The 109,027-nt window shown below is 64.4% G+C and carries 117 protein-coding genes and 1 tRNA gene (2 of these 118 only partly in view); 36 read left to right on the top strand and 82 right to left on the bottom strand.

Features of this window, described 5'->3' with window-relative positions; genetic code table 11:
- The 8 genes from ssuD to C8348_RS11915 form a co-directional block, all read right to left on the bottom strand.
- On the bottom strand, positions 1-572 hold the 5' portion of the coding sequence (gene ssuD / locus C8348_RS11950) for an FMNH2-dependent alkanesulfonate monooxygenase (RefSeq protein ID WP_106753569.1). 598 nt of this gene lie to the left of the window's left edge; the window shows 572 of its 1,170 coding nt (coding positions 1-572); the start codon lies at positions 570-572; its stop codon lies beyond the left edge, outside the window.
- A 15-nt stretch (positions 573-587) separates the two neighbouring features.
- A complete protein-coding gene (locus tag C8348_RS11945; protein WP_106753568.1) occupies positions 588-1,562 on the bottom strand; it encodes an aliphatic sulfonate ABC transporter substrate-binding protein in 975 nt (324 codons plus the stop codon).
- A gap of 49 nt (positions 1,563-1,611) precedes the next feature.
- The gene (locus C8348_RS11940; protein ID WP_106753567.1) at positions 1,612-2,187 is read right to left on the bottom strand and encodes an NAD(P)H-dependent oxidoreductase; all 576 of its coding nucleotides are present in this window, start codon (positions 2,185-2,187) and stop codon (positions 1,612-1,614) included.
- A gap of 145 nt (positions 2,188-2,332) precedes the next feature.
- Complete coding sequence (locus tag C8348_RS11935; protein ID WP_106753566.1) at positions 2,333-3,646, bottom strand: FAD/NAD(P)-binding protein; 1,314 nt, start codon at positions 3,644-3,646, stop codon at positions 2,333-2,335.
- A 51-nt stretch (positions 3,647-3,697) separates the two neighbouring features.
- Entirely contained in the window at positions 3,698-4,156 is a 459-nt protein-coding gene (locus C8348_RS11930) for an RrF2 family transcriptional regulator (protein ID WP_106753565.1), read from the bottom strand.
- A 167-nt stretch (positions 4,157-4,323) separates the two neighbouring features.
- Complete coding sequence (locus tag C8348_RS11925) at positions 4,324-4,518, bottom strand: hypothetical protein (protein WP_106753564.1); 195 nt, start codon at positions 4,516-4,518, stop codon at positions 4,324-4,326.
- The gene (locus C8348_RS11920; RefSeq protein WP_106753563.1) at positions 4,499-5,119 is read right to left on the bottom strand and encodes an RBBP9/YdeN family alpha/beta hydrolase; all 621 of its coding nucleotides are present in this window, start codon (positions 5,117-5,119) and stop codon (positions 4,499-4,501) included. Before C8348_RS11920 ends, C8348_RS11925 begins: the two co-directional genes overlap by 20 nt.
- Before the next feature lie 104 nt (positions 5,120-5,223).
- Positions 5,224-5,694 (bottom strand): Lrp/AsnC family transcriptional regulator, encoded by a 471-nt coding sequence (locus C8348_RS11915; RefSeq protein WP_106753617.1) that lies wholly within the window; start codon positions 5,692-5,694, stop codon positions 5,224-5,226.
- Positions 5,695-5,917: 223 nt separating this feature from the next.
- Here C8348_RS11915 and C8348_RS11910 point away from each other — a divergent pair, with 223 nt between their 5' ends.
- From C8348_RS11910 to C8348_RS11880, 7 genes are all read left to right on the top strand, one after another.
- Positions 5,918-6,370 carry an RrF2 family transcriptional regulator gene (locus C8348_RS11910; RefSeq protein WP_106753562.1) on the top strand — a complete coding sequence of 151 codons (453 nt, stop codon included), beginning with the start codon at positions 5,918-5,920 and terminating at the stop codon, positions 6,368-6,370.
- A gap of 96 nt (positions 6,371-6,466) precedes the next feature.
- Positions 6,467-7,486, top strand: a complete 1,020-nt coding sequence (locus C8348_RS11905) for a sulfate ABC transporter substrate-binding protein (protein WP_106753561.1) — start codon at positions 6,467-6,469, stop codon at positions 7,484-7,486.
- Positions 7,487-7,492: 6 nt separating this feature from the next.
- Positions 7,493-8,347: a sulfate ABC transporter permease subunit CysT gene (cysT, locus tag C8348_RS11900; RefSeq protein WP_106753560.1), complete on the top strand. Its 855-nt coding sequence runs from the start codon at positions 7,493-7,495 to the stop codon at positions 8,345-8,347.
- The gene (gene cysW / locus C8348_RS11895; protein WP_106753559.1) at positions 8,334-9,203 is read left to right on the top strand and encodes a sulfate ABC transporter permease subunit CysW; all 870 of its coding nucleotides are present in this window, start codon (positions 8,334-8,336) and stop codon (positions 9,201-9,203) included. The genes cysT and cysW overlap by 14 nt, the downstream gene beginning before the upstream one ends.
- Before the next feature lie 12 nt (positions 9,204-9,215).
- Positions 9,216-10,316, top strand: a complete 1,101-nt coding sequence (locus C8348_RS11890; RefSeq protein ID WP_106753558.1) for a sulfate/molybdate ABC transporter ATP-binding protein — start codon at positions 9,216-9,218, stop codon at positions 10,314-10,316.
- 62 nt (positions 10,317-10,378) lie between these two features.
- A complete protein-coding gene (locus C8348_RS11885; protein ID WP_106753557.1) occupies positions 10,379-10,780 on the top strand; it encodes a hypothetical protein in 402 nt (133 codons plus the stop codon).
- Between the two features lie 98 nt (positions 10,781-10,878).
- On the top strand, positions 10,879-12,609 hold the full coding sequence (locus C8348_RS11880; protein WP_106753556.1) for an SLC13 family permease: 1,731 nt from the start codon (positions 10,879-10,881) through the stop codon (positions 12,607-12,609).
- A 44-nt stretch (positions 12,610-12,653) separates the two neighbouring features.
- Here the strand turns inward: C8348_RS11880 and C8348_RS11875 are convergent, their stop codons facing one another.
- The 11 genes from C8348_RS11875 to C8348_RS11825 form a co-directional block, all read right to left on the bottom strand.
- Positions 12,654-13,256, bottom strand: a complete 603-nt coding sequence (locus C8348_RS11875; RefSeq protein WP_106753555.1) for an alkylhydroperoxidase domain protein — start codon at positions 13,254-13,256, stop codon at positions 12,654-12,656.
- A gap of 17 nt (positions 13,257-13,273) precedes the next feature.
- A complete protein-coding gene (locus C8348_RS11870) occupies positions 13,274-13,909 on the bottom strand; it encodes a CMD domain protein (protein ID WP_106753554.1) in 636 nt (211 codons plus the stop codon).
- 41 nt (positions 13,910-13,950) lie between these two features.
- Positions 13,951-15,000 (bottom strand): putative FMN-dependent luciferase-like monooxygenase, encoded by a 1,050-nt coding sequence (locus C8348_RS11865; protein WP_106753553.1) that lies wholly within the window; start codon positions 14,998-15,000, stop codon positions 13,951-13,953.
- A gap of 20 nt (positions 15,001-15,020) precedes the next feature.
- Positions 15,021-16,688, bottom strand: coding sequence for a dipeptide ABC transporter ATP-binding protein (locus tag C8348_RS11860; protein ID WP_106753552.1), 1,668 nt, complete (start codon positions 16,686-16,688; stop codon positions 15,021-15,023).
- The gene (locus tag C8348_RS11855) at positions 16,685-17,530 is read right to left on the bottom strand and encodes an ABC transporter permease (protein ID WP_106753551.1); all 846 of its coding nucleotides are present in this window, start codon (positions 17,528-17,530) and stop codon (positions 16,685-16,687) included. Before C8348_RS11855 ends, C8348_RS11860 begins: the two co-directional genes overlap by 4 nt.
- Positions 17,527-18,477 (bottom strand): ABC transporter permease, encoded by a 951-nt coding sequence (locus tag C8348_RS11850; protein WP_106753550.1) that lies wholly within the window; start codon positions 18,475-18,477, stop codon positions 17,527-17,529. The genes C8348_RS11855 and C8348_RS11850 overlap by 4 nt, the downstream gene beginning before the upstream one ends.
- A 65-nt stretch (positions 18,478-18,542) precedes the next feature.
- The gene (locus tag C8348_RS11845) at positions 18,543-20,186 is read right to left on the bottom strand and encodes a TIGR04028 family ABC transporter substrate-binding protein (RefSeq protein ID WP_106753549.1); all 1,644 of its coding nucleotides are present in this window, start codon (positions 20,184-20,186) and stop codon (positions 18,543-18,545) included.
- Positions 20,187-20,546: 360 nt separating this feature from the next.
- Positions 20,547-21,623, bottom strand: coding sequence for a DUF2793 domain-containing protein (locus C8348_RS11840; protein WP_106753548.1), 1,077 nt, complete (start codon positions 21,621-21,623; stop codon positions 20,547-20,549).
- Between the two features lie 21 nt (positions 21,624-21,644).
- Positions 21,645-25,607, bottom strand: coding sequence for a baseplate multidomain protein megatron (locus C8348_RS11835; protein ID WP_106753547.1), 3,963 nt, complete (start codon positions 25,605-25,607; stop codon positions 21,645-21,647).
- A gap of 9 nt (positions 25,608-25,616) precedes the next feature.
- Positions 25,617-26,048: an NlpC/P60 family protein gene (locus C8348_RS11830; RefSeq protein WP_208983722.1), complete on the bottom strand. Its 432-nt coding sequence runs from the start codon at positions 26,046-26,048 to the stop codon at positions 25,617-25,619.
- The gene (locus tag C8348_RS11825; protein WP_106753545.1) at positions 26,048-26,932 is read right to left on the bottom strand and encodes a DUF2163 domain-containing protein; all 885 of its coding nucleotides are present in this window, start codon (positions 26,930-26,932) and stop codon (positions 26,048-26,050) included. Before C8348_RS11825 ends, C8348_RS11830 begins: the two co-directional genes overlap by 1 nt.
- A gap of 42 nt (positions 26,933-26,974) precedes the next feature.
- On the opposite strand from C8348_RS11825, the gene C8348_RS21960 reads away from it, so the two are divergent.
- A complete protein-coding gene (locus C8348_RS21960; protein ID WP_157950430.1) occupies positions 26,975-27,334 on the top strand; it encodes a DUF6404 family protein in 360 nt (119 codons plus the stop codon).
- Here the strand turns inward: C8348_RS21960 and C8348_RS11820 are convergent, their stop codons facing one another.
- From C8348_RS11820 to C8348_RS11800, 6 genes are read right to left on the bottom strand one after another with little or no spacing between them, the layout of a single operon-like run.
- Positions 27,335-27,565, bottom strand: coding sequence for a hypothetical protein (locus tag C8348_RS11820; protein ID WP_106753544.1), 231 nt, complete (start codon positions 27,563-27,565; stop codon positions 27,335-27,337).
- 5 nt (positions 27,566-27,570) lie between these two features.
- A complete protein-coding gene (locus C8348_RS11815) occupies positions 27,571-28,224 on the bottom strand; it encodes a lysozyme (protein WP_208983714.1) in 654 nt (217 codons plus the stop codon).
- A 10-nt stretch (positions 28,225-28,234) separates the two neighbouring features.
- Positions 28,235-28,366 (bottom strand): hypothetical protein, encoded by a 132-nt coding sequence (locus C8348_RS22535; RefSeq protein ID WP_279629390.1) that lies wholly within the window; start codon positions 28,364-28,366, stop codon positions 28,235-28,237.
- On the bottom strand, positions 28,359-28,709 hold the full coding sequence (locus C8348_RS11810; RefSeq protein WP_106753542.1) for a hypothetical protein: 351 nt from the start codon (positions 28,707-28,709) through the stop codon (positions 28,359-28,361). The genes C8348_RS22535 and C8348_RS11810 overlap by 8 nt, the downstream gene beginning before the upstream one ends.
- Positions 28,706-29,332 (bottom strand): DUF2460 domain-containing protein, encoded by a 627-nt coding sequence (locus C8348_RS11805; RefSeq protein WP_106753541.1) that lies wholly within the window; start codon positions 29,330-29,332, stop codon positions 28,706-28,708. Before C8348_RS11805 ends, C8348_RS11810 begins: the two co-directional genes overlap by 4 nt.
- 9 nt (positions 29,333-29,341) lie before the next feature.
- Positions 29,342-31,795, bottom strand: coding sequence for a phage tail tape measure C-terminal domain-containing protein (locus C8348_RS11800; protein WP_106753540.1), 2,454 nt, complete (start codon positions 31,793-31,795; stop codon positions 29,342-29,344).
- Positions 31,796-31,865: 70 nt separating this feature from the next.
- On the opposite strand from C8348_RS11800, the gene C8348_RS11795 reads away from it, so the two are divergent.
- Both C8348_RS11795 and C8348_RS11790 read left to right on the top strand, forming a co-directional pair.
- On the top strand, positions 31,866-32,078 hold the full coding sequence (locus tag C8348_RS11795) for an AbrB/MazE/SpoVT family DNA-binding domain-containing protein (RefSeq protein ID WP_106753539.1): 213 nt from the start codon (positions 31,866-31,868) through the stop codon (positions 32,076-32,078).
- Positions 32,078-32,458, top strand: a complete 381-nt coding sequence (locus tag C8348_RS11790; RefSeq protein ID WP_106753538.1) for a type II toxin-antitoxin system VapC family toxin — start codon at positions 32,078-32,080, stop codon at positions 32,456-32,458. The genes C8348_RS11795 and C8348_RS11790 overlap by 1 nt, the downstream gene beginning before the upstream one ends.
- On the opposite strand, the gene C8348_RS22265 is transcribed toward C8348_RS11790, so the two are convergent.
- The 4 genes from C8348_RS22265 to C8348_RS11770 all read right to left on the bottom strand — a co-directional run bounded on the left by C8348_RS22265 (position 32,448) and on the right by C8348_RS11770 (position 34,509).
- Positions 32,448-32,621: a DUF7697 family protein gene (locus C8348_RS22265; RefSeq protein ID WP_231565667.1), complete on the bottom strand. Its 174-nt coding sequence runs from the start codon at positions 32,619-32,621 to the stop codon at positions 32,448-32,450. The genes C8348_RS11790 and C8348_RS22265 overlap by 11 nt on opposite strands.
- A gap of 68 nt (positions 32,622-32,689) precedes the next feature.
- A complete protein-coding gene (locus tag C8348_RS11780; RefSeq protein WP_106753536.1) occupies positions 32,690-33,127 on the bottom strand; it encodes a hypothetical protein in 438 nt (145 codons plus the stop codon).
- Entirely contained in the window at positions 33,127-34,065 is a 939-nt protein-coding gene (locus tag C8348_RS11775) for a phage tail tube protein (RefSeq protein WP_106753535.1), read from the bottom strand. Before C8348_RS11775 ends, C8348_RS11780 begins: the two co-directional genes overlap by 1 nt.
- Before the next feature lie 24 nt (positions 34,066-34,089).
- Positions 34,090-34,509, bottom strand: coding sequence for an acyl-CoA transferase (locus tag C8348_RS11770; protein ID WP_106753534.1), 420 nt, complete (start codon positions 34,507-34,509; stop codon positions 34,090-34,092).
- 248 nt (positions 34,510-34,757) lie between these two features.
- Between C8348_RS11770 and C8348_RS22605 the strand changes: the two genes are divergently transcribed.
- Positions 34,758-35,090: a helix-turn-helix domain-containing protein gene (locus C8348_RS22605; RefSeq protein WP_106753533.1), complete on the top strand. Its 333-nt coding sequence runs from the start codon at positions 34,758-34,760 to the stop codon at positions 35,088-35,090.
- Positions 35,090-36,412 (top strand): type II toxin-antitoxin system HipA family toxin, encoded by a 1,323-nt coding sequence (locus tag C8348_RS11760; RefSeq protein ID WP_106753532.1) that lies wholly within the window; start codon positions 35,090-35,092, stop codon positions 36,410-36,412. The genes C8348_RS22605 and C8348_RS11760 overlap by 1 nt, the downstream gene beginning before the upstream one ends.
- Positions 36,413-36,429: 17 nt before the next feature.
- Here C8348_RS11760 and C8348_RS11755 read toward each other — a convergent pair whose 3' ends face one another.
- From C8348_RS11755 to C8348_RS11725, 7 genes are read right to left on the bottom strand one after another with little or no spacing between them, the layout of a single operon-like run.
- Positions 36,430-37,065 carry a DUF6441 family protein gene (locus C8348_RS11755; RefSeq protein WP_106753531.1) on the bottom strand — a complete coding sequence of 212 codons (636 nt, stop codon included), beginning with the start codon at positions 37,063-37,065 and terminating at the stop codon, positions 36,430-36,432.
- Positions 37,062-37,373 (bottom strand): head-tail joining protein, encoded by a 312-nt coding sequence (locus C8348_RS11750; protein WP_106753530.1) that lies wholly within the window; start codon positions 37,371-37,373, stop codon positions 37,062-37,064. The genes C8348_RS11755 and C8348_RS11750 overlap by 4 nt, the downstream gene beginning before the upstream one ends.
- Complete coding sequence (locus C8348_RS11745) at positions 37,373-38,386, bottom strand: major capsid protein (RefSeq protein WP_106753529.1); 1,014 nt, start codon at positions 38,384-38,386, stop codon at positions 37,373-37,375. The genes C8348_RS11750 and C8348_RS11745 overlap by 1 nt, the downstream gene beginning before the upstream one ends.
- 25 nt (positions 38,387-38,411) lie before the next feature.
- A complete protein-coding gene (locus C8348_RS11740) occupies positions 38,412-38,783 on the bottom strand; it encodes a head decoration protein (protein WP_106753528.1) in 372 nt (123 codons plus the stop codon).
- 6 nt (positions 38,784-38,789) lie between these two features.
- Complete coding sequence (locus C8348_RS11735; protein WP_157950429.1) at positions 38,790-39,794, bottom strand: head maturation protease, ClpP-related; 1,005 nt, start codon at positions 39,792-39,794, stop codon at positions 38,790-38,792.
- Positions 39,795-39,798: 4 nt separating this feature from the next.
- Positions 39,799-41,310 (bottom strand): phage portal protein, encoded by a 1,512-nt coding sequence (locus C8348_RS11730; RefSeq protein WP_106753526.1) that lies wholly within the window; start codon positions 41,308-41,310, stop codon positions 39,799-39,801.
- A gap of 4 nt (positions 41,311-41,314) precedes the next feature.
- Positions 41,315-41,530, bottom strand: a complete 216-nt coding sequence (locus tag C8348_RS11725) for a phage head-tail joining protein (protein WP_106753525.1) — start codon at positions 41,528-41,530, stop codon at positions 41,315-41,317.
- A gap of 56 nt (positions 41,531-41,586) precedes the next feature.
- On the opposite strand from C8348_RS11725, the gene C8348_RS11720 reads away from it, so the two are divergent.
- Positions 41,587-41,928 (top strand): type II toxin-antitoxin system RelE/ParE family toxin, encoded by a 342-nt coding sequence (locus C8348_RS11720; protein ID WP_106753524.1) that lies wholly within the window; start codon positions 41,587-41,589, stop codon positions 41,926-41,928.
- Positions 41,925-42,215 carry a helix-turn-helix domain-containing protein gene (locus tag C8348_RS11715; RefSeq protein ID WP_106753523.1) on the top strand — a complete coding sequence of 97 codons (291 nt, stop codon included), beginning with the start codon at positions 41,925-41,927 and terminating at the stop codon, positions 42,213-42,215. Before C8348_RS11720 ends, C8348_RS11715 begins: the two co-directional genes overlap by 4 nt.
- Before the next feature lie 3 nt (positions 42,216-42,218).
- On the opposite strand, the gene C8348_RS11710 is transcribed toward C8348_RS11715, so the two are convergent.
- Together C8348_RS11710 and C8348_RS11705 are read right to left on the bottom strand one after the other, a co-directional pair.
- Positions 42,219-44,159 carry a phage terminase large subunit family protein gene (locus C8348_RS11710; RefSeq protein WP_106753522.1) on the bottom strand — a complete coding sequence of 647 codons (1,941 nt, stop codon included), beginning with the start codon at positions 44,157-44,159 and terminating at the stop codon, positions 42,219-42,221.
- The gene (locus tag C8348_RS11705) at positions 44,152-44,727 is read right to left on the bottom strand and encodes a hypothetical protein (RefSeq protein WP_244293993.1); all 576 of its coding nucleotides are present in this window, start codon (positions 44,725-44,727) and stop codon (positions 44,152-44,154) included. Before C8348_RS11705 ends, C8348_RS11710 begins: the two co-directional genes overlap by 8 nt.
- 121 nt (positions 44,728-44,848) lie before the next feature.
- On the opposite strand from C8348_RS11705, the gene C8348_RS11700 reads away from it, so the two are divergent.
- The 3 genes from C8348_RS11700 to C8348_RS21955 all read left to right on the top strand — a co-directional run bounded on the left by C8348_RS11700 (position 44,849) and on the right by C8348_RS21955 (position 45,774).
- Complete coding sequence (locus C8348_RS11700; RefSeq protein ID WP_106753520.1) at positions 44,849-45,073, top strand: hypothetical protein; 225 nt, start codon at positions 44,849-44,851, stop codon at positions 45,071-45,073.
- A 166-nt stretch (positions 45,074-45,239) separates the two neighbouring features.
- On the top strand, positions 45,240-45,500 hold the full coding sequence (locus C8348_RS11695; RefSeq protein WP_106753519.1) for a hypothetical protein: 261 nt from the start codon (positions 45,240-45,242) through the stop codon (positions 45,498-45,500).
- 100 nt (positions 45,501-45,600) lie between these two features.
- Complete coding sequence (locus tag C8348_RS21955) at positions 45,601-45,774, top strand: hypothetical protein (protein WP_157950428.1); 174 nt, start codon at positions 45,601-45,603, stop codon at positions 45,772-45,774.
- 73 nt (positions 45,775-45,847) lie between these two features.
- Here the strand turns inward: C8348_RS21955 and C8348_RS11690 are convergent, their stop codons facing one another.
- From C8348_RS11690 to C8348_RS11645, 10 genes are all read right to left on the bottom strand, one after another.
- Positions 45,848-46,150, bottom strand: a complete 303-nt coding sequence (locus tag C8348_RS11690; RefSeq protein ID WP_106753518.1) for a type II toxin-antitoxin system RelE/ParE family toxin — start codon at positions 46,148-46,150, stop codon at positions 45,848-45,850.
- Entirely contained in the window at positions 46,147-46,428 is a 282-nt protein-coding gene (locus C8348_RS11685) for a type II toxin-antitoxin system ParD family antitoxin (RefSeq protein WP_106753517.1), read from the bottom strand. Before C8348_RS11685 ends, C8348_RS11690 begins: the two co-directional genes overlap by 4 nt.
- A gap of 191 nt (positions 46,429-46,619) precedes the next feature.
- Positions 46,620-47,939: a DNA modification methylase gene (locus C8348_RS11680; RefSeq protein ID WP_106753516.1), complete on the bottom strand. Its 1,320-nt coding sequence runs from the start codon at positions 47,937-47,939 to the stop codon at positions 46,620-46,622.
- Positions 47,914-48,606 (bottom strand): HNH endonuclease, encoded by a 693-nt coding sequence (locus tag C8348_RS11675; RefSeq protein ID WP_157950427.1) that lies wholly within the window; start codon positions 48,604-48,606, stop codon positions 47,914-47,916. Before C8348_RS11675 ends, C8348_RS11680 begins: the two co-directional genes overlap by 26 nt.
- A gap of 534 nt (positions 48,607-49,140) precedes the next feature.
- Positions 49,141-50,316, bottom strand: coding sequence for a Fic family protein (locus C8348_RS11670; protein WP_106753514.1), 1,176 nt, complete (start codon positions 50,314-50,316; stop codon positions 49,141-49,143).
- 74 nt (positions 50,317-50,390) lie between these two features.
- On the bottom strand, positions 50,391-50,819 hold the full coding sequence (locus tag C8348_RS11665) for a DUF6362 family protein (protein ID WP_106753513.1): 429 nt from the start codon (positions 50,817-50,819) through the stop codon (positions 50,391-50,393).
- Positions 50,812-51,012 (bottom strand): hypothetical protein, encoded by a 201-nt coding sequence (locus C8348_RS11660; protein ID WP_106753512.1) that lies wholly within the window; start codon positions 51,010-51,012, stop codon positions 50,812-50,814. Before C8348_RS11660 ends, C8348_RS11665 begins: the two co-directional genes overlap by 8 nt.
- Complete coding sequence (locus C8348_RS11655) at positions 51,009-51,656, bottom strand: endonuclease domain-containing protein (RefSeq protein WP_157950426.1); 648 nt, start codon at positions 51,654-51,656, stop codon at positions 51,009-51,011. Before C8348_RS11655 ends, C8348_RS11660 begins: the two co-directional genes overlap by 4 nt.
- Complete coding sequence (locus C8348_RS11650) at positions 51,649-52,173, bottom strand: crossover junction endodeoxyribonuclease RuvC (RefSeq protein WP_106753510.1); 525 nt, start codon at positions 52,171-52,173, stop codon at positions 51,649-51,651. Before C8348_RS11650 ends, C8348_RS11655 begins: the two co-directional genes overlap by 8 nt.
- 436 nt (positions 52,174-52,609) lie before the next feature.
- On the bottom strand, positions 52,610-53,428 hold the full coding sequence (locus tag C8348_RS11645) for a BrxR family transcriptional regulator (protein ID WP_106753509.1): 819 nt from the start codon (positions 53,426-53,428) through the stop codon (positions 52,610-52,612).
- Between the two features lie 77 nt (positions 53,429-53,505).
- On the opposite strand from C8348_RS11645, the gene C8348_RS11640 reads away from it, so the two are divergent.
- Both C8348_RS11640 and C8348_RS11635 read left to right on the top strand, forming a co-directional pair.
- Entirely contained in the window at positions 53,506-54,648 is a 1,143-nt protein-coding gene (locus C8348_RS11640; protein WP_106753508.1) for an exonuclease SbcCD subunit D, read from the top strand.
- Positions 54,645-57,719, top strand: coding sequence for an AAA family ATPase (locus C8348_RS11635; protein ID WP_106753507.1), 3,075 nt, complete (start codon positions 54,645-54,647; stop codon positions 57,717-57,719). Before C8348_RS11640 ends, C8348_RS11635 begins: the two co-directional genes overlap by 4 nt.
- Before the next feature lie 329 nt (positions 57,720-58,048).
- Here the strand turns inward: C8348_RS11635 and C8348_RS11630 are convergent, their stop codons facing one another.
- The 14 genes from C8348_RS11630 to C8348_RS11565 all read right to left on the bottom strand — a co-directional run bounded on the left by C8348_RS11630 (position 58,049) and on the right by C8348_RS11565 (position 69,901).
- Positions 58,049-60,634: a VapE domain-containing protein gene (locus C8348_RS11630; RefSeq protein WP_106753506.1), complete on the bottom strand. Its 2,586-nt coding sequence runs from the start codon at positions 60,632-60,634 to the stop codon at positions 58,049-58,051.
- An 8-nt stretch (positions 60,635-60,642) separates the two neighbouring features.
- Positions 60,643-61,962, bottom strand: a complete 1,320-nt coding sequence (locus C8348_RS11625) for an ATP-dependent DNA helicase (RefSeq protein ID WP_106753505.1) — start codon at positions 61,960-61,962, stop codon at positions 60,643-60,645.
- A complete protein-coding gene (locus tag C8348_RS22410; protein WP_106753504.1) occupies positions 61,959-62,708 on the bottom strand; it encodes a hypothetical protein in 750 nt (249 codons plus the stop codon). The genes C8348_RS11625 and C8348_RS22410 overlap by 4 nt, the downstream gene beginning before the upstream one ends.
- Complete coding sequence (locus C8348_RS22260) at positions 62,705-63,502, bottom strand: hypothetical protein (protein WP_106753503.1); 798 nt, start codon at positions 63,500-63,502, stop codon at positions 62,705-62,707. Before C8348_RS22260 ends, C8348_RS22410 begins: the two co-directional genes overlap by 4 nt.
- Positions 63,499-63,714: a hypothetical protein gene (locus C8348_RS11610; RefSeq protein WP_106753502.1), complete on the bottom strand. Its 216-nt coding sequence runs from the start codon at positions 63,712-63,714 to the stop codon at positions 63,499-63,501. The genes C8348_RS22260 and C8348_RS11610 overlap by 4 nt, the downstream gene beginning before the upstream one ends.
- A gap of 11 nt (positions 63,715-63,725) precedes the next feature.
- On the bottom strand, positions 63,726-63,953 hold the full coding sequence (locus C8348_RS22405; RefSeq protein ID WP_007426738.1) for a DUF6511 domain-containing protein: 228 nt from the start codon (positions 63,951-63,953) through the stop codon (positions 63,726-63,728).
- Between the two features lie 140 nt (positions 63,954-64,093).
- Entirely contained in the window at positions 64,094-64,324 is a 231-nt protein-coding gene (locus C8348_RS11600) for a hypothetical protein (RefSeq protein WP_106753501.1), read from the bottom strand.
- A 79-nt stretch (positions 64,325-64,403) separates the two neighbouring features.
- Entirely contained in the window at positions 64,404-65,180 is a 777-nt protein-coding gene (locus C8348_RS11595) for a hypothetical protein (protein ID WP_106753500.1), read from the bottom strand.
- 22 nt (positions 65,181-65,202) lie between these two features.
- Positions 65,203-66,060, bottom strand: a complete 858-nt coding sequence (locus tag C8348_RS11590) for an ATP-binding protein (RefSeq protein WP_106753499.1) — start codon at positions 66,058-66,060, stop codon at positions 65,203-65,205.
- A 104-nt stretch (positions 66,061-66,164) separates the two neighbouring features.
- Positions 66,165-66,647: a hypothetical protein gene (locus C8348_RS11585; RefSeq protein WP_106753498.1), complete on the bottom strand. Its 483-nt coding sequence runs from the start codon at positions 66,645-66,647 to the stop codon at positions 66,165-66,167.
- Between the two features lie 35 nt (positions 66,648-66,682).
- The gene (locus tag C8348_RS11580; RefSeq protein ID WP_208983711.1) at positions 66,683-67,024 is read right to left on the bottom strand and encodes a hypothetical protein; all 342 of its coding nucleotides are present in this window, start codon (positions 67,022-67,024) and stop codon (positions 66,683-66,685) included.
- Positions 67,025-67,052: 28 nt separating this feature from the next.
- Positions 67,053-67,646 carry a sigma factor gene (locus C8348_RS11575; RefSeq protein WP_106753496.1) on the bottom strand — a complete coding sequence of 198 codons (594 nt, stop codon included), beginning with the start codon at positions 67,644-67,646 and terminating at the stop codon, positions 67,053-67,055.
- A gap of 112 nt (positions 67,647-67,758) precedes the next feature.
- Positions 67,759-68,697 (bottom strand): hypothetical protein, encoded by a 939-nt coding sequence (locus C8348_RS11570; RefSeq protein ID WP_157950425.1) that lies wholly within the window; start codon positions 68,695-68,697, stop codon positions 67,759-67,761.
- The gene (locus C8348_RS11565) at positions 68,666-69,901 is read right to left on the bottom strand and encodes a hypothetical protein (protein ID WP_106753494.1); all 1,236 of its coding nucleotides are present in this window, start codon (positions 69,899-69,901) and stop codon (positions 68,666-68,668) included. The genes C8348_RS11570 and C8348_RS11565 overlap by 32 nt, the downstream gene beginning before the upstream one ends.
- Before the next feature lie 364 nt (positions 69,902-70,265).
- On the opposite strand from C8348_RS11565, the gene C8348_RS11555 reads away from it, so the two are divergent.
- The 5 genes from C8348_RS11555 to C8348_RS11535 all read left to right on the top strand — a co-directional run bounded on the left by C8348_RS11555 (position 70,266) and on the right by C8348_RS11535 (position 76,907).
- Entirely contained in the window at positions 70,266-70,721 is a 456-nt protein-coding gene (locus C8348_RS11555; protein WP_106753492.1) for a DUF2924 domain-containing protein, read from the top strand.
- A complete protein-coding gene (locus C8348_RS11550) occupies positions 70,718-72,043 on the top strand; it encodes a recombinase family protein (RefSeq protein ID WP_106753491.1) in 1,326 nt (441 codons plus the stop codon). Before C8348_RS11555 ends, C8348_RS11550 begins: the two co-directional genes overlap by 4 nt.
- A complete protein-coding gene (locus C8348_RS11545; protein ID WP_106753490.1) occupies positions 72,040-72,462 on the top strand; it encodes a hypothetical protein in 423 nt (140 codons plus the stop codon). Before C8348_RS11550 ends, C8348_RS11545 begins: the two co-directional genes overlap by 4 nt.
- A 129-nt stretch (positions 72,463-72,591) precedes the next feature.
- Complete coding sequence (locus C8348_RS11540) at positions 72,592-74,580, top strand: site-specific DNA-methyltransferase (RefSeq protein ID WP_106753489.1); 1,989 nt, start codon at positions 72,592-72,594, stop codon at positions 74,578-74,580.
- Positions 74,580-76,907, top strand: coding sequence for a DEAD/DEAH box helicase (locus C8348_RS11535; RefSeq protein WP_106753488.1), 2,328 nt, complete (start codon positions 74,580-74,582; stop codon positions 76,905-76,907). Before C8348_RS11540 ends, C8348_RS11535 begins: the two co-directional genes overlap by 1 nt.
- A gap of 286 nt (positions 76,908-77,193) precedes the next feature.
- Here C8348_RS11535 and C8348_RS11530 read toward each other — a convergent pair.
- The 4 genes from C8348_RS11530 to C8348_RS11515 form a co-directional block, all read right to left on the bottom strand.
- Positions 77,194-77,284 (bottom strand) — tRNA-Ser (locus C8348_RS11530).
- A 201-nt stretch (positions 77,285-77,485) separates the two neighbouring features.
- Positions 77,486-77,725 carry a hypothetical protein gene (locus C8348_RS11525; RefSeq protein WP_106753615.1) on the bottom strand — a complete coding sequence of 80 codons (240 nt, stop codon included), beginning with the start codon at positions 77,723-77,725 and terminating at the stop codon, positions 77,486-77,488.
- Between the two features lie 357 nt (positions 77,726-78,082).
- Positions 78,083-78,583: an ureidoglycolate lyase gene (locus C8348_RS11520; RefSeq protein WP_106753487.1), complete on the bottom strand. Its 501-nt coding sequence runs from the start codon at positions 78,581-78,583 to the stop codon at positions 78,083-78,085.
- Positions 78,584-79,414, bottom strand: coding sequence for a bifunctional allantoicase/(S)-ureidoglycine aminohydrolase (locus tag C8348_RS11515; RefSeq protein WP_106753486.1), 831 nt, complete (start codon positions 79,412-79,414; stop codon positions 78,584-78,586).
- A 344-nt stretch (positions 79,415-79,758) separates the two neighbouring features.
- Between C8348_RS11515 and C8348_RS11510 the strand changes: the two genes are divergently transcribed.
- On the top strand, positions 79,759-80,907 hold the full coding sequence (locus C8348_RS11510; RefSeq protein ID WP_106753485.1) for an AI-2E family transporter: 1,149 nt from the start codon (positions 79,759-79,761) through the stop codon (positions 80,905-80,907).
- A 92-nt stretch (positions 80,908-80,999) separates the two neighbouring features.
- Here the strand turns inward: C8348_RS11510 and C8348_RS11505 are convergent, their stop codons facing one another.
- Entirely contained in the window at positions 81,000-82,739 is a 1,740-nt protein-coding gene (locus C8348_RS11505; RefSeq protein ID WP_198647020.1) for a thiamine pyrophosphate-requiring protein, read from the bottom strand.
- Positions 82,740-82,848: 109 nt separating this feature from the next.
- On the opposite strand from C8348_RS11505, the gene C8348_RS11500 reads away from it, so the two are divergent.
- Entirely contained in the window at positions 82,849-83,622 is a 774-nt protein-coding gene (locus C8348_RS11500) for an IclR family transcriptional regulator (protein WP_106753483.1), read from the top strand.
- A gap of 24 nt (positions 83,623-83,646) precedes the next feature.
- Here C8348_RS11500 and C8348_RS11495 read toward each other — a convergent pair whose 3' ends face one another.
- Entirely contained in the window at positions 83,647-84,075 is a 429-nt protein-coding gene (locus tag C8348_RS11495; RefSeq protein WP_106753482.1) for a rhodanese-like domain-containing protein, read from the bottom strand.
- Between the two features lie 120 nt (positions 84,076-84,195).
- Between C8348_RS11495 and C8348_RS11490 the strand changes: the two genes are divergently transcribed.
- On the top strand, positions 84,196-85,275 hold the full coding sequence (locus tag C8348_RS11490; RefSeq protein ID WP_106753481.1) for a helix-turn-helix domain-containing protein: 1,080 nt from the start codon (positions 84,196-84,198) through the stop codon (positions 85,273-85,275).
- 26 nt (positions 85,276-85,301) lie between these two features.
- Here C8348_RS11490 and C8348_RS11485 read toward each other — a convergent pair whose 3' ends face one another.
- Genes C8348_RS11485 through C8348_RS11470 form a run of 4 tightly spaced genes read right to left on the bottom strand, consistent with a single transcriptional unit; the run spans position 85,302 to position 88,789 of the window.
- Complete coding sequence (locus tag C8348_RS11485) at positions 85,302-86,030, bottom strand: ABC transporter ATP-binding protein (RefSeq protein WP_106753480.1); 729 nt, start codon at positions 86,028-86,030, stop codon at positions 85,302-85,304.
- Positions 86,027-86,863, bottom strand: coding sequence for an ABC transporter ATP-binding protein (locus tag C8348_RS11480; RefSeq protein ID WP_106753479.1), 837 nt, complete (start codon positions 86,861-86,863; stop codon positions 86,027-86,029). Before C8348_RS11480 ends, C8348_RS11485 begins: the two co-directional genes overlap by 4 nt.
- 10 nt (positions 86,864-86,873) lie before the next feature.
- Positions 86,874-87,776: an ABC transporter permease gene (locus C8348_RS11475; protein ID WP_106753478.1), complete on the bottom strand. Its 903-nt coding sequence runs from the start codon at positions 87,774-87,776 to the stop codon at positions 86,874-86,876.
- Positions 87,773-88,789, bottom strand: a complete 1,017-nt coding sequence (locus C8348_RS11470) for an ABC transporter permease (RefSeq protein ID WP_244293997.1) — start codon at positions 88,787-88,789, stop codon at positions 87,773-87,775. Before C8348_RS11470 ends, C8348_RS11475 begins: the two co-directional genes overlap by 4 nt.
- Positions 88,790-88,913: 124 nt before the next feature.
- On the opposite strand from C8348_RS11470, the gene C8348_RS11465 reads away from it, so the two are divergent.
- The 4 genes from C8348_RS11465 to C8348_RS11450 all read left to right on the top strand — a co-directional run bounded on the left by C8348_RS11465 (position 88,914) and on the right by C8348_RS11450 (position 92,828).
- Complete coding sequence (locus tag C8348_RS11465) at positions 88,914-89,534, top strand: helix-turn-helix domain-containing protein (RefSeq protein ID WP_106753476.1); 621 nt, start codon at positions 88,914-88,916, stop codon at positions 89,532-89,534.
- A gap of 48 nt (positions 89,535-89,582) precedes the next feature.
- Positions 89,583-91,178: an ABC transporter substrate-binding protein gene (locus tag C8348_RS11460; protein ID WP_106753475.1), complete on the top strand. Its 1,596-nt coding sequence runs from the start codon at positions 89,583-89,585 to the stop codon at positions 91,176-91,178.
- Positions 91,179-91,262: 84 nt separating this feature from the next.
- On the top strand, positions 91,263-91,721 hold the full coding sequence (locus tag C8348_RS11455) for a GAF domain-containing protein (RefSeq protein WP_106753474.1): 459 nt from the start codon (positions 91,263-91,265) through the stop codon (positions 91,719-91,721).
- The gene (locus C8348_RS11450) at positions 91,722-92,828 is read left to right on the top strand and encodes a M24 family metallopeptidase (protein WP_106753473.1); all 1,107 of its coding nucleotides are present in this window, start codon (positions 91,722-91,724) and stop codon (positions 92,826-92,828) included.
- A gap of 267 nt (positions 92,829-93,095) precedes the next feature.
- Here the strand turns inward: C8348_RS11450 and C8348_RS11445 are convergent, their stop codons facing one another.
- The 7 genes from C8348_RS11445 to C8348_RS11415 all read right to left on the bottom strand — a co-directional run bounded on the left by C8348_RS11445 (position 93,096) and on the right by C8348_RS11415 (position 99,860).
- Positions 93,096-94,184: a YeiH family protein gene (locus C8348_RS11445; protein WP_106753472.1), complete on the bottom strand. Its 1,089-nt coding sequence runs from the start codon at positions 94,182-94,184 to the stop codon at positions 93,096-93,098.
- Between the two features lie 80 nt (positions 94,185-94,264).
- Positions 94,265-95,320: a TRAP transporter substrate-binding protein gene (locus C8348_RS11440; protein ID WP_106753471.1), complete on the bottom strand. Its 1,056-nt coding sequence runs from the start codon at positions 95,318-95,320 to the stop codon at positions 94,265-94,267.
- A 28-nt stretch (positions 95,321-95,348) separates the two neighbouring features.
- The gene (locus C8348_RS11435; protein WP_106753470.1) at positions 95,349-96,638 is read right to left on the bottom strand and encodes a TRAP transporter large permease; all 1,290 of its coding nucleotides are present in this window, start codon (positions 96,636-96,638) and stop codon (positions 95,349-95,351) included.
- Positions 96,638-97,228 carry a TRAP transporter small permease gene (locus C8348_RS11430; RefSeq protein ID WP_106753469.1) on the bottom strand — a complete coding sequence of 197 codons (591 nt, stop codon included), beginning with the start codon at positions 97,226-97,228 and terminating at the stop codon, positions 96,638-96,640. Before C8348_RS11430 ends, C8348_RS11435 begins: the two co-directional genes overlap by 1 nt.
- Before the next feature lie 54 nt (positions 97,229-97,282).
- Entirely contained in the window at positions 97,283-97,810 is a 528-nt protein-coding gene (smoA, locus tag C8348_RS11425) for an NADH-dependent FMN reductase SmoA (RefSeq protein WP_106753468.1), read from the bottom strand.
- Positions 97,810-98,703: an aldo/keto reductase gene (locus C8348_RS11420; RefSeq protein WP_106753467.1), complete on the bottom strand. Its 894-nt coding sequence runs from the start codon at positions 98,701-98,703 to the stop codon at positions 97,810-97,812. The genes smoA and C8348_RS11420 overlap by 1 nt, the downstream gene beginning before the upstream one ends.
- Positions 98,703-99,860 (bottom strand): LLM class flavin-dependent oxidoreductase, encoded by a 1,158-nt coding sequence (locus C8348_RS11415; protein ID WP_106753466.1) that lies wholly within the window; start codon positions 99,858-99,860, stop codon positions 98,703-98,705. Before C8348_RS11415 ends, C8348_RS11420 begins: the two co-directional genes overlap by 1 nt.
- Before the next feature lie 134 nt (positions 99,861-99,994).
- Here C8348_RS11415 and C8348_RS11410 point away from each other — a divergent pair, with 134 nt between their 5' ends.
- Both C8348_RS11410 and C8348_RS11405 read left to right on the top strand, forming a co-directional pair.
- Positions 99,995-100,699: a GntR family transcriptional regulator gene (locus tag C8348_RS11410; RefSeq protein WP_106753465.1), complete on the top strand. Its 705-nt coding sequence runs from the start codon at positions 99,995-99,997 to the stop codon at positions 100,697-100,699.
- A gap of 13 nt (positions 100,700-100,712) precedes the next feature.
- Entirely contained in the window at positions 100,713-101,768 is a 1,056-nt protein-coding gene (locus C8348_RS11405; protein ID WP_279629388.1) for a Gfo/Idh/MocA family protein, read from the top strand.
- A 107-nt stretch (positions 101,769-101,875) separates the two neighbouring features.
- Here the strand turns inward: C8348_RS11405 and C8348_RS11400 are convergent, their stop codons facing one another.
- The 3 genes from C8348_RS11400 to C8348_RS11390 are packed head-to-tail and all read right to left on the bottom strand — an operon-like array spanning position 101,876 to position 104,765.
- Positions 101,876-103,183: a TRAP transporter large permease gene (locus tag C8348_RS11400; RefSeq protein WP_106753463.1), complete on the bottom strand. Its 1,308-nt coding sequence runs from the start codon at positions 103,181-103,183 to the stop codon at positions 101,876-101,878.
- On the bottom strand, positions 103,180-103,743 hold the full coding sequence (locus C8348_RS11395; protein WP_106753462.1) for a TRAP transporter small permease: 564 nt from the start codon (positions 103,741-103,743) through the stop codon (positions 103,180-103,182). Before C8348_RS11395 ends, C8348_RS11400 begins: the two co-directional genes overlap by 4 nt.
- Before the next feature lie 20 nt (positions 103,744-103,763).
- Positions 103,764-104,765 (bottom strand): TRAP transporter substrate-binding protein, encoded by a 1,002-nt coding sequence (locus C8348_RS11390; protein ID WP_106753461.1) that lies wholly within the window; start codon positions 104,763-104,765, stop codon positions 103,764-103,766.
- A 150-nt stretch (positions 104,766-104,915) separates the two neighbouring features.
- Between C8348_RS11390 and C8348_RS11385 the strand changes: the two genes are divergently transcribed.
- The 3 genes from C8348_RS11385 to C8348_RS11375 all read left to right on the top strand — a co-directional run.
- Positions 104,916-105,365 (top strand): MarR family winged helix-turn-helix transcriptional regulator, encoded by a 450-nt coding sequence (locus C8348_RS11385; RefSeq protein WP_106753460.1) that lies wholly within the window; start codon positions 104,916-104,918, stop codon positions 105,363-105,365.
- Positions 105,366-105,436: 71 nt separating this feature from the next.
- On the top strand, positions 105,437-108,649 hold the full coding sequence (locus C8348_RS11380) for a 4Fe-4S dicluster domain-containing protein (RefSeq protein WP_106753459.1): 3,213 nt from the start codon (positions 105,437-105,439) through the stop codon (positions 108,647-108,649).
- A gap of 89 nt (positions 108,650-108,738) precedes the next feature.
- Positions 108,739-109,027: the 5' portion of an RbsD/FucU family protein gene (locus C8348_RS11375; protein WP_106753458.1), read on the top strand. Its footprint extends 146 nt past the window's final position; only the first 289 of its 435 coding nucleotides appear in the window; it begins with the start codon at positions 108,739-108,741; the stop codon falls past the right edge of the window.

Genomic DNA, 109,027 nt, shown 5'->3' with positions numbered 1-109,027 from the left:
GCTGCAAACTCGATTGCCGCATCCGACGAACCGCCGAAATAGAGCGGCGGCCGCGGCGCCTGCACCGGGCGGAAGGGCAGTTTGGCGTTCAGGGCCTTGACGTATTTGCCGTCCAGATGGGCCTCGCCCTTGGCCAGAAGGTCTTCCCAGACGGTGAAGAACTCCTCGGCATAGTCGTAGCGCTCGTCATGCGGCTGGAAGATCCCGTCGCCGGCCAGCTCGTTCGGATTGCCGCCGACAACGATGTTCAGCAGCAGGCGTCCGTCAGAAACCCGGTCAAGGCCGGTCGCAAGCCTGGCGTAGTAGGCCGGCGCGGCAGTACCCGGACGGATGGCGACCAGGAAGCGAAGCTTTTCCGTGTGGGCGGCCAGGTTGGCCGCCGTGACGAAGCTTTCCTCGCAGAAGATCCCGGTCGGCAGCAGCACGCCGTCGTAGCCGAGGATGTCCGCAGCCTGCGCGACCTGGCGCAGATAGCGCGGCTCTGGCGGACGGTGTCCCTCCGAGGAGCCGAGATAGGGGCCATCGCCGGACGTCGGGATGAACCAGAGGAAGTCGAGTTTCTTGTCGGTCATCGGTGTCGCTCCCGGTCAGGCAGATTTCGGCGTCCAGACGGCCGCGCGGATGTCGAGTTTGCGCGGGATGATGCCGAGCGCGTGGAACTCGTCCGCCAGGCCCTGCTCGTAGGCGATGTGTTCGTCCTCGACATAGCTGAGCGCGCCGTAGTCCTGGCCCGGACGGGTCGCCACCACGGTCAGGATGTCCTTGGGCAGGCCGGTGGCCTCGGCGAAGGCCGCGATCGTGCCGGGCAGGTCCGACTGAGCCGCGCGGCCCACTTCCTTCAGGGCTTCGATGGTCTCGACGATGAGGTCGCCGTTTTCCTTGGCGAAGGTTCCGTTGGCCGAGAGGAAGCCGTAGGACTGGACGATATCCTTTGCCGTCGCCAGCACGCGGGTGTTGGCGTCCGCTTCCGCCCGCGCGGTGTAGGGATCCCAGATCGACCAGGCGTCGATTGAGCCATTGGCAAAGGCCGGGGCGGCATCCGGCGGCGACAGGTCGACGGCCTCGATGTCGTTGAGCGTCAGACCTGCGGTGCGCAACAGCTTGAGCGCCACGTTGTGGGCGCTGGAGCCGCGCTTGAAGGCCAGCTTGCGGCCCTTGAGATCGGCAATCGTCTGGATCGGGGAGTCCTTGCGCACCAGGATGGCGTTGCCGACCGGGGAGCCGCGGTAGGCCCCGACGAACACCAGATTGCCCCGTGCTGCATGGGCAAACAGCGGCGGAACGTCACCGGTCGTGCCGAAGTCGAGCGCGCCGGCCGACAGGGCCTCGAGCAGCGGCGGCCCGGAGGTGAACTCCGACCAGCTGACTTTGACACCCTTTGCGGCAAGGCGCTCTTCGAGAAGGCCACGGCCCTTGAGCAGGGCGACGACGCCACCCTTCTGCCAGCCGATACGGATCTCCTTGGCTGCGGCACGGGCCTTGAAGGTGGGGCCGAAGGTCCCGAGGGCAGCAGCCCCGAAGCCCAGCAGCAGGGCATGACGGCGATTGATGTCGAATGTCATTTTGAAGTCTCCATCTTCATCTGGGAAAGTTCCGGGGGGTCGCTGGCGCTCAGGCCCCGACGACCCTCGCGCTCAGGCCCTGCTGGCCCAGGAACGGCGCGAATTGTTCGACCGCTTGCGTCAGGCGCGTCACCACCGCCTCGTTGACCAGCCGGCCGTCGAGATAGTCCCGGTCGGTGGCGTAGACGCCGGTGCCCAGCGACTGGGCGGTGAAGAAGGCAAACAGCGGGCGCAGTTGGTGCTCGACGATCAGCGCATGCTTGTCGCCGCCGCCACTGGCCGCGAGCAGGATCGGTTTTCCGGCAAAGAAGTCCGTGTCGAGCAGGTCGATGAGGTGCTTGAAGAGGCCGGGATAGCTGCCCTTGTACACCGGCACGGCGATGATCAGCGCGTCTGCGGACCGCAGATGGCTCAGCACGCCCTGTGCGTCGGGACCGAGGTCCGTCACTTTCTGGGCCGTGCCCAGGAAGGGCAGGAATTCGCCAAGGTCGTAGCTGCGTGTGGTCTTGCCGAACCGCTCGGCGGTCAGGCGCGCGGCGGTCTCGACCAGGACCCGTGTCCGGGAGGTCGGTCCGAAGCTGCCGGAAAGGCCGACGATTGCAGGCGGTGCGGAGTTCAGCGGCATGGCCGGTTTCCCTTAATGTCTATTCTGTAGATAGACTAAGAAGAGAAAGCCTTTCCGGTCCATTCCATACTTGAGGCCGGAAAGGAAATGTCTGCACCTTCCGCAAGGGGCTCGACAGGGGAACTCATCTCCTGTCCGGCGCCCGTCACCCCGCCAGGAGCGTCTTCGCCAGCCGTGCAGCCTGCTCGCGGATGTCCGGCACCGCGGTGATCTCCCAGAACGCCGCCCGGGTCACCGGCCCGATCCCAAGGATCTGCCGGTGCGGCCGGCCGGCGGCGTCGCACAGCCGGCTCTCTGGGTCGAAGCACAGTCCGAGATCGAGGCTGTCCACCCGGGCCAGACCCCGGTGCAACAGATCGCGGATATAGGGCGTGGCCGTGTCCTGGGGCCGGCGCCGGATACCCCGGCAGTCGAGCGCCAGATCGACCGCGATGTCGGTAGAGCGCTGGCTGCCGCGTGGCCGATAGCCAAGCGCGATCCCCGCCTCGTCCCTTCGAGCGGTCTGGAATGCGCCCCGCACGAGCGTCAGCTGTCCGGTTTCCAGCGCGCGCGCCATCAGCGCAGCGGTTGAGGGCGGCATGCGGTGGCGGTGGCTGTCCCATACCGTTGCCAGATGCCTCAGGAACTGCCGGCGGCTAGGCTGCGGCAGGTGGCGCCAGAGCGTCTGGGTATGGGGGCGGATGCCGTCGACAACATCGCGCCAGTCGCCGCCTCTGGCTGTATGGCTGCGGACGAGGCTTCGGAACCAGCGGGTCAGGAAAAGAAGGCTGCTGCCAACGGGGATATCGGCCAGTGACAGCCGCAACGGAGTGCTGGCGGCGTGCGGTTGCGGCAACAATCCGCGGCGGGACAGCGCGATGAGGGGGCCCTTGTGGCCGCGTTGCAGCAGCGAGGCAACCCAGTCGAGCGTCGTAAGACCAGTGCCGACGAAGGCAATCCGGGCCCGGTCATCGCTTGGGAGAGGCGTTGTCCACGGGCTGTCGAGGCCGCTTGCGCTGCCTGCCTCCAGGAGATGGCCCGTTGCCAGCACCGCCGCCGAGGCAATCAGGGTCCCGCCGCTCTCCAACTCCAGTGTCGCGCCTTTGTCGGTGGGGCTTACCGAAAGGCAATCATCCTGCAGTCGTGTCACCCGACCATCGGCAAGTGCAGGTGCAAGGATATGGTTGAGGTACGTGCCATAGCATTCCCGCGTGACGAAACAGTCGGGTGTCGCCGTGATCGCAGTGTCCTTGAGCCAATGCAGGAAGTGGTCTGGATCATCCGCAAAGGCGCTCATGTTGCGCACGCGTGTGTTAAGCAGATGCGCCGGATCAATCGGTGCGTAGGCAATGCCCCGTCCGATGGCTGGCCGTTTCTCGACCAGCGTGACATGCACCCTGGCCTGCGCAAGGCGAGCAATGTTTGCCGCCAGCAGCGTACCGCTGGCCCCAGCTCCAATGATCGCGATATGACGGGTCATGTTTTCATCCTCCCCTTGCTTTACGGCCGGGGAGGCGATCCTTGTCGTGGATCAGGATGCGTGCAGGGCTGCTGCCGCGTCGCGTTCTTCCACCTCGGCCATGCGTCGCATCTCGGCGACGGATTTCGTATCGAGCACGGAAGCAATCGCCTCGCGCACCTCGAGCATCGTCAGCCGGACCGAGCAGGCGTTCTCGTCCGGGCAATCGGAACAGCGGTGATAGGCGGTCCGGCTGGCGCAATGGATAGGAGCAAGCGGTCCATCGAGGACGCGCAGAACGTGACCGACCATGATGTCTTCGGCCGGACGCGTCAGGCAGTAGCCGCCACCGCGCCCCTTGCGTGCGTGGACAAAGCCGGCATGGCGCAAGTCGCCCAGGATCGTATCGAGGAACTTCTTCGAAATCGCATTTGCGTCGGCGATTTCCGAGGACTGTGCCATGCTCCCGGCTGGGAGCCCTGCCAGGTGGCACATGGCCTTCAGTCCGTACTTGCCTTTCATTGACAGCATCTGGCTGTAGCTCCGAACCCGCAGCGGCAAACATTATCCATTTTGTCGGTCGCCCATATAGATCTTTCGCGGCGATCCCGAAAGTCAAAAGATGTCCGTTGCGGCAGTTTTCAGCCGGTCTGAGCGTCCAGTGTGGCGAAAAAAGCCTTGTTTGCCGTTGTCGAACGTCAGAACGATCCAGCCTTTTTCCCTCCTGATGCCGGGGTTGAAGCAGGCAGTTGGTTACCGCCAGCCGTGAGAAGAGCAATCGGCTGGGGGGAGAAAATGATGCCAATCACGACGGCATAGGCCAGCCAGAATGCGGCCCAGCCAAGAGAGGTGGTCAGGGTTGCCCTGTTCAGCTCAATGGTTCGCGCGGACATGTCGCTGTGCTCCTTCAATGGGCGTCAAGGGATCCTGGCGGTCGTCGCGTGTCTGCGGCAGCCGGCGCCGCGGGATGAGCGACAGGTCACGCAACAGCGTCTTGCCCTCTGGCCATGGGCCAAATCCGGCTTCGACATTGATGTGGCCTGCCTGTCCGAGATCGATGAGGCTGGCGCCCCAGTCATCGGCAAGTCGGCCAGCGCGGGCAAAGGTCATCCAGGGGTCATTGCGGCTGGCAACAACGGCAGCGCGGAAGTCGAAGCGATCTCTCGGAATGGCGCCGAAATGAGCGAGCCGGCGGGCCCCTGTTCCGTGCTCCGTGTCTGCCGGCGCAACCAGAAGGGCGCTACCGATTTCCAGCGACGGCCAGCGCGAAGCCACACGCGCTACAGCGGTTGCGCCAAGGCTATGGGCAACGATGTTTGCGCCTGGATTCTCGTAGAGATGCCGCGCGATCGTCAGGTCCCACTGCAGCGGATCCTCGGCGCTCCAGTCGTCCTGAACAACCCACACAGCCTCGGGGTCCGTCTTCAGCCACCAGCTTTGCCAGTGCTTCTCGCAGGATCCGCCAAGGCCCGGAATGATCAATGTCACCGACATGAGGAACTCCCGTCATTGCCTTTGATGTCTTCAGTCTACAAATTTGCTCGACTGTTTGAATTCCAAAGGTGGTGGCAGAAAGAGAAGGAACCTGCTGTCCGCGCTCATCGATGGAGAGTGTCTATCGGATAGGCCGTCGTTGCCTTGATCCGCTCCATCGCGAAATGCGAGGTGACATTCTTGAGCGGCACCGTGTCGGTCAGCTTCTTGTAGAAGCGGTCGTAGGCAGCCATATCCGCGACCGCGACACGGAGCAGATAGTCCACATCGCCGGCCATGCGGTGGATGTCCATCACCTCGGGCATTGCGCCGACGCTGGAAGCAAAGTCCCTGCGCCAGTCCGGGCTGTGGTCGGATGCCTCGATCTCGACAAACACGGTCAGGCCGAAGCCAACCTGTTCCGGCGCGACGAGCGCCACCCGGCCTAGAATGACGCCCGCCTGCTCAAGTTTCTGGATCCGCTTCCAGCAGGGCGTCTGCGACAGGCCGACGCGGTCAGCGATCTGGGCGATCGACAGGGTCGCGTCCGCCTGCAAAGCGGCTATGATCTTGCGGTCGATGAGGTCCAGATCCATGGCAAACACCATTTGTATATCGAATTAATAGATATACTCGATGCGAGGCCGTTTTCTGTCAAGCGAACGGCCATGTGCCGCCAAAGGGTGAAATGCGATCAGAACACTATTTAGCGGCGCGGCGAGAGAAAACCGTTCCTGTTTCCCTCTTGGTCCTTCATCCTTATGATACTGACAAGGCTTCGGCGTAAGGGGCTGCAGCTGGTGGTTCGGCAGGTGTTTCGTGATCTCATTGAAAGCGCAGTATGCCCTGAAGGCGGTTCTGGCCCTGGCCCGCGTGCGGCCGGATGACGTGCTGATGACCGCCGAAATCGCCGAAAGTCAGGGCATTCCGAAGAAGTTTCTCGAGCAGATCCTTCTCGATCTGAAGCATCAGGGCATCGTCGTCAGCCGGCGCGGCAAGACCGGTGGTTACATGCTGCGCAAATCGCCCGACCTCATCACCTTTGGAGAGATCCTGCGGATCATCGAGGGGCCCCTTGCCCCGCTGCCCTGCCTCAGCCGCAGCGCGTATCGCCGTTGCGACGGCTGCGCCGACGAGGCCGCCTGCGAGATCCGGCGCGTCTTCGCGCGTGTCGCCGAAGCGAACCGCCGGATCCTCGATGGGACAACAATTGCCGACTGTCTGGCTGGCTCCGGGCAGTCTGAATCCAGAAACGCGTCGCTGTTTGGATAAAATTTCTCCACTTGGGGGACTTTTCTGGCTCACGTTTGTTTTTAAATTCGACTAAGTCGATAGAGATTAGTGTTGTTGGAAACAGGGAGGCTTCCCATGACACGCATTCGAGGTTTGAAGACCGTCGCCGCGCTAGCTCTGGCTCTTGGGCTGGCTTTACCTGCCGCTGCGGCGGATGTGACGCTGGTTAACGTCAGCTATGACCCGACCCGCGAACTCTATAAGGAATACAATTCCGCGTTTGCCGCCTACTGGAAGGAAAAGTCTGGCGACAACGTCACGGTCCAGACATCGCACGGCGGATCCGGAAAGCAGGCGCGTGCCGTCATCGACGGCCTTAGTGCCGATGTGGTCACGCTGGCACTTGCCGTCGACATCGACATCATCGCAAAGGAAACGGGCAAGCTGCCCGAAAACTGGCAGTCGCGTCTGCCGTTCGCCAGCTCGCCATACACGTCGACGATCGTGTTCCTGGTGCGCAAGGGCAATCCGAAGGGCGTCAAGGACTGGAATGATCTTGTGCGCTCCGACGTCCAGGTGATCACGCCGAATCCGAAGACCTCGGGTGGTGCACGCTGGAACTACCTGGCTGCATGGATCTACGCCCTGGAGACGTTCGGCAAGGACGAAGCCAAGGCCAAGGAATTCGTCGGCCAGCTGTTCAAGAACGTTCCGGTTCTGGACACCGGTGCGCGCGGCTCGACCACGACCTTTGCCCAGCGCGGTATCGGCGATGTCCTGCTCGCCTGGGAAAACGAGGCCTATCTGTCGCTGAAGGAGTTGGGTGAAGACCAGTTCGACATCGTGGTACCGAGCCTCAGCATCCTGGCCGAACCGCCGGTCGCGCTGGTTGACGGAAATGTCGATGCCAAGGGCACCCGCAAGGCAGCTGAGGCCTACCTCGAGTATCTCTACAGCGACGTCGGGCAGAAGCTGGCTGCAAAGCATTTCTACCGTCCGTCGAAGCCGGAGCTGGCCGATCCCGCCGATGTGGCGCGGTTCCCGGCCGCCCGTCTGGTTAAGCTTGAGGATGTGTTCGGCAGCTGGGCCAACGCGCAGAAGACCCACTTCTCCGACGGTGGCGTCTTCGACCAGATCTACAAGCCGGGACAGTAACAGCCCATGACCGCCACCGTTTCCTCCGGTTGGCGCTTCCGTCAGCCGAGTGTCATCCCTGGGTTCGGGCTGACACTCGGCTACACGGTTGCGTATCTCACCCTGATTATCCTTGTCCCCCTTGCGGGTCTGGCCTGGCGTTCGGCTGGGTTGGGTGCGGAGGAGTTCCTGCGCATTGCGACGGATCCTCGGACAACGTCTGCGCTGCGCGTCAGCTTTGGTGCGGCCCTTGTGGCGGCGCTGATCAATCTGGTCTTCGGGCTTATCGTGGCCTGGGTGCTTGTCCGCTACCGGTTCCCCGGGCGCCGCGTGATCGATGCAATCGTTGATTTGCCTTTCGCACTGCCGACCGCCGTGGCTGGCATTGCATTGACCGCAATCTATGCCCCCAACGGCCCACTCGGTGGCTTCCTGGCTGGCTACGGCATCAAGATTGCCTACGCCTATCCCGGCATCGTCGTGGCCTTGGTCTTCATCGGCCTTCCCTTTGTCGTGCGGACGGTGCAGCCGGTGATGGAGGACCTTGACCGCGAGATCGAGGAAGCGGCCGCAACGCTTGGTGCGAACCGCCGGATCACCGTGTTCCGTGTGTTGCTTCCCGCCCTGTTGCCGGCGGCGTTGACCGGCTTTGCCTTGGCACTGGCGCGCGGCGTTGGCGAGTATGGTTCGGTGATCTTCATTGCGGGCAACATCCCCTATGTCACCGAGATTGCCCCGCTCCTGATCGTCATCCGTCTTGAGGAATACAATTACGCCGGCGCAACGGCCATCGGAGCGCTGATGCTCATCATCTCCTTTGCCATGCTTCTGCTGATCAACCTGATCCAGGCGTGGAGCCGCAAGAGGTATGGCCATGGTTGATGTCACAAGTCTGACCCGTTCGACAGCCACCAGCGAAAGTCCGTTGACGCGGCTTGCTCTGATAGGGCTGGCACTCGGGTTCCTCGTCGTGTTCCTGTTGTTGCCTCTGGTTGCTGTGTTCAATGAGGCGCTTCGCAATGGCCTCGGCACTTTGGTCACGGCTCTGCAGGAGCCGGATGCCCTTGCTGCGATCCGGTTGACCCTGCTTGTCGCGGCAATTGCGGTGCCGCTGAATGTCGTGTTCGGTATTGCCGCTGCGTGGGCTATCGCCAAGTTCGAGTTTCGCGGCAAGGCCTTCCTGATCACCCTGATCGATCTGCCCTTCTCGGTTTCGCCCGTGATCTCGGGCCTCGTCTATGTGCTCCTCTTCGGTGCCGGCAGCGTGCTCGGTCCCTGGTTGAAGGCGCATGGCATTGAAATCCTGTTCGCGGTGCCTGGTATTGTCCTGGCAACGATCTTCGTCACCTTCCCCTTTGTCGCCCGCGAGCTGATCCCGCTGATGCAGGAACAGGGAACGGCCGATGAGGAGGCTGCGCTCAGCCTTGGGGCTAACGGCTGGCAGACATTCTGGCGTGTCACCCTGCCCAACATCCGCTGGGGCCTGCTCTATGGCGTGCTGCTGTGCAATGCACGGGCGATGGGAGAGTTTGGTGCCGTATCGGTTGTCTCCGGCCACATCCGCGGTCTGACCAACACGATGCCGCTGCACATCGAGATCCTCTACAACGAATACAATTTCGCAGGCGCCTTTGCCGTCGCCTCGCTTCTGGCGGGCCTCGCCCTCGTCACCCTCATCCTGAAAACCGCAATCGAGCTGCGCTACGCCGGACAGTTGTCCGCAGCGCGGGGCCACTGACGGAGCGCTGCCATGGAACTCTCGATCCGCAACATCCGCAAGGACTTCGGCACCACCCCCGCCCTGCATGACGTGTCGCTCGACATCCGCTCCGGTGAGTTGATCGCCCTGCTCGGGCCCTCCGGGTCCGGCAAGACGACGCTGCTGCGCCTCATCGCTGGCCTCGAGACCCCCTCCCAAGGGCAGGTCTTCTTCGGCAAGGATGATGCCTCGCGCCGCTCGGTCCAGGATCGCCAGGTTGGCTTCGTGTTCCAGCACTATGCGTTGTTCCGTCATATGACTGTCGCTGAGAACATCGGCTTCGGCCTCAGCGTCCGGCCTCGCGCCACCCGGCCACCAAAGGCCGAGATCGAGCGTCGGGCACGTGAGCTGCTGGACCTCGTGCAGCTGTCCGGCCTCGAGCGGCGCTATCCGGCCCAGCTTTCCGGTGGCCAGCGTCAGCGCGTCGCGCTCGCCCGCGCCATGGCGATCGAGCCGAAGGTTCTCCTGCTCGACGAGCCCTTTGGTGCGCTGGATGCCCAGGTCCGCAAGGACCTGCGCCGCTGGCTGCGCGAGATTCACGACCGCACGGGTCACACCACCGTCTTCGTCACCCATGACCAGGAAGAAGCGCTCGAACTGGCCGACCGTGTCGTGGTCATGAGCCAGGGGCGGATCGAGCAGGTCGGCACGCCTGACGAGGTCTACGATCATCCGGCCGTCCCCTTCGTGCACCGGTTCATCGGCGAATCCTCGGAACTGCCGGTCCGCATTGACGGCGGCCAGGTCTGGCTGGACGACCGTCCCACGGGCCTCACCGCCGAGGGGGCCGGCCCGGCCACCCTGTTCTTCCGGCCACACCAGATCGAGATCACGGATGGCTGCGGCGGTTGCCTTGCCGGCACGGTAACCGGCAGCCGGCGTCTGGCCGGAACCCGCCGTCTGGAACTCGCCTTGGGTGGCGCGGGGCATCGGGTGGAAGTCGATGTGCCGATCGACCACCCGGCTGCTGGCAAAAGCGGGCTTTCGTTCCGGCCGCGCCGCTACAAGCTGTTCCCGGCTCCGTCCCCGGGGTCGGACGGGACGCCGGCCGCAGCCATCGCGCAGGCGCCTCAGTATCCGGCAGTTGCCTGACACGCCAGATGCCAGGCCGCTAAAAGCAATGACAACTGGGATGGATCCGGGGAAGGGGTGAGATGACGGGTTTTCCTGATACAACCGGCACCTTCTCCGGCCCTTCCCGGTTGACGCGCCTGCTGCTGCGGATCACGACTGCGTCTCGCGCGCCGGTGACAAAGTCTCTCGATCCGCTGGAGCGGGCCTTGCACGCTGCCTGTGATGGCGGTGCGGTGTCACGGCAAGCATCGCCGCGTAATTTTCTGCTCTGGTACCCGGTTCTGCGCCGCCATCGCTGGCCCGGCATCATTCTGTTGCCCAATGCGGATGCAGGTCTTTCGCAACTGGAAGTCGCCATCGTGACGCGCCACATGCTTCAGATCGCCGGGATCGACAGCCAAACTGAGGCAGTTCTCGCACCATCGTCACCAGCGCAGGAGGCCCTCCAACAGGCTCTTTCCCGCATCCGGGCGCATCTGTAAGGTCACGACTTGCCGTTGCCGGAAGGCGCCGCGCTTGTGCCGCGACAGCATATCCAGTCAACTGGCGGTGTATTGACCGGGCGGGAAGGGAGTGGTTTTTGACCGGAGAACAGATCCTTCTGCTGGTGCTCTTTGCTGCCATTCTTGGCACGCTTCTCATGGACAGGCTTCGGATCGAGACCGTCGCGCTGGCAGGCCTTGCCATCGGTTGTCTCGTTGGTCTCGTTCCGCTGACATCAGTGTTTTCCGGCCTGTCTCATCCCGCAGTCGTGACCGTTGTCTGCGTCCTGCTGATTGTCCACGCATTAAATGGCAGCAATGTCATGGATGCCGTTGCCCGTCGTCTCGCGCATGTTGCCGTTACGCCAACGGCGCTCCTGGCCTTGGTCTGCGTACTCGGCGCGGGCCTGTCGTCGGTCATGAACAACATCGGTGCACTCGCCCTGATGCTGCCCGTCGTCTTCTCCCTGTCCCGCACTCTTGGTCTCGACTTGCGCGGACTGCTGATGCCGCTTTCGTTCGCCACCCTGCTCGGTGGCCTTTGCACACTGATCGGCACTCCGGCCAACCTCATTGTCAGCATGGCCAGGGAAGAGGCGACCGGTCAGGCGTTTGCCCTGCTCGATTTCCTCCCGAGCGGCCTGCTGGCGACATTGGCCGGCTGTATCGTCCTCATCCTGTGGGCTCCGCGGTTGTTTCCGCTGCGCTCTGAGACTGCTGCGGACGCCGATGGTGCAGGACTTGTCGAGGTGTGCGAGCTGCACGTTCGGCCTTCAGCGGCGTCCTGTGCGTTGCTCGAGGAGCTGATCGACGGCCGTGTCATCTCTGTCCGCCGGGATGGCCGTTTCCTGTTTCCCCTCCGACAGGATACGGCCCTAGCCGAAACCGACGTGGTGTTTGTCGAAGCAGCTGCCGCGCGCGTGGCCGCAGCCATCGCAAGGGGGGATATCCGCCGCGCATCGGGTCAGCAGGGCTCATCCACCAGCCTCGCGCGGGCGGCCGTAATGCCGCACAGCGTCGTGGTTGGGTCGCGGATCGCAGCAATCGCGGATCTGGAAGAGACGGACATCGAGGTGCTGGCGGTAACCACACAGGGGCGGCGGCAGGAAGGCGGCATCCGCGACGTGCAACTGATCGTGGGCGATGTCCTGCTCCTGCGCGGGCCTCAGGCTTCGCTGCTGCGATGGATTGAGGACAATGGGCTGCTCGCGGTTTCCGCACTTCCCGAACCCGCCGGTCCGGTCTCGGTTGTGCCATTTGCTGTTTTTGCTGCTGGCCTGGTCCTTATGGCCCTTGGCCTGTTGCCGCCAGAGGCCGCGCTGGGCCTGGTCGTTGTGGCCCTGATCCTCACGGGGCACCTGGATCTGAGGGCGGCGCTCAGGGATCTCAACTGGCCGATTATCCTCGTCATCGTCGCGATGCTGCCGCTGGGCGCGGCGCTCGAGGCAACCGGAACAGCCCGGATGATCGCAGACTCTTTGGCCGCAGGGATCACGCCCGGCAACTCCTTTGCTGCGGCTGGCGTCATGTTGGCGATCGCGGTGTTCATCACCCCGCTCGTCAACAATGTCTCGACAGCTGTGGTTCTGTCTCCGATTGCAATTGAGCTTGCGCAGCGGCTCGGCGTCGAACCGGGAGCTTTGCTGATGGCCGTTGCGGTGGGGGCATCCCTCGACTTCTTGACGCCCATCGGCCATCACAACAACACGCTGGCCTATGGTCTTGGCAACTACCGTTTTGTCGATTTCGTTAAAGCAGGCGCGCCGGTCACGCTTGCTGCTGCACCGGCGGCCCTTCTCGGCATTTGGCTGGCCTGGGGAGGTGGTTGAACATATCCCCAGGCCGGGTTCGGCCCGCTCGGGCCAGTCCCGCGTTACGTTGCCTGCGGCTCGCCAAGCGACAGCATCAACCGGTTCGCCCAGTTGAAGAAGGCGCTGGCGTAGATCAGGTCGACGATCTCGTCATCCTGAAAACCTGCAGCAATCAACGCCTCGGCCGATTGGCGCGTAAAGCCCGATGGGGTCTGGGTCAGGGAAGCCGCAGCGCTGACCACGGCGCTCCAGCGTGCGTCCTGCGGCGCGGTCACGCCGTCATCAAGCAGGCGATCCACATCGGCATGCCGCTTGGAGTGTGTCACGGCGAAGCGTGCATGCACCGAGGCGCAGAAGATGCAGCCGTTGGTGCGCGATACGGCCGTTGCCGCCAGTTCACGCTCAGCGCGGGGCAGGCCCCCGTCCGGATTGTAGAAGATGTCCTTGTCCGTGCGCGTCCTTGCGCCGAGGATGTCGGGGTCGCGCGCCAGCAGCATGAAATACCCGGATTTCGACCGGCTCTTGTCAACCAGTCCCTTCCAGTGGCGCTCCGTCAGGTCCTTCTCGGCCAGAGGAGCAAGCCAGGGACGCCAGTCCAGTTCGGCGCGAGTAAAGGCAACCGGTGCGGCGTCGTCCTTGTAAGCAATCGTGGTTTCTCGCGGCATGAGATGGTTCCTTCACATTACTCGGCAGGGACCGCGACCGACGCGGTCTGGTGAGCGGCGTTGAGGGCGCGCAGCCCGGCGATGGCCCGGATCTGGAAAGACAGGAACGCAACCAGCTGCGACAGCACTACGATCCCGGTCTGGGTCCAGCCCGCATCGAGGAGTTTCTGCAGCGCAGCTGCGCTGGATTCGCGCGGACGCAAGACGAGAAGATGGGCATGGTTGAACGCGGACGTCAGTCGTTCGCCCAGCAGCACCGCAACGTCCCGTTCGACCTCATGCGCTGGCCCTGCCTTGTCCTCGCGTGTCAACGGTCCTTCGGGGTAGCGGCCATAGGGGCCGTTGATCGAACCGGTACGTGCTGCCTTGAGCACGGCAGGTGCTAGGGCTCCATCGGTTGGATCGGATTTGTCGAGCAGATGCCTGTAATGGGTGATGATCCCCGCGTCCTGGTGCAGGCCAGCCACAAACAGGGCGATGGCATGCCGTTCTGTCAGGCTGACGTCACCGGGGTTTTCCGGAAGCAGAAGCAGGCGATAGGCCTCCTCTGCGCCGAGCCTTGCAGCCTCCCGGCCACGCCGGGCCCGGTCGATTGCCGACCCTGCCGCAATCCCGGCAAGCTGGTCGATTGTGTCCTTGGTGTCATAGGCCATCGTCTGTCTCCTGTTGACCTGTGTCTGTCCGGATTTGAGCACTAGATGCTGCGCAAACCGGCAAGTGCTGCCAGCTTCTGCGTCTGCGGATGCGTCCAGCCGAGGGCGGGGGCCACGCGCGTTGCAAACAGCTCGATCGACCGCAGGATGTAGTCATGCGGCGGGTCGATGGAATGCACCTGGACTGCGACGTCGGTGGCCCGCGTCAACGCGGTGTCACGTGACAGGGAGGCGAAGACCTCGTCTGGCGTTCCCAGGTGCGTATCGAATGCAGCAATCAGATCCTCAAGCTGGCCACCCTCGCGCACACGCACCAATCCGCCGAATTTCACGACGGCCTTGCTGAGGCCGATCTTTGCGAAGTGAAGTGCATCCTCGCGCTTGTCGGCGATGAAGACACTGCGAGAGGCAAGGATCCGCGGCGCAACACCGGCAGGCAGTGCCTCAAGATACGCGTCAATGATCGGATTCTGGATGGCATCCAGGGTCTTCCAGGGATCATTTTCCGGCCGGGGCTGGGTCCGCGACAACATCAGCCCGTCACCGGCAAGACCGGCACGGCGGCCGCCTTCGACCGAGAAGGTCGCTTGCCAGATGCGGCCGTCCAGAGCCGGCGCTGCGGGATAGAGGCGGCGTGTCTCTGCAATCTCCTCTCCCCGCCAGGCCTGACGCAGCTTTGCCAGATGAACGGCAAAATCCTGCCCCCGGGCCTCGATTGCGCGGCCGAAGGCGGTGAACGTCGGCGCGGTTCCGCCGGTGCCAAGACCGACTTCCAGGCGCCCGCCGGACAGCAGGTCGAGCACGGCGGTATCTTCCGCGACGCGCAAGGGGTCTTCCAGCGGCAAGGTGATGACGCCCGTCCCGAGCCGGATCCGGGTCGTCTTGGCCGCCACATGCGTCAGGAACACGAGCGGGGCCGGCAGCCCGCCTTCGTCCGGATCGAAGTGATGCTGCGCCACCCAGGCGCTTGAGAAGCCAAGCCGCTCTGCTTCGCGGATCTGCTCGGTTGCCAGACGATAACGGTCACCGGCGGACACATCGTCCAGCAGGCGGGTGAAGAATGCGATGTTCTTGGTGCGGGATGATGACATGACGTGCCTCCGGGGGCTGATCAAGCGTTTGGCTGTTTGGGGCGGGATGTGAGTGTTGCGCCAGGGATGGCAGCGATCAGCTGGCGCGTGTAGGCGGTCGAGGGATGCGAGAACACATCCTCGACCTTTCCCTGTTCCACCTGTTGTCCGGCCTGGAAGACCGACACCGTGTCTGCGATGGCGCGAACCACGGCGAGATCATGCGATACGAACAGATAGGTCAGGCCCAGGTCGCGCTGCAGTTCGGCCAGAAGCTCAAGGATCCGAGCCTGAACGGTGACATCCAGCGCCGAAACCGCCTCGTCGAGAACGAGGATCGACGGCTCGAGGATGAGTGCTCGGGCAATCGCCACCCGCTGTCGCTGGCCGCCGGACAACGCGGCCGGACGGCGCGACAACAGGGCGCTGTCGAGATGCACACGCTCCGCCAGTGCCACGACCCGTGCCTTACGTTCCTGTGCTGGCACGGGGCTGAAGTTCAGAAGAGGTTCCTCGATGATCTGGCCAACCGTCTGGCGTGGATCGAGCGACTGGAACGGGTTCTGGTAGACAAGTTGGATCTTGCGCCGGAACTGGCGCAGCGCTTCGCCGGCAAGGGACGTGACCTCGACGCCATCAATCCGGGCCGATCCAAAGGTTGGGCGCAAAAGTCCGGAGACGATCCGGGCGGTCGTTGTCTTGCCGGATCCGGATTCGCCCACCAGCGCGTGTGTGGTTCCGGCCGCAACCGAGAAGCTGATATCGCGGATTGCGGTAAAGGCTGCGCGGTCTTTCGTGCGGAACTGTTGCTCCAGTCCCTGAACCTCGATCACGGTCCGGGCATTGGAGGCGATCACGGGACGAGCCTTTGGCACCGCGGCAAGCGACGGCGCATCCGCCAGCAACTGCCGTGTGTAAGGCGACGACGGCGCGCTGAGAACGTCCCGGGTGAGGCCGGAATCCTGGATGCGGCCCTTCTGCAGCACGACGACCCGGTCCGCTCTGTCAGAGGCGACACCCAGATCATGCGTGACCAGAAGCAAGGCGGTGCCGTATTCCCGCCGAAGATCGTCGATCAGGTCGAGAATGCGGCGTTGCACGGTCACATCCAGGGCGCTGGTCGGCTCATCGGCGATGATCAGATCCGGTCGCAGCGCAATCGCCATGGCAATCAGCACCCGCTGCTTCATGCCGCCGGACAGCTCGTGCGGATACTGGTCATAGCGAAGCTCGGGCTGCGATAGCCCGACGCGTTCGAACAGGGACAGGACCTCGCGCCGGATGAGGTCCGGGCTGTGGTCTGTGTGGAGACGGAACACCTCGGCAACCTGCGAACCGATGGTCCGCACTGGATTGAGCGAACTGCCCGGATCCTGCGGCACCAGGGCGATCCGCTTGCCGCGCAGGGCCTGGAACTGGCGTTCGGTAAAGGCGGTGATGGTTTCCCCATCGAAACGGATCGCACCATCCGTGACCCGTCCGTTGCCAGAGAGCAGCCCGATGAGCGCCTGCGCGGTGGTCGTCTTTCCGGATCCGGACTCCCCGACCAGTGCCACGACCTCGCCGGCGCGGATGGTGAAACTGACCTGATCGACCACGCGTGTTGTGCCATAGGCAACCGAAAGGTTCTCGACGGCCAGCACCACGGGAGGAAGATGAAGGACCGGGACGAGCGTCTCCGGCGCGCGCAAGGGGGCGGCGTAGGTCATGCCTTTCTCCTTTCGAGAGTGTGTCCGAGGTGGTTGGCTGCCATGACGACGAGGATCACGGCCAGACCCGGGAAAAGGGTGAGCCACCAGGCAATCATCATGTAGTTCCGGCCTTCCGCGATCAGCAGCCCCCACTCCGGGGTCGGCGGCGGGGCGCCGTAGCCGAGGAAGCCAAGCGTGGAGATCTGCAGGATCGCGGCGCCAAACTGCAGCGCGGCCAGCGCCAGCACGGAGGTCAGGGCATTCGGCAGGACATGGCGCACAAGCACCTTGAGGAAGGTGGCGCCGCTGCCGAATGCGGCCTCGACATAGTCCGTTCGCCACAGTGTCAGAACTTCCGAGCGCATCAGCCGGGCAAAACTGGCAATCGCGGTGACACCCACCGCCAACGCGGCCTGCACATGGCCAAAGCCCAGGATCATGATGATCGCCAGCGACAGCAGCAGCGTCGGCACCGACAGCAGGACGTCGACCAGCCGCATCAGCCATGTATCTGTGCGCCCGCCCGCCGCGCCGGCGACCAGTCCGATCGCCGATCCTGCGATCAGGCCAACCGCCACCGCAACGAATGCGCCCGAGAGGGAATAGCGCGCGCCATGAATGATCCGGGCAAGCAGGTCGCGGCCCAGCTCGTCTGTTCCCAGCCAGTGCAACGCGGAGGGCGACTTCAGCTGGTTCCCCGGCAGACCCACCGTTCCGCTGTAGCTGGAGAACAGATCCGGTGCCAAAGACCAGGCCAGAGCCGTGCCAAGGATGATCGTGGTAAGGATCACCGACACCGGCGGGCGCTTGCCGGACAGCGCAGGAATACGTCTGACGGGTATCGCAGGCGCCGTGCTCATGCTGTTGCTCCCTTTACGTCATCGCGTCTGAGGCGCGGGTCGACCAGCGGATAAAGAAGATCGACGGCGAGGTTGATCAGCAGGAAGGCGAAGGCCGAGATCACGACGATCGCCTGCAGCACGGCCGTGTCCTGGAACCGAACGGACCGTTCAGCGAGACGGCCAATTCCGTTCAGGCCAAAGACGGTTTCAGTGATCACGGCACCGGCAATCAGTTCGCCAAACAGCAACCCGGCGATCGTCAGGCTCGGGAGAAGCGCGTTGCCCAGGATATGGCGCACCAGGACATGCGCAGGAGCTGCCCCCTTGGCGCGAGCAACCTGAACGAAAGGCTGGCGGGAGACGGCCTCGATGTTGCGCAGAAGGATCTGGGCCAGGGGCGCGGCAATCGGCACTGCAATGGCTATGACCGGCAAGGCCAGCTGTTCCCATGGTCCCGGATTGATCACCGAAACCCAGCCGAGCTGAAACGAGAACATCTGGATCATCACAATCCCGAGCCAGAACACCGGCACGGAGATCATCAGGGAGGGCAGGTTTTCGAGTGCGGCCTTCAGCGGAGCGAACCCGGTCAGGTTCGCTGTCAGCGCGATGGTGATGGCCAGCAGAGCTGCTGCGGCAAGGCTCAGGCCGGCCAGCCAGAGCGTGGGCGGAAGATTGGTCAGGATCTCGGTTGCGACTGGCGTCCCGGAAATGACCGAGTAGCCGAAGTTGCCGGTCAGGAAGCCGGACAGGCTGACGATGTACTGTTCCCAGATCGGTGCATCAGCGCCGTAAAGAACGCGCAGTTCGGCAATCTGTTCCGGGGACAATCCGAGATCGCCGCCCAGGAAGCGGATGAGCACGGCATCACCTGGAAGCGCCTGCAAAAGAACGAAGGAAAGGGTGAAGGCCGCCCATAGAACAAGGATGGACTGGCCGATGCGACTGACGAGTTGGGCGTGCATGATCTGATCCGCTGATCCTGAGGGAGATCAGAGCCGCCGCGTCCCGCAACGCGGCGGCTCCGCGCTTACCGGTCGAGCCAGGCGCTGTAGAAACTGGGACGTCCCACAGCCTCGAACCGGATGCCCTTCAGGTAGGGCGCGCCCCCAAAGGCCTGCGGCTCCTCGAAGATCGGGATCGCATAGGCCTGATCGATGACGTAGTTCTGGACTTCTTCCACGAGCTTCAGGCGCTTTGCAGGGTCGACCTCGGCCGCAATGCCTTCCAGGAGGCCGTTGAGCGTCTCGTCGCGGAAGCTCTCCACCTTGGTGCTGACACCGCCGGTTTGCAGCAGCACGTTGCGGTTGGCGTAGTGATACTGGCTCTTGATCACATCCGGATCGGCGCGGCCGACCATGGCCGGTGCAACAGGTGTCTTCTGCGGGTCGAGGCTGTCTTGCACGCGGCTGCCCGCGTCACCCGCCAGCACGTTGAACTTCACGCCCACCTTGCCCCACTGCTGCGAGATCAGCTGCAGTGTGGCCTTGTTCTGCGGCTGTGGCGGGGATTCGTAGGCGGTCAGCTCGAGCAGCTTGCCGTCCTTGCGCCGCAGTCCGTCCGCATCCAGCTTCCAGCCGGCCTGATCCAGCAGCTCGGCTGCCTTCTTCGGGTCGTGCGTCAGCTTCGCACTGATGTCCTTGAAGCCCAGTGCGGTCGAGGCAATGATCGACTTTGCAACGGGATAGCTGTCCGAGAACAGGGTCTTGACGATTTCCTGCGTGTCGGTGGCATGCAGCAAGGCCTGGCGCACCGCCTTGTCGGCGACCAGCGCGTTGTCGGGCCGGAAGACAACGGAGTTGTTGATGCCGCGCGTTGACGGGGCATAGATCTGATAGCCGCGTGCGGTCACCTGCGGCTCGTCATAGGCCTGGATCTGCCGGACGAAATCGGCCTGACCGGACAGCAGCGCTCCGATGCGCACGCCGTCTTCCGGCACGATGACGTAGCGGATTTCATCCAGATAGGGACGCCCCTGATGCGCCAGGAGCTTGGGGGCCCAGTTGTAGTCCGTGCGGGCCTTGAGCGTCAGCTCCTTGCCGGTCACCTGCTTGGTGGCCACGAAGGGCCCGGACCCGATGACCAGCGTGGCATCGCCCAGCTCGTCGAAGTTCCGGTTCAGGGTCGACAGGGAGACGAGGCCGGAGCCGATGACCGAGGTGCCCTGCAGGAAGCCGGCGCTCGGCTTCTTGAAGTGGAATCGCACGGTCAGCGGATCGATGACTTCGGACCGTTCATAGTTGTTGACCACCTCGGACACCGGGAACTTGCGCTCGCCCTTGCCCTTGCCGAAGGCATCGAAGTTGGCGGCGACAGCGGCGGCATCAAGCGGCGTGCCGTCGGAGAAGGTCACGCCCGGCCGGATCTTGAAGGTGAACTGGGTGTGATCGGCGTTGATCTCCCAGCTCTCGGCGATCCAGGGCTCGATCGCAAGCGTCTCCGGGTTCTGGTAGGTGAGCTTGTCGGTGATCTGGTTGAGGATGCCGCCGTTGGGATAGAAGCCGCCGGCCGGCGGATAGAGCACCGTGTGCGGCTGCTGTTCCAGGTAGGTCAGCGTGCCGCCGACCTTCGGGGTCTCGGTCGCGATCGCCGAGCCGGCGATCGTGGTCGCGAGCAGCACAGCCAAACCGGCTGCTGCGAAATTTTTCGTAAAAACAGTATCTTGCGATGTCATGCCGACACTCCTGATGGCCGTGAACCGTACCTTCAGGATCGACTTTTCATGCTTAAAGTCTATAGAATTTATGGATTAAAATTTGTGCGAGTTGAGTGGATTCGATCTCTTTGCGCTACCTCCAGAAGCACATTCATTTTCAGTCGTCTTCGCAGTCACTAACCTGTCTTGACCTGGAAGCGCACATTTTATGAATTGGGATTCTTCTTTTTGGCGAAAGTGCTATTTCAAGTGAATTTTGCGGTATTTATTTAGAATTTTTGCCATAGTATTTAATTTTTAATGAAAGTCTGGTTCTGGTCGTCTTTTCGACATGTAATAGAGCTCTTAATTAAGTAATCGATGGGAAATTCTGCTTCCTCACCCCACCTTGCAGCCCCAGAAGCACGTCTGATCAGCGGCAACATACCCGTCCGCGACCCGGAAATACCCCTGCAGCTCGACGGTGTCGCCAGCAGTCAGCGACACCATGGTCTGCAGCCAGAGCGCGGTGGCGAGCGAGACGTGGGTGGCGGAGATTTCGCCGAGGGAGCCGCGGATTTCGGTCGTCCCGTTCAGCACGAGCCGCCCGCTCATGCGCGCCGAGGTGCTGGCGTTGACCTTGTAGAGCAGCGTCGCGCCGAAGAGGTAGGTGCCGGAGACCAGCGCCACAAACCGGTTGGTCGCGGCGTCGAAGGCGCCCTGGTCGTTATAGTCGGTGTTGTTGAGGCCGATCTTCGTCCAGGATCCGACACCGACGTAATTGTCATAGTTGGTCCAGGCCTTGAAGCGGGGCAGGCGGGGCTGATCGACTATGCCGGTGGCGTTCTCGACGATCAGTCCATCGAGGAAGGTGTTGCCATCGGCCGAGACCGCGAGGCGGAAGCGATCGGAGCCGAAGAGCCCGATCAGCGCCTTGGTCACGAAGCCGGTCTGCAGGACGAGGCCCAGATCGTCGCCGGCCGTCTCCTTGTTGAGCTTCAGGAACAGATCGCCCGTCCCGCCCTCAGCGATGGTCTTGGCGGCCCAGAGCGCGGCATTGAGCCTCGCGGAGAACGGGTTTGCTGCATCGGCTGTAGACCCCAGTCCGAGCCGCGTCAGGTTCTGCAAGGTCGTGGGGAGAGCGCTGCTCCATCCCAAACCGGTCCAGACAAGGAGCAGTCCCTCCGCCTCGACCCAGACCAGCCAGCCCGGGCGCGGGGGGAGGCGGATCCAGGCACCGTCGGCCCGGAACGCGATGTTCAGGTCCCATCCTGCCCAGAGACCGGTTGCACCCGAGGCCACCAGATGCCGGTCGCCATCGGCGGGACTGGCGGGCGGTGAAGTTCGGGTCCGATCGAGGGCGGACAGTTGCACAAGTCCGTCGAGCAAGCGCAGAGCCTCGTTGTGGGTGACGTGTTTCTGCGCCTGCGCCGCGTGGATGTAGGGCAGGCCTAGATGGGTCGTGGTGTCGGACATGGAGGTTCCCGTGGGTTGGGATCAGAATTGCAGCGTGACAGCCGCAGACGTGCCGCGGCCGAGGCGGTTCGAGAGCTGGAAGATGCGGATCGCCAGCGTCTGGCCGGGCCCGAGCGGTGCGCCCCAATCGGCAGTCTGCTGGGCAGCGGTATAGAGGACGGAGGTCGTGCTGCTGCTCAGCGCCCGCTTGACCGTAGCTCCGTCGAGGATCTGGACCTCATAACCCTCGACCTCTTCCCCAAGTGGCACCTCGACCTGCTCCCAGCTGTCTGCCACCAGCGCGCGGGAGCGGCGTGTCCAGCGGATCGTCAGATCGCCGGGGCTGCGCGCTGTTCGCCAGGGCTGCCCGACATGGACCGGGGCAAGGGGCAAGAGCCCGCGACCGGCGGGCGTAAAACTCTGGCCCGTATAACTCTCGTCGCTGACAGCCCTTGCTGCCGGCCCGACGCGCCAGTTCCAGGGACGGCCCAGATCGGCCTCGCTGACCGGGAGAGAGACAAGGGCGTCATCGAGGACAACGACACGGGCACCGGCCGGGGTCGGGTTGCCCATGGCATGCTCGGTGCCGCGCTGACCGCGCAGGAGCCGACTCAGCCGGTAGCGGCGTGGTGCAATGAGGTCTGCCGAACCAGCCTGGACGATCTCCCACTGACCGAGAGCGCTCTCGATGGCCAGCACATTGGCCCCGCCGAAGAGGGCGAGGTCCGAGACGCTTTGGAGCTCCCCGTGCTGAAGCTCGAGGATCAGCACATTGCCCGTATCGAAGCGTGAGGTGGGGCCAGAGTGGAGATCAGCAGCAAGGCTGCCGACCCTGGCTCGGCGGTTGACGCGGACAATTTGTTCGAACCCGTCCAGCGCCGGACTGCGAAAGACCGCCAGCTCACCCGGCCAGGGGTTGGCATGAGCTGCGATCAAGGGCCGATGGGCAGGCAGCTCCTCACGCACCTGCGGCAGGTCGAGGAAAGCAAAGGTGGTCGGGCCGAAGACAACCGGACGGCTGAGGGAGGCCGGGCGTGTGTCGCCCGGGGGCAGATCATGGACGCTCCGGTCCTGTCGCACCGCCTCAAAGCGCCGTGCCTGCGTGTCGGCGGCTGACGTCAGCCGGACCTCAAGCCTGCGGCCATCGTGGCGCAGCTCGATCACGTCCGCCGGGTCCAGCGCCAGCCGGGACGGGGGCAAGGTGAAGGTGGCCGTCTCGCGGCCGATCCAGGCTTCCATGAGAGCCCTGCGGCAGCGGCGCTCTGCCTCTTCCGGGGCTGTGGCGAAGGGGAAACTCTCGGAGGCGATGCGAGTCGTGTCGACGGTGATGCGGCGGGCTTCCACCAGGGCCGCGTCGTAGTCCTCATCGGCGCGCGCGATCTGCCACTTCAGGGCCTGGGGCAGTTCGCTCTCCTGGCCCCGCGTCAGCTCGAACGGCTCCCCGTCGCGAGGGGCGACCAGATCATCGATGGCGAGCGTCGCAACCGGGGCGCGGCCGCGCATGACAAAGCGGATCTGCCCGCCGGTCTCGACCGCGTCGAAGCCGAAGTGGCGGGCGAGGGTGGAGATCGAGGCGCGGGGGCTTTCGAGCGCCCCGATGACATAGCCCTCGATGGCGCCCCAGAGGCCCGAGACGTCGATCAGTTCCTCGCGCATCCCGGCGCGCAGGCAGAGATGCCGCACGAGGGCTGCGAGCGAAACGGCGCCCAGTCGTCCGGTCAGCCAGTGGCCAAGCCGCCAGTTCGGGCCGTCCGTCCAGACGCCGGTCAGTTCGGGGAAGAAGGGATAGGGCCGCGCATCCCAGGTCCAGGCCGCGCATTCGGGCAGGTGAACCATCCGGCCGCCGTAGAGCGGGGAGGGCGGATTGTTGGCCGGATCGCCCCACCACAGGCAGGTCGCCTCGAGATAGGCGCGCTGAATGGCGTCGTCCCGCCAGCCCCGCGAGAAATGCGGCGTGAAGCTTTCCGAGGACTTTGGGTCGAAGAAGACATTGGGCTGGTTGGTGCCTCGGTCGATGGCCGGGCACCCCAATTCGGTGAACCAGATGGGTTTTGACTGCGGGACCCATGGCGTTGGTGTTGCGCTTTCCACGCCGCCCGGCCGGTTGAAATGGAGGTTCGACCACCAGGCGCGGAGATCCTTGATGCGGAAGACCCAAGGCTTGCCCGCGCTGCCATCGGAGATCGGGGTGCGGATCTGCGCGGCCCGGTCGGTGGCCGAGGCGTAGAACCAGTCGAAGCCCTCGCCGCCGGCAATGTTGGCCTGGAGGTAGGCGCGGTCGTGGATTGCGGTCCAGCCTGCGCGTGCATCGGCATGCTCGAACCCGTCGCGCCAGTCGGAGAGCGGCATGTAGTTGTCGATGCCGATGAAATCGATGTTGGGATCGGCCCAGAGCGGATCGAGATGGAAAAAGACGTCGCCGGATCCGTCCTGTGGCCGGTGCCCGGCATATTCGGGCCAGTCTGCGGCATAGCCGAGTTTGGTCGAGGGGCCCAGAATGGTGCGACAGGCGGCGGCAAGATCCCGGAAGGCGTCGACGGCAGGATAGGTGGCCGGACCTGACCGGACAGGGGTCAGGCCCTGCATCTCCGTACCGATGATGAAGGCATCGACGCCGCCGGCTGCAACGCACAGATGGGCATAATGGAGGACCATCCGGCGAAGGCCGAAATCGGTCGGGGCACCGCGCCATGTAACGAGGTCGCCGCTGACCTCATAGTCGGAGGCAGAGGCTGCGCCGAAGAAATTGGCGACGGCAGTTGCGGCCGCGCTCGTCTTGTCCGGGCTGCCGGCAAAGCCTGGCGCGGGAGAGACGGTGATCCGGCCGCGCCAGGGAAACACCGGCTGCCCTTGCTTTGCTGCGTGATCGCTGTAGGGGTCGGGCAGGGCGTTTCCGGGGGGAATGTCCATGAGCAGGAAGGGATAGAAGGTCACGCGCAGCCCGCGCGCCTTGATCTCGCGGATTGCCTCGATCACCGCAAAATCCGCTGGCGTACCGCCGAAGACCGGACGCCCCTGGGCATCCTGGCTGACGAGGCGGGCATCTGCCCGGGTGAGGCCGCTGACCTGCCAGTCGGCCGTGCCTGTGTTCTTTTCCCTGACTTCGATGCCAGGTTCGATGCGGCAATGGCCGGCTCTGAGATCGTCGGCAATCCAGGCGACAACGAGACTGATGCTTTCGACTGCGGGGGCCATGGCTTGCAGCCGGTCAAGGGCGACGAGGATGTCGGTGGTCTGAGGCAGAGCGTTGAGGTTTTCGGCAAGGGTGCGGGTTCCGTCTGATTTGGTCACGGGGCGGACGGCATAGGTGAACTCGCCCGAGGCCGGGATGAGGGTCACAGCCTTCACCAGCCCCTCGGCGGTGTCGGGATCGGCCAAGGGGCGGAACACTTCGAAGCTGAGCTGTGGCAGGCGGTTTCCGTAGGCCGCGAGCGCAAGTTCCTCGAAGACGACATAGGCCGTGCCACGATAGGCGGGCGTATTGGCCGTGCCCATCTTCGCCGAAATGAACGGGTCGGCCGTCTGGATCTCGTTGCCCGGATACCAGCGCCAGGTGACCCCGGAGAGGTCCATCGGCTTGCCGTCGGCCCAGATGCGGCCGATCCCTGTGATCGGTCCCTCGCACAAGGCCACAGCGAAGGAGGCCGAGTAGAAGTATTCGGTGGTCTGGACCTTGCCGCCGCCGCCCTTGCCGCCGCCTTGTGTTGCGGTTCGGGTCTCCTCCCGAAAGTCGGTTGCCCAGATGATGTTGCCGCCAATGCGCATGCGGCCGTAAAGGCGCGGCAGGACGGCGCCTTCTGTTGCCGAGGTGATGCGCAGGGTCTCGAGCCTTGCGCCCTCGATCCGCTGGGAGGGGGCGAGCGAGGACAGGATCCAGCTGTCTGCAACCGAGCCGATGGTGGAGCCGACAATCCCGCCGATCGCAGCTCCCGATACGCCCAGAAGCGTACCTCCGAATGCGCCGCCAATGGCGGTGCCAACGGCTCCAAGGACAAGTGCAGCCATGGGACGGCCTCAGATTGCGGGGAACTGGAAGGCGTAGGCAATGCGGCGATGCCAGGCCGGGGTCAGGGCTTGCTCGATGACGCCGAGCCGTTCGCAGGCGTGAACGAAGGTCGCAGGGCCGGTCAGGATCCCGACGTGCTTGGCAATGGCGCGGCGTTCCATTCGGAACAGCACCAGCGCGCCGGGGGGAGCGTTGGCCGGAGGGATCGCGATCATCACGGCGGCTGCGCCCTCGGCCAGCACTTCTCGCGGTCCGGTCTCGCCCCAGTCGCGGCTGTAGGGCGGGATGAGGAACGGCTCCGTGCCGACCACGTCCCGCCAGACACCGCGGGCTAGCCCGAGGCAGTCACAGCCGATGGCCTTGAGGCTTGCCTGATCGTGATAGGGCGTACCAAGCCAGGCGCGTGCTGCCGTGATGACGCGGTCAGGATCGGCGGGGATCACAGCACGCTTCCCTCATGCCCTCCATCGGGGGCTGCATAGCGCAGGATCGTGTCCTGACCGGGGATATGGGGGAAGCCACGGAAGTTGGCGACATTGGCGAATTTGGCACCGCAGGTCCCGATCCGCTTGTCGCAGCCGGCGCGGATGGTGAAGGTATCTGTCGCCATGATCGGGCGCACCGGCGCTTCCAGCTGTGTCAGGATCGCCACCCCGTCGACGAAGTCATGCGACAGCACCTCAACCCGCCGCCCGGCATTTGCTCCGCTGGTCCACTCGACAAGCCCGAACGTGAACCAGCCCGCCGCGAAGGTACCGAGACCGGATGCCGTGAAGGCCCGGTCCCGGAACATGTCGATCACCGCGCCGGTGCCCTTGAAGGGCGGAGCTTCGACGTTCACGCCGCAGCGTGTGTCGCCCAACGCGGCGTCACAGCTCCCCTGAAACGTCCGCCCGACGGTCTGGCCAAGCACATGGGCCAGCGAGCGGATCTCGGCGACGAAGGCCAGCCGCCCGCGCCGGATCTGGCCGATGGCACCGCGCCGCATGAGAACGCGCTGGGACGTGTCGGCCCAGTTCACGCGCCAGACCTCGACCGCCGCGTTGTCCCAGCGGCCGTCGAGGATGTCGGTCTCGGTGATCCGGTCCGAGGTCAGCACGCCTTCCGCGTCCTGCGCATCGACGGCGAGGTCGGAGCTTGAACGGACCTCGGACGCCGTCAGTCCGCTGTCCGGCTCGAACTCGGTCCCGTCGAAGCTGAGTGTCTGGTCGTGGTCGGTGAAGCCGAAGGTGACGCCATCGGTGCGGGTGATCCGCCACACCCAGGCAAGCGTCGTCGTGCCCTCGTCGAGATGGGCTTGCAATCCTGACGTGAGTAGCTTCATGACTTGATCAGAATCCGTGAATCAAAATTGTGGGGTTGTTCAATGCGGGCTGATTTTGCGAAACAGTGTGAACTCGCCAATCAGGACGCCATCGCTCATGGAATACGACCATGGGAAGCAAATCCCCCGATCGATCGTTTATTGCGCAAGCTCGGCTTGCGAATGCGACCGCCGCTTTACCGTAGCTTCGGTGCCAACATGTTCGTCTATGGTTCGTACTACGGCACGTGCTTGGGCCTTTTTAACTGGTTCGCGATATGGCCGCGGGACAGCATGCCAATACCGGTCGCGGTCATGATTTCGATTGCTGCCGGTCTCGCTTTTGGCGCAATCGTGGCGGCACTGGTGGTCCGAAAACGCCGAAAAGCAGGCTTGACCAGATGGAACGATCTGCCTGTCTGATCACCGCTCTCCTTTGAACCCGCGCTCGATCCGGTCACGCAGGCCAATCAGGCTAATCCCTAGGAACACGAGCCCCGCAGGCGAGGCGTCGCCCGAACCTGCGAGCAGTGCAAGGAGGCGGGAGAGTTCGGCCAACGGCCCGGTTGCAGGGAGCGTGAGAGAGGCAATGCCGGTAAGCATGGCGAGGCACCCCGCCCACCAGGTGAGCGAGGTCGGACGGATGTAGCGCATGGGGATCAGGCCCTTCGGATCAGGGTGAAAAAGACGGCGGTCAGCCGGGCGAGCCATCCGATTGCCGGTTCGGGTCTGGCGGCAGGCACGGATGGTCTCAGCACCGGTGTTGGGCGCAGGAGTGCCAGCGCGTCGTCCTCGGTCAGTCGCCGGATCGGTCGCGAGAAATCGACCCAGCCGTTCCGGTCGACCGACCAGACAGAGATCGTTCCGGCGGGATAGAGGCCCGAGGCAAAGAGGTCGCGTTCGGCCTCGCGGCGGGGGCGGATCGCAGCGGGCTTGAGCCAGCCCAAGAAGGCTGTTGCCGCCGCAGCCCTGTTTCCCGCGTTCAGGTGCCGGGTGAGCGCCGCCTTGGCGATGCCGCCTGTGTTGTAGTGGAAGGAGACCAGCGCATCGAACTCGTGGGGTTCAAGCGGCACCTTCACGGCGCGCAGGACGCCCGCCTCGTAACGCGCGAGGTCGGACCGAAAGACCTGGAAGGCTTCGCGGACGCGCGCGTCGATATCGGCAGGCATGCCGCGCTGCATCGTGCCTGGATCGGGCAGACCGGCGGCGGCCGTGTGGCCAATGCCGAAGGTCCAGATATTTTTCACATCGCGGTAAGGTCCGGGGACGATGCCTTCGTGCCGGATGAGGGCAACGAGGCCGCGATCGCTCATGCGCATGGTGTCACCTCAGGGTCGAGAACAGCAGGATCAGCGCGGCGATCACGAGACCGACGCGTAGACGGTGGATGAACACCTGGTCGGGGTCGGAGCGCCTGCAGCGCAGGGCGAGGGCAAGGCGGCGCAGCTTATTCATGGCGGCCCCCGTCCTTTGGCCGGCGCAACCGGGCCAGCACGACTTCGATGAAGGCTGGACCGAAGACGCCGACCAGATAGGCGGCCGATCCGGCGGCGCTGCCGGCCGGGATCGTCTCGGCAGGCAGGTTCAGCCAGCTGGTGATCACGGCCATGGACAGGCTGCCCATGCCGGCAGCGATCAGTCCGCCGAGCAGGATGTGCCGAAGCGCATCGCGCAACCGCATTCTTGTCGTCAGCGCGTTCGTGGCGCCACCCAGTGCGCCCCAGGCCGCGAGGATCACTGCGGTCGAGGCGGCGAGTTCGCGCAGGACGGCGTTCAGGAAGCCATTGGGATCGTTCATGCCCGGATCTCCAGAAGCGGGATGGAGGGGATCGAGCCGAGGCGCTCGAGATCAAGGGTGATGTCGAGCATGTCGGTGTCGAAGCGGACGGGGACGTCGAACTCGAAGCCGGCCGTGATCGTCACCCCGGCTGCCGGGGCCGTCGCGAAGCTGACAAGGCCGGTCAACGAAGACACCGACCAACCGGAGGCGACAGGAGTGCCATTGACCGCAATCCGGACTGACCCTGTCACCGGTCTTGTGATCGGGCGGGACCACGACTGGGCGCCTGAGGCGTATCGCTTGATCAACTGAAACTGTTTGATGGCACCGTTCCCGAGGCCGATGGGCTGGTCGGTCGGAAGCGGGGTCTGCGATGGCAGGCAGGACTTGAAGTCGGCCCAGTCCTTGAAGCGAAAGCCGTGAAGCCGGCCATTGCGCGCCTCGAAGAAGGCGATCACGGCGGCGAGATCGTCAGCGCGGCGGATGCCATAGGCGACATCGTAGCGGCGGCGCGAGTTGGCCCAGCTGGCATTGCGCTCCTCGTGGCCGGAGGTGAGCTCCACGATCTGGGTGCGGCGTTCGGGTCCACCGCGTGCGCCCCGGCTGATGCTGTCGGGAAAGCGGACGTCGTGGAAGGCCATCGGGGCTCCTCAAAGGCCGCGCCGGCCAAGCGACACGGCGCGGGCAATGTCGCTGGCGACCTGCGTGCGGGATTGGCGGAAGCTTTCGGCGTCGCGGGCGTTGATCGTGATGTTGACGGTAGGCGCGCTGGTCCGGCGGTCGCTTGCCGCCTCCTGGCGCGACAGAACCCGCTCGCCGCGTTGCAGGATGGCGGGCACCTCGTCTGGCTTGAGACCGGCCCAGCCGCCGGCATGCATCCGGGGCGCGGCCGCGAAGGCCATGGCCGGGACCAGGCGTGTTGGTCCCGAAGAGCCGACCATCCCGCCTGCATGCAGGATGCTGGCGAAGATCCCACCCATGCCACCCAGTGTGCCGGACAGGGCACCAGACAGGGCACTGGCGATCGGCCCGAGAATGAAGCGCCGCGCCGCAAGTCTCGCGAGATCGGCGATCAGGGACGTGACGAGGTCGCGGACATCGAGCTTGCCGGTCTTCACGAATGCGCCAACAGCGGTCTCGGCCGACTGGAAGGCGCCCACCAGGGTGCTGCCGATCTCACCAGCGATGTCTCTTGCCTGGGCCGCATAGTCGGCAAGCGCAGCGGTCACGGCCTTCCATCCTGTCAGGGCTTCCTTTGCCCCCTTGGTGGACGCGGCCCCGGCCTTGGCCGAAGTCTCGCCGGCGCGTTCGGCGGCGGTGGCGGTATCGTTCAGTTCTACCGTGAGGGCGCCGGCCGAGGCTGCTGCATCTGCAAGTGCGGTTTTGGCTTCGGACCCTGTGCCGGCCATGGCATCCTTCAGCGCCTGCCAGCTGGCCAGCGGCCGACCGGCAGCTTTGGCGAGTTTGCTTGCGCCTTGCGCGTCGCCATCGGCTCGGGCGCGCGCATCGTCGGCCATCGCACCAAGCCCGAGGTCGGGTGGTTGCAGATAGGTGCGTGCCAGCGCGGCGGAGACCGCATCGGTCGCCGCAGCCCCTGCAGCCGTTGCCGCCCCCTCGAACGGGTTGCCGATGCGGCCGAGATCGATCGGCGCGAGGGCGCCGACCCGCACCCCACCTTTGCCGGTGGCCCAGTCCGGCAGCAACGCCAGCGCCGCGTTCAGCGTCTCGATGAAGCTGTTGATGCGCGTGACGACGCCGTTCAGCATCGCCTCGACCCCGGAGATCAGACCATTCGCCGCCTGAAAGGCAAAATCGCCGATGGCACCGGGCAGTCTGCTCCAGATTGCGACGGCCGCATCATAGGCCCCCTGGAAGATGGCGGTCGTCCGGTCGCCAAAGCTGACAAGGCCTGCGATGGTGCCCTCCAGCGCCGAGAGCCCTGCGGCCTTCAGGCCCTCCCATCCAGCCGCCATCCGCGCCAGCGCCGCGTCGAGCGCCAGACCGATGCGCGACCAGACCTCGCGGGCCATATCGCCAAGGAGGCGAAGCGCTTCGCCAGCCCCACCCACGCGGGCAACGAATTGGGCGAGCTGATAGATCAGCTCGCCGACACCAATGATCAACGCTCCGATCCCTGTTCGGATGAGGGCACCGCGCAGGAACACAAGCGCCGTGGCAAGGCCGCGCACCGAAAGGGCCGCTGCAGCCAGTCCCGCGACCCAGCGGCCCGCGAGGAAAGCCGCGAAGGTTGCGGCATGGGTGGTCAGGCGGCCAATATTGTCGAAGAGACTGCGGATCGCGATGCCGAGCGGGCCCGTACGGCTCGCGATCGCCGCCATGGCGTTGGCGACGGCTTCGAGCGCCGGTGCCGCAGCGACGGCCAGTTGGTTCGATAGCCCGCGCCAGATCAGCCCGAGCCGCGAGATCGCATCGTTCGTGCGCTCGATCTGATCGGCATCTTGCTCCGACACGACAACGCCGAAGGCGAGAACGTCCTCTGTCGCCTGGCGCAGCGTCGCGGTGTCGATCCGCGACATGGCGATGGAACCTTCCTCGCCGAACAGCTGCCCCGCGACCGCCGCGCGCTCGGCGGCGGGCACGAAGCGCTCGATTGCCGCGTTGATCGCACCGACCCGCTGGTCCAGCGGCAGCGCGATCAGCTCGTTGGCGGAAAGCCTCAACCGCTTGAGCGCGTCAGTGGCCGGACCGGACCCGGCGGCCGCCTGGCTGAGGCGGCGCGTCAGATCCTTCGTTGCCTGCTCGATGCCGGACATCGACACGCCGGCGAGCTCACCGGCGCGCTCGAGCGTCTGGATCGAGGCGACGGTGGTGCCGAGCGACTGGGCGAGCTTGGCCTGCGCATCGACCCTCGAGAGGCTGGAGCGGACCATGGCAACGCCAGCGGCCGTGGCGGCAGCGACAGCCGCCGCCGCTGCGACACGCACCCGGCGCGAGAAGGCCGCAAGCCGGGCGTTCGCTGCCTCCATCTCGTGGGCAAGCCGCCCGAAGCCGCGTGCGCCAGCCTCGCCGACACCTTCCAGCTCGGCGCGCACCTGCCGTCCGCCCACGGCCGCGATGCGGACGCTTACTCGTTTCTCGGCCATCACTCAGGCCCCTTGCTTTTGCTTCAATTCGATCTTACGTTTTCCCTATCGATCAGATGAAGGTACGACCATGGCCGAGACGGCGACCCTGTCCTCGAAGTTCCAGATTTCGATTCCCAAGGCGATCCGGGCCGCCCAGCACTGGGAGGCCGGGCTGACCTTTGCCTTCATCCCGAAAGGAACGGGCGTCCTGCTTGTGCCGGTGCCCAGGCGGGAGGCGCTGAAGGGGCTCGCGCGCGGCGGCTCGGCCATCGACTATCGCGACCGCTCGGACCGGACCTGATGATCCTCGTCGACACGTCAGCATGGATCGAATGGCTTATCGGATCGCCGACAGGTGAGGCGCTATCCGGACAGTTGCCCGAACAGGCTCACTGGCTTGTCCCGACCATGGTCCAGCTTGAGCTGGCAAAATGGCTGACCCGCGAAGTGGGGGAGGACAAGGCAGATCAGGTCCTCGCCTTCACTCAAGTCTGTACGGTCGTGCCACTCGATACCGAGATTGCGCTGGCGGCCGCTGAGGCCTGCCGCGAGCACAGGCTTGCGACCGCGGACGCGATCATTTTCGCGACAGCCCGTGCGAAAGGGGCAACGCTCCTGACCTGCGATGCGCATTTCGAGGGACTGCCCGGCGTCACGCTGATCGAGAAGATCAAGGCCTGACCCCCGGGCCACCATTCGCGCTCAGCTCCTCGTTCAGCTTCCGGACCATCACCGCTTCGATGACGGGCAGCAGTTCGGCCATGGCGAGCGGCGGCACGCCGAGCGCGTCACCGAGCGCCAGAGCCGCCGACATGTCCCAGCCGATTACGGCACCGGGCAGCACACGCAGCTGGCCTCCGAGGCGGCTGACGAGGTCCCAGACCTGCCAACCCTCCGGCGTTTCCGGACGGTTCAGCCGCGCCGGGCAGTCCGGGCAGGCTTGGGTGCAGGCTTGGCAGTATCGCTCGCCCCCGCCAAAGGACCATTCGGCGAGAGCGCGGAGGCGTTTTTTTCCTGTTCCAGCAGCAGGCCCTTGGATACGTAGGTCAGCTGAAAGGCCTCGAAGATCGGCCAGACGTCGAGCAGCGCGTCGATGGCCGCCGGGCTTGGGCCGATGGCATTGCCGCCCGCATCGCCGATGCCTTCCCAGTTGAGCACCGCCCGCCGCGCCAGCGCCTTGGCGAAGGCGACGGCGCGCTCCTCGTCGGAGGCCCCCTCTGGCACCGCTTCAACGGCCGGGTCGCTGCGAGTTGCCACCATCAGGGCGGTGGTGAGCGGGCGCAGCTGCACCCGGACACCGGGGGCGAGGTCATGCCAGCGGGGCGCGTTGGACAAGTCGAGCGTCAGCATCAGTAGGTCTCCACGTCGTTCACGAGGGTGGCGGTGCACATCCGGCCGACGACGCTGTCGCGGGCGGCCTGCCAGTCGAAGGTCGCCTGGACGCCCTGCGGCCCGGAAATCTCGACGCGCGGGCGTGGCAGGTAGACGGCGTGTACGGTGAACGTGAAACTCTCTCCCGAGGGCAGAACGTAGGCGAACTCCATCTCGCAGGCCTCGCCGTTGATCGCTTGCGTCACCAGCGTTTGGTCGGCGAAGCGCACCTCGATCCGACCGGTCAGCGCCGCAATGCTTGGGTCCGCGCCGTCGATGCGGCCATCCGAGCGGATGGTCTCGATCCGGTCGAGGTTGTTGGCATAGGTGATCTCGGCCGAGACCACGTTGCCGAGGGCGGACCCGTTGCGGGTGATCGAACCGTTGAAATGCCCGAAGCGCTTCAACTCCAGCGCGGTGGGTGTTCCGGCGCTCGTCGTGGTCCCGACCGTTTCTCCCTGTGCCACGAGCCGGGCCGTCGCCGTCAGCAGGCCCGAGCGCTGCATCTGCCAGGTGATCTGGTCGAGCACGCAGCCGGAATACATCGCATAACGCGGGATCTCCGGCATGCCGGTCTCGATCGACATGCTGGGAAGCGTCCAGGACCCGGACTGGAACTCGTGCGTCCATGGGCCGCTGCCTGTCGTGGTCGGCGCCCCGAAGGCTGCCTTCAGCCAGAATCCTAAGGCCACGGCGTCGAGCGGCACGACGATGTCGCCGTCCGCAGTCACAGCATCCTTGATCGGTGCCAGCGGATCGCGGCCGTAGCCGAGAAGCTCCGAGTTCAGCAGCGGTTGCTCGGCCCCCAGCGAGGTGCTGGCAAAGGGCATGCGGGTGAAGCCAGTGACGGGAGGCGTTCCATAGGTCGTCTCGAACGCAAGCGTCATCAGCGCCCGCGCCCCCTGGGCTCGTGCCATGGTATTCTCCTCGGGTTGTCGGGATCAGCCGAGCGGATCGGCCGTGGAATAGTGCAGCACCACTGGGATCACGGCGGCCTTCAGGCTGGCCGCGCCCTCGACTGGCAGATCGACAGGCCGCGGCGCCTCCGCCTCGACCCAATCGCAGAGCCCGCCCAGCGTGCGGTCGGCGGCAAGCATCGAGCCGACGCTGGCGGTCAGCGCGTCGAAGGCGGCGTCACGGTCGGAACCCTGCACGACCGCCTCGATCTCGGCGCGGTGCTGGTAGTGATAGGCCAGCGGCGAGAGCGTGACCTCGGGCTCACCGGGTTCCCCATCGCGCAGGATCAGCAAGCCTGCGGGCGGGACGCGCTCGGGCAGCACGTCGCCCCGCAGGACTTTAGCGGCCAGCGCCGAGAGCCGTGCGTGCAGCGCGGCGAGGATGGATTCACGAAAGGTGGGCATGTGGTGATTTGGATCTCCATTCCACGAGGAATGCGGTACGGTGGAAAATAGGTATCGCGGTTGGACGACAGTGCAGAGCTTGAGTTCTGATGCCGGAAAGACGCCGAAAGCATCATTATTGATACGCTATGTCAAAATTTCTGGTTTACGTATCGATTGTGGCGCGCTATCTTACAGGCGAAACAAAGTCCTAATTTTGAAGCGTTATCTCTGCATTACGAAGATAACGCTCCAACACTGAGGCACAAATGACGGACGGAAGACCAGTCGCTGTCTTAACGAAAGACCTAGGCGCGAGCCTCGCATCCCACCGACTCTCACGCAACCTGCGTCAGGACGATGTTGCAGCGCAAGCCGGAGTCTCGCGAGGCGTTGTCGCCCGCTTGGAAGCTGGCGAAGGCGGAACCATCGACAGTCTGATCCGCGTCCTCAAGGCATTGGGACTCGAAGATAGAATTTCTGTGCTCGTACCTGTTGCCACATTGAGCCCGCTCGATCCTCGGGGTCGGGGAGATCAACGTCAACGCGCGCGTCCAGCGTCGGGAGCCGAAGAAGATGAACCGTGGAGTTGGGGCGAGTGATGGCCACAAGAGCAACAGTGAACCTGTGGGGACGTCAGATCGGGGCGGTCATCTGGGACCCCAGTCGAGATCTTGGCATCTTCGAGTATGACCCTCGTTTCGCGCAGTCCGCTATCGAAATCGCCCCGCTGACGATGCCACTACGGACAGGTACCTTCGATTTTCCGGCCCTACCGCGAGGCACTTTTCATGGCCTGCCCGGGCTTCTTTCCGACAGCTTGCCGGATCGGTTCGGGAATGCACTGATTAACCGATGGCTTGCAGAACAAGGGCGAACAGCTGAAAGCATGGATCCGGTTGAGCGGCTCCTCTACACCGGGCGGCGCGGTATGGGGGCACTCGAGTATGAGCCTGCGACAGGTGTTCGCCGGGAGGACGGCACACCGGTCGATATCGCACCCCTCGTTGAACTGGCGAACCGGGTTTTGAACGACCGAAAGTCTCTGACCGGACAGATGACTGGCGAAGACCAAGCCGAGGCATTGGCGCAGATTCTAAGAGTTGGCACCTCGGCCGGCGGTGCCCGTGCCAAGGCCGTCCTTGCCTGGAACGAAAAGACTGGTGAGTTCCATTCCGGTCAGATCAAGGCTGGTCCCGGGTATACCCAGTGGCTCTTCAAGTTCGACGGGGTCTCGAAGAGCGGTGATCATAATCTTGCCGACCCGCAGGGTTTCGGCCGACTCGAGTATGCCTGCTATCTTCTGGCAACCTCGGCCGGTGTGGAAATGACGCGGTCTCGATTGCATCACGAAGGAGGTCGCGCGCACTTTATGACGCAGCGATTTGATCGCACGGGAACCGCTGAGACTGGTCAGAGCGAAAAACTTCATGTGCTCTCGCTCGGAGCAATGCGCCATTTCGATTTCAACCAGCCCCGCGCATACTCCTACGAACAAGCACTGGAAACGATCAGACGGCTCGGGATGGGACAGAAGTCCCTCGAACAAATGGTCCGACGGGCTTTCGTCAATCTGGTAATTCGAAACCAAGATGACCACGTGAAGAACATTGCATTTCTTATGAACAAGAAAGGCGAATGGCGTCTCGCACCAGCCTTTGATGTTGTCTACGCACACAACCCGGAAGGCCAATGGACCAACGCTCACCAGATGACACTTAGCGGAAAAGCTGACAAGTTTGACCTCGACGACCTTCACCGGTTCGGCAAGATGGCCGATCTCAAACCTCGAAAAACCGATGACATCCTGCGGGAGGTTGAGGCGGCGGCTGATCGCTGGAGAGAGTTCACTTCGGAGGCGGATGTGCCGCCCGAGCTAGCACAAAAGGCCCAAGCCGGTTTTCGATCCTTTCTCTCTACCTGAGCCATGGTCTGCAAAGGTCAAAGACCCGACCTCACCTCTACCCAATTCGCCACGATCAACCCCGGCACGCCGTCCACCGCCCTTTCGACATCCCGCGCCAGATCCAGCCGTTTCGGCAGCTTGACCTGCGGCACCAGCAGGAAGATCGGCGCGGTGACCTTGCCGCGCCCGGTCTTGGAGCGGGACACAACGGCCTGGCCCTTGGTGTTAAGCCGTCCCTCCGCGACCAGCAGGCTCGGTCCCGTGCGACGATAGACGAAGCGCAGGCGCAGCCCGCGTCGTCGCTCCCATTCTCCGGGCGTGATCCTGCCGCCACGCAGGGACTTGCCCGCCGCGGGCAGCGGGATCGCCAACCAGAACCCATCCTTCGAGCGGATCAGAGGACCGGTGTCGTGCGCGCCGACGATGACCGGGGCCTTGGACCAGACCAGAGTGGCGGCGTCCAGGCTTTCGCCCGACCTCGGGAAGTTCTGGCTCCGGATCGAGTTGGCCAGCCGGGGCCTGAGCCCCGCGCCGGTGATCTGCAACCGCCACGCCGTCTTCAGCCCGGTTCCGGCCTCGCGCATGGCAGCCGTCACGGCGCGTTCGCCCGCCGCGACCTCGGCCGCCATCATCGCGACGATGTTGGGATCGATGTCGAGCTTCAGTTTCACGCGGGCCTCAAATCCACGGTCCAGACCAGCCGCTCGCGGTCGCGGACAGGCTCGCCCTGGATGAGGAAGGCATCGCCGTCGATCTCGATGCGGTCGCCGGGGCGCGGGTTCGTAACCTCGGCCACGCGCAGATCGATCCGGGTGGTCTCGGACCAGAGCCGGGCGTCGCCGAAGTCGGAGACGACATCCGCACGCCGGGCGACGACGCGCACCAGAACCGGCGCGCCGCCGTCGGCGATGTAGACCGCGTCTCGACCGACGTTCGGGTCGAGGTACAGCGCATCCAGCGCGATAGCGAGCGCACTCATCACGTCCGCCGTGCCGAACGCAGCACCTGCGGGCGGGTGCAGATCGGAAGGGGATTGCTCTCGATCTCGAGGCGGACCCATTCGTCGCGGTCACGGTCCGGGATCATGCGGGCATAGAGCGGCAGGCCGAGCGTGTTGACCGTCTCGAAGGTGTCGGCCGGGGCATGGTAGATCTCGAACAGCCCCTCGACACCTTCGGGATAGAAGTACGCCTTGTCGGTGGGAACGCCAAAGCCGAGGCCACCCCGATAGCGGCGGAAGGTGATGCCGCCAAAGCTGACCTCCTCGCCGACACGGCCACGAAGATCCGCGGCCGCAGCGGTGTTGAGATAGGTCTCGCGCACCTCCTTGTGGGCGACCAGATCGGCAAAGAAGCTGGATCCGCATTCGGCGCGCAGTTGAACCTGTCCGGCTGCCAGCCCGCCGAGGCTGTCCTCGACGCTTTCGATCAGCGCCTGACAGCGCTTGCGCAGTGCACCCGACGCCGGGGTGGCATTGTCGAGGTCGAAGTCCACTTCTGGCGCCGGCGTGATGCCGAACTCGGCAAAGTAATCCACCACGGTCACACCGTCCTTCGGATCCTTCACCACGCCCTGGATGCCATTGAAGAGATGGAACTCGAACGTGGCCTCGGCGTCGTTCCGCAGCCGCCCCAACTTGCGGGCGACTTCAGCCTGGACCTGTTGCACGGCCGTTTCCGAACCGAAGTCCCGGATTGCCTGGATCTCGGAGGCCCAGAGTACGTCCTGCTTCTTGAACTGGCGGACGACGAAGGCCCGCATCTGCCGCCGTTCGGGGACCTGTTGCTCATAGGCAGAGCCACGCTCGGAGAAGGGGATGAGCGACAGGGTGCCATCCCGGCTCTCGATCATGACGGTCCGGGAGCGGACGCCGCGCGCACCGAAGAGCCCCGCACCCGACAGGATCGCCGGCTTGAAGGGAATGGTCTCCAGTGCTCGGGTGAGCTCGATGATCGAGAAGGCATCGCCTTCAAAGATGTCCATGGATGCCATGGGAATGTCCTTTCGGGGGGAGGGGTCAGCGCAGCAGGATGCCGAGCGCAGTCAACGCCGCAGTCGCGGCCGTGATCTGCGGTTCCGTTGCGCCTGTGGGCCAGACCAGCTCGTTGCGGTTGACGATGGCCGGGCCGCGCAGGACCGCGACGGCCGGGGCATCGGCGGCACTTGCGTCGGCGGGCCCCCAGAGGATCCCGGCGGCGGTCTGGCTTCCGTTTGAGGCTGCGGGAGCGAGCCGGGTGAACTTGCCACCCGAGGTGATCTTGCCGAGCACGGTTCCAGGTTCGAGCTTGCCTGCGCCGGAGGCGAGAGTGATCGTCTCCCGGGTGTAGTCGCGCAAGGCTTCCCAGACGAGGAAGCCGCCCGGGTGCCGGCCTTCGGTCAGTGTGGTCATTGAAGATCATCCTTTCAGCTTGAATGTGCGGGCAATCACGTCGCCCCAGGGACGGGTCGTGGGGGAGGGCCCGGGTTGGGGGTGATGGGGGCTGATATCTGCCTCCGCATCGGCCCTTGCGCCGAGAAGGCTGGTGCGAACCGTCTCGAGGCTGGCGTCCTCGTCAAGAAAGCGCCCGGCCATCTGCGGCTGTCCCGCGAGGCGGCAGAGGTCGACGATGGCACGGGCATGGGCGATCGCGTCACGCCGGATGGCGATTGGATCCATGCCGGTCACCACAGGGCCAGGACCCGCCAGTGTGCTGGGCTCAGGCTTGGGCTCATCTGGCGTCGCGGGAGCCTCGTCGCCGATCTCGTCGCCGATGGCGTCTTCGGCGGCCTCATTGCCCTCCTGGTCGCTCTCGGGAGCCGGATCGGCGATGGCCTCGGCCAGCGCGGGCGGCGCGTTGCGGAACCGGCCGATGTCGAAGCTGGCGGCAATCCGCACCGGCTCGATCATGCGCGTGGCAAACCCTGCCTCAAGGGCGGCTGTGGCATCGAACCAGGTCTCGGCCGCCATCAGTGCCGTGATCTCATCCTCGGAGCGGCCGGAGCGAGCGGCATAGCCGCGAACCATTGTGCCGGCGATCTTGTCCAGGGTGTCGGCCATCTCCCGCATGTCGGCGGCCGTGCCCATGACGAGACCCGAGGGGTCATGGATCATCAGGAAGGCATTCTCGGGCATGACGATTTCATCGCCGGCCATGGCCACATACGAGGCGGCTGAAGCGGCAATGCCGTCGATCCAGACCGTGACCGGTCCCTCGTGCCGCTGCAGGGCGTTGTAGATCGCGACCGCATCGAACACCGATCCACCCGGGCTGTTGAGCCGAAGGTCGATGGGCGCATTGTCCGGCAAGGCGCCGAGCTCAGCGAGGAACCCCTTGGCGCTGATGCCAAAGGCGCCAATCTCGTCATAGATCAGCACTTCCGTAGCCTGGCCCCTGGCGCGGATCGTGTACCAGTTCTTCATCCTGTCACTCCTCATCGGATTGCGCGCCGGCGTCGGGTCCATCGGTTCCCGGATCGGGTAGCCTTGAGGGCGTTGCCCGCGCGCCTTGCGTCTCGCCGGGGCTTGTGCGGTACCGCAGGCCCAGATCGGCCGACCGCCGGGCATCAGCAGCGTTCTCGCGGTCCACTTCCTCGATGTCGTAGCCGGTGGCCTCGACCACCTTGCGCCGCGAGGTGATGCCTGCCTCCATCGCCAGGACCTGCGCCTGGATGTCCTTCAATGGATCGACCCAGTCCCAGCGCGGCGGGATCCATTGCGCGGCGAGGAACGGAGCGGGTGCGGCGGCAAATCCAGGCAGATCGATTGCCCCCGTCAGCACCGCCGTCTCGAGCCAGCGCCGCCACACCAGGCGGCACAGCTGGTGCACGATCACGCCGTGCTGCAGCTGGCCGATCCGGCGGCGGAACTCGACGAGTTCGGCGCGAAGGGACGAGTAGTTTGCCTGCCGGACATCGCCGGTGACGAGATGATAGGGCAGCCCCAGCGAGGCCGAGACGGCCAGCAGCGTCCGGTACTGGAACGCCTCGTAGCCGCCGCCGACATCTGCCGGCGACGAGAACTTCACGTCCTCGCCCGGCAGCAGCACCTGCATCGTGCCGGGCTCGAGGCTGGCAATCGCGGCACCTTCGGTATCGGCCGCGCCTTCACCCATCATCGGCTCTTCCGGAGCGGTCTTGGTGATGAAGCCCGCGAACATCGCCGCGGTCTTCTTCCGGTCGAGTTCCGCGTCATCATACTGGTCGAGCAGGAACAGCCGCACCATGGCGGGCGCCACATGCGGCAGGCCGCGGATCTGCCCGGCATCGATCGGCCGGTAGATGTGCAGCACGGATTCCGCTGGGACGCGCACCGTCTCCGGCACCGCCCCCCGTTGGTCCGTGCTGTCGCCCGGGTGACGACGGCGGAAGTGGTAGGCAACGCGCCGGCCTACGCGATCGAACTCGATCCCGCAGCGGATGCGGTTGCCGTTGGCGGCTGTCTCGGTCTTCTCGAAGGGCAGCATCTCGGACTGGAGAAGCTGCAGCTGCAGCGGGACCTGAAGACCATCCTCGATCCGCCGTGGCCGCAGCCGCACGAAGCATTCGCCGGCCATGAACATCTCGCGCGCGACCATGGCCTGCAGGCCGTAGAAATCCGTCAGGCCGTCCGCATCGGCCTCGTCGGTCCAGGCGAGCCAGAGCCGCTGGACCCGCTCGCGCAGGGTCCCATCCTCGATCAGAGAGGACGGCTTGATCCCGTCCCCGACCAGGTTCGCGGCAAAGGCCTCGCAGGCGTTGGCCGCATAGCCGTTGGTGACCACCAGCTCGCGGGACCGGGCCAGTAGGCGCGGGCCGCCTGAAGCAACCAGCGCGTTGATATTCTCAAGTGGTGGGTTCCAGCCGCGCAGGCGGCGTTTCGCCATGGCGCCCTCGAGACGGGCGCGCAAGGCTGTGGGGCCGCCTGTGGACCGGCGGCGGAAGCGCTCGAAGAGGCCCATCGGCTCAGAGCCCCTTTGCTGTCGTCACGCGTACGTGCCGGACAATCCGCCGCCCCTCGGCCGCAGCGATCTCGCGGTCCAGCGCCTCGATGGCCCGGTCGATCTCGGCGACGCTGCGATAGTCCACGGTCTTGCCGTCATAGCTGACCCGCGCGACGCCGGAGGACCGCTGCACGGTCAGGGCGTCGCGTCTTTGGCGCAAGGTCGCCAGATCGGACATGAGCGCTCCTTCTGTGCGTCATTGACTTATGCGCCATTGACGCATAAGTGTGATCGATGAGCATTGTGACTGTTGCCGAGACGCCAGAGTTCCAGCGCCGCGCCCGCGCTCTCATGAGCGATGAGGAGCGCATGGCTCTGATCGATTTCATTGCGCGCAATCCGACAGCAGGCGTCTCGATCGGTGGCGGCATTCGAAAGATGCGCTATGCCCGCGATGGTGGCGGCAAGAGCGGCGGATATCGGGTCATTCACTTTTTCAGCGGCGAAGAGACCATGCCGATTTTCCTGATCACCGTCTTTGCCAAGAACGAGAAGGCCAGTCTGACCAAGGCAGAGACGGACATGATCAAATCGCTCGGCAAACTGCTGGTCGCCAGTTACAGGAGGACAAGATGAGTGATGTATTCAGGAGCATCGAACAGGGCCTGAAAGAAGCCATTGCCCATGCGCAGGGCGACCAGATGGTGACGATCCATGAGATCGAGATCCCTGACGCAGACGTTCAGGCCATTCGCTCTCGCACCGGTCTTTCGCAGGCAGAGTTTGCCAGAAGCATCGGCGTCAAGAAGTCCACGCTGCTGAACTGGGAACAGCGTCGGCGTTCGCCGGAAGGCCCGGCCCGCGTATTGCTGGCTTTGATCGACAAGGATCCGAACATTGTCCAGCGTACCCTGGCGGGATGAACTTCACCCCATGTAACTCGAGCGCACCGTTCGCCGGTTGGCAATGCGCCGAGCCAGGGATTTGGTGGGTGGGTCGTGAGGGATCCGCTCAGTCTCAATGGTCAGTTGGCGCTCCATTTCGGCCCAACGCGCTTCGGGCCACCGGTCAACCCCTGCGATCCAGGCGGCGGCGCGGGCGTAGACCCGGCAATCCAGAGCCTCGTTGCGTTCCCTGAGCTTGTGCCATTCCAGCCTTGCGAAGCCGCGCTTCGTGCGAACCGTCACCAGTTGCTCGGCCGTCAGCTGTTTCAGCCATTCACCGTCTGCCCAGTCCGGCAGGTGGATCGTTCCCGGCGGGCAGCTGTCGCCGGCTGCCTGATCCTCCTTCGTCGGCCGGTCCTGTCGCAGGAAGCGATAGGTCTCCGCCTTGAAGGTCGAGGTCGCGACGGTCCATAGCCGCGCGCCGCGCCGCAGACGTTTGCCCGCAACCGTTGCGTCAACAAACGTCGGTCCGGTCACAGGGCTCGTCCGGGTGAACCCTTCGACGCCCTTGACCGGCGCAACCTGCGTCCATCCCACCTGCCGCGACCAGGCATAGACCGCGCTGGTCTCAAAGCCGGTGTCGATCGCGAGCCGGGTGAGCAACACCGGCTGGCCTGAGGCATGGATCCAGGAGCGTCCCAGCAACCCGGTCAACTGCTGCCAGCAGGCCGGATCGCCGGGGCCTCCGTCGATCACGATGTGGTCGACAAGCCAGCTTTCCAAGCCCCGGCCCCAGGCCCACACATCAACCTCGATCCGGTCCTTCTGAACGTCGGCGCCAGCAGTCAGGAACAGGCCGCCCGCCGGAACGGTCCCCGCCTTCCAGGCCTCGCGCCGGTCAGCCAGCCGTTGCCAGTCTGGCGCCTCGCCGGTCTCCATCCAGGTCTCGCCGAGGATGGTGTTCCGGAACGCCCGCATCGCCTCGTCGCTGCCCCGTGCCGCCTCATGCGCCCGCGCGATCCGCTGCCAGCTGAGCCAGCCCACCGGCGAATAGAGCGCCGAGAGGTGGTAGCCGACCGTTGTCGGATCGGTGGCTGTGGCGGTCGCGCGCCATTCGCCTGCGTCCAGCATCTGCGTCTTGTGATGCTCCGCGATTGCAGCGTCGCAGCCCTCGCAGATGTATTCGGCCGTTTCCGGGCGACCCTTCTCCCAGTGCAGCCGCTCGAACTTCAGCCACTGCATCGCGCCGCAATGCGGGCACGGCATGAAGAACCGCCGCTGGTCGCTGGCCTCGAACTCCCGCTCGATGCGGCTCAGCCCGCGGATGGTCGGTGTCGAGACCAGCAGCACCTTGCGCCGGTGGGAGAAGGTCAGCGACCGCGCCTCGGCCAGCGTGACCGGATCGCCTTCCTCATCGGCGGACGCCGGATAAGCGTCGACCTCGTCGAGGAAGATGTAGCGGGCAGGGGTGGAGCGCAGTCCCACGGCCGAGTTCGCCCCGGTCATGATCAGGATGCCGCCCGCGAACTCCTTCGACAGCATCGTGTTGCCCGCATCGCGCGACCGCGCCGGCTTCACCCGCTCCCGCAACTCGGGGCTCTCGTCGATCAGCGGGTCGATCCGCTGACGCGAGTTGCGTTTCGCCAGTTCTACGGTCGGCTGGACCGCCAGCATTGGCCCCGGCGCCTGGTGGATCACGAAGCCGATCCAGTTGTTGCCGGCCTCGGTCGCCCCGACCTGCGCGGCCTTCATGAACACCACCCGCTGGGTCGGATCGCCCGGCGACAGCCGGTCCATGATCTCGCGCATGTAGGGTGTGCGGGCGGTCCGGTACTGTCCCGGTTCTGCGGAGGCCCGCGAGGCCAGGCGGCGATGCCGGTCCGCCCATTGCGAGACGGAGAGATCCGGATCAGGTCGCAATCCCTCGCGCCAGGTCCGGATCAGCCGGTCCGCACCGTCGAAGTCAGAAACGCCGTCATCCAAGTCCGGGGCGTACCTCGCAGAGGGTCTCGAGCTGGGCGCGGACATGGGCCTCCAGAACCTTCTGCATCAAGGCCGGCTCCACCGTGGCTGCGCTCCCCAGCACCGCGGTCAGTTCCGAGGCCATCAGGGCTGCGACGCGCGCCGGCCACGTCACCCACGCATCGCGTTCATCGCGCGCGAGCCGGAACATCAGGGTCTCCGCCCTGGCGCGGTCGACCAGGTCCCCTTTCAGCTTCTGGAGGCGGATGCGCCGTTCCTGCGCCTTCAGAACCTCATTTGCCGTCTTGGCCTGCAGGAAGGTCGTGCCACCGCCAACCGCCGGAACCGCCAGCCCCTGTTCGCGCAGCGTGTCGCCAACAGCGGCAACCGCGGCCTCGGGCACGGGCTTCAGCTTCGGCGCGGGCGGTTTGCGGGTCTTGGACGGATCCGTCATCTCGGCACGCCGCATGTCGCTGGCGGCCGCGTCGATGCTGCCGTCGGGATGGAGAACCAGCCGCTCGGCGAGCTTCGCCTTCTGGATCGCTCCGCGTGACAGCCCGACATGGGCAGCGTACTGGCGCTCGCTCATGCCCTGCATTCGTGGATCCGATTATCATTCAAAAACAGATGGTTATTCAGTTGATAAGCGTCACGACCAGAGCGAACGTCAATCCAGCGCAAGGATTAAACCCCAGCAGGGAGCCACCAGAATGACACGCAAAGCAACCAACAACGCCAAGGCCCTCGACGCTTTTATTGCCGCCAAGATCGAGATCGACGCCATGCTGGAGCGGCTCGTTGCCCTCAGCGCCGACCACTTCGATACCAACCCCGACGAGATCAACTGGGGCCATGTCGGCACCCTGAACCACTACCGCGCCAAGCTGCGCGAGATCACGGACAGCGCTTTTCGCGAGGGCGAGCACACCAAGTGAGGTAACCCCCTCCGGGCTGCCCGCCGACTGGCGGGCTCGGTCTCGTAGAAGGGCCCGCATCAAGTGCGCCAGCAGCCCGCATAAGTGCATCTAAATCTTGTTGATCTTATTGAATTTTAATCAGAAAAATGCCATACTGAGCCATTGGCAGGAGAGAAAATCGCCGATGTTTCACACGTATGTTTTGACTGCTGCTACGCGTCCGGGCGGCGGAGCAAAGAAAGTCGATTTTGACCGCGCCGCCTATTTGATGGACAAGGCGCTGTTGACCGCTTCAGTGCTCGCTATGGAAGACGAGCGCGACAACTACCCGCGCCACGATTGCACCTATGATGCCCAGTGGGTATGGGACTACTATTGCGAGCGCCACGCCGAGAAGTACGGCGTCAGCTTTACGCCTGACGTTGACCCGGAATGGGACGCGTAATTACGCGCCCCCTTCTTCGTGGTATCGCCGCAGTTCGTCCAAGGCAACAGTACCAGCTTTAGCCTCGCCGCGTTCGAGGGGCGTTTTGAGGATCGATGTGATGAACCGAGAACGCTTGATCTTTGGAACGGATAACCCGGAGGGACAAGAGATGCAGAACCAGCTTGATCATCGCGAAACTGTCGCGGGGATCCGCAAGGGTCTTAAGCAGGCCCGTGCCGGCGAGGGCATTGAGGCAGGCCAGTTCTTCGATGAGCTGCCTCAATTGAAATGACCGCGCCAGTGCCCGTAAAAATCGCATCGAATGCCGGAATGATCTGACTGCATGATCTCCGCGCGACCCAGCTTCAGTCCATTTGGGCTTCCCAGTCACGACCGCCGAAAAACAAGCGCAGGATCACGACACGGTCCTGTTCGACCTTGAACGCGACCGTGAGGCGACGTTCAAAGCCCACGATCCTCAAGCCCGGCCTGATATCATCGCGGAGCTGGCCGCGCTCGGATGCAATTCCAAGCTTCCTGCAGAACGTCTCGACACGCATGGCGTAGCCAAACGCCACATCTGGCGACGCGGCTCGAGCGATCCAGTCATAGATCTCCATGAGTTCCGCCTCCGCTTCGAAGCTGAACTCAACCTTGCGTTCCCTCACTGGCTGGTGCTGCTGCGTTTGATATGCCGTGCGCGCAAGCGGTCTCGAACCACCTCCGTCGGCACAACCTGCTCAGGACTGGCTGCGACGTCATCATATGTGCGTGCAACCTCTTCACGCAGCCAGCGTTCCACGGCCGCATCACGCTCCTGCAATGCGCGCAAGCCGGCACGGACCACCTCGCTGGCTGATCCATAAACACCAGACTCCACGAGGCGATCGATGAACGCGGCGTGTTCTGCTGGCAGGCTGATTGTTCTTTTGTGGCTGGCGGACATAAAGCATCGTTCCGTGGCGACCGAGAAAGCAGTATGAAAATATCATACCAAAGCGTCGCCGACCAGCATGCCTCGGGCGCGGTGCATCCTTGTCGATCATTGTGATCGTCATGGTCGGTGGGTTTGAGGTCCGTGTCTGGACAATGTCCCGGTTGGGTTTGGTTGGATAAGGGGAGCGCATTGCTGCAAGGCTAGGTGCCGCTGGTCTTGCTCGATCCATCCCCCAGCCGCTCGGTCCTCACCTCAGCGAAGGTCCGACCATCGCCATCGAGGATCGCGTCGCGGCCGGTTTCTGCCTGCCACCGCTCGACGGCAACATCGACATAGGCGGGGCTGATTTCCATCGCAAAGACGCGGCGGCTGTTGGCTTCGCCCGCCATGATTTGCGAGCCGGATCCCGAGAAGGGCTCGTAGCAGAGCCCGCCGCGCGCCACATGCTGGCGCATCGGGATCCCGAAGGCGTCGAGTGGCTTCGGCGTCGGATGATCGGGCCGCTCGTCCTTGGAGAAGCTGGGAAGTACCCAAGTCGAGGGAAGGGTTTCTTCCGCCACCTTCGGCGGGCGGTTCGGCCGCCGCCAGCCCATGAAGCAGGGCTCGTGCTTCCAAAGGTAGTGCGACCGGGTCAGGACGCCGCGATCCTTCACCCAGATGATCTGCTGGTGCACGAAGGCGCCGGCCTTTTCCCAGCAAGCTTCGAGCATCGCCTGGCGGCGAGAGGCGTGCCAGCAGTACCAGGCCGCATCCTCGGTGATGGCCTCGGCAACAGCCGTCGCGATGAAACCGTCATAGAGTTCGGCGCCCTGCGAGCTGTCGTCCCAGGTCGTGCCGTAGGACGCGGACCAGTCCTTGTTCCGTGTTGGGTGGTTAGAGCCGTCATAGTCGACGAGATACGGCGGGTCGGTCGCGAACAGGATCGCGCGCTCGCCGTTCATCAGGCGGCGCACATGCTCGTGGCTCGTGCTGTCCCCGCAAAGCAAACGATGATCGCCGAGGATCCACAGATCGCCCGTCCGCGACGCCGGATTGCGTGGCGGCTCCGGGATGGTCACCGGCGGCACGGAGCCTCCGGCGCCACCTTCTTCCTCGCCGCCCCCGTCAGGATCGAAGGCCAGCAGCTTGTCCAGTTCGCCGTCCGAGAAGCCGACCAGCGACAGGTCGTAGTCGTCCGCCAGCAGGTCCTGCAGCTCGGCCGACAGCAGCGCCTCGTCCCACTCCGCCCAGTTCGCCGACTGATTGGCCAGCAGACGGAACGCCTTGATCTGCGTCTCCGACAGCTCATCGGCGAGGACCACGGGCACGGTGTCGAGACCGAGCAGGCGGGCGGCCTTCAGCCTCAGATGCCCGTCAACCACCAGCCCGTCGCTGCGCGCGACAATCGGGATGCGGAAGCCGAACTCGACGATGGCCTGCGCCATCCGGTCGACCACGTCGTCGTTTTTGCGCGGGTTGCGCTCGTATTCGACGAGGCGGCCGATGGGCCATTGTTCAAGCTGCAGCGCGTTGGCCGGCATGGGCGGAACTCTTGAGCATGTGAAGGGTCACCGTCCGGCGCGCATGGATGCTGCAGAACAGGACGAGCTTGGTGACTGGGAGCGGCGGATCGACCGCCTCGACATCGTGGAACACGCTCTCCACCCGCTTGTGGCAGGCGCGGCAAAGCGGGATCAGGTTGGTTGGCGAGTTGTCCCGCGTCAGGCGGAACGGGATGATGTGGTGCACCTGAAGGTGCCTGGTCTTTCCGCAGCAGGCGCAGAATGGCGTCTGCCGGAGCGCAGCCTTGCGGATCGTTTTCCAGCGCGAGCCGCGCCCGCGGATGCGCGGCGTCCGGCACAGATGGCGCTCGTAGCAGGACCGCGAGCAGAACCGCCCGCTGGAATTCGTGCGATCCGACAGGACCGACCTGGCGATGCGAAACGAGCCGTCGCAGGTTGCGCAGGTCCGTTCGACCGATTGCGCCGCGTGGCGACAGGCGCGGTTGCAGAACTGCTGGCGGCTGCTCGGCGGCGCCGGGAAGACCCTGCCACAGTGCTGGCAGGTCTCACGGTTCCGATCCGCGGATCGAGCGCGTCGGCCTTGCGCCAGCGCCGGCCGCGCGGCGCACGGTCGACATTGAGTGGCAGGGTTGTCGGCGCGCACTTTCTCGACCTTGCCGCACGCTGTGCAGGTCCGGAGGCGCATCCCGCGGTTCCGAGACCTGGCGCACGGCGCGACGGCGTCCGTGCTCGCCGCAGTGCCGTGCGCGAGGGGCATGCAGGGTCCTGTCGATGAAGGATCGGCATCCGCCGAGGTGGACTCCGGAGCGGTGGTGTCCACCGGCTTCCGGCTGGAGCCGGCATCCACCGGGCATCCATCCCGTGTTGCCGGTCAGGTCTCTGATTTCACGAGGGTTTCACGGCGTCGCGGTTGGACGCTGGACCCCGGTGGCTTCCCAAAAATCGAGGCCAGTCGCTGGCGAAGTCCCGCGCTTCGCCCGCCAGCATACGTTTCGGCCCGGAAAGGAACCGGAAAACAATGGCTTGGCCGGATGGACTCTGGCTGGACGCCAGAAGCCAGCTCCGGTGTCCACCGCAGGAGGAACGGCGGTTCGCCTGAGCGCACGAGAGCGAGCATATCGCCATGGATAGCGTCAGAAGGGCGATCCGTCTCGCCTTGCGATGTCTCGCAGGAAAATGTCTCGCGCGCCGAAGGCGGGTTGACATGGTGCGGCGGGATTCAAGCGCGCAGTGGTTCGGTGCCGCGATCCAGCAGGGCGAGATAGTCGGAGTAGGCGTAGATGCGACCGCGCTGCTTGCCGGTCGTCTCGCGCACGATGCCGAGGTCCGCCAGTTTCTCGAGCGCGCCACCCGCCGTCGGGAACGAGGTCTTGAGGCTGTCCGCGACCGTCTGGATGGTGACGATGGGGCGGGCCTGCATGAATTCGTGCACGCGCAGCGCCGATGGTGCGGACCGCCCGAGCGCTCCGATCTGCGTGCGGTGCGCATCGAACATGGCAATCAGGTCGCGGGCGGTCTCGGACGCCTGCTCGGCCGTCTCCGCGACCCCCGTGAGGAAGAACTCCATCCAGGCCTCCCAGGTGCCCGCCTGGCGGACTTCCTGCAGAAGCCGGTAATAGTCATCGCGTCGGGATTTCAGGAACAGGCTGAGATAGAGGATCGGGTCCCGCAGGACACCCGCCTCGACCAGAATAAGCGTGATCAGCAGCCGTCCCAATCGGCCGTTGCCATCGAGGAACGGGTGGATGCTTTCGAACTGAACATGGGCAAGCCCGGCCCGGATGAGCGGCGGCAGGCCCGCCTCGCGGGTGTGCAGGAAGCCTTCGAAGGCATGAAGGCAGGCATCGAGCTGGTTTGGAGGCGGTGGTACGAATAGGGCGTTGCCCGGGCGCGTGCCGCCGATCCAGTTCTGCGATCGGCGGAATTCGCCGGGCTGCTTGGTGGCTCCACGGCCCGACCTCAGGATGATCTCGTGCATCTCGCGGATCAGGCGGAGCGAGAGCGGGAAGCCGCCGCGAATGCGGGCGACACCGTGCTCGATCGCCGCGACGTAGTTCGAGACTTCGGTGACATCGTCGAGTTCAACCGTGGGCGCCTCGTCGTTTTCGAAGAGCAGGAGGTCGGACAGCGAGGACTGCGTCCCCTCGATCTGCGAAGACAGCAGCGCCTCTTTGCGGACGTACATGTAGAGGAAGAGCGGGGTCGACGGCAGGATCGTCGCCATCCCGTCGAGGCGTCCGACAGCCGCAATGGCGCGTTCGTAGACACTCATCAGTTGCGGCAGGTCGAGCGGCGGGTTTGGCGGCAGTGGCGCAGGCACATAGGCGCGAACGCGTTCGCCGCCCACGCTTGTTTCAGCGAAGGTGCCCAGCCTTTGGTTCTGCTCTGTCGTCATCGTTCGACCCTTTAACAACCACCAGTCCTTATTAAGACATGTGGCGTCAAGCTTGAATAGCCTTCCGTCGCTATTCAAGCCTGGCCCGCCTTCGCCACTACGAACTCCATCGACCGCTTCTTCGGTACGCGCCTGCCGTTCAGCCGCCAGACGATGACCGCGATCCCGTATTGCCAGCGCCGGTTGGCGGTGGCGCGGCTGATGCCGAGTTCCCAGCAGATCGGCTTCCAGGGCGTCCGGTTGGCACGCAGCCAGAGCAGGCGAGCATCGTCCTTTTCGAGCCAGCGCAGCCAGAGCAGAGCATCCTCGGCCTGCGTGATGTCACGCGGCCCGGGCTTGGGTCGGCGCATCCGAGGCTCCTGGCCGACCTGGTCGGCGAAGCTGTGGAAGTACTCGGGCCAGGCGTTGAAGTAGCCCTGCGGCTTCACCTCGGGCTGCGACCGGAACACGTCGGCCGCGCTCTCGAGCCGGTCCTCGACCATAGTAGGCGTCCACTCAGCCATTCGCAGCCTCCCGGTTGCCCGCACGTGGCCCATACAGCTTCTCACCGAGTTGACGCACCAGCTCGCGCTCCGGCCAGGTCAGGCGATGGTCGTCAACGGAGACGGCGAGCACACCCTCGTCATGCCAGCCATCGCGTTTAACCTGGTCGGGATCCCGACGCGTGCCGCCGTAGCCTTTCGGGTACCACCTCATGCGAGACTCTCCGCGTACAGGGTTTCCTGAAGAATGGAGAGTGCCAACTCGCCGTCGGTCTCGTCGGGATCATGCCTGAGCAGATAAGCTGCCAATTTGGTGGCGGTGACCGCGTCGTCGCGAAGCAGGCCGATAGCCATGTTGCAGTTGTTACACAGCAACTGCCTTACGCGATCTGTCATATGGCAGTGGTCGATCACCAGCACGCCGTGGGGCTCGTCCGGAAGCGACCGGCAGATGGCGCAGCGACTCTGCTGGGCCAAGCGCATTTGATCGAACTCGGCGCTCGAGAGGCCGTAGTTCCGCTTCAGATTGTGGCGGCGGTATTTCTCCGAAGGTTCGTAACGCCGTTCATAGCCCGGGTTGCATGCCCGCGAGCAATAGCGTCCCCCGCCGCGCGCGATGTTCTTCACTCGCGTCTGGAAGTTCCGTCCACACCCGGCGCATGCAACGTCAACGAGGGCGCGCTTTGCCCCCATTTTCAGGGCGACCCTGCTTCGGGCGACGCCCTTGACGCGCGGATTGCACGTCGGCGAGCAATAACGACCGCCACCCAACCGCCGCGTGGTCTGGTACTGGACCGTGAACGCCAACCCGCAGGTTTCGCAGACGCGGTCGACCGGCGAATGCCACTTGTCAGCCATCGATGCCTCCGTTCGTCGCGATGGCCCAATGGAGGATGGCCAATGCGTCGGCCTCATCGGAGCTGGAAGGCGCAAAGCCTCTGGCGACCATGGCGGCGACGACTTCGTCCTTGCTGGCGTTGCCCTTGCCACAGACGCATCGTTTCCATGTTCCGACCGGCACGCCCTCATAGGGAATGCCGCGCAGTTCGGCCCACGATGTAAGCGTGGCCATCAGCCCGCCGTAGATGTGGGCCGCGTCAGTGCCGGCGTGCCGACGGACCTCCTCGAACCAGATGGCGGCGATGGGCCCGGACAGCCGATCGAGTTCGGTCAGCCAGTTGGTGAAGCGGAGAAACCGCATGCCACCGCCGTCGAAGCGGCCGGGTCGAAAGCTGACCGTGCCACTGGTGATCAGTCCGTCATGGCTGCGAAGCGCCCAGCCGGTCGTGGTTGCAAGGTCGAGGGTGAGAATGCAGGATCGAAAAATCGCGCCCGGCTCGGGGCGAACGTCCTGCGCGGGGATCGGTGTGTGCATCGTGAAGGCTCACAAGCTGTGGGCCTTCGGCTTTGATCGTTCACAGAATACTTAGGAAAGCCCAACGAAACAAGCCGGTCCGGAGCCGCTATCAGCTATCGCCGTTCAAGCGATGTCACCGACTATGTGAAGCCCTTTTTCGATTGGTGACACGATCTTTCTAATATTTTTCAATATATTAACTGGCGCTGTCACCATTCTTGGTGTCACCAATGCCCCCTATCATTTCCCTCGTAGAGATGAGATGGGCGCCACCCGCTATGTCGGTCTTCACATGAAGGTAGAAAATCGGTTGGTGGCACTCGGCAAGGTCGGTGACACCGTTGGAATTGCAGAGTTTCTCGTGTCACCGAGTTTCGCGTGGGGATGGTGTCACGGTTGATGACGCTGGCGGTTGGTGACACGAGCCGCTCAAAGGTTACCACTTGCCGCGCTCTCAATGATCGTTCGGCCATGCCGGCGCGATCGGCTCGTATTCAGTTTTCGCCCGCTCAAGCCGCGCGCCCTTCTCATCCAGTCCCCAACGCCGATTGAAGAAGAACTCCAGTGCCTTCCGCGTTTCAACGCGCAGGAACTCTCCCTCAAAGCCAAATTCCCTTCGGACTACGCTGGCTTGTCGATCCGAAAGCCCTGACTTCGGGCGCAGCCAGATGATTGCCCGAGTGTTCCAATCCACGTCCACCGGCAGTGGCTCAGCCAGGAGTTTCTCCTCGAACGAGCTGTCAGGATCGATGCGGATCGGGAGGTAGTTCCGATATTCGCCGTGCTTGAAGCTGTGGGCACGCACGTGAACGCTTTCACCATCCGACGTGAAGCGGGTCGGGGCGATCCACTGCCCATCGTCGGCGCCGGACGACATGGATGTGTATCGGACGTGGACGGCTTTCCCCGACCTGATTGCTTGATGAAGAAGCGCGATGGTCCTCCGATCTGCCTTCCTTTCTGGTCGGGGCAACGCGGCCGAAGGCGTGCTTTCATCGTCGCTCGCCAAGATATCGAAGGCTTCGGTCAGGCCGGATGGTGCTAAGGGCTCGTGCTCGCTCGCGGCGATGTAGGTCTTTCGCACCGGATCGTAGATGGGCGGCGTGCTGCGCGCGAGACCTAGGTAGACACGGAAGTCCAGCGCCGCCTGCGCGGTCGAGATACCGAAGCGCTCGATCAGATCCCTGCGGTTCGCCATGCCCCGCCAAGTCAGGCAGCGGTCCAGAAAGATCAGGCGCTCTCTCTGAGCATGCTTGAGGTCGTCGAGCGTCATGGGTGCATCCCTACCTTGACTCCTGACGAAATGTCCATCTAGAAATTATACGATTAAAAATTATACGGACTATGGCAATGAGGATTCTCCACACCGCCGACCTTCATCTCGGGCGTCAGTTGAACGGGATCCCTCTGGATGCCGACCACGGCGCAGTTCTCGATCAGATCGTTTCGGCGATCACGTCGAATGGTATTGATGTCCTTGTTATTGCGGGAGATATATTTGATCGGGCTGCCCCACCGACGTCTGCTGTGCGCCAGTTCAATGGGTTCCTGGCGCGCGTGGCCTCGGAGACTGAGGCAGCCGTGGTGATGATCGCCGGCAATCACGACTCTGGTGATCGAATCGCATCCATGGCGATCATGACCGACACACGGCGCGCGTTGATACGCGGAGCCATCAGTGCTGACGAGAAACCTCTGATCCTCAGTGACGCATACGGACCCGTGGCGTTCACAGGGTTGCCCTTCGCTTATGAGTATGCCGCCCGCGAATGTTTCGCCGATGAAGCTCTCCACACCACCGAGGACATCCTCGCGGCTCAGGTGGCTTGCAGTCGGCGTAACATTCCCGATGGCGCGCGATGGGTCGTCGTTTCGCATGCTTTTGTAGCTGGGGCGGCGAGCAGCGAAAGTGAGCGGCCTCTCACTCGAGTGGGGGGCGTCGAGACGGTCAGTTCATCCGTGTTCGAAGGTGCTCATTATGTGGCGCTCGGGCATCTGCACCGGCCGCAATCGGTCGGTGCATCTCATATCCGGTATTCGGGATCGCCATTGGCTTTCGGATTTGATGAATCTGACTGCCAGAAGTCGATGAGCCTCGTCGAGATCGATGCGGTCGGCCGAACGACGGTAGAGACCATTCCCTTCGAGCCCATTCGTCGGGTGCGCGTTTTGAGGGGACGACACGCAGAGCTTCTCCTCGCGGACCGATCTGACGATTTCATCAAGATCGTTCTTACCGACGATACGCCCGTGATCGATGGAATGAAGCGCATCCGCGACGTGTTCCCGAACGCTTGTGAACTTGTTTACGAGCGGAACGATCGCGCGCCAGAAGTCAAATCGCTGGCGGGGCGCGCTCCGGCGGCTGCGAGCCCTGTCGAAGTCATTGGCGACTTCCTCGAGCATGTGCGCGAAGACCGGATCTCGGAAAAAGAACTGGCTGTCGTAGCATCGGCCCTTGGTCGCCTGCGTGAGACAGAGGATGTGCAATGAGACCGGTTCGGCTCACACTTCAGGCGTTCGGTCCATATCCTAGCCGGGTCGTCATCGACTTCCGGGATGCCGTCAAGGCGGGCCTCTTCGGCATATACGGACAGACGGGGTCAGGCAAATCGACCATCTTCAGCGCAATGACCTTTGCGCTCTTTGGAGAAGCGGCCAAGGCGGAGCAAGACGCTCCGTCGCTGCGCTCGGATCACGCCGATCCGGATGTAATGACCGAGGCAGAGTTCGTATTCGACATTGGTGAGCGGCGATATGTCGTGCTTCGCCGACCCGACCAGATGCGACCCAAGGCGCGCGGTGAGGGCGAGACCCGTAGCACGCACGAAGCTTATCTGTTCGATGCGACCGGAATGTCGCTCGACGCAATTACAGATGCGGCACAGGGCAAGATCGTAGCCGAGAAGAAGGTGCGCGACGTCGACGCGGCTGTCATGGAGATGCTCGGATACGGCTCTGAGCAGTTCCGGCAAATCGTCCTTCTGCCGCAAGGGCGCTTCGAGAAGTTCCTTTCGGCCAAGACGAAAGAGCGTCTCGAAATCCTGCGAGAACTCTTCGATGTCTCGCTGTACGAGAAGCTCATGGCCGATCTCAAGTCCGCAGCCGATGAGGCTGAACGGCAGGTGCGGGATGAACGTGCGCTCTGTGCCAGGCAGCTCGCGGCAGAAGGATTCGAGAGCACCGATGCACTGATCGCGGGCATCGAAACCGCAACTGCGAGATGTGCGGAACTTCGCGCGATCGAAGAAACCAAGAAGGCGACGGCGGAAGTTGCCGAGAGGGCGTTGCACCAGGCGGAGGCCATCGAGGAAAAGTTCGCGGCGGCCGAAAAGATGAGGGAGCGGCTTCGCGCACTTGAGGCGCGGAAGGACGATATCGAGGCGCTTGCCGAGCAGGTCCGACAAGCCGAGCGCGCGCGCGGTCTGATCGATGTCGAGGAACGTGTGAGGGATGCCGAACGCGAGGTTGGTGAAGCCGAGACCAAGCGCGAAGAGGCAGACAAGGCCGCCGATATCGCCGCGAAACAAGCAGAAAAGGCGGCAGAGGCGCTCCGGCGTGAGGAAGACCGTGCCGATGAGGTCGAAACCCTGCGCCGGAGAAGCGATGAACTGGAGCGGTATGGTCGAATCCTCGAGGCAGCAGCCGATAGCAATCAGGCAGTCGAAACCGCGCTGAAAGAGCAGCGGGACGCCGACAACGCTTTTCAGGCGGCAAAGGCACAACTGACCAAGCTCCAGGAGAAGCGCATCACGAAAAGCGCCGAGCTGAAAGCTGCACGCGAAACGGAGGCGAAGCGCGCCGAGATCGCGGGCCGGCGCGCAGAGCTCGACAAACGGCATCTGGCCGCCAAGCCCTACGAGGGCGCCTTGCAGGATGTTGCAACGGCTCAGGCCGCTGTCGAAGAACAACTGCGGAAGTCGGAAGCTGCGGCCGGAAAGGCCGAGAAGGCGCGAGATGATTATGAGACGGCCGAAAGAAATCTCGCGGCCGCACAGGCGCTGCACCTTGCGACGAGACTGGAAGCAGGGTCGCCATGTCCGGTCTGCGGCGCAACCGAACATCCTGCGCCGGCGACTGGCGAAATCGGTAGTGCCGGCCTGGACAAGGCATTCCGAGAGTCACGAGAAGCATGGCTGGCCGCCGATCGTGAAGCCCGGCAAGCTGGCGAAGCACTGGTCGGGGTGCAAGCGACGCTCGAGGAGCGACAGAAGCGCTTGTCCACCCTTGAACCGCCAGCGGAGCGTGCAGCCGTCATCGCGGCACAGATCGGTCGTGAAGACGACGCACTCGCAGCGCTTGGGCCCCGGGTCGACATTCTTGCCGCGGAGACCGGGATCGAGGAACTGGAACTGCAGATCGAGGAATTGGAGCGGAAACGCGATGAGTTGCGAGACTGCTTCGATGAGCGGCGGAACAAGGCAACTGAGGCCAAAGCGGCGCGCGATGGCAGGCTCGCAGAGGTGCCGGAGAACCTCCGCGATGTGCCGGCGCTCGCGGCCACACTCGAGAAGGTGACCGGGTCGCTGGAGTCGCTTCAGGCGGCGCGGACCGCGGCGGAAAAGGCGCTGAACTCCGCTCGCGAAAAAGCACTCGGCACGGTCAAGGATCTCGAAAGCGCGGACAAGGCGCTCGCGGACAGCAAGACGCGCCATCAGAAGGCGGCGGAGGTCTTCCGAACAAGACTGGCTGGCGCTGGCCTCACAGCAGAGGCGTTTCAGTCTCTCAAGCCGGCCATCGAAACTCTCGATGAGGATAGGGAAGCCGTCGAGACCTACCGGCGCGAGCACAAGAGTGCGTCCGATGCAGCCACAGATGCCGCCTCTGCGATCCAAGGGATGTCCCGGCCTGATCTCGAAGCACTACGGGAAACGCACCAGACCCATGCCGAGGCATTCGGCAGGGCGATAGAAGAGCGCGTCGCCGCCCAGAGCCGTGTCGATCATCTGGATAAGCTGAGAACGGGGTTGGAGGAGACCCTGCGCAAGCTTGATGAAGCTGAAGCTGCATCCGGCCCGCTGCGCGAACTGGCAGCTCTGGTAAACGGGCAGAACTCGCAAAGACTGTCGTTGGAGACATTCGCAATCGGCACGATGTTCGACCAAGTGCTGGAAGCGGCTAACTTGCGGCTCGCGCCAATGACCTCCGGCCGCTACAGGCTCGAGCGAGATCTCGACGGGGCCGGACGAGGTAGCCGCGGGCTTGGCATCCAGGTGTTCGATGTTCACACCGGGAAATCGCGCGCCACGAGCACCCTCTCAGGTGGCGAGACGTTCATTGCCGCGCTCGCTCTCGCACTCGGTCTTGCCGACGTGGTCGAAAGTGCGAGCGGCAAGGTGCGGCTTGACACGATTTTCATCGACGAAGGGTTTGGAAGCCTCGACACCGAAAACGGGTCCGGCACGCTCGACCAGGTACTCCAGGTCCTCAACTCCATCGTCCGACAGAACCGTGCCGTGGGTCTGATTTCGCATGTGCCGCTCGTCCAGGAGGCGATCCCCAACGGCTTCTATGTCAGAAAAGGGATCTCCGGGAGTAGTGTGGAAGAAAGAGGGCTTGTCTGATGGGTCACCGCTGGATTCCAAGACGCTCACATTCGCGGCGGCTGCCGGACGGAAGGACTATTGAAGTCAGGGCAAGCTGGGTGCTGCAGCATTCGCCAGACGAGAAGAAGCGTCGAAGCCTTCGTCACCAATGCCCTATGTGCGGTGCCGAAGTCATCACGGTGCGAATGCCCAACGGCGGGAGCGCACATTTCGAGGGGCGAAAAGGACTCTCAAGGATCAAGCATCCCTGCCTCCACTTGGGTGAGCGACTTTCGCGAAAGCGAGACGCCGACACACCGGACCTCTTCGCGCTCTATGCCGAAGCAGGGTAGGCTCGAGGCCTAGCGCTAATCTTCCATGCGTCGGCGATATCGCCACACTCTCGGCGCGTTGCGGCCTGACCCAATGCGCACTTGTTCCCGTTTCCAGCCATTCGCCTTCAGATACGCCGCAACACGCGTCTGATCGCGTCTGGTCCAACGGGCAGGCTCGAGCCCTATCGCCTCCTCGAGGATCTCGCCGACCGACACGTCCCGCAGCGGCTCCGGCCGCGGCACGCTCTCGGTGCGGGAGTTGCCGTAGTCGGGGAAGCCATCGGAGACGGTGCGGATCTCGTGCGTCAGCCAGTGTTCGATCAGGTCGTCCCAGGCATCGGACTGGTAGCGGCGGCCCTGTTCCTCGCGGGCTTCCGCCAGCAGCGCTGGGTCGTCGATCCACCAGATTGCGCCGGCTCGGAAACGGTGGACGGCCTCGGCCCAGAGCTGGTCCCGGTCGCGGGCGAGCGCCGCGATGTCGATGGCGCCGCAGCGGAGAGGCCAGAAGCGGCGGTTGCCGGTCTCGTCGCGCAGATAGGTGTCGGGGTTCACGGTGCCGGCGAACACGCACTGGCGCGGCACCTCGACTGTGTAGCGGCCATAGGGCGGGCGGAAGCGGTCGGTGGTTCGCGTCAGGAACGCCTTGATGCGCGAGACCTCGGCGCGGCCGATGGCGTCGAGTTCGGCGATCTCGACGATCCAAACGCCCTGCATGTGCAGCGCCGCGTCCTTGGACCCGAGCTCGGGCAGCTCGTCGGTGAACCATTCCTCGCCGGCCAGTACCTTGATTGCAGTGGACTTGCGGGCGCCCTGCGGCCCCTCGAGGATCAGCATGTGGTCGGCCTTCACGCCGGGGCGGTAGATGCGGGCGACGGCCGAGATCAGCCAGAGCGCGCCGATGGTGTGGTTGAACGCGGTGGGGTCGGCGCCGAGATAGGCGCTGGTCCAGGTCTCCATCCGGGGCGTGCCGTCCCATGTCAGGGTGTCGAGCCAGTCGCGGACGGGATGGATGCGCAGCTCGCGGGCAACGGCGCCGACGGCGCGGCTGACGACCACCGGCGCCACGTTGATGCCGCGCAGCTGCAGCCATTCGGCGGTGCGGATGTCGTCGGCGTCCTCCCAGGGGCGCGGGAGTGGCGCGGTCGCACAATCCCACGGCAGCGGCTGGCGCACCACGATCTCCTGCCCGAACTCGTCGAAAGCGAGAACGCCGGCGAAGGCAGGATCGGATGTCAGCGCCACGATGACATTGGCCTCGTTGCGCTCGGGTGCCCCCGCGAGGTCGAGCCGGAGGCGCCTGAACCAGGCAGGCTTCGGGATCGGGGCGTGCGGATCGCCGGTGGCGTTCACGCGGCGGCCGAGTTCGGCCAGCTGCTGGGTCAGGACCGAGATGCCGATGCCGGTCGCGGACTTGATCCGCGCGATGACCTGCCGTTCGGGCAGAGGATCGAGCCTCGCCAGCGCGATGCGCCCGAGCAGCGTGGACAGGGCTTCGAACTCGGGTGGGTTGGTCAGCGTATCGGCCGCGGCGATCAGGGTGGCGGGATCATCGACAGACGCGACAATCGGGGTGGCCGTCTCCGTTTCCTCGGCCTGCGACACCGATGTGGTGTCTGCCGAGCGCGCGTAATCCTCGGCGCGAGCGCCGCGCTGCAGATCGTCGTTGAAGTCGTCACCATGCAGCGGGGCGACGATCTCGTTCGGGATGTCGGCGCGGTTCAGACGGTCCGAGAGCGTCGCTCCCGCCTGGAGGCCGGCGTCCCCGACATCTGCGTAGATGGTGACGCGCCGGGTGCTCTCGGGCCACTGGAACCGCGCCAGACCGTCGGCCGACAGCGCCGCCCAGACCGACATGCCAAAGAGCGCATGCGCGGCGAGCGCGGTCTCGATGCCCTCGGCGATGCCGATGTGGCCGTCCTCCGGCATCGGGAACAGCCGGACCACGGCATCCTTAACACTGCCCAGCATCTTCTTGCCCGGAGGCGCCTTGGTGCTGCCGTCGTCGAGCAGGAACGTGCGGTGGATACCCGGCGCGCGCTGCCCGTCATGCAACCGCAGGATGGCGATCAGGCCGGGCCAGCCGCGGCAGCTGTCGAAGTCCGGAAGATCGGGGTGGAACAGCAGATCGGGCGATCCGGGATCCGAGAGCCCGCGGGCGCGCAGATAGGTCTCGCCCGGCGTGCCCGCGAGGGGCACGGCCCCACCGACCAGACGCGCGATCTCGGCCGAGTGGTCGGGACGTGTGTGCATGGGCGACTTAGGCGCAGGCTGCGGCGCAGGGCGATCCATCCCGGCGAGCCGCGCTGCCTCGTCGAAGAGCGACCCGTCACAAAGACCGGTCGCCTGCGCGATCAGGTCGATGGGACCGGCCCGCTCGCCGGTGGCGTAGTCGAAGCCCCAGCCGGCATAGGGGCCGTCGAGATGGATGGTGCAGGAGCCCTCCTTGCGCGGCGGTCGACCGGAGAGGTCCGCGCAGCGCAGGGAACGACGGTCCCGCGCGAGCCGGGCCTCGGGGAAGAGCCCCGGCAGCCAGTCGGCGGCCGTGCAGGCAAGCCGCTCTTTCACCGCCGCCAGATCGTGCCGGGTCTTCGGGACCGCGATGTCGTTGAGGTCGATCATCGCGCCCCTCAGGCCAGAAGGACGAGCCCGCGCTCAGCCCGGGTGATCGCGGTGTAGAGCCAGCGGCGCCGGTCGATCTCGCTGCGGCCCAGTCCGTCGTCCCAGACGATCACGTTCTCCCACTGCGAGCCCTGCGCCTTGTGCGCGGTGATCGCCCAGCCGAAGGTCGCCTCGGTCAGCAGGCGCTTCTCCTTGTAATCGCGGTCATGGCGCTTGTCGTCGTAGGCGACATGGTCCTCGAAATGCCCCTTGTAGATGCGCAGCCGGCCCGGACGCCCGTCCTCATAGGGCTCGCCGATGTGGCGCCCGTCCTCGTCATGGACGACGGCCGAGAAGTAGAGACTGCCCTCGTCGACGATGTCCTCGAGCGTCACGAACATCCCGTTGATCAGCCCCAGATCGTTCTGGTTCTTCAGGCAGATGATCTTCTCGGCCGGCCCCGTGGGCAGCCAGCTCCCGCCGAGACCGGCCGCCGCGCGCATGGCGTTGTTGATCTGCAGCCGCGTGGCGTTCAGCCCGCAGATCAGCTGGCCGCCGCGCAGCGCCTGTTCCGGCGTGATGTCGCCCTTGCGGAGCTTGGCGACGTGGTCGTCGTAGACGCCGAAGCCGATGGGCCGGCCCTCACGCGCCATGGTGGCGAGGCGGATGATCGCGCTCTCGGCCGCCTGGCGGTGGATCTCGGTCAGCATCACGTCCGGTTCGTCGCGGGTGAAGGCGCCTTCGCCCCGGATCGGCGGCAGCTGGCCCGGATCGCCGAGCACAAGGATCGGTTTGCCGAAGCTCATCAGGTCACGCGCCATTTCCTCGCCGACCATCGACACCTCGTCGAGCACGATCAGCCGGGCGTCCGCGGCGTCACTCTGCGGGTTCAGGGCGAAGCGCGGATGCTTCATCGCCGAGAGCCCCTGGCGCATCGACTCGATTGCGGCATCGGCAGTGGTGCGCGCGAACCCGGTGAGGCGAAGCGAGTCGCGTTCGGCCAGCGCGATCTTCCGCGCGGCTTCCTCGATTTCCTCCTCGGTCGACTCGATCACCGAGTATATCAGGCTGTGAATGGTGCGCGCAGGCGTGCCCTTGCGGCTCAGCACCAGCGCAGCCTTGCCGGTGAAGGTGGCGGTGACGACGCCGGGCACGCAGCGGCCGTCCTTCGCGCTGCGGTGGGGCGAGAGGCCAAGCTCGTCGAGCGCGAACTTCAGCACGGTGGTCTTGCCGGACCCGGCATAGCCGAAGAGGCGGAACACCTGCTGCTGCTCGGTCCTGGTCTCGAACCACTCCTTGATCTCGCGGATCGCGGCGGCCTGCGTGGCGGATGGGGTGAACTCGGTCATGGCTGGGGCATCTCCACTGCGTAATCCTTGACGATCCCGCCGCGGGTCGGATCGCCCACTTCGCACTGGCGGACAAAGACCCGGCGACCGTCCGCGAGCTGCCGCCAGTGACCGCGGCGGATGTGCCAGCGCGGGCTGGCGTGAATGCCGCCCTGCGGCGGCGTCGCTGCCTGCAGGCGCGCCGGATCGATGGCGACCTGGCGCCAGACCCATCCGCGCACGCCCTCGCGGGACAGGCGGGAGCGTTTCGCGTGCGATACCTTGCGGTCGCGGATTTCAGGTGAGGCGCCGAGGATGGTCAGCGCGCGCCAGACGATGCCGGCGGCGACTTCGCCGTGACCGCGGACCGTCTCGTCGCTCCACTCGGCCGGGTTGCCCTCGATCTCCGCCTTGCCGTCCGGATGCATCCAGACCCGCACCAGGCAATCCGTCCAGCCGCGCGGCGCCCGCTTGCGCATGAGAAACGTGGCCTCGACGATGTCGCCGTCGGCGCGGGCACAGACGATCAGCCCCGAGGGAGACGCGCGCTGCTCGCGCACCTCGAAGATCACGGACGGATGCGGCAGCCGAAGCGGACCGGTAAAGACCCGGGTCATCGCGCGGTCGACGATTTCGCCATCGAAGGCGGCCTGATCGTCGAAGAAGTAGATCGGCGCGAACTCTGCCGCTCCAAGCAGGTCGGAGCACCAGAACCGGTCGCGATGCGCGCGCACGATCCGCTTGAGCTCGTAGGCGTCGGGGATCATCGCCGCTCTCCCCAGCACCGTGTCGCCCAGGCGCAGGGCGCGTGCCACTTGCCGGCCGCCATCCCACCCCGGCACAGGACTGCGCTCGGCTCGGCCGCGGCGCGCGGCAGCCATTCCCCGGCCTCGGAGGCCCGCACCACGGCGACGGCGCGATCCGACATCTCCTGCGCGAGACGCGCGTCGAAGGGCACGAGCTCGGCGTGCAATTCCATCGTGTCGCGGTTCAGCGCGGTGAAGAGCGCCGGGGCCGGCAGCTCCATGTAGGCCTGATAGAGGGCGATCTGCGCCGCATACACGGGTCGCGCGAGGCTGACGCCACGCTTGACCACGTCCTTCCAGCTGGCTGCGCCGAGCGCCTTGTTCTCCCAGAGCGCGGGATAGTCCATCGCGACTGGGCCGGAGATGAAACAGCCGTCGATGTGACCCTTGAAGCGGCCGCCGAGGGCCTCAAACCCGAACTGGCGTCCATCGGGTCGCTCGGTCCGCAGGTCGAACCCGGCGATCCGGAACCAGCCTGCGACGATGTCCTCGGCCCGGTGGCCCGCCTCGAATATGCGCAGCGTGCGCGGCGCGAACTCCTGGCCTTCGTCCTTGGGCACCGCGAGGAAGTCGTACTGGATCTGGCGCAGGCAGTCGCGGCCGAGACCCGAGGAACTGACATAGGTGCGCGGACGCTCTGCGCGGTTGCGCGCGGACAGCGCCGTGTCGATGGCCGCGGAGACGGCTTCGGCGATGGGCGGGCGTGGCGCGCCGGCGCCGTAGAGGCAGCCCGAGCCATGGTTGAGGTCGATCATCTCTCGCGCTCCCAGAACCCGCCGGCCTGCGCGATGCAGGTCAGCTTGTGGAACTGCGCGTCCGTCAGCCGGGCGCTCTCTCCGAACCGCGCGAGCTTCTCGCGGAGGCTGTCGCAGAACTCGATCTCGAAGTCGGTGACAGCGTTCTCGGTGGCCGTCTTGAGCAGAGGTTTCCAGCTGCAGGACGCGGTGTCTTCGTTCAGGTCGATCATCGCGCGCCCCCTCAGAACGGAATGGGGTCGTCGAGGGCCGTGCCGGTGCGCTCCTTGCGCGCGGCCTGGTCCTGCATGCTGTCGATGTAGCCGGTGACGGCCGCCTCGATCAGGCGGTCGATGTCCTCGGCGCTGCGGTGGAAGAAGGGCTCCATGAGCCCGAGGTCGGTGAGCGCTTCGGCGAAGAGCGTCCGCGCATCGCGGATCGCACGGGCCTCGCGGGCGGTCTTGTCGATCATGCCGTTGTTCCTTTGGGCAATGGCGCTGCCCACGTCCTGACAGCGGCGCGAGCAGAAGCGGTGGTAGGGGTGGCGATCCCAGCGGAGGCCGTGGCAGTAGCCGAAGCCGCGCGCCTCGCGGGCGCAGACGGCGCAGAGCTCTACCCGAGCAAGAAGCTCCCGATCGGGTCCTCGGGCGGCCAGCCCGCCCTCTGGAGCTTTTCGGACTGGAGCACGAACCAGCGCGAGATCGCGTTGCTGGCCATGGCTTCGAGATCGCCGAGGCCGAGGCTTGCGATGGGGGCGTGCAGTCTTCCTCGGGCCTCGAGCCATCGTCCGATCTCCAGCGCCGCCTCGCGCGTCACATGCGCCTGCCATTCATCCGGGGTCATCGGCCCGGCCGGATCGCGCCGGGCCTCGGGCGGCGGCGAAGGCCGGGTCGACCTCCGCCGCCGTGCTGCCGACCGCGCCTTAGCCATTGAGCCAGGCGGGCATGCCGGTCGCCGGCGCCCCGCTGGGTGGGGACGGCGGGGTCTGAGCCGGTTGCTGGGCGGGCGGCTGCTGCGTGGGCGGCTGCGGGGCCGGCGCTTGAGCGCCCCAGGCCTGAGCCGCGGACGGCGCTTGCGGCTGCGCCCCCCATGCCGGTGTCGGCGCCTGCCAGCCCGGCGCCGGCGCGCTCGCGGCCTTGCGCGGCGGGGCGTTGACGGGCTCCGGGGGCACGGTTTCGCCGCGCATGGTCGGGGCATGCTGCGGCTCGTCGGGCAGAACGACGTTCGCGATCCGGTTCTGGTCCCGGTACTGAGGGTTGGAGGCGGGCTCCACCATGATCCGTGCAGCAAAGACGATGCCGTCGAGATGCTTGAGCCCGGGCAGCACCCGCTTGGCCTTGGCGTCGGGGCTTTCGTCCCTGGGGTCGAGCCCGAGAGCGCTGTCGACCATCGCCCGAAAGGTGGATTTCGAGATCTTCCAGCCGATCGACTGGCCCTTCTCGTCGACCTTGCCGCCCGCCACGGTGAAGCTCTGCCAGAACTTCCGCCGTGCATGGGGCCCCTCGAGGATGGTGAACTCGCAGTCCAGCATCTTCGCGTCGCTCGACTGCGAGGCCTTCAGGAGCTTGGCGTCCATCGGGGTCGCGCCGTCGACGCCGCCGGGGCGTACGGTCAGGCGGACCTTGGCGAAGGTGCCGTCGGGGATCAGCTCGCCGATGGGGGCCATCTGCGGCTGGGCGTCGTTGAGATCGTAGCTCATGGGTCTGTCCTTTGCGTCTGGATCAGGAGGGGGTGGCGGTGTGGGCGGCTGCACGGCCGTCGATCTTCGCGATCAGCGCGCCGAGATCGGGGGCCTCGGTGGTGTCGAGCCGGCCGGAGCGGTCCTTGGCGGGAAGGCCCCAGGGGTTGCCGGAGCGGCAGACAAGCCGGCGCTCGGCGGAGGTCTCATCCAGGGTCCAGTCGCCCTTGGCGTCGCGGCCGAAGAGCTGCATCGAGACCACCTGGTCGACAATGCCCGGCAGCTCGCGCCCGGCCTTCGTGCCCTCCATTTGCGGCTGCCAGGTCGTCGCGCCGAACTCGTCGGTGACCTTCTCGAGCACGCCGACAAAGATCACCGTCTTGCCGCGGGCATGCTGGAGATGCTTCAGCGCCTGGATCACCTCGCGACCCAGAAGCCCGTAGGCGCCGCGGACATCCGGCTTGCCAGTCCGCTCGGAGAAGGCCTCCGGCTGCTGGCGGGCATAGGCCATGGCCTGCCGCGTCAGGTCGGTGATCGAGTCGACGAAGACGATCCGTTTCCGGGCGAGAAAGTCCTCGATGCCGGTGCCGAGATACTGCTGCTGCAGCCAGGCGTGATACTCGGCGCCGTACCAGGACTTCGGATGCTGGGCCGGATCGTGCCCACCGATCAGCACGGCGAGGTCGCGGAAATCGGTGAAGCTGCGCACCGGGATCGAGTCCCCGCGCCAGTCCTGCACCGACTTCATGCCAGCCTCGAGGTCGAGGCACACCGTCTCCTCGGCGGGCAGGGATTTCAGGAGCGTCGTCTTGCCGACGCCGGGCGGGCCGAAGATGGCGAGGGACGTCTTGTTCTCGGCGGCCGAAAGCCGTTCGTCGGCGGTGATGATGCGGAAGGCCATGGGGTTCTCCGGGAGTTGCGTTCAGGGTGCGCGGCGGCGGGGGTGACCGGGTGCCGAAGGGGAACCTGCCCGGCGTTGCCGACCGGGCGTCCCGCCGCCGCGCGTCACCGGTCTCGAGCCTCGAGCCGGAAGACGGGTTTGCCGGTGGTCTCGCTCCGCGCGTCCGCGAAACCCTCGCGCATCGCCGCTGGCCAGGCGCCGTAGCGCCGCTCGTGCACGCGATAGGCGATCTCGAGATACTCGGTCGGGTCGTCGCCGGCGGCGCGGATGCGTTCGACCATCGCCGCCAGCCGGTTCTGGTCCCACGTGACCTTCTTCGGCAGGTCCGCGACGATCACGACGCCTTCGTCCTCGACCCGCACGGTGCCGCTGGTCTTGCCCTGCGCAGCCCGTTCCGCCGCGGCGGCGGCCTCGTAGCGCTGCGCGATGCCGGCCTCGAGCCGGTCCCGCAGCCGCTTCACGCGGGCGGTCTCGGCGAGCGCCGTCGTCTGCAGATCCAGCAGCATCTCGGGCGGCAGCGCCGCGATGTCGCCGAGGGCGAGACCTTCGAGATCAATGAGGCGAGGGGCGTTGTCGGGGTGCGGCATGGCGGGGTCTCCATTGGAGGGGAATGGCAGGGCCATCAGGCGGCCTCGGCGTCTTCGAGGAGGCGGGCGAGCGGCACCGGCGTGCGGCGCGGCCTGGTCCGGGCGATGGCGAGATAGGCGAAGCGGTCCGGACCGAGCCGCACCTGCACGAGGTGGACGAGGTCCGCCTCGAAGGCCCGGTGCGCGGCGCTCGCCATCGCGGCCAGCCTGCGGCGGTCCGGCTCCGGCAGCGTCGAGATCACGGCTGTCGTGTCGATTCCGAGGAACCCGCGGTGGTATTCCAGCCGGTCGCCGGGCATCGCCTGTCCGATCCAGGCGCAGAACTCGATGTCAGTGAGCGGCCGGGGCCGCGCCGGGGTGAAAGCTGTTGGGGGCATGACGAGCATCTCCATGTCCTCCCTCTACTCACGCGGCTTCCGAACCGTCCCACCGCCCCCCGAGCCCGCGCATGGCGAGTTCGAGCCGGAGGCGTGCGAGGCGGCGGTAGAGGGCGGAGCGGGAGATGCCGTCGCGGCCGATCAGATCGGCGACGGCGCAGGTGCCGAGAGCCGCGCAGAGCCCGCGGACATCCTCCGGCAGGTCGGCGAGCGCCCGGGCAAGATCGTGGCGGGTCTCCACGTCCGCCGCGGCGCAACGATCCTGGCCATGCCAGGCGGCCAGCCCGTCCGTCTCCGCCAGCAGGCAGCCCAGCGGCTCGGCGCTGCCGGCGCCGGGCGCGTCGAGCGCCAGCACCGTGCCGCCCTGCGCCCGGCGCTGGCGATGGTGCCGGATCGCAATGCGCGAGCACTGGTTGCGCAGGACAATGTTTGCGAATGCGCCGATGGTGCCGCGGCGCTTGTCGAAGCCCGGCAGGCGACAGATCAGGTCGACCAGAAGATCCTGACGCAGGTCATCAAGATCGGCGGCAGGCAGCCTCAGCTTGCGCTGCAGGCGACGCGCGGCAAGGTCGGTTTCGTGGATCAGCGTGGAGAGATCAGGGGGTGAAATCGGGGGATACATCGGGGAAAGCCTCGGAACATCGTTTCTGATGCCCCAAGACTGCCGGTCTCCATTGGTCTCCAGGTGTGATTGGCGTGTGTTTGATGTGTGCCGCGTGTGTGACCGACGGCCCTCAGCCTTCCATCGCGACCTCTGACGGCGCGAGGCCAAGGCGGTACCCGCGTGACCGGACGGTCTCCACGAGCGTTTCAACCGACTCTTCCGTGAGCCCGCAGGTGACGAGGGCCCTGCGCAGGTCACGGACGATCTCTCGCGGTGTTCGCTGAAACTGAGCTTCGATCTCCTGTGCCCTGAGCACGGGGTCGCGCTGCCCCGACCGTTCGATAAGCATTCGGAAGAGCGCGAACATCTGCGGAGGAAGATCGAGGCGCCGACCGTCCAGCACCGCGAACAGCCCCTGGCGATGCAGGAGGAGCCTTGCACCATCGGTCGATGTGTGCCCGTCTTCGAGGATCAGGCGGTCGACGCCCGCCCGATCTGCCTTGATCATGTCGGCAAGCGCCCGGACCTCGATCCCGGCCTCGCGCAGCCGCAGCACCCGCGCCGGCTCCGGCTCCTTGGTGATTATCGTCACCGGCCGCAACGCCGCCGCGGATTTCAGCGCAAGGATTGCGCCCGGTGGCTCCAACCGATCCGCGTTGTCGCAAAGCATGAGCGCCCTGCCGGCAGGCCCGGAGCCAATCATCCAGACCCCATCCAAGACCGCCGAAACGGCGCCGGTGAGACCGCCGCTCACGCCGATCTGCCCTGCAAGTCTGCTGGCATCAACGCCGAACCGCGTCAGGTCGCCATGATCGAGGACAATGTCCTCGGCTGCATCGTGAGGACAGCATGCGCGCAGTTGGTCGCCGAACTTCCGGACTGGCCGAACATCGAGGCCGCAGTCGCAATGCGCGCAGACCGACCAGCTGTCCGCCTTCGAATGTTCGATCAGCACACGCGCTCGCAGCAAGCGTTCGATCTCGCGCGCGGGAAACCTGCGCAGCGCCCGGCCCGAGATCGAAACCTCCGGGCCGCCGTCACTCAGCCGCGTCCACAACCATGCCAGCATCGCAGTCCTTCTCCAGCCCGTGGCGTGCGATCAGCGTGTGGATCGCCTTTTCGAACCGCGTGCGGCGAAAGGCGAGCGTGCCCGGGGGTTTCAGCTTCACGGTGACCTGCGTAGGCCGCTTGCCCTCCGACTTGAAGAAGACGCGGAACGAGATCTCGCCGAGCCGCCAACCCTTGCCGAACCGCACTTCGCTGCCCTTGAAGTGACGTAGCGCACCAGTTGCGTCCTTCGATTCCCAAGTCCGGACATAGCGCCATTTCGCCTCGCCCTCGTCCCATTCGAAATAGTCGGCGGAGGCGGCCACGATCCGCACGCCGAGGATACGGTCGTCGTAGTGATGATCGAAAACGAAGTCGGGACCAGCCTCGCTGATGGGGTCGAGGGTGTAGAGATCACGGGCATCCTTGCCCGAAAAGAACCCGGCGCGGCCAAGGACGTGCTTGGCGAATATCTCGGCGAGATCCGCTTGTTGTGCCTTCACGACCCCGCCGATTAACAACCGCGCCTCTGCCGGTGAGTAGCGCAGCGTGGCGTATTTCACCGCGCGAAGCGGAATGATCTTCTCCTGGTCGCCGTCTACCACAGGTGTCGTCGCGACCGGAGCTCCATGGCTGACGACGAGATTGATCTCGCCGTCCTCCTCGTAGGGACCGAGGCGACAATACTCGCCTTGAAGATCGCGAGCGAAGAGTTTCATTGCCGCGGCCTTGAACGCGTCGATGATCTCAGGCGTCAGGTCGGCACTGACGTCGCGCTCCGGACCTCTGAACTCGGCCAGCGCTGTCGGGGTTCGCAGGGCATGGAAGTCGGCCGCTGCCTCGAAGACGCTTTTATGATGCAGGTAGGTGTGCAGCGCGACATGCTTCGGGTCGTGTCTGACTGGTGCAGACTCTTTCTCGTCTGCCTCTGGGTCGGGGTAGAGCACCACGCCCTGCCGTCGCGCCTCGCTCAGGATAATCTGCATGCCCTCGTTGCTTCCGAGGTCTGCCACCCGGTGGAGATCGGCCACCATGCCCTCGTTCCAGGCGGTGACGGCTGCCTCGAAATGCTTCGCGAGCGCAGATCTGACCACTGGATCTTCGTCATCGAAGTCGATGGGCAGGTCATTCGGCTCGAAGTGCCGTGCAATGAGTTCCTTGATGAGGTCAAGTTCGATGGTCTTCAGGAACTTTGGGTTGACGAATTTCCTGAGGTCTGAACCCATTTTTCCACCTCGCTTATGTCGGGTATGTTCTGATTATGTTCTAGCCAAAGAAACAACCGGGAGTCGAGTCAAAGGCAGCTCTACTCGCGACTTTTTTAGCTCCATGGGACGGATTGCGAATGCGATGAGTAGGAGAAGGGCGAGACCTGACGGACACTTCCTTCATGAAACGCCCCAACCCTCTGCCCCCTGACCAGATGACGCCCGCCGAGCGACGCGCCGAAGTCTGCGGCCTGTTGGCGCTCGGGCTCATCCGTCTGATGCAGCGCAAGCGCGGCGAAGCTTCTGACGATGCTGGAGAAATTCGCCTACACTCTTCAGCCGACAAATGCCGTCATGCAACTCCAACTCACCGGAGAAACGCATGAACACGCCCGACCCCATCCCTGCGCGCCTGGCCGCGCTCAAGACCACGCCGACGCCCGACCTGAAGAAGCAGTGGCGGGATCTGTTTGACAGCGAGCCGCCGCCGTTCAACCGGCGCTACCTGGAAAGCCGGCTAGCCTATCGCATCCAGGAACTCGCCTATGGCGGGCTGAACCCCGAGACGGTCCGGCGGCTAGAGCGGCTGGGCGAGGAACTGGACGGCGGCGACAAGAAGAAGCGCGGCATCCGCGCAGGCCGCGACCGGCCGATTACCGGAACGCGGCTGCTGCGCGAATGGCAGGGCGCGGAGCACATCGTCACGGTTACCGCCAACGGCTACGAATGGCAGGGGCGTCCCTACAAGTCGCTGTCGGCCATCGCCCGCGCCATCACCGGCACCCGCTGGAATGGCTGGGTGTTCTTCGGCCTCAAGAACCTGCGGGGCCGGAGATGACAAAGCTGCAGGAACAATCGAAGACCGCCCGCAAGCTGCGCTGCGCGGTCTACACCCGGAAATCCTCCGAGGAGGGGCTGGAGCAGGAGTTCAACAGCCTGCATGCCCAGCGCGAGGCCTGCGAGGCCTATATCGCCAGCCAGCGGTCCGAGGGCTGGGTGCTGGTCCGCGATCAGTATGACGACGGCGGCATCTCGGGCGGCACGCTGGACCGCCCCGGCCTGAAGCGCCTGATGGCCGACATCGAGGACGGGCTGGTCGACGTGGTGGTGGTCTACAAGATCGACCGCCTCAGCCGCTCGCTGGCCGACTTTGCCAAGCTGGTCGAGGTGTTCGACCGCAATGGCGTGACCTTTGTCTCGGTGACCCAGTCGTTCAACACGACCACCTCCATGGGGCGGCTGACGCTGAACATCCTGCTGTCCTTCGCCCAGTTCGAGCGCGAGGTCACGGCCGAGCGCATCCGCGACAAGGTCGCCGCCAGTCGCAAGAAGGGCATGTGGATGGGCGGGATGCCGCCCTATGGCTACCGGGCCGAGAACAGGAAGCTGGTCATTGACGAAGAGCGCGCCGGGCACGTGCGCTGGATCTTCGCCCGCTTCATCGAGATCGGCTCCGGCACGGTGCTGGCGCGGGAACTTGGTGCCCGGGGCATCCGGTCGGTGCGCGGCAACAGCTTCGACAAGAAGTTCATCTACCGAACGCTGAACAACCGCGCCTACCTTGGTGAAGCCGTGCACAAGGGCGACAGCTATCCCGGCGAGCATGAGGCGATCATCGACCGCGAGACCTGGGACAAGGTTCACGCCATCCTGGCAGAAAGCCCGCGCAAGCGCGCCGCACGCACCCGCGCTAACACGCCCGCGCTGCTGAAAGGCCTGCTGTTCGGCCCGGATGGCGCAGCCTTTTCGCCGAGCCATACGCGCAGCGGCGACAAGCTCTACCGCTACTACGTCAGCCAGACCGTCCTGCAACACGGGGCCGGCTCCTGTCCGGTGGGCCGTGTGCCCGCTGGCGAGATCGAGGCCGCCGTGATCGACCAACTCCGCGCTGTCTTTCGCCAGCCGGAGATCGTCACCGGAACGGGGAGGGCGCTGCGCAGCGCAGCGAGCAGCCTCAGCGAGGACGAGGCGCGCAAGGCCCTACTGCAGCTCGACCCGCTATGGGACGAACTCTTCCCCGCCGAGCAGGCGCGCATCGTGGCGTTGCTGGTCGAGCGTGTCGACATAGGCACGGACGGACTGAACGTACGGTTGCGCACGGACGGGCTGACTGGGCTGGCGCGCGAGATGCTGGCCGGCGACATGGAGAAAGCTGCATGATCCGCGCCACGCCAATTCCAGAATTCATCACCATTCACGTCCCGTTCCGTGTCGTAAAGCGCGGCGGGCGAAAGGAGATGCAGATGCCTGACGGCGCCGCGCAGCCGCGAAGGACCGACAACACGCTGGTCAAGGCGCTGGCCCGCGCCTTTCGGTGGAAACGCATGCTGGATTCCGGGTTGTTCGCCACCATCGCCGAACTGGCTGAGCATGACGGAATTGCCGTATCCTACCTGACCCGCGTCCTGCGCCTGACGTTGCTCGCCCCCGATATTGTGGAGGCGATTCTGGACGGGCAGCAGGGGAGGGAGGTAACGCTCGCGCGGGTGCTGGAGCCGTTTCCGTTTGCGTGGGTAGAGCATTCCGCACACTTAACAAAAGACACCGAAGGGGGGACGCGCGCATGCGCCGATGTCTAGGAGGATCCCAGATTATTCCCACGCAACCGCCTGGGGGGTACGCAAAGTGGCTTGCACCGGCTATACGCATCCTTTAAGGAACGTAAGAACAATAGCGGAACATTGCGCGATGCGCACGAAAGTCTGACGATGGAATTTGATGTTGATGCCGAGCTGTCGAAGCTCACCCGAGACGAGCTCGAGCGCCTTGCGAAGAGCATGATGACCAGCGGGGTGGCGCTCAGCTTCCACGGCCGACGTTCCGCCATGCAGATCGCCAAGCGTGTCCGTCCTCGCCAGACTCGCCGGGAGCCTCGCCTCAACGTTGGCACGCCGGAGGATCAAGCGAGGAATATGCTGATCGAAGGCGAAAACCTCCAAGCAATGGTGACGCTGTACAAGTATCGGGGCCAAGTCGATCTGATCGTCACGGATCCACCCTACAACACCGGGCAGTATTTTCGCTACAACGACCGGTGGGACAATGACCCGAACGACCCGGACCTCGGAACCATCGTGTCCAACGAGGACGGCTCCAAGCACACGAAATGGATCAAGGCAATGATGCCTCGCCTTCAGATAATGAAGGCGATGCTTAAACCGTCCGGCGTGGTAGCAATTTGTATCGATGACAACGAACTCTTTCATCTCGGTATGATGATGGACGAAGTTTTCGGGGAGAATAACCGGGTAGCCATCATCAACTGGCAGAAAGCATACTCTCCGAAGGGCGGAAATTCCATATCGAAGACCACTGACTACGTATTGGTTTACGCGAAGGACAAAGATCTCTCGAGGATGCAGTTGCTCCCGATTGACCGGTCTGGCACGAAAAACATTGACGGCGATGATGGGGGGGACTGGATCCCGACAGACCCGACAGCCAGGCAACACCGTGCAGCTACAGCCTATGCAATTCAGTCGCCGTTTACAGGCCATTTGCACTATCCAAACGGGGAATACGCCTTCGATGGACAGCTTCCGGAGCCCAGATCGCACTGGGTAAACTTCACAAAAGAGGAGGTCATCAAGTATCTCGCTGAGTGGGGTGTAAAATACGTCGAACGAGACCTAGGCGATGGCCGGGGCAACGCTCTAGTCATCGCTGACTCTGATGTTGCCTTGGAGGGGTATCGGCCAGACCGGGATCCGGCGGTTCAGAGAGCAGCACAGCTGGCGACTAAACGTCGGCAAAAGGGCAATTGGCCAAAGCTCTTCTTTCGCGACGATAAGAATAGGAGACCTGGCGCGGGCCGCCCGCGGCTCAAGACGCCGATCGATGCCGTTCGGGCCGGCATGATTCCGACAACCTTCTGGGATGAAGATTTGTATGAATCCCCGATCGACATCGGGTCCGTCACGTGGCCACACGCACAATCTGGCCATTCAGATATGGCTCGCAAGGAGCTGGACGCGATCGTTGGAAAAGGACATGCGTTCGATACGGTGAAGCCTTTGCGTCTCCTGAAGAAGATCATCCAAATCTGGTGTCCACCAGAAGGTCTGGTTCTGGATCCTTATGCTGGTTCTGGATCGACAGGTCACGCAGTGCTTGAACTCAATCATGATCTCGGTTCCTCTCGCCGCTTTATACTCATCGAGCAAGGCGCGCCTGAAAACGGCGACAAATATGCTCGTACACTGACTTGGCAACGCCTCAAAAACGCTGTGACTGGGGAGCGGCCCACGGGAAAACCAGCTACAGCCCTAGGCGGCGGCTTCGAGTATCGGCTCCTCACGAAGACCATCGACGCAAAGACCGTTCTCACCATGCAGCGGGACGAGCTGATAGATGTGGTGCTGACTTCCCACTGGGAGACGCATAAGCGTTCTGCCCCGAGCCTCACCCGAGTTGATGGCGTTGACTATCAGTATCTGGTCGGGAAAGATCAAAATGGCGAGGGATACTTCTTGATCTGGGACAATGGTGGCCCTGTCGGATCCCTTAACCGCGACACATACAAGCAAGTCGTGTCCGAGGCTAAGAAGGCTGGCCTTGAACCACCCTTCCATGTTTACGCCCGATACGAGCTTTTCCAGTCGTCGAACGTTCGTTTCTGGAAGATTCCGGACAAGATTCTTGCGGATCTTGGTCTGACGGACAATGATGAGTTTAACAATTCTGACGATAGCGAATAATGGAACCCATCGAATTTCAAGCCCGCGCGGCAGCGCAAATCGCTCGGCGCTTTACCGATTACGCTGCCGACCCGCTAATGGTGAATCGCACCACGCCTGTTCCGTTTCTGCAGACGCTTGTGGCGATCACCGGCAGCGGTAAGACGTTGATGCTAGCTGAGGCTGTTGCGCGGATTGGCGAAGAGCTTCCTCTCCCGCCGGTGGTTCTTTGGATATCGAAGGGACGTGTGGTGGTCTCGCAGACCTTCGAGAATCTTTCGTCTGGCAAGTATGCGGATAACCTTCCCGGTTTTCGAGTTATGCCGCTGCTGGAAGCCGCGCCTGAACACTTGAGCAGCGAACACGAGCCGTTGCTCCTGGTTGCAACCGTGGGCAAGTTCGCGATTGACGACGCGTCGAGCGAGGAACGTAAGGTTTATAGGGCGCAGCTCGACTTGGCAGAGGAGTCCCTATGGGAGCTACTTAAGAAGCGCCGTACGGCGAAGGGACAGAGACGTCCTCTAATCGTCGTCTATGACGAAGGACACAACCTGTCCGATCTTCAGACCGATCGGCTCCTAGAACTCGCACCAGATGCGCTGATCGTTGCTAGCGCCACCATGTCGCTGCCGCCGCGTCTGAATAATGTCATCTCTCGCCTTCGTAGCGACCAAGGGTGGACCGATCCGGATTTCTCGACGACTGTCTCGAGCCCCGAGGTCGTAGAGGCCCAGTTGGTGAAGCAGCGGATATCAATAGACGGATACATCACCCCGCTAGAACCCGCGCTAGATAACTTGCTGACCGACATGCGAAGGGCGCAGCAAGCAGCTCAAAATCTGAAGCTGCCTTTCCGACCAAAGGCCATATATGTCTGCTCCACCAACACCGTGGATGGCGTGCCAGTCTCGGAGGACCTCAAAAGGCCCTTTCAGGAACGACAGGCCCGGCCCATCCTAATATGGCGACACCTCGTCGAGGTCGCAAAGGTAGACCCAGCCAAGATCGCCGTCTACTGCCAGCTCAAATTCTCGAAGGAATCGCAGAAGCCGCCAGAAATGCACCTCTTCGATGGGGCGGAGAAAGACTACTCCCGATTCATCGCCGGCGACTACGAGCACATCATTTTCAATCTTGGCCTTCAGGAAGGCTGGGACGATCCAGCGGCGTCTTTCGCATACATAGACAAAGAAATGGCGTCAGCGCGACAGATCACTCAGGTCATCGGGCGAGTCCTTCGGCAACCTGGGGCACAGCACTACAGTGATCCGGTCATGAACACGGCGCACTTCCACATCCGAACCGATGAGAAACGGGTCTTCGATGACATCTTGACGCAGATCCGCGCGGACTTGGTTTCCGAACATCCGTCCATAGCGTTGGTGGTGAAGGATGAGAAAACCCGAGGGAAGAAGGACAGCTTGGACCCACGGCCGGCTCGGACGATTCCCACCGTCGCGATTGAAAGTAGCGATGCGCTAGAGCCTATAGGGAAGATTGTCAAAGGAATGATGGACTTCCGAGACGGCGGACAGAACACGATCGGTCAAGGGAGCCGCATGCAGGTACTGCAGCTCATTGGATCGGAGACGGATGCACACTATGACTGGGTCGAAGTAGATCACAGCAACCGGATCATGACACGCCATGTATTCCGCCGTGAGATTCAAAGGTGCTATCCGGGTGGGCTGCGCAGAGCGGGGGGCCCGATCAACTTGGTGGATATCGAGGACCCCAAGTTTGATGCGTTAATCGAGGCCAGCAGCCCGGCGGCAGAGCATATAAGGGAGACGGCTCGCAAAGTGGTAGAGGCCTATATTCAGCACTCCTTGGTTTTCCAGGATGATACGGGCCACCCCTATTCAGTTGGACCGATAGCGGTTGACAGCAACGGAGGCGAGACTTTCAAAAGATCGCTGCACGAACGCTACTCTGGCCTGAACGGCTTTGAACTGAGGTTTGCGAGGGCGATCGACAAGACCCAACGGGTCTGGACACGGAACCCGTCCGGCAGCGGATATTCGATCCCTCTATTGCATGCCGGGAAGGCGTACTTCCCCGACTTTCTCGTCTGGATAGACAAGGACATCGTGGCTATCGATACAAAGGGCACGCACCTGCTGCTTGAGGCATCTGCATCGAAATTGTTCGAGATCGGCGGATCAGAGGCAGGGCGACGGATCGTCCTTCGTCTCGTGTCGGAGGGGCATGTCGAAATTTCTGATGGCACCATCCACACCCGCAAGACAGCGGGTTTCACCGTCTGGGTGTGGCGCCATGGCCGTCCGCAGCCCATCTTCTGCGACACCGAGAAAGAGGCAGCGGAGATATCTATCCGGCTTGACTGAGACTTCGGCGCGCCGACGATTCCGGTTGGGCGTCAGTGGCATTTCAGACAAATGGCACCGGGATCGGAGTCTTTGCGGGACTTGAAAAAAATGGCATTTAAACAAGAACTTAAGGGCTATTCACCAAAACCGCGCAGTTAACAGGTCCGGAGATTTTCGGCCCTGAGAGACCGCTTCCGGGACTCCTGGCGCAGGGGCCAGTGCTCAGCCCCACCCACATAACCTTCGAAAACAACGATAAAATCCGGCCGGGGCCGGATCTGGAGAAGGTCTTTGTAGGGGAAAATGGCGGAGAGGATGGGATTCGAACCCACGAGACGCTTTTGACGTCTACTCCCTTAGCAGGGGAGCGCCTTCGACCACTCGGCCACCTCTCCAGTCGCGTTCCTGATACTTGAACTGACGCCGATTGCAAGCGCTTTGCGGCTCTTGCCTGTGGATCAGTGAAGTTTTGTGACGCGCTGACGAAAGAAAGTCGTGTGCTGGCTGCCGGCGGACAGGTGTGGCGTGTCAGCGCCGGCAGCAATTGGATGGAGTTGCGTGGATACCTGCGCCCCGGGCGCGGCTCTCCGGCGCAATCAATGCAGTTGCAGCCATTCGCGGGCGGTGCGCTGGGCTTCGGCGATGTCGGCGGCAGACATTTCGCTCGAGATTTCCTTGCGGTAGCGGGCGGCTTCCTGGTTGCCCTTCATGGCGGCCAGATTGAACCACTTGTGCGCGGCGACGAGATCAGCGCGGCCAGACCGGCCACAGGCGCTGTCCAGCCCCATCTGGAACAGGATGTCGGCAGTGGCGGGGGCTTCCCCCATGATGGCCATGTCGGCCGAGTGCATTTCAAAACGAGCCATGTCAGCTCTCCCCGTTTGACTTGCAGGTCCCTACAACCTGCTTCCCGGAAGCGCCTTTGCTTAAGTTATGCCGCGCTTCTTGAGGAAATACTCGCCTGCCGGATTGAAAAGCTCGTTAAAAGTCTAACTTAATGCAATTCAAACAAGAGTTTAATTGTCGGTGAAATTGACGTTTCGGTAAGCAAGACGGCGCTGAAAACTCTTCAGGGTCAATGTGCCTTGGCTCGAATGCATTTGATTTCGGTCACCCTTTCCTAACCACGATCCGATGTCCCGCCAAACAGGACAGGTGAGGGCTGGCTGTGTTCGGCGGCCCGGAAGGCGATTTCACGCCAGTTCCGGCCCCAGGACGACATATGGCGTCTCGAACCAGTGTTCCTGAAGGTTCGGGCTGGAGCCGATCCGGTCAATGACGACAAAAAGGCCCGGGGCGTCCAGAGGGGTGAGGACGCCGTGCCAGGTGCCACGGTGCAGGTTGATTGCCTGGCCGGGCTTTGTCAGGAACGCTTGTGGCGTACCGGGCAGTCCGCCGTTGTCGGGTGCGACAATCACAAGAAAGGACGTAAGGCTCATCGGGATAAAAGCCTGGCTGCCGTCCGGATGGCGTTCGACCATGTCGAGCTGGTAGGGCAGGGCGCGCGGCTCAGCCTTGAACAGGGAGATCCCGGCGCGGCCGTCCGCGCCGAAATCGAGCCGGGCGCGGTCATGGTAGCGGCCGCACAGGCCCTGGTTGATGAGCCGGTCCGGATCGCCTGACGTGTCCAGGACATCGCCGTAGGGAGCGAAGGCTTCGGGCGTCAGGGGCTGGGCCGCAATCTGCCGCATCATTCAGCGCCCAAACACGCCGCCGAGGCGGGCATGGCGATTGACGTCCTTGTAAAGGAGATAGCGGAACCGTCCGGGTCCGCCCGCGTAGCAGGCCTGCGGGCAGAAGGCGCGCAGCCACATGAAGTCGCCGGCTTCCACCTCCACCCAGTCCCGGTTCAGCCGGTACACGGCCTTGCCTTCCAGCACATAGAGCCCGTGCTCCATGATGTGCGTTTCCTCGAAGGGAATAAGGCCGCCAGGCTGGAAGGTGACGATGTTGACATGCATGTCGTGCCGCAGGTCCGCCGGATCGACGAAGCGGGTCGTTGCCCAGGCGCCATTCGTGCCGGGCATCGGTGAAGGGGGGGTATCCATTTCATTGGTGATGAAGGCGGTCGGGCGGTCAAGGCCGGCGGCATCCTCATAGCGCTTGCGCACCCAGTGGAAGCGCGCCGGCTCTGTCCCCTCGTTGTAGAGTTTCCAGCCACTGGCCGGGGGCAGGTAGGCGTAACCGCCGGGCGCCAGTTCGTGCCGGGTGCCTTCGAGCACCAGTGTCAGGTTGCCGTGGGTCAGAAAGATAACGCCTTCGGCCTGCGGGTCCGGCTCGGGTGCCTCGGCACCGCCGCCGGGCTGCAGTTCCATGACATATTGGCTGAAGGTCTCGGAAAAGCCGGTCATGGGACGGGCAATGATCCAGCAGCGCAGACCGGCCCAGCCGGGCAGGTAGGAGGTGACGATGTCAGAGAACACCCCGCGCGGGATCACGGCATAGCTCTCGGTGAAGACGGCACGGCCGGTGTGCAGGGCGGTCTGGGGCGGCAGGCCGCCTGTGGGAGCGAAATAGTCGGTCATTGTGATCAGGAGCGTTTCCGGTCGGGTGTGGCCGGCCGCTGGCCGGACGGAGTGGCGGTTAGATTACCTGCTTTTGCGCCTCTGTCCGCAGGGAAAGCGACTGTTCCACATGGCTGTTGCGACCGATCGCAAGAGCCCCGATGCGCAGTGCCAGCCTGATCTCGGCACAAGGTGACAGATCATTCAGTTCCTTGGCATTTTTCTCGCCTTTGCGTCATGATTCCGACACCACCGGGAGGCAATTTGCGCCGCAGTCTGTTAGGAAGAGCGCGAAGAGCGGCAAAGCGCCGGTCCGCAGGCGCTAGCCAGATGGCAGTGCCAGGTGTCAGTCTCAGGGGCCATACATGGAACAGAAGGTCACGGATAGCACCGCTGAAGCCGAGGCGGTGGTCGCTCGACCGCGGCGTCCGCTGATTACGGACCATGCCGCCGCCCGCTGGCTGCTGCTGATCATCCTGGCGGCCTCCGTCTGGTTTTTCCACGGCTTCATCGTGCCGGTACTCGCCGCCACGATCATTGCCTTTGCCAGCTGGCCGCTGCTGACGCGCATCGAGCGCATGCTGCCGGTTGGCCGCATCGGCGTTGCCGCGCTGATGGTCCTGCTGATCATCGGCTTCATCGTGCTGCCGATCATGTATGCGATGCTCTATGCCTTCGCCGAGTTGCAGATCTGGATCGACTGGGCCTTCGCCACCAACCAGAACGGTGCCCCGGTGCCGGCCTGGATCGCCGCGCTGCCGCGTGTCGGTGACTGGCTGACCGTGCAATGGGACAAGCATATCGGCCATCCCGGCGCGATCAGCGAACTGGTGCAGATCATTTCGGGCGCCAATTTCGGCTCGATCTACCGTGGCATCCTGACCGCCGGCACGCTGGTGTTCCATCTGGCGCTGACCTTGATCTTCATGCTGATCGCGCTTTTCATCTTCTACCGGGACGGCGAAAAGATCGCGGCCCAGATCGACCGTGTCGGCCAGCGCATCCTGCCGGAGCGCTGGGACCGGCTGTCGCGCGTGGTGCCGACCACGATCAGTTCCACCGTCACCGGCATGACGCTGATTGCCATCGGTGAAGGCATCATTCTTGGCGTGGCCTATGCCATTGCCGGCGTGCCGTCTCCGGTCACGCTCGGGGTCATCACCGGGTTCATGGCACTCATTCCCGGCGGTGCGCCGCTCTGCTTCACGCTGGTGTCGATCTATCTGGTTGCCAGCGGTTCCGCCTTTGCCGGGATTGCGCTGTTCCTGTGGGGCACGATCGAACTTTTCATCGTCGACAAGACGGTTCGTCCCGTGCTTGTCGGCGGCCCGGTCAAACTGCCGTTCCTGCCGACCTTTTTCGGCCTGATCGGCGGGGTCAAGACCATGGGCATCGTCGGTCTGTTTATCGGCCCCGTGCTGATGGCGCTGGTGGTCGCCATGTGGCGGGAATGGCAGCGCGAGATCGAGGCAGCCAAGATCCGCTCCCAGATCGAAACTAGCCGAAGCTCCTGAGGCTTGCGCCGGGTCCTTCGCGTTTCCTGTGAGGCGCGGCCCGGTCCGGCGCCGCGCCCTCCATCTGTGTAGCCGTCCGTCCCTTGAGTGCCCTACGGCCTGACACGGACATCCAGCAGCGCCATCGTCCCTGTGCTCTCCATGTGATCCAGGGCCGCGCGGATCGCCGGCTCAAGATCGGCGGCATGTTCGACCTTGCGGGCAAACGCCCGGCTCGCCTCGGCGACCTTGACGAAATCCGGCACGGGTGACAGCTGCGTCAGTGGCATGCGGTTGGACCGCGCCGCATGACCGCCCGGATAGAGGCCCAGCACGGACTGGCGCACCGCCCCCCATTCCGCATTGTTGACGATCAGCACCAGCACCGGCAGCTCCAGCGCTTCGGCGATCTGATGACAGGCGACCGGATTGGCGAAGATGTAGGAGCCGTCGCCCATGGTCGCGATGACGGTCCTCTCGCGGTTGCCGAGCTTCATGCCGAGAGCTGCCGGAAAACTCCAGCCAAGCCCGCCGGAATGCGGCTCCTGGTACCAGGCCTTGGGATGGTCCAGCGACATGGGCGCCAGCGGGCACCCCAGTTCCGACAGGACCGCAGCGTCCCGCCCGGCCAGCGCCCGTGACAGGGTCAGGCTGACAAACTCCTTGGTCATCGGGTCCTGCCCACCGGCCTCGGCACGGGTGATGACGGCGCGGCGCTGCTCGCCATTGCGGCGGCTCCACCTGTCGAAACGGGCCTCAGCCTCGGGCTTGTGGCCGTCAAGCCGGTCAGCCAGCCGGGCTTCCAGCGCCAGAAGACCCGGTTCCACATCACAGGCCAGCGCCAGATCGCACGGGAAGTTGCGCACCGGGAAGCGGCTGTAGAGCGGATCCTGACCGAGCTGGATCACCTTGGCACCCGGCTTCAGCTTGTGAATGTCCGGCGACCAGGGCGCCAGGCTGTCGAGGACAAGGATCACATCCGCCTCGGCCAGCAGCGGAGCGGGATCGGCACCCGCCGCCATCGGATGGTCCAGCGACAGGGCCAGGCGAACGGCCCAGTATTGGCAGACCGGAATGCCCCAGTCTGTCGCAAGCCGCGCAAGCGCCTGATAGCCCGCAACCCCGCCGGTGCCGCGCTGTGCGAAGATCACCGGGTTCTTGGCATTGGCGATCAACCCGGCGGCCGTGTCAAAGGCGGCGGCGTCGATGCCCTGCGTCGGCGCGCGCATCAGGGCCGGGGCTTCCAGGCCGGCACGGTCGCAGGGCTCGCACAGGATCTCGCGCGGCAGGCTGATGTAGACCGGTCCGCGCGGGGCCGTCTCGGCAATCGCCTTGGCCCGGTCGACGATCTCGCTCACCTGTTCGGGGAAGCGCAGTTCGTAGTCCCATTTGCAGGCCTCACGCACCAGCGCTGTCTGGTCGTGCATTTCCTGGCCCCAGCCAATCGGCACGGTGCGGGCGCCGAAGCGGCCTTTTTCGGTGGTCGGCGTGCGACCGGAAAACAGCAGCACGGGAATGTGCTCGGCGGCGGCATTGATGGCGCCAATGGCGCAGTTGGCAAGGCCCACATTGGTGTGCGCCATCACCGCCTGGGTGCGGCCGGTCGCCAGATAATAGCCATGCGCCATGGCCATCGCTGCGGCCTCATGCGGGATCACGAGGCCCTGCGGCAGGTCGATTTCCTTGGCCTCGGCTTCCGCCAGACCCTCGATGATCGGCGGAAAATCTGTGCCCGAATTGGCGAAGATATAGTCGATCCCCAGTGCCTTCAGCCGCACCAGCAAGGCCCCGCCCGCCGTCAGGCTTTCGCCGCTGTCCTCGGTCCTGTTCTGCGCATCCGTGCTCGTCAGCATCTTGCGATCCCGCATCTATTGCTATATTTGAAATTACAATATCTATTATTGAATACTCGACCTGTGCAGGTCAACCGGCTCCCGAGTTTTGCAGGATTGGACAGCGCTCATGGCACCTCAGATCAACGGTTCGGTCGTGAAGGCCTTCGAGATCCTGCATCTGTTTTCGCCGGAACGGCCGGTGATCACGGCGGCGGATCTGGCGCGGGAACTGGATCTGAACGGCGTCACCGCGCACCGGTTCCTGCGCACGCTGGAACAGGTCGGCGCGCTCGTTGCCGAAAGCCGGGGGCATTACCGATTGAGTTTCCTGTTTGCCGATCTGGGTGACCGGGTCCGCGACGCGCAGATGCTGGCGCGTCTGGCGCAGCCCCTGCTGAACGGTCTCACCGACCGTCTGGGGGAGGGCTCCATGGCAACCAGCTTCAACGGGGCGAAAGTCACCTGCATTGCCAAGGCGCAGCCGCGCCGGGCGCTGGCGGTCGATGTCCGGGTCGGGGTGGAGCTGGAGGCCTGGTGCACCGCGCATGGCAAGCTCTGGCTTGCCCATCTCGGCGAGACGGAGCTTGACCGGTATCTCGCCGGCCACGCCCGTCAGCGCTTTACCGCAGCGACGGTCACCGATGAACAGCGCCTGCGGCAGGAAATCGCTGTCATCCGCAAGCAGGGCTTTGCGCTCAATCGCGGCGAGCGGGAGGAGGGGCTGTTCGCCCTCGCGGTCCCCGTCCGCAGCCGCAGCGGCCGCATGGTCACGGGCCTCTCCATCTTCGGCCCATCCGGACGCCTCGGCGGCGCGCAGGCCGAGATCCTTGGTGCGCTCCGGCAAGCCACCGCCGAGCTTGAGGCCGGGCTCTACGGGCCGCCTGCGCCAATACAGGTGTAGCATTGGCGCAGGCGTGAGGCTCGTTCAGTCCTTGCTGCCAGCGAGCGCGCCGGGTTCCATGCCCTCGGAGAGCGCGAAGCCTTCGTCGAGCCAGCCCGTCACGCCGCCGATCATTTCCTTCACCGGCCGGCCCAACCGCGCCAGCGCAAGGGCGGCCTTGGTCGAGCCGTTGCAGTGGGGACCCGCGCAGTAGACGACAAACAGGGTCTCCGGCGGATACTCGGCCATCCGCCGTGCGGTGATCTTGCCATGGGGCAGAAGCAGCGCGCCCGGGACATGGCCGGCCTCATAGAGCGCCGGACCGCGTACATCCAGCAGCACGAAATCGGCCGTGCCGGTCGAAAGCGCATGATGCGTGTCCCAGCAGTCGGTCTCGAAGCCGAGCTTGGCGGCAAAATGGGCGATGGCGGCGTCGGAGGCGGCGGCTGGCGTGGCGCTGACAGAGCTGGACATCTGGAACTCCTCTGGATCGGATCGTCGATAGAGGCAAGGTGCCGTATGGGCGGCATTCGGGCTATTGGCCGGAATGCCAAGATACGGTAGGATCGTGCCAACCTGTTCGGGAGCCTCGCCATGACTGATCACACGCCTGTCGCCCCAGTTGACCGGGTCGCGGGCCTAGGCGGGGCTGGCGGCGCGGGAGCGCTCGCGGGGGCCGGGCAACTGCCGCCGCTGGCCGTGGCGCTCGTCTATGAAGGCCTCAGCCTGTTCGAGTTCTCCATCTGCACCGAAATTTTCGCAGCAAAGAAGCCGGAGATCGACGGCCCCTGGTACAGGTTTGCCGCCGTCGCGGTCGAGCTGGACACCGTGTCGGCGAGCGGCGGCGTCAGCGTTCGGGCAACAGCTCCGGCGAGCCTTCTGGACGACGCGGACATCATCCTCGTGCCGGGCTGGCCGGGGCGCGATCACCATCTGCCGGCCGGGCTGAAGCGCCAGCTTGAGCGAGCGCAGGCGCGCGGCACGCAACTCGTCACCTTCTGCAGCGGTGCGTTCCTTCTGGCCGCAGCCGGTCTTCTCGACGGGCGCCGGGCGACGACCCACTGGCGCTACATCGCGGATCTTCGCGCCGTCGCGCCGGCCTGCGAGATTGTCGAGGATGTGCTCTATGTCGAGGATGGCAACGTGCTGACGGCTGCGGGATCGGCCGCCGGCATCGACCTGTCGCTGGCCCTGGTGCGACGGGATTTCGGCTGGCAGGCGGCGAATGCCCTGGCGCGCAGCCTCGTGGTGCCGGCACAGCGCGAGGGCGGCCAGGCCCAGTTCGTGCCCCGTCCTGTCGCCCGTCATCCGCAGGGCTCGCTCGCCCCGCTGCTCGAACGGATCGAGCGGGACCTTGATCAGGACTGGGATCTGGCGCGGCTGGCGGAGGCTGCCTGCTGCAGCCTGCGCACGCTCAACCGCCGCTTCCGCGATGCCACGGGCCTTGCGCCGCAGGACTGGCTGATCCGGGCGCGGGTGCGCCGCGCCTGTAGCCTGCTGGAGACCACCGGCGAGGGCATCGACGCCATCGCTGCGGCCTGCGGCTTCAAGGCCCCGGAAACATTCCGCCTGCATTTCCGCAGGATCATGACGGTCACGCCGTCCCGTTACCGCTCCGAGTTTCAGGCCGCCGCCAATGCGGCGCCTACCCGGCAGGCAGCCCGGAAAGCCTGATCAGGAAGCCTGATCAGAACGCGCGATCAGAAAACCTGACTGCGTTCCACCAGCTCGCGGCCGTAGTCACTCGTCAGCGCGCCGGCCTTCAGCGCCGAGACCGGGGCGACCTCTTCCAGCTTGCCATGCCGCAGCACGCCGAGCCGGTCGCAGAGGAACGAGACAACCGGCAGGTCATGGGTGACGAGCAGATAGGTGAGGCCGCGCTCCTCGCGAAGCGACTTCAGCAGGTTCAGGATCTCCGCCTGCACCGACACGTCGAGCGCCGAGGTCGGCTCGTCGAGCAGCAGCAGTTCCGGCTCCAGCATCAGCGCGCGGGCAATGGCAACGCGCTGGCGCTGGCCACCGGAGAGCTGGTGCGGCAGGCGGAAGCGGAACTTGCGTGCAAGGCCCACCGCGTCGAGCATCGATAGAACGCGCTCGTCCCGGGCACCGATGCCGTGGATGGCAAGCGGTTCGGTCAAAGCGTCATCGACGGTCTTGCGCGGATGCAGCGAACCGTAGGGGTCCTGGAACACCATCTGCACGTGGCGCATCATGGCCTTGGTGCGCTTGTGGCCGAGCGGCATGTTGCCAAGCGCGATGCTGCCGGACCAGCTGTCCACCTGACCGGCCAGGGCCTTCAGGATGGTGGACTTGCCCGAACCGGATTCGCCGACGAGCGCGAAGCTCTCGCCAGTGGCCACGGAGAAGCTCACATCCTTGACGACGGCGGTCGAGCCATAAAAGACGTTGAGGCTGTCGACGTCGATCATGCCAGTTTCTCCAGCGCGGCGCGGTCGAGCACCGGCAGGCGCTCGCGGGTCTCGTTGAGGCGGGGCAGGGAGGCAACCAGCCCTTGCGTATACGGGTGCTTCGCCTCGTGCAGCTTGCCGGCGGCGCATTCCTCGACGATCTGGCCGTTGAACATGACGAGGATCCGGTCGCACCAGTGCGAGACCATGTTGAGGTCGTGGCTGATCAGCATCAGGCCCATGCCGCGCCGGCGGACGAGGTCGTCCATGATCTCCAGCACCTGCGCCCGGACGGAAACATCCAGCGCCGAGGTTGGCTCGTCGGCGATCATCAGGTCCGGCTCGAGAATCACCATCATGGCGATCATCACGCGCTGGCCCATGCCGCCGGAGACTTCGTGCGGGTAGAGATTGTAGACGCGCTCGGGATCGTTGATGCGCACGGCTTCCAGCGCGTCCAGCACCTTGGCCTTGCGGGCCTTGGCGCTCATGCGGGCGTGGAAGGCGAGGGCCTCGCCGATCTGCTCACCGATGCGCATCACCGGGTTCAGCGAGAACTTCGGATCCTGCATCACCATCGACATGCGCGCCCCGCGCAGGCGCCGGTAGCCGGCCTCGTCGGTTTTGGTGAGGTCGATGCCGTCAAACATCATCCGGTCGGCGGTGACCCGGCCCGGCTTGCCGATCAGGCCCATGACGGAGCGCCCGGTCATGGATTTTCCGGAGCCGGATTCACCCACGATGCCGAGACGTTCGCGGCCGAGCGAGAAGCTGATGCCCTTGACCACCTCGACCTCGCCCCGTTCGGTCGGGAAGCGGACCTTGAGGTTCTGCACCTCGAGAAGCGTGCTCATGACTGGTCCCTCACTTCGACCGCTGACGCGGATCAAGCACGTCGCGCAGGCCATCGCCGAAGAGGCAGAAGCCGAGGCTGACGATGACGATGGCAAAGCCTGGCATGGTGGCAACCCACCACTGGTCCAGGATGAAGGCGCGGCCGCGCGAGATCATCGCGCCCCATTCGGGCAGCGGCGGCTGGGCGCCGAGACCCAGGAAGCCGAGGCCTGCTGCCGTCAGGATGATGCCGGCCATGTCCAGCGTGACGCGGACGATGGTGGAGGACATGCACAGCGGCAGGATGTGGCGCAGGATGATGCGGCCATGGCTGGCGCCCTGCATCCGCACGGCGGCGATGAACTCGGCCTTGCGCACGGTCAGCGTTTCGGCACGGGCCAGGCGGGCATAGACCGGCCAGGCGGTGATGGCGATGGCGATGACGGCATTCTCGATGCCCGGTCCGAGCGCGGCAACGAAGGCGAGCGCCAGGATCAGGCGGGGCATCGACAGGAAGATGTCGGTGATTCCCATCATGATCCGGTCGATCGCGCCGCCGAAGTAGCCAGAGATCGCGCCGATCACCAGCCCCAGCGGGGCAGAGATGATGGCCACCAGCAGCACAATGAACAGCGTGATGCGTGCGCCATAGACGACACGGCTGAAGATGTCGCGGCCGAGTTCGTCGGTGCCCATCCAGTGTTCGGCCGACGGTGGCAGCAGGCGCGCGGTCAGCTGGCCCTCGATCGGACTGTAGGGTGCGATCCACGGCGCAAAGGCGGCCGTCAGCAGCAAGCCGATGATGATCACCAGGCCGACGACGGTGAGCGGATTGCGCAGCAAGGCGCGCAGGGTGCGGTAGCCCTGGCCAAGCTGGGCTTGCAGGCGGGTGGCTGGCGTTTCGTCCAGCAGCCAGTCGCGGGTCGAGCTCATGCGCGGGCCCTCGGATCCAGGAGAAGATACAGCGCATCAGACAGCTTGTTGATGCAGATGAAGACGGCACCGATCACCAGCGTCGCGCCCAGCACAGCATTCATGTCGGCATTGAGAAGCGCGTTGGTGAGGTAGTTGCCGATGCCGGGCCAGGAGAACACGGTCTCGATCATCACGGAGCCTTCAAGAAGACCGGCATAGGACAGGCCGATGACGGTAATGAGCTGCACGCGGATCGGCCGGAAGGCATGGCGCCAGATCACGACCCATTCCGGCGCACCCTTGACCCGGGCGGTGGTGATGAACTCCTGCCCCAACTGCTCCAGCATGAAGGAGCGGGTCATGCGGGCGATATAGGCCAGCGCGAAGAAGCCAAGGATCGTCGACGGAAGGATGATGTGCGAGAAGGCGCTCCTGAAGCTGTCCATGTCGCCGTCGATCAGGCTGTCGACCAGCAGCAGGCCGGTGCGCGGTGTCACCATACCGTCCAGGAAGATGTCGATCCGGCCGGGGCCTCCCACCCACTTCAGCTGGGCGTAGAACAGGACGAGGCCGACAAGGCCGAGCCAGAATGCGGGGATGGCATAGCCGGCAAGTCCGATCACACGGATGATCTGGTCGATGATGCTGCCCTGGCGGGCGGCAGCCCAGACACCGAGCGGCACGCCGATCATGACACCGATGATGATGCCGAGCGTTGCCATTTCAAGGGTGGCCGGGAAGACGCGGGCGAGATCCTCGATGACCGGATTGGAGGTCATGACCGCCTTGCCGAGGTTGCCCTGGACCACGTCCCCGACATAGTGGACGAACTGGACGATCAGCGGATCATCGAGCCCCATCTTCAGCCGGGCGGCGTCATAGACTTCTTTCGGCGCACGGTCACCGACCACGGCCAGGACCGGGTCGATCGGCACCACGCGGCCGATGACAAAGGTGATCGCGAGCAAGCCCAGGAACGTGAGGGCAATCGTCACGAAGAACCACAGGATGGGCGTCAGGCGGGCCAACAGGGCGGCCGCTGCGCCCCGGCTGCCGGTCAGGGTGGCGTTGCTCACGTAGTTTTCCTTGCCAGTTAAACTTCTTTTGACTTACCAAAATTTTTTTACTAGCGTCAAAGAAATTTTGGAGGTCGCCATGAGCAGAGCCCTGAAGGATGCCGAGGAGATCCAGACCGGTTTGCCGGTCGGGACACCGCCGCATTTCGGCGGCCGGATTCGCGATCTGCGCCGCAAGGGGGATCTCACCTTGCAGCAACTGGCCGATCGCGCCGGGATCTCTGTTGGATTCCTGTCTCAGGTCGAACGCGGCAAGGCTACTCCCTCTCTCGGGACGCTGGCATCAATCGCCGATGCGCTCGGGGTCGAGATCGACTGGTTCGTCGCAACGCCCAAGCCAGCTGATAGTGTCACAAGGGCGGGCGAAAGGGAGCTTTTCTCTCTCGCTGACGCGTCTTTGTCCTATGAGCGCCTCAACACGGTGCTGCCGGGCGGCACGCTGTCGTCCGTCATCGTGCATATCCCGGTCGGTTATGCCTCCGAGCTGACGGCGCATACCGGCGAGGAACTGATCGTCGTCCTCGAAGGCACCCTGCGCCAGACGCTCGGCGAGGCGATGTTCACGCTCAACGCGGGTGACAGTTTCCACTTCATGGGCGACACGCCCCACTCATTCGCCAATGTCGGTGACAAGCCGGTCCGTCTTTTGTGGACCGGCAACACGCCGCGCCTCATTGGCCGAACCCCCGACCAGCCGTAGCGGGGCAAACCTGCGGCCAAGAAACCTGCCTTCTTTCAGGAGTGGACCATGAAATTGTTCAGAACCGCACTTGCTGCCGGTCTGTTGTCCCTGACGGCGCTGACAGCGCTTCCCGCGCAGGCAGCGACCCCGGCGACGGCGCTTGTCATCGCCCAGAACATCGATGACATCGTCACCATCGATCCGGCGACCGCCTATGAGTTCTCCTCGGGCGAATATGTCGTCAACGTCTACAACCAGCTTGTTCATTACGATGCGGCTGACACGACCCAGCTGATGCCGGGCCTTGCCAGCGACTGGATGATCGACGCGGACAACAAGACCATCACCTTCACCCTGCGTGACGGTGTGAAGTTCCACTCCGGCAATCCGCTGCGCGGTGCCGATGTGGTCGGGTCCTGGAAGCGCGTCCTGGTGCTCAACAAGGCCCCGGCCTTCATTTTGGCCAATCTCGGCTGGACCCCGGACAACATCGAAGAGATGGTGACCGTGGACGGCAACAAGGTTTCCGTGCGCTACGCTGGCGACTTCTCGCCGTTCTTCGTCCTCAACGTTCTCGCCGCCCGTGTGGCCTCCGTCGTCGACATGGAGACGGTGATGGCAAACGAGGAAAACGGTGACCTCGGCAACGCCTGGCTGAACAAGAACTCGGCCGGCACCGGCCCGTTCAAGCTGCGCGGCTACAAGCCGTCGGAACTTTTGTCTCTCGAAGCCAACCCGGACTACTGGGACGGCGCGCCAGACATGAAGCAGGTCGTCATCCGCCATGTCGCCGAAGCTGCGACCCAGCGCCTTCTGCTGGAATCGGGTGATGTCGATATGGCCAAGAACCTGACCCCGGACCAGGTGTCCGGTCTTGCTGACAAGCAGGGCGTCAAGGTCGAGACCTATCCGCAGGCCGCCGTGCACTGGTTCTCCTTCAACCAGAAGACCGAAGCCCTGACCAACAAGGCGATCTGGGAAGCTGCCCGCTATCTCGTCGACTATGACGGCATGGCCAACACGTTCCTGAAGGGCCAGATGAAGGTGCATCAGGCGTTCTGGCCGGAAGGCTTCCCGGGCGCCCTGACGGAGAAGCCCTTCACCTACGATCTGGAAAAGGCAAAGAAGATCCTTGCCGATGGTGGTGTCACCCTGCCGCTGACGATCCAGCTCGATGTGATCAACTCCAGCCCGTTCACCGACATTGCCCAGGCCTTGCAGCAGTCTTTTGCTCCGGCCGGTATCAATTTCGAGATCATCCCGGGCACAGGCGCCCAGGTGATCACCAAATACCGCGCCCGCACCCATCAGGGCATGTTGCTCTACTGGGGTCCGGACTTCATGGACCCGCATTCCAACGCCAAGGCCTTCGCCTACAACGCTGACAATTCGGACGACAAGTATGCTTCCACGACCACGTGGCGCAACGCATACATGCCGCCGAAGGAAATCAACGAGAAGACCATGGCCGCGCTGACCGAGAAGTCGCCGGAGCAGCGTCTGCTGATGTATGTCGAACTGCAGCAGGCCATGCAGGCTGAAGCGCCGTTCGTCATCATGTTCCAGGCCGTCAAGCAGGTCGCCATGAACGAAAAGGTTGCCGGATACGTCAACGGCGCTACGTCCGACTTCGTTTACTACCGTCTCGTCTCAAAAAACTAAGCACAGCCCCATGACGAGACCACCCGGAGGGCGGCCCTGCTGCCCTCCGGTCCTTTCCTGCCCCCAACGCCCCGGAATTCGAACATGATCACGTCCCCCGATACCGTCTTTGCAGCCTTGCACGAGGCTGCGCGCACCGCCGTGGGCGCCCGCCTGTTCACCGTCACCGTTCTGGACCGCAAGGCCGGCCTCAGCCGCCGTGCCTACACGTCCCATCCGGCCGACTATCCGACCTCCGGCACCAAGCCGATGCGGTCAGACGGCTGGACGGAGATCGTAATCGACGGAGCCCGAAGCTTCGTCGCCAACACGACGCCGGAATTCGCGATCTATTTCTTCGATCACGCCCTCATCAATCAGCTCGGCTGCCACTCGGCCATGAACATCCCCGTCTCCGACGGCGAGAAGGTCGTGGGCACCGTCAACATCCTGGACGTCGAGGGACATTTCACCCCTGAGCGGGTGGCCAAGCTGGAGGCCCTTGTCGCGGACCATCGCGCGACGCTCCTGGAGGCCATGGCCCGCGTGCCAATGGAGGCCTGAATGGCTCATGATGCCGCAAAGCCCTATGTAGCTGAGCGTCTGGCGCGTCTGCGCCAGAAGATGGAAGCCACCGGCACCGATCTGGTGGCTCTTGCCCCGGGTGCACACCTGCGCTGGCTGCTGGGCTTTGCCCCGGCGGCCGACGAGCGGCCTTCGCTGTGCCTGATTGGCCGCGAGAGCGCCTGCTTCCTGATGCCGGCGCTCAATGCAGACGACAGCCGTCAGCATACGGACCTGAGATTCTTCGAATGGAAGGATGATGTCGGTCCCGCCAAGGCTCTGGCTGAAGCGATTGGCTTTGCCGCCCCCAAGGCGCGCCGTTTCGGTCTTGATGAGACCATGCGTGCCGACCACGCGCTCATGCTGACCGACGCGCTCGCCGGGTGTGGCCGCAGCTTTGCCTCCGAAACGGTTGGCGGGCTGCGCATGATCAAGACGGCCGATGAAATCGCGCTGCTCAAGGACAATGCCCGGATCGCCGATATCGCCCAGGTCGCGGTGCGCGATGCCTTGGCCGAAGGCATCAGCGAGAGCGAGCTGGCTGCTGTGGTACAGGAGACCTTCGCGGCCAACGGCGCGCGGACGACCTTCGCCATTCTGGCCATCGGCCCGAACAGTGCCTATCCGCACCATCATACGGGCTCGTCCACCTTGAAGCGGGGCGACATCGTTCTCGTCGACATTGGTGGCATCAAGAATGGCTACAACTCGGACATCACCCGGATGGCCAGCTTCGGCGAGCCGCCGGCCGGCTATCGCGATGTGCACTGGGTCGTCGACGCTGCCGTCCGTGCCGCCATGTCGGCCGCACGGCCGGGTGTTTCAGCCCGCAGTGTCGATCTGGCCGCGCGTCAGGTCATCACCGATGCCGGCTATGGCGATTTCTTCACCCACCGGACCGGCCACGGCCTTGGAACGGAAGTGCACGAGCAGCCCTATATCACCAGCGCCAACGAGCTTGTTCTCGAAGAAGGCATGGTCTTCACCATTGAACCCGGCATCTACCTGCCGGGCCGCTTCGGCATCCGCCTGGAGGAAGTCGCCGTGGTAACTGCGAACGGCTGCGAGATTCTGTCGGGTCTCAGCCGGGATCTCGCCGTGGTGTGATGGACCAAGAATGGTACTGACAACAAAATGGCCCGGTGTAAACTGGGCCATTTTGCTTGGTGAAAACCTCGACCTCACCGCCGTCATCCCGGCTAAGCGCAGCGCCGAGCCGGGACCGGCGAGCCGAGGCATCAACATACCATGACTTGATGCCGGAGAGACTGTGGCTCTCCGGTTCCGGATCTCCGCTTCGCATCGTCCGGAATGACGACTGAGAAGTGACGGCTTTGTTCCCAGTCTGAGCCCGGAGCAAACCGGGTCATTTTTTTACTGGTCAAGTCGGGCCAGCGGGAGCACTTCGACAGCGATCAGGATCAGGACTGCGAGAAAGACTGTTTCGGCGACCAGCAGCGCGATGGCCTTGCGACCAACCTTCAGCACATTCGGCAGGGATGTCTTGACGCCGACTGCCGCTATGGCCGCCAGCAGCGCCCAGCGGGATGTCGCGTTGGCGGCCTCGGCAACGACGGGCGGAATGGTCACGGCCGAGTTCACCGCCACCAGCGCGAGAAAGACGATGACGAAGCCCGGCAGCAGCGGCGGGCGAGCCGATCCCTCGATGCTGCCGCTGCGCCGGTAGGCGAGGGCGATGACCAGAACCACGGGTGCCAGCAGGGTGACCCGGATCAGCTTGACCAGCACCGCCATGTCGCCGGTCTCTTGCGACACCGAGAAACCGGCCCCGACCACCTGGGCAACGTCATGGATCGTTGCGCCGAGGAAGACGCCAGTGATTACCGGTCCCAGGTCCAGCGCTGAGGCGAGGATCGGGTAGCCGATCATGGCAAGGGTCGAGAGCATCGTCACGCCAAAGACGGCAAAGACCATGTCACGCTCGGCCTCCTGCGGGTTGCGCCGGGGCAGCACGGCGGCGATGGCCATGGCGGCAGAAGCGCCGCAAATTGCGACAGCACCTCCGGTGAGGGTGCCGAAGGAAGCGGAATGGCCAGTCAGCCGTGCAGCGAGGATGCCGAAGCCGATGGTCAGGACCACGGCCGCGACAAGGACACCGAGCATCGGCAGGCCGAGGTCAGCGAACATGGTCAGGCTGATCCTGAGGCCGAGCAACGCAATGCCCGCGCGCAGCAATGCCTTGGCGGCAAACTCCAGCCCTGGCCCCATGCGGGGGTCTTCGGCCAGAAAGTGCAGGGCAAGCCCGATCAGGATGGCCAGTAGCATGGCCGGCGCGCCGTAATGCTCCGACAGGAAGGCGGAGGCGAGCGCGATCAGGATGGAGATCGACAGACCCGGAAAGCGGATGCGCCAGAAGGCAGCTGACGTGATCGGATCGTGCGGGGCAGAGGAGGCGGCAGGCGGGCTTGAAGCCGGGCCATTGGCCGGATCGGGCGCGGTCATCACGGACTTTCGGTCATGGATGGGCTCTTGACGAGCGGCAGGAAGGGGGAGGCGGCGCAGGGCGCCACCTCCCGGGGATGTTAGTTCAGATCGGCAGCGCGTTCAGCTGCAACCTTGGCTTCGGCTTCGGCAACAGCGGCCTGGAACTTGTCGAAGATCTCGCCGCCGTCCTTCACATTGCCCTTGAACCAGTCGAACACCGGCGTAACGGCACCCTTGAAGGCGGCCTTCTCCTCGTTCGTCGGGACATAGACTTCACCGCCGGACTTGATGAAGTCCTGGTAGGCGGCGATTTCCTTGCGCTTGGGCGAGGCAAAGGTTGCCTGCTGCAGGGCGGCAAAGCCGTCGACGACGATCTGCTTCTGGGCCGGGGTCAGGCTCTGGAAGCGGTCGTTGGACATCCACCAGAAGGCGCCCATGTAGCTGTGCCCGTCGAGGGTCAGGTACTTGAGGCCAGCGTCCGGGAACTTCATCGACATGATGTCGGTGATGCCGTTGGCGGTGCCTTCGACCACGCCCGTCTGCAGCGAGGTGAAGAGTTCCGGCCACGGAATCGGCGTCGGAGCCGCGCCGACGGAGGTCGCAACCTGCTGCGGCAGGGCGGCCGGAACGGTGCGCATCTTCAGGCCCTTCAGGTCATCCGGCGTCTTCACCGTCTTCTTGGTGTTGGCGTAGTTGCGCCAGCCACCGGTGTTGCCGATGGTCATCAGGCGGATCTTGTTGTCGCTGTCGGCAAGCGCCTTGGCGCGCAGTTCGCGGGTGAAGTTGCCGGACAGGACTTCTTCAGCCACCCGGTCGTCACTCATCAGATACGGCAGATCCAGCACCTGGATGTAGGGGAACAGGCCAGCCGCACCGCCCGACGTCGAGATGTAGACGTCGATCGAGCCATCGGCCACACCCTGCAGGCACTCCTCCCCGGTGGCGCAGAGCTGTGTACCGATGAACAGTTCTACCGCGATGGCGCCGTTGGAGGCGTTCTCGATGTAGTTCTTGAACACGATCAGGCCGTCATAGTCCTCATCGTTCTCGTTCGAGTTGGCCGTGGCGCGCAGGGTGATGTCTGCGGCATGGGCCAGCCCGGCAACGCACAGCGTGCTGGCCAGAAGCACGGTCTTCAGCATGGTCTTCAACATTCCTTCAGTCCTCCCTTTACGTCTGAAGTCAGTCCACAAATCCGGCAAGGCGCGGGATCGTGAGGGTGAGGGCCGGGAAATAGGTGATCAGGAAGATCACCGCGATTTCCGCAGCCAAGAACGGCAATGTGGCCCGGGCAATGGTCTCGACGCGCAGTCCGGAGACGGACGAGGTGACGAACAGCACCAGCCCCATGGGCGGGGTGAGCAGGCCGACGGTGAGGTTCACCGCCATGACGATGGCGAAATGCACCGGATCAACGCCTAGCTCGAGAAAGATCGGGCCGAGGATTGGGCCGAGGATGATGATGGCCGGGCCTGCATCGAGGAACATGCCGACGATGAACAGCAGCACGTTGATCAGGAACAGAAGCACCAGCGGGTTGTCGCTGAGCCCGAGGATGATGTCGGCCAGCAGTTCCGGTGTGTGCGACAGGCTGGCCACGGTCTTGAAGGCCATGGCGGCGCCGACGAGCAGCAACACCACGGCAGAGGTCATGCCGGCGCGGGTCAGGACGTCCGGAATTTCCTTTACTTTCAGGGTGCGCAGCACGAACAGCCCGATGAAGAAGGCATAGCCGACGGCGATGGCGGAGGCTTCGGTCGGCGTGAAGATGCCGCCGAGGATGCCGCCCATGATGATGACCGGGGTGAGAAGCGGCCAGAAAGCCTTGAGACTGGCGTGACCGCGCTCGCCCCAGCTGGCGCGGCGGGTGGCCAGCGGCAGGTTTTCCTTGTCGGCGAGCAGCCAGACGATGCCCATCAGCGACAGGCCGATGAGGATGCCCGGGACAATACCGGCGAGAAACAGGGCCGCGACGCTCTCGCCCATCACATAGGCGTAGATGATCATGATGCCGGAGGGCGGGATGATCGGGCCGATGATGGCGGAGGCTGCGGTGACGGCTGCGGCAAAGCGGCGGGTGTAGCCCTGCTTCTCCATCGCCGGGATCATCATGGACCCGAGTGCCGACACGTCAGCGACAGCCGATCCGGACAGGCCGGCGAACAGCATCGAGGACAGGATGTTCACATGGGCGAGGCCGCCGCGCAGGTGGCCGATCAGGGCCTGGGCGAACTCGACCAGCCGCAAGGTGATGCCCGCCCGGTTCATCAGCTCGCCGGCGAGCATGAAGAACGGGATTGCCATCAGCGGGAAACTGTCCATGCCGTTGTAGACGTTGCGGTACAGGAGAACGATGTCGCGCTCCTGACCGTTGAGCCACAACAGGATGCCTGGGGCTGCGATGAGGCCGAAGACGATCGGCAGGCCCAGCATCAGAAAGACAAGAAACAGGGGCAGGAACAGGGTCAGCATCATTCGGCTCCCAATGTGCTGGCCATGGCGACGGGCGCCAGGTCACGGCCGCGGCCGAAGATGGACAGGATTGCACGCAGAACCAGTTCGATATTGACGATGAACATCGCAGTGACGCCCACAGCGAGGGACGCCATCATCCAGCCGCGCGGAATGCTCATCCAGGTCGAGAGGTCCAGCGAGGTCGGGACGGAAACGGAGGGCAAGGCAAAGCGTCCGCCAAGCCCCATGACCTCGGCCCAGCCGATCCGCATGCCGACCCACAGCAGCACGCCGGAAAGCAGCAGCAGCAGCAGGGACAGCAAGGCCGCCGCCATGCGAGGCAGCAGCAGCAGCACCATGTCGATGCCGACAAACCCGCCGCGCCGATAAGCAGTCGGAGCCATCAGGCCGGTCATCCAGAGCATGAGGAAGCGTGAGGCTTCCTCGGTCCAGGGCAGGGCGTTCTGCAGGCCATAGCGATAGATGACCTGCACGAGAATGATCACGACCATGGCCCCGACGCAAAGCGCGCCGAGCCACCGCCCGACGGCGAGCGCGGCGGCATTGGCCTGGCCAAGAAGCCGTGTGGCAGCCAGCAACAGTTCCATGTTTTCCTCCCCTCGCGGACCGGTCTCCCCCCGGGTCCGCGCCGTGCAGTCCTGTCAGGCCTTGCGCGCGAAGTGCCCGTACATGCCGCGCGAGAAGCAGAGCGGATCACCGTCCCGGTGGGCGACACGCAGCACGCGGCCGATGATCAGCGAATGGTCACCTGCGTCATGCAGGGCAAAGCGGCGGCACTCGAACCGGGCCAGTGTTCCTGGAATGACCGGGGTCCCGTCCGGGTTCAGCTGCCAGTCCAGCCCGTCAAAGGCGGTGCCGCCGCGGGTGAAGCAGGCGCTGAGGCCATCCTGATCCGCGCTCAGGACATGAATGGCGTAGTGGTCGATGGCGGCGAAGGCATCGTGCTTCGATGAGCTTTTGGCCGGTGACCAAAGCACCAGTGGCGGGTCGAGGGACACGGAGGTAAAGCTGTTCACCGTCATGCCCATCGGACCGTCCGCGCCCATGGCGGTGACCACGGTCACGCCGGTGGTGAAGCTGCCAAGCGCCATGCGGAAGGCCCGGGCATTGCCGGCATCCGGGCTGAAAACGGTCTCGCCATGGGCGTGTCTGTCATTTGCAGCCATCATCACGGCACCTCTTTTCCGATCGCCAGGGTGTAGAGTTCAAACCAGGTCTGCCGGTCCATCACGACCTTCATCGCTTCATGGAAGCGGGCGATCCGGTCGAGGCGATTGGTGCCCATGACCGGGATGATCTCAGCCGGATGTCGCAACAGCCAGGCGACCGCGACCGCCGTGACGTCGACCTCATAGTCGGCTGCGATGCGCTCCAGGGCTGCCAGCAGCGGCGCGTTGGCACCGGAGAACAGGCTGCCGCCACCCAGTGGCGACCACGCCATCACCGGAAGCTTACGCTCCTGCAGATAGGCAAGATCACCGTTGGTGAAGGGGGCGGGCTCTGTCAGGCTGATCTCGATCTGGTTGGTGACGAGCCGAGTGCTCATCGCCGACTGCAGCAGCGAGAAATCCCAGGGCCGGAAATTCGACACGCCAACACTGCGCACCTTGCCGGACGCGACGAGCGCGTCGAGGGCCTTGCCGGTTTCCTGCGCGTCCATCAGCGGATCCGGGCGATGGATCAGCAGCAGGTCAATCCGGTCCGTCGCCATTTCACGAAGAGACGTTTCGACGGACGTCGTGATATGCGCGGCGCTTGTATCGTAGTGCTTGACGCGCGCGGTGGAATAGCGGCCGACCGGTGCGACGATGTCGCATTTCGTCACCAGCTCAATTCGGTCACGCATTGACGGGGCGGCCTTCAGGGCCGCGCCCAGAATGGCTTCTGCCGTGTAGCCGCCATAGATGTCGGCCTGGTCCATGGTGGTGATGCCCTGGGCGAGACAGGCCTCGACCTTGGCCTGGACATGGGCCGGGGATGTGTCGGCGTCATCGCCGATCCGCCACATGCCGTAGACAATTCGGCTGAAGCTGAGATCGGGGCTAAGCGAAATGCGGTCCATCAGCGGCGGTCTCCGGCACCCAGCGGTGTCGCCGGGGTCTCGTTCGGCACGCGGCCATAGGCATGCGGCAGCGAGCAGGTTTTCAGGTGGGGCAGGACCTTGGTCCCGAAGTGGTCGGCCTCGTCGAGATGCGGGTAGCCGGAGAAGATGAAGGCACGGATGCCCATCTTCCGGTATTCCTCGATCTGGGTCAGGATCTGGTCGGTTGACCCGACGAGGGCCGCACCGCAGCCGGACCGGGCCCGGCCAATTCCGGTCCACAGGTTCGGTTCGATGTAGCCGAACTGGTCGGCCAGCTCGCGGGCGCGGGCCTGGTGGGCAACGCCGAGCGAGATGGAATCGTGGGCGCGGTCACGGATCAGCTTGCCGTATTCATCATCCAGCTTGGAGACGAGATGCTCGGCATACTCGCGCGCTTCGGCTTCCGTGTCGCGGACGATCATGTGCACGCGCAGACCGTAGTCGAGGGTGCGGCCATGAGCGGCGGCACGTTCATGCACAGCCTTCATCCGGGCGGCGAGCTGGTCCCTGGTCTCCGGCCACATCAGATAGACGTCGCACTGGGATCCACACAGTTCCAGCGCATCGGGGGAATAGCCGCCGAAGTAGAGCAGCGGGCCGCCGTTCTGCTGATAGGGGCGGGCGGGTTCCGTTGTCACGCCCTTGAACTGGTAGACCTCGCCATCGTGATCGATGGTGTCGCGCGTCCAGGCCTGCCGCAGGATCTCCACCACCTCGTGGCTGCGCTTGTAGCGGTAGGCGCTGTCGGCCACTTCGCCAGGGAAGTCCGAGCTGATGACGTTGAGCGTCAGGCGGCCTTTCAGCATGTGGTCGAGGGTCGCGACGGTCCGCGCCAGCATGATCGGCTGCATCTCGCCGCAGCGGATCGCGGCCAGGAAGTTGATCCGGTCGGTGATCGGGGCGCAGCCGGCGACGAAGCTCAGCGTATCCTGCCCGACCTGGTAGGACGACGGGCACAGGATGTTGCGGAAGCCGTGGCCTTCCGCCTTTTGCACGATGGACGAGCAATGCTCGAAGCTTGACCGCAGGCGGCCGTCCGGTACGCCGAGATACTCATAATCGTCAGAACACAGCGCAGCGAACCAGGACACTTCACAGGCATCCAGATCGGCGGATGTGACAGGCACCACGGTCATCGAATTTCCCCCAGCGGCATCGAACTTTCTTCTTGCGTATCACCCGCCTTGATGTAAATCAATAGTGTATCAATTTTTTGCAGTCTGCGCGCTCCTGCCGCAGGCCAGTCCAAAAGCGGCATATATTCAAAGCTATGACCCAGCCCAAAGGCAGTCTGCCCATCTATCTTCAGATCACCGAGCTTCTGGTTCGCGACATTGCGGCCGGGCGTCTCATTGATGGCGAGCGGTTGCCGCCGGAGCGTGAAATGGCGCAGGAGCTGGGCATTGCGGTGGGCACGCTGCGCAAGGCGCTGTCCGAACTCCAGGCGCGTGGGTTGCTGGAGCGGATCCAGGGCTCGGGCAACTACATCCATGCGGTGAGCGACCCCAAGAGCCTCTATGCGATGTTCCGGCTTGAACTGCTGGGTGGCGGCGGCTTGCCGACGGCAGACGTTCTGTCTGTCACCCGGATGGCGAAGCCTGATGATCTGCCTGCCTTCGGGACATCCGCCGAGGGGCATCGCATCCGCCGCCTGCGACGTCTGTCGGGGAAGGTCGCGGCCGTCGAGGAGATCTGGCTGGACGGCTCTTATGTTGAACGCATCGAGCGCGAGGATCTCTCGGAATCGCTCTACCTCTACTATCGCACTCGCCTCGGCCTGTGGATCACCCGGGCAGAGGATCAGGTGGGTCTCGATCATGTGCCGGACTTTGCGCCTGCGCTGTTCGGTCAGCCGATCGGCGCTCCGGTGCCGCACATTCTTCGTATCAGCCAGGCGCAGGACGGAACGCGGGCGGAAGTCTCACGCACCTGGTTCGATCATACCGTGGCCCGTTATGTGGCCCGTCTCAAGTAAGGGAACTTTTCAGGTGAAGCTGAATTACGGAATCATCGGCTGCGGCATGATGGGGCAGGAACACCTGCGCAACATTGCTCTCCTGCCGGACACCGGCGTTGCGGCCATCTATGAGCCCGATGCCGGCATGCGGGCGCTGGCTGCCGAGGCCGTGCCCGGTGCGAAGATGGTCGATTCGATCGCGGATCTGCTCGATGTGGCCGAAGTGAATTGCCTTCTCATCGCCAGCCCCAACTATCTGCATCTGGCCCAGCTTGAGGCGATTGCCTCGATGCGGCCATTGCCGGTGCTGGTCGAGAAGCCGCTGTTTACGGCGCCGGAAGATGCGCCGCGCCTTGCAGCCCTGCGCGCGGCCTATCCCGCGCCGATCTGGGTCGCCATGGAGTATCGCTACATGCCGCCCGTGGCGCGCATGATCGAGGAAGCCGAGGCCGCAACTGGCGGCATCAAGATGCTGTCGATCCGCGAGCACCGCTTTCCCTTCCTTGAAAAGGTCGGCGACTGGAACCGGCTCAACCGCAACACCGGGGGCACGCTGGTGGAGAAGTGCTGCCACTTCTTCGACCTGATGCGCCACATCCTGAAGTCAGATCCGGTGCGGGTGATGGCCTCTGGCGGGCAGGCTGTGAACCATCTGGATGAGGTGTATGCCGGCGAGCGTTCGGATATCTGGGACAATGCCTATGTGATTGTCGACTTTGCATCCGGCGCCCGCGCGATGCTCGAACTTTGCATGTTTGCGGAAGGGGCGCGCTACCAGGAAGAGATCTCGGCTGTCGGCCCGACGGGCAAGATCGAGTGTCTCGTGCCTGGTCCCGGCCGGTTCTGGCCCGAACATCTTGGCGAGCCTCCGATTGCCCAGGTGATTGTCTCGCCGCGCGATCCCAAGGGGCCGCGCATGGTCGAGATCCCGGTGGATCCGGCGCTGCTGGAAGCTGGCGATCACAATGGCTCGACATTCTATCAGCACCAGCGGTTCCAGCGGGCTGTTCTGGAAGCCGGGCATGTGGAAGTCGCCCTGACAGACGGCTGGTGGGCCGTGACCATCGGGCTGGCGGCGCAGGAGTAGGCGCGCACCGGGCAGGCCGTTGATATCGCTACTCTGGCTTACGCCCCGAAAGCTGTTCACTGAGACCACAGTCCCCGGGGCGTTTGATCCGTCCCGGGGCCTTGCCGCTATTTCGCATACATCGCATTGGGCAAAATGAGGGCAATGTCCGGCCAGACCACCAGGATTGCCATGGCCAGGATCATCGCCAGCCAGAACGGCAGGATACCAGCAAAGACGGTCTCCAACTTGATGTCTCGCGCTATCGTGGCGACGACGAAGCAATTGACCCCGACCGGCGGGCTGATCAGGCCCATCTCCAGCACAATGACCATGATGACGCCGAACCAGATCGGATCGAAGCCGAGGGCCGTTATCAGCGGGAAGACGATAGGCAGCGTGATCACCATCAACGACAGCCCCTCGATGAACATGCCGAGGATGGCATAGGCGATCAGGATCACCGCAAGGGTGCCAATAGGACCCAGACCGGCACCGGCAAAGGCGTCAGCGACCATGGCGGGAAGACCGGATAGCGCCACAAAGGGGGCGAACACGCTGGCCCCGATCAGGATCAGGAAGCTCATTCCGGTCGTCTGCAAGGTGTCCAGGAACACCGACCGCAAGGTCTTGAGGCCGAACTTACGGCGGATCGCCAGCATCAGGAGTGCGAAGGCCGCCCCCACACCCGAGGCTTCCACCGGAGTGAAGAGGCCGGAGTAGATCCCGCCAATGGTGAGGCCGATGATCGTGAATATTCCGGTTGCCCGGAGTGTTGCCTGTCCTTTCTCTGCCAATGAAAAGGAGGGTCCGCGCGGACCTTCCTCGGGTTTCAGCCGCACGACGATGGCCACTGCCACCAGGAACAGGCCCGTCAGCAGCAGGCCGGGCAGAACACCGGCCATGAACAGGCGTCCAATCGACTGTTCGGTGAGGATTGCATAGAGCACGAAGCCGGTGGACGGCGGGATCAGGATGCCGAGCGTGCCGCCTGCTGCAACCGTGCCTGCGGCCAGGCGTCCGCCATAGCCATACCGCCGCATATTGGGATAGGCGACCCGGCCCATGGTGACAGCCGAGGCAATTGAAGATCCCGACAAGGCGGCAAAGCCGGCACAGCCGAGCACGGTGGCGCCGGCAAGACCGCCGCGCACATGACCGATCCAGCGATAGGCGGCATCATAGAGATCACGGCTGAGCCCGGAGGCCGAGGCGAGATTGCCCATCAGCACGAACAGTGGCAGCACCGACAGGTCATAGTGGGAGGCGGTGGCAAAGGCCTGCCCGGAGAGGGTGTAGGCCGCCGAGGTCCAGCCGGTGATGGCGATGGTTCCGGCAAGCCCGGTCAAAAGCATGGCGAGGCCAACGGGAATGCCGAGCCCCATGAGGACGAAAAGACCGGCGAAGCCGGCAAGACCGATGACGGCCGCGCTCATGCCGTTTCCTTTCTGCGCAGGGCTTCTGCGGCAAACAGCAGCGCGCAGAAGACGAAGGAGATGGCAAGGGCGAGATAGAACGGGCCGTAGCCGATGCGCAGCAGCATCGTGCTCTCTCCGAACTGCGCCGCCTCGCCGGCATTGACGAAGCAGCGCCAGGCGGCCAGCAGCAGGAGCCCTGCCGAGGTTGCTGCCATCAGGCGGGCCAGAGGCTTACGCAGCCGGGCGGGCAGACGTTCGACGAGCATGTCGATGGCTATGGCGCGTCCGGCAGCAACACATAAGGGCAGGGAGGCCGCGACAACAAGGCAAAGCAGGACCTGGATCAGGTCGCTGGCCCCAAACACGGGCCGGTTGGCAAGAGACCGCAACAGCGCATCGCTGACGGTCAGGGTCAGAAGCGCTGCAAGACACAGGCTGCCGACGACTTCAAGGACCAGCAGGGGCCAGGCCAATGCCGCAGGGGTCTGGCTTGCAGTGTGACCGGGTTCAGGCGTGGAAGGGGCATCCGGCGGAACATTGGTTCCGCCGGTGCTATCTTCCCGAGGAAGACGGGACATGGTTGATCGCCCTTTTCCGCTCAGTTTGCGGTCTTGAACCCGGCAACGAAGGCAAGGGCATCGAACCCGCCCGCTGTGCCTTCCGCCTGCAGGAACGCCTCGACCGGAGCCTGCATGGCCGACTGGAAGGCTGTGACGGTTGCCGGATCCAGCTCGATCAGTTCGACCTTTGCGTCTTTCAGCATCGCCACGCCCTTGTCTCCGGCCATGCGAAACGCCTCGGCTGCCTTCAGCGAGAGCGGCAACCCGGTCTCAGCCTCGATGATGCCTTTCTGCGTGTCGTCGAGACCGTCATAGGCGGCCTGGTTCATGATCAGGGTGAAGGTGGAGAGCGCGCCGGGGATGTTCATGGTCGCGTATTTCGTCACTTCCTGCAGATTGTAGGACGAGACGGCGGACGCATCGATCATCACGGCGTCGACAACGCCGGTGCTCATGGCGTTGTAGGCTTCGGTTGCAGGCATTGAGACCGGTATGCCGCCCCAGGCCTCGACAATCTTGGCCGAAACCGGATCCGGCACGCGGACCTTGAGGCCCTGCATGTCCGCGAGGGAGCGGACCGGTTTGTTGCGGGTGAACAGCAGCGAGGGGTTGTTGGTCCAGTAGGCCAGAAGCTTCACTTCCGTGAAGTCCGGTGCCAGGGCTTCCATATTGTCCCAGATCGTGCGGGTGGCCTGCTCGGGCGAGGTGAAGAGGCCGGGCACGTGCAGCAGCGCCGAGCGCTTGAACTGGGTCGGCGTGTACTGCGGCAGGTTGAAGGCAATGTCCGCGATGCCGGTGACGGCCCGCCGGTATTGCTGGTTCGGCCCGGCCCCCAGTTCCCCGGCTGGATAGACCTTGATCGTGAGGGCCCCACCGCTGGCAGCGCCGACCGTTTCGGCCAGCGGTGTCATCACATGACGGTCCATCGGGTGTTGCGGCGACATGAAATGCGCCAGCTTGAGCTCCTTGGCCTCTAGGGCGGGAGCGGCGGAAACGAGTGCAAGCCCTACGGCAAGCGTTGCGAGAATCGTCTTGACCATGCGTTCCTCTCCGGATCCGGATGCACCGCAATGGGGCCTCCGGCGCTGACGGCTGGCCTTGGTTGGCAAGCTCGTTAGTTATCACTGACAATTAGATGATTGACACTGATAATCAGTTAGTCAAGTCTGTTCGCACGAACGGGGTCCGGAATGAGCCAGTACAAACTGCATCAGCGCCTTGGATACCGGGTGTCGCGCCTGTCGCGGATCCTGCAGGGGCGGCTTGAGGAGATTCTTGCCGAGCATGGTCTGACGCGCCTGATGTGGTGCGTGATGATCGGTGTGGGGGAGGAGGATGTCCGCACACCGTCGGATCTTGCCGACTATGTCGGCGTGACGCGGCCGACGATGTCGCGGCTGCTGCGGGTGCTGGAAAAGAAGGGCTACTTGCAACGCCAGCCCGGAAGCGGACCGGACGGGCGTGCCGTGGAGATCGAACTGACCGGTGAGGGCATGCGGATCGTCCGCACCACCCGTGGTCCGGTCAACGCCATGAACGAACATTTTACCGGCAAGCTGGCCCCTGAACAGTTTTCCGTGCTGATGGAGGCACTGGATCTGCTGGCGGCCGGTGAACGGGAAGACCTGTCAGACTTCTGACCGGACATGTGCCGGTCGTTGAACAGGCCGAAGCGGAGGCAACATCCGCCCGGCGGGAGAGGACGCGGTACATGCGACTGTTTTCAACCAAGGACCGGCCGGTCCACCTTGGACCATTTCCGCTTGAGTATCTGGCTCGCACAGACAAGCGCCCGCCGCTGGACCTGCTGCCGGCGATGCGCCCGTTGTCGTTCGATAACGACGATCCGGTGAACCTTGCCCGTGCGATGGGGCGGTTCATGGGCATGTTCGACACCGTGCGAGACGGACCTGTCACCCATGCCCCGGCGGAGGTCCCTGAAGACCCGCAGGAACGTAGCCGGCATCTCAAGGCGGCCGGGTATTTCTTTGATGCCGCGATGATGGGCATTGCCCGGCTGGAACCCGCGCATTTTCTGGGTGTTCCGCTCCGAAATCCGATGATCGACCTGCTGCGTGCCGAACTGGAGGCCGGGCAACCGACCAGTCACGCGGCCGGCATTGATGCGATCTATGCGGATGTGCTCGATTCCGCCCGCACCCCCCATGGACCGGTCACGCATCACAGCCATGCCCTCGTCATTCTGGTGGACCATGCCCGGGAGCCCAGGAGTGACGAGCCGGGATGTGACTGGTTGCAAGGGGTTCAGTCGCAGCGCGCCGCGCTTCTGGCAGCCAACACCGCCGTTGTCCTTGCCAGCTATCTGCGCTTGCTCGGGGCAGAAGCGCGCGCGCATACGGCGACGACCTCCGAGGTCGATCTGGCGCGCGTTGCCGTCAGCGCAGGTCTTGCGGGGATCGGCGTGGGCGCAGACGGCCACCCTGTTGCAGAAGCACCCTTTGTCGGGACTGGTTATTCCCTGGCGGTCGTTACAACGACGTTGTCGCTCGATGCGGACCGGATGCTTGGAGCAACGGCCGGCCCCGGCGGGTGGGCCGCACGGGGCAAGGGACGACCGGTGTCCCGACCGGTTGATGCGTATCGCCGCCGGGAATATCGCCAGGGCGCGTTTCCCTTCGAGACGATCCGCCGGCGCGAGACGCCAACCACGTTCATCGATGAGCCGAGAGTTCCCCGGTTTCCCAAGCGGGCGGATTTCTTCGCCCGCGCCCTGTTCGGCGATATGGGCAAGAAGGTGCAGGAAGCAGCGAAGGGCGGGCACTATGTCGTCAAGAGCCCGATCGGAGCCTGTGCCCGCCGTGCGCTGGGCGCGCTGTTGCTGCTGCAGTTTGGTGATGCCAAGGCGCCGGTACATCCCTCAACCCTCGACCCGGTGCGCAATGCCGACAATCTGAAAGCGGCAGGATATTTCCTGTCTTCTGATGCGGTGGGTCTGTGCCGGGTGCCGGACTGGGCCTGGTACTCGCACAATGCCGGCGGCCAGCCCATCACGCCCTACCATGGGCACGCGATCAATCTGCTCATCGACCAGGGTTTCGAGACCATGGAGGGGGCGAGCGGGGACGACTGGATTTCCGTTGCCCAGTCGATGCGGGCCTATCTGCGGTTCTCGTTGCTCGGAGGAGTGATCGCCGAGCATCTGCGCGGACTTGGCTACAGCGCCCGTGTTCATTCCGTGATTGATGGCGAGGTGTTGCAGCCGCCGTTGCTGTTGCTGTCGGGCCTCGGCGAGGTCAGCCGTATCGGCGAGGTGATCCTCAATCCCTATCTCGGGCCGCGGCTGAAATCCGGCACCGTGACCACATCCATGCCGATGGAGCATGACAAGCCGATTGACTTCGGGCTGCAACGGTTCTGCGAGGCCTGCAACAAATGCGCGCGCGAATGTCCGTCCGGGGCGATCACGGCCGGTCCGAAGCGCATGTACAACGGCTATGAGATCTGGAAGTCGGATGCCGAGAAATGCACGCGCTATCGCCTCACCAATTCGGCGGGCGGAATGTGCGGGCGCTGCATGAAGACCTGTCCGTGGAACCTCGAGGGCCTGTTTGCCGAAGCGGTCGTGCGCAAGATAGCGATCGCAGCACCGGGAGCCGCGCGGATCCTGGCAAGCCTTGATGACAAGCTTGGGCGGGGCATGATCAACCCGGTCAAGACCTGGTGGTGGGACATCGAGCTGGACCCGTCCGGTCAGCGCTATGTTGCGGCAGTTGCAACCAACCGGCGTGGGCTGAACACCGACATCAATCTGAAGCCCGAAGACCAGACCCTTGCGGTCTACCCGGCTGACATGATGCCGAAGCCTTACCCCGTCACCCAGCCGCTGGACCGAGAGGAGGGTATTCGCCGCTACCGCGCCTTGCTGTCGCCAGACGAGTACCGCGACAGGCTTGAACGCGGTGAGACAGAGGGACTTGCGCCGGGGCCGCAACTGCTGGACGGGCCTCCGCCGGTGATCCCGGTGATCATTTCCCGGCGCGATGATCTGGCGGAGGATGTGGTCCGCTTCGAACTGGTCGATCCGCAGGGCAGACCGTTGCCGCCGTTCACGGCAGGGGCGCATGTCGATGTGGTGATTGCGCCCGAATACCAGCGGCAATATTCCCTCGCTGGAGATCCCGCCGATAGCAGTCGCTACGTCCTCGGCATCCAGCGCGAGGCCAAGGGGCGTGGCGGCTCGCTGCTGATGCACAGGGTGTTCCGCGAAGGACGCCGGATCCTGATTTCGCCGCCACGCAATCACTTCCCGCTTGATGAGACCGCCTCCTTCTCCTTGCTGATGGCAGGCGGGATCGGGATCACGCCGATGCTGACCATGGCGCATCGCCTGCATGCCCTCGGCCGCAAGTTCGAACTGCATTACAACGCAGCCTCCCGGCAGAGCTGCGGTTTTGCTGCAGAGATCGAGGCAAGCAAATGGGCGGAGCAGGCGCAGTTTCATTTCTCGCGCGAAGGCGGGCGGGCCGATCTTCGCGGTCTCATCCCTGACTGGCAACCAGGGTTCAGGCTCTACACCTGTGGCGGTGAGCGCTACATGGAGGCCGTGTTCGAGGCGGCAAGGGCACAAGGCTGGCCGGAGGAGGCCCTGTCGCGGGAGTTCTTCAAGGTGCCGGAGCCGCCGACCTGGGAGAACCATCCCTTCGTTCTGGATCTCCTCAAGTCCGGGCGCAGCATCGAGGTCAGCCCGGACCAGAGTGCAACCGAGGCTCTGGAAGCCGCCGGCATCCTCGTCAGCACCAAATGTTCGGACGGGATCTGCGGCGTGTGTGCTGTCGGGCACGACGGCAGCGGGCAGATCGAGCACCGTGACTATGTCCTGTCGGAGGCAGAGCGCCAGTCGAAGGTGATCCTGTGCTGCTCGCGGGCCGCTGCGCCGGGAGGGCGAATGCAGGTCGATCTGTGATTGCCAGGTCCGGGTTTACTTCCCCGGCGCAGCCGGTACTCTCGCCGGCACTGCAGAACAGCCCGAAAGGGCCGGGGAGGAGATTTTTGATGCTGAAGGGGATCGATCCGCTGATCGGTGCGGACTTGCTGGCGGTTCTGGCCGCCATGGGCCACGGCGACGAGATCGTGGTCGCCGATGCGAATTTCCCCGCCGATTCGGTGGCTCGGCAAAGCGTGCATGGCCGGCCGTTGCGCATGGACTGCTCGGCGGTTCGCGCCGTCGAGGCGATCCTGACATTGCTGCCGGTCGATACCTTTGGCACCGAGCCCGTCCTGACAATGCAGGTGGTCGATGATCCAACTGCCGTGCCGCCTGTCGTGGCCGAAGCGCAGCCGC

Source organism: Pannonibacter carbonis, assembly GCF_003012935.1.
GTDB classification, from domain to species: domain Bacteria; phylum Pseudomonadota; class Alphaproteobacteria; order Rhizobiales; family Stappiaceae; genus Pannonibacter; species Pannonibacter carbonis.
The sequence above is the reverse complement of the archived record's forward strand: the minus strand, read 5'-3'. Positions and strand labels throughout refer to the sequence as shown.

What these genes read in the sequence shown, in the direction of transcription:
- C8348_RS11630 (WP_106753506.1), bottom strand. Translation starts at nt 60,634, where the DNA reads ATGATCGACCTCAACGACATCGCGGTCCCGAAGACCCGGCACGATCTG.
- C8348_RS11840 (WP_106753548.1), bottom strand. Translation starts at nt 21,623, where the DNA reads ATGTCCGACACCACGACCCATCTAGGCCTGCCCTACATCCACGCGGCG.
- C8348_RS11940 (WP_106753567.1), bottom strand. Translation starts at nt 2,187, where the DNA reads ATGCCGCTGAACTCCGCACCGCCTGCAATCGTCGGCCTTTCCGGCAGC.
- C8348_RS11695 (WP_106753519.1), top strand. Translation starts at nt 45,240, where the DNA reads ATGTTTCACACGTATGTTTTGACTGCTGCTACGCGTCCGGGCGGCGGA.
- C8348_RS11790 (WP_106753538.1), top strand. Translation starts at nt 32,078, where the DNA reads ATGATCCTCGTCGACACGTCAGCATGGATCGAATGGCTTATCGGATCG.
- C8348_RS11915 (WP_106753617.1), bottom strand. Translation starts at nt 5,694, where the DNA reads ATGGATCTGGACCTCATCGACCGCAAGATCATAGCCGCTTTGCAGGCG.
- C8348_RS11665 (WP_106753513.1), bottom strand. Translation starts at nt 50,819, where the DNA reads ATGGCTGAGTGGACGCCTACTATGGTCGAGGACCGGCTCGAGAGCGCG.
- C8348_RS11855 (WP_106753551.1), bottom strand. Translation starts at nt 17,530, where the DNA reads ATGAGCACGGCGCCTGCGATACCCGTCAGACGTATTCCTGCGCTGTCC.
- C8348_RS11795 (WP_106753539.1), top strand. Translation starts at nt 31,866, where the DNA reads ATGGCCGAGACGGCGACCCTGTCCTCGAAGTTCCAGATTTCGATTCCC.
- C8348_RS11410 (WP_106753465.1), top strand. Translation starts at nt 99,995, where the DNA reads ATGACCCAGCCCAAAGGCAGTCTGCCCATCTATCTTCAGATCACCGAG.
- C8348_RS11700 (WP_106753520.1), top strand. Translation starts at nt 44,849, where the DNA reads ATGACACGCAAAGCAACCAACAACGCCAAGGCCCTCGACGCTTTTATT.
- C8348_RS11875 (WP_106753555.1), bottom strand. Translation starts at nt 13,256, where the DNA reads ATGCCGCGAGAAACCACGATTGCTTACAAGGACGACGCCGCACCGGTT.
- C8348_RS11510 (WP_106753485.1), top strand. Translation starts at nt 79,759, where the DNA reads ATGGAACAGAAGGTCACGGATAGCACCGCTGAAGCCGAGGCGGTGGTC.
- C8348_RS11705 (WP_244293993.1), bottom strand. Translation starts at nt 44,727, where the DNA reads ATGAGCGAGCGCCAGTACGCTGCCCATGTCGGGCTGTCACGCGGAGCG.
- C8348_RS21960 (WP_157950430.1), top strand. Translation starts at nt 26,975, where the DNA reads ATGCGGGCTGATTTTGCGAAACAGTGTGAACTCGCCAATCAGGACGCC.
- C8348_RS11545 (WP_106753490.1), top strand. Translation starts at nt 72,040, where the DNA reads ATGATCCGCGCCACGCCAATTCCAGAATTCATCACCATTCACGTCCCG.
- C8348_RS11850 (WP_106753550.1), bottom strand. Translation starts at nt 18,477, where the DNA reads ATGCACGCCCAACTCGTCAGTCGCATCGGCCAGTCCATCCTTGTTCTA.
- C8348_RS11715 (WP_106753523.1), top strand. Translation starts at nt 41,925, where the DNA reads ATGAGTGATGTATTCAGGAGCATCGAACAGGGCCTGAAAGAAGCCATT.
- cysW (WP_106753559.1), top strand. Translation starts at nt 8,334, where the DNA reads ATGGCCATGGTTGATGTCACAAGTCTGACCCGTTCGACAGCCACCAGC.
- C8348_RS11925 (WP_106753564.1), bottom strand. Translation starts at nt 4,518, where the DNA reads ATGTCCGCGCGAACCATTGAGCTGAACAGGGCAACCCTGACCACCTCT.
- C8348_RS11815 (WP_208983714.1), bottom strand. Translation starts at nt 28,224, where the DNA reads ATGAGCGATCGCGGCCTCGTTGCCCTCATCCGGCACGAAGGCATCGTC.
- C8348_RS11820 (WP_106753544.1), bottom strand. Translation starts at nt 27,565, where the DNA reads ATGCGCTACATCCGTCCGACCTCGCTCACCTGGTGGGCGGGGTGCCTC.
- C8348_RS22405 (WP_007426738.1), bottom strand. Translation starts at nt 63,953, where the DNA reads ATGATCGACAAGACCGCCCGCGAGGCCCGTGCGATCCGCGATGCGCGG.
- C8348_RS11500 (WP_106753483.1), top strand. Translation starts at nt 82,849, where the DNA reads ATGGCACCTCAGATCAACGGTTCGGTCGTGAAGGCCTTCGAGATCCTG.
- C8348_RS11860 (WP_106753552.1), bottom strand. Translation starts at nt 16,688, where the DNA reads ATGACCTACGCCGCCCCCTTGCGCGCGCCGGAGACGCTCGTCCCGGTC.
- C8348_RS11390 (WP_106753461.1), bottom strand. Translation starts at nt 104,765, where the DNA reads ATGGTCAAGACGATTCTCGCAACGCTTGCCGTAGGGCTTGCACTCGTT.
- C8348_RS11935 (WP_106753566.1), bottom strand. Translation starts at nt 3,646, where the DNA reads ATGACCCGTCATATCGCGATCATTGGAGCTGGGGCCAGCGGTACGCTG.
- C8348_RS11590 (WP_106753499.1), bottom strand. Translation starts at nt 66,060, where the DNA reads ATGGCCTTCCGCATCATCACCGCCGACGAACGGCTTTCGGCCGCCGAG.
- C8348_RS11670 (WP_106753514.1), bottom strand. Translation starts at nt 50,316, where the DNA reads ATGACGACAGAGCAGAACCAAAGGCTGGGCACCTTCGCTGAAACAAGC.
- C8348_RS11680 (WP_106753516.1), bottom strand. Translation starts at nt 47,939, where the DNA reads ATGCCGGCCAACGCGCTGCAGCTTGAACAATGGCCCATCGGCCGCCTC.
- C8348_RS11475 (WP_106753478.1), bottom strand. Translation starts at nt 87,776, where the DNA reads ATGAGCTCGACCCGCGACTGGCTGCTGGACGAAACGCCAGCCACCCGC.
- C8348_RS11610 (WP_106753502.1), bottom strand. Translation starts at nt 63,714, where the DNA reads ATGATCGACCTGAACGAAGACACCGCGTCCTGCAGCTGGAAACCTCTG.
- C8348_RS11585 (WP_106753498.1), bottom strand. Translation starts at nt 66,647, where the DNA reads ATGCCGCACCCCGACAACGCCCCTCGCCTCATTGATCTCGAAGGTCTC.
- C8348_RS11675 (WP_157950427.1), bottom strand. Translation starts at nt 48,606, where the DNA reads ATGCGCCTCCGGACCTGCACAGCGTGCGGCAAGGTCGAGAAAGTGCGC.
- C8348_RS11890 (WP_106753558.1), top strand. Translation starts at nt 9,216, where the DNA reads ATGGAACTCTCGATCCGCAACATCCGCAAGGACTTCGGCACCACCCCC.
- C8348_RS11845 (WP_106753549.1), bottom strand. Translation starts at nt 20,186, where the DNA reads ATGACATCGCAAGATACTGTTTTTACGAAAAATTTCGCAGCAGCCGGT.
- C8348_RS11635 (WP_106753507.1), top strand. Translation starts at nt 54,645, where the DNA reads ATGAGACCGGTTCGGCTCACACTTCAGGCGTTCGGTCCATATCCTAGC.
- C8348_RS11570 (WP_157950425.1), bottom strand. Translation starts at nt 68,697, where the DNA reads ATGCTGGCATGGTTGTGGACGCGGCTGAGTGACGGCGGCCCGGAGGTT.
- C8348_RS11415 (WP_106753466.1), bottom strand. Translation starts at nt 99,860, where the DNA reads ATGACCGTGGTGCCTGTCACATCCGCCGATCTGGATGCCTGTGAAGTG.
- C8348_RS11430 (WP_106753469.1), bottom strand. Translation starts at nt 97,228, where the DNA reads ATGGAACTGTTGCTGGCTGCCACACGGCTTCTTGGCCAGGCCAATGCC.
- C8348_RS21955 (WP_157950428.1), top strand. Translation starts at nt 45,601, where the DNA reads ATGAACCGAGAACGCTTGATCTTTGGAACGGATAACCCGGAGGGACAA.
- C8348_RS11865 (WP_106753553.1), bottom strand. Translation starts at nt 15,000, where the DNA reads ATGTCATCATCCCGCACCAAGAACATCGCATTCTTCACCCGCCTGCTG.
- C8348_RS11595 (WP_106753500.1), bottom strand. Translation starts at nt 65,180, where the DNA reads ATGAGCTACGATCTCAACGACGCCCAGCCGCAGATGGCCCCCATCGGC.
- C8348_RS11480 (WP_106753479.1), bottom strand. Translation starts at nt 86,863, where the DNA reads ATGAGCACGCTTCTCGAGGTGCAGAACCTCAAGGTCCGCTTCCCGACC.
- C8348_RS11885 (WP_106753557.1), top strand. Translation starts at nt 10,379, where the DNA reads ATGACGGGTTTTCCTGATACAACCGGCACCTTCTCCGGCCCTTCCCGG.
- C8348_RS11945 (WP_106753568.1), bottom strand. Translation starts at nt 1,562, where the DNA reads ATGACATTCGACATCAATCGCCGTCATGCCCTGCTGCTGGGCTTCGGG.
- C8348_RS11770 (WP_106753534.1), bottom strand. Translation starts at nt 34,509, where the DNA reads ATGCCCACCTTTCGTGAATCCATCCTCGCCGCGCTGCACGCACGGCTC.
- C8348_RS11745 (WP_106753529.1), bottom strand. Translation starts at nt 38,386, where the DNA reads ATGGCATCCATGGACATCTTTGAAGGCGATGCCTTCTCGATCATCGAG.
- C8348_RS11810 (WP_106753542.1), bottom strand. Translation starts at nt 28,709, where the DNA reads ATGAACGATCCCAATGGCTTCCTGAACGCCGTCCTGCGCGAACTCGCC.
- C8348_RS11495 (WP_106753482.1), bottom strand. Translation starts at nt 84,075, where the DNA reads ATGTCCAGCTCTGTCAGCGCCACGCCAGCCGCCGCCTCCGACGCCGCC.
- C8348_RS11870 (WP_106753554.1), bottom strand. Translation starts at nt 13,909, where the DNA reads ATGGCCTATGACACCAAGGACACAATCGACCAGCTTGCCGGGATTGCG.
- C8348_RS11440 (WP_106753471.1), bottom strand. Translation starts at nt 95,320, where the DNA reads ATGTTGAAGACCATGCTGAAGACCGTGCTTCTGGCCAGCACGCTGTGC.
- C8348_RS11650 (WP_106753510.1), bottom strand. Translation starts at nt 52,173, where the DNA reads ATGCACACACCGATCCCCGCGCAGGACGTTCGCCCCGAGCCGGGCGCG.
- C8348_RS11505 (WP_198647020.1), bottom strand. Translation starts at nt 82,739, where the DNA reads ATGCTGACGAGCACGGATGCGCAGAACAGGACCGAGGACAGCGGCGAA.
- C8348_RS11420 (WP_106753467.1), bottom strand. Translation starts at nt 98,703, where the DNA reads ATGGACCGCATTTCGCTTAGCCCCGATCTCAGCTTCAGCCGAATTGTC.
- C8348_RS11555 (WP_106753492.1), top strand. Translation starts at nt 70,266, where the DNA reads ATGAACACGCCCGACCCCATCCCTGCGCGCCTGGCCGCGCTCAAGACC.
- C8348_RS22260 (WP_106753503.1), bottom strand. Translation starts at nt 63,502, where the DNA reads ATGATCGACCTCAACCATGGCTCGGGCTGCCTCTACGGCGCCGGCGCG.
- C8348_RS11435 (WP_106753470.1), bottom strand. Translation starts at nt 96,638, where the DNA reads ATGCTGACCCTGTTCCTGCCCCTGTTTCTTGTCTTTCTGATGCTGGGC.
- smoA (WP_106753468.1), bottom strand. Translation starts at nt 97,810, where the DNA reads ATGATGGCTGCAAATGACAGACACGCCCATGGCGAGACCGTTTTCAGC.
- C8348_RS11740 (WP_106753528.1), bottom strand. Translation starts at nt 38,783, where the DNA reads ATGACCACACTGACCGAAGGCCGGCACCCGGGCGGCTTCCTCGTCTGG.
- C8348_RS11465 (WP_106753476.1), top strand. Translation starts at nt 88,914, where the DNA reads ATGAGCAGAGCCCTGAAGGATGCCGAGGAGATCCAGACCGGTTTGCCG.
- C8348_RS11750 (WP_106753530.1), bottom strand. Translation starts at nt 37,373, where the DNA reads ATGAGTGCGCTCGCTATCGCGCTGGATGCGCTGTACCTCGACCCGAAC.
- C8348_RS22410 (WP_106753504.1), bottom strand. Translation starts at nt 62,708, where the DNA reads ATGATCCCCGACGCCTACGAGCTCAAGCGGATCGTGCGCGCGCATCGC.
- C8348_RS11905 (WP_106753561.1), top strand. Translation starts at nt 6,467, where the DNA reads ATGACACGCATTCGAGGTTTGAAGACCGTCGCCGCGCTAGCTCTGGCT.
- C8348_RS11660 (WP_106753512.1), bottom strand. Translation starts at nt 51,012, where the DNA reads ATGAGGTGGTACCCGAAAGGCTACGGCGGCACGCGTCGGGATCCCGAC.
- C8348_RS11535 (WP_106753488.1), top strand. Translation starts at nt 74,580, where the DNA reads ATGGAACCCATCGAATTTCAAGCCCGCGCGGCAGCGCAAATCGCTCGG.
- cysT (WP_106753560.1), top strand. Translation starts at nt 7,493, where the DNA reads ATGACCGCCACCGTTTCCTCCGGTTGGCGCTTCCGTCAGCCGAGTGTC.
- C8348_RS11395 (WP_106753462.1), bottom strand. Translation starts at nt 103,743, where the DNA reads ATGTCCCGTCTTCCTCGGGAAGATAGCACCGGCGGAACCAATGTTCCG.
- C8348_RS11515 (WP_106753486.1), bottom strand. Translation starts at nt 79,414, where the DNA reads ATGACCGACTATTTCGCTCCCACAGGCGGCCTGCCGCCCCAGACCGCC.
- C8348_RS11835 (WP_106753547.1), bottom strand. Translation starts at nt 25,607, where the DNA reads ATGGCTGCACTTGTCCTTGGAGCCGTTGGCACCGCCATTGGCGGCGCA.
- C8348_RS11490 (WP_106753481.1), top strand. Translation starts at nt 84,196, where the DNA reads ATGACTGATCACACGCCTGTCGCCCCAGTTGACCGGGTCGCGGGCCTA.
- C8348_RS11385 (WP_106753460.1), top strand. Translation starts at nt 104,916, where the DNA reads ATGAGCCAGTACAAACTGCATCAGCGCCTTGGATACCGGGTGTCGCGC.
- C8348_RS11655 (WP_157950426.1), bottom strand. Translation starts at nt 51,656, where the DNA reads ATGGCTGACAAGTGGCATTCGCCGGTCGACCGCGTCTGCGAAACCTGC.
- C8348_RS11445 (WP_106753472.1), bottom strand. Translation starts at nt 94,184, where the DNA reads ATGACCGCGCCCGATCCGGCCAATGGCCCGGCTTCAAGCCCGCCTGCC.
- C8348_RS11805 (WP_106753541.1), bottom strand. Translation starts at nt 29,332, where the DNA reads ATGGCCTTCCACGACGTCCGCTTTCCCGACAGCATCAGCCGGGGCGCA.
- C8348_RS11525 (WP_106753615.1), bottom strand. Translation starts at nt 77,725, where the DNA reads ATGGCCATCATGGGGGAAGCCCCCGCCACTGCCGACATCCTGTTCCAG.
- C8348_RS11775 (WP_106753535.1), bottom strand. Translation starts at nt 34,065, where the DNA reads ATGGCACGAGCCCAGGGGGCGCGGGCGCTGATGACGCTTGCGTTCGAG.
- C8348_RS11450 (WP_106753473.1), top strand. Translation starts at nt 91,722, where the DNA reads ATGGCTCATGATGCCGCAAAGCCCTATGTAGCTGAGCGTCTGGCGCGT.
- C8348_RS11485 (WP_106753480.1), bottom strand. Translation starts at nt 86,030, where the DNA reads ATGATCGACGTCGACAGCCTCAACGTCTTTTATGGCTCGACCGCCGTC.
- C8348_RS11520 (WP_106753487.1), bottom strand. Translation starts at nt 78,583, where the DNA reads ATGATGCGGCAGATTGCGGCCCAGCCCCTGACGCCCGAAGCCTTCGCT.
- C8348_RS11380 (WP_106753459.1), top strand. Translation starts at nt 105,437, where the DNA reads ATGCGACTGTTTTCAACCAAGGACCGGCCGGTCCACCTTGGACCATTT.
- C8348_RS11920 (WP_106753563.1), bottom strand. Translation starts at nt 5,119, where the DNA reads ATGTCGGTGACATTGATCATTCCGGGCCTTGGCGGATCCTGCGAGAAG.
- C8348_RS11725 (WP_106753525.1), bottom strand. Translation starts at nt 41,530, where the DNA reads ATGTCCGATCTGGCGACCTTGCGCCAAAGACGCGACGCCCTGACCGTG.
- C8348_RS11735 (WP_157950429.1), bottom strand. Translation starts at nt 39,794, where the DNA reads ATGAAGAACTGGTACACGATCCGCGCCAGGGGCCAGGCTACGGAAGTG.
- C8348_RS11640 (WP_106753508.1), top strand. Translation starts at nt 53,506, where the DNA reads ATGAGGATTCTCCACACCGCCGACCTTCATCTCGGGCGTCAGTTGAAC.
- C8348_RS11930 (WP_106753565.1), bottom strand. Translation starts at nt 4,156, where the DNA reads ATGCTGTCAATGAAAGGCAAGTACGGACTGAAGGCCATGTGCCACCTG.
- C8348_RS11645 (WP_106753509.1), bottom strand. Translation starts at nt 53,428, where the DNA reads ATGACGCTCGACGACCTCAAGCATGCTCAGAGAGAGCGCCTGATCTTT.
- C8348_RS11565 (WP_106753494.1), bottom strand. Translation starts at nt 69,901, where the DNA reads ATGGGTTCAGACCTCAGGAAATTCGTCAACCCAAAGTTCCTGAAGACC.
- C8348_RS11400 (WP_106753463.1), bottom strand. Translation starts at nt 103,183, where the DNA reads ATGAGCGCGGCCGTCATCGGTCTTGCCGGCTTCGCCGGTCTTTTCGTC.
- C8348_RS11825 (WP_106753545.1), bottom strand. Translation starts at nt 26,932, where the DNA reads ATGAAGCTACTCACGTCAGGATTGCAAGCCCATCTCGACGAGGGCACG.
- C8348_RS22535 (WP_279629390.1), bottom strand. Translation starts at nt 28,366, where the DNA reads ATGAATAAGCTGCGCCGCCTTGCCCTCGCCCTGCGCTGCAGGCGCTCC.
- C8348_RS11575 (WP_106753496.1), bottom strand. Translation starts at nt 67,646, where the DNA reads ATGTATCCCCCGATTTCACCCCCTGATCTCTCCACGCTGATCCACGAA.
- C8348_RS11600 (WP_106753501.1), bottom strand. Translation starts at nt 64,324, where the DNA reads ATGACCCCGGATGAATGGCAGGCGCATGTGACGCGCGAGGCGGCGCTG.
- C8348_RS11730 (WP_106753526.1), bottom strand. Translation starts at nt 41,310, where the DNA reads ATGGGCCTCTTCGAGCGCTTCCGCCGCCGGTCCACAGGCGGCCCCACA.
- C8348_RS11455 (WP_106753474.1), top strand. Translation starts at nt 91,263, where the DNA reads ATGATCACGTCCCCCGATACCGTCTTTGCAGCCTTGCACGAGGCTGCG.
- C8348_RS11720 (WP_106753524.1), top strand. Translation starts at nt 41,587, where the DNA reads ATGAGCATTGTGACTGTTGCCGAGACGCCAGAGTTCCAGCGCCGCGCC.
- C8348_RS11580 (WP_208983711.1), bottom strand. Translation starts at nt 67,024, where the DNA reads ATGCCCCCAACAGCTTTCACCCCGGCGCGGCCCCGGCCGCTCACTGAC.
- C8348_RS11780 (WP_106753536.1), bottom strand. Translation starts at nt 33,127, where the DNA reads ATGCTGACGCTCGACTTGTCCAACGCGCCCCGCTGGCATGACCTCGCC.
- C8348_RS11460 (WP_106753475.1), top strand. Translation starts at nt 89,583, where the DNA reads ATGAAATTGTTCAGAACCGCACTTGCTGCCGGTCTGTTGTCCCTGACG.
- C8348_RS11685 (WP_106753517.1), bottom strand. Translation starts at nt 46,428, where the DNA reads ATGTCCGCCAGCCACAAAAGAACAATCAGCCTGCCAGCAGAACACGCC.
- C8348_RS11800 (WP_106753540.1), bottom strand. Translation starts at nt 31,795, where the DNA reads ATGGCCGAGAAACGAGTAAGCGTCCGCATCGCGGCCGTGGGCGGACGG.
- C8348_RS11625 (WP_106753505.1), bottom strand. Translation starts at nt 61,962, where the DNA reads ATGACCGAGTTCACCCCATCCGCCACGCAGGCCGCCGCGATCCGCGAG.
- C8348_RS11540 (WP_106753489.1), top strand. Translation starts at nt 72,592, where the DNA reads ATGGAATTTGATGTTGATGCCGAGCTGTCGAAGCTCACCCGAGACGAG.
- C8348_RS22605 (WP_106753533.1), top strand. Translation starts at nt 34,758, where the DNA reads ATGACGGACGGAAGACCAGTCGCTGTCTTAACGAAAGACCTAGGCGCG.
- C8348_RS11550 (WP_106753491.1), top strand. Translation starts at nt 70,718, where the DNA reads ATGACAAAGCTGCAGGAACAATCGAAGACCGCCCGCAAGCTGCGCTGC.
- C8348_RS11760 (WP_106753532.1), top strand. Translation starts at nt 35,090, where the DNA reads ATGGCCACAAGAGCAACAGTGAACCTGTGGGGACGTCAGATCGGGGCG.